We start from the raw sequence: 90,537 nt of genomic DNA on the forward strand, positions 1-90,537 counted from the left end.
GACCGGGCTGCTGCTCGCCGCCGCCGTGCTCGTGTACGGGCTGACGTACATCAGGCGCTACTACGGCGGGCGGCTCGCGCTCGACGTGCAGCGGGACCTCCGGGACGACATGTACGGGACGATCCTGCGGCTCGACGGGCGGCGGCAGGACGAGCTGTCCACGGGCCAGGTCGTCGGGCGCGCCACCAGCGACCTCCAGCTCATCCAGGGCCTGCTCTTCATGCTCCCGATGACGATCGGGAACGTGCTGCTCTTCCTCATCTCGCTGGCCGTGATGGCCTGGCTGTCGATCCCGCTGACCCTCGTCGCCCTCGCCGTCGCCCCCGCCCTCTGGTGGATCGCCAAGCGCAGCCGCACCCGGCTCCACCCGGCCACCTGGGCCGCCCAGCAGGAGGCCGCCGGCGTCGCCGGGGTCGTCGACGGGGCGGTCACCGGCGTCCGGGTCGTGAAGGGCTTCGGGCAGGAGGAGCAGGAGACCGGGAAGATCCGGGAGGCGGGGCGGAAGCTGTTCGCCGCGCGGCTGCGGACCATCCGGCTGAACTCGCTCTACACCCCCGCCCTCCAGGCCGTCCCCGCCCTCGGCCAGGTCGCCGTGCTCGCGCTCGGCGGCTGGCTCGCCTACAAGGGGCAGATCACCCTCGGCACCTTCGTCGCCTTCTCCGCCTACCTGGCGTCCCTCGTCGGCCCGGTCCGGATGCTCGCCATGGTCCTCACCGTCGGCCAGCAGGCACGCGCGGGCGTGGAGCGGGTCGCCGAGCTGATCGACACCGAGCCGGTCATCGAGGACGGCACGAAGGAGCTGCCGGCCGACGCGCCGGCCACCGTCGAGTTCGACGACGTCACCTTCGGGTACGGCGGCGGCGACGGGGGCGGGAAGCCCGTCCTCGACGGGTTCTCGCTGGAGCTGCGGGCCGGCGAGACCGTCGCCCTCGTCGGCTCCTCCGGCTCCGGCAAGTCGACCGTCTCCCTCCTCCTGCCCCGCTTCTACGACGTGGACCGCGGCGCCGTCCTCGTCGGCGGCCACGACGTCCGCGAGCTGACCCTGGAGTCGCTGCGGGCCGCGATCGGCCTGGTCCCCGAGGACTCCTTCCTCTTCTCCGACACCGTCCGCGCCAACATCGCCTACGGCGTCCCCGACGCCACCGACGAGCAGGTCGAGGCCGCCGCGCGGGCCGCCCGCGCCGACCGCTTCATCGACGAGCTGCCGGACGGCTACGCCACCAAGGTCGGCGAGCACGGCCTCACCCTCTCCGGCGGCCAGCGCCAGCGCGTCGCCCTGGCCCGCGCGATCCTCACCGACCCCCGCCTGCTCGTCCTCGACGACGCCACCTCCGCCGTCGACGCCAAGGTCGAGCACGAGATCCACGAGGCCCTCAAGGCCGTCATGGCGGGCCGCACGACCCTGCTCATCGCGCACCGCCGCTCCACCCTCAACCTCGCCGACCGGATCGCCGTCCTCGACGGCGGCCGGCTCGCCGACCTCGGCACCCACGAGGAGCTCCAGGAGCGCTCCGCGCTCTACCGCCGGCTCCTCACCGACCCCGACGAGCTGGGCGGCGTCTCGCCCGGCCACGCCCTGAAGACGGCCGGGGCGGCCCCCGAGGACGACGAAGGACTGCGGGCCGAGCTGGACGCCGAGTTCGACGCCGAGCGCGGCATCACCCCCGCCCTGTGGGTACGGGACGAGACCCCCGACCGCGACGCCGAGGCGGCCGGGGCGACCCCCGAGCTGCTCGCCGCCGTCGCCGCCCTGCCGCCCGCCGCCGACGTCCCGGACGTCGACGAGGCCCGGGCCGTCCAGCCGGAGACGGGCTACGGGCTCCGCCGGCTGCTGCGCGGCTTCGGCACCCCCCTCCTCATCAGCCTCGGCCTGGTCGCGCTCGACGCGGGCGCGGGCCTGCTCCTGCCGGTCCTCATCCGGCACGGCATCGACGAGGGCGTGAACCGGCTCGCCGTCGGCGCCGTCTGGGCCGCCTCCGCGCTCGCCCTCGTCACCGTCCTCGTGCAGTGGGCGGCGCAGACCGCCGAGACCCGGATGACCGGCCGCACCGGCGAGCGGGTGCTCTACGCGCTCCGCCTGAAGATCTTCGCCCAGCTCCAGCGGCTCGGCCTGGACTACTACGAGCGCGAGCTGACCGGCCGGATCATGACCCGGATGACGACGGACGTCGACGCCATGTCGAGCTTCCTCCAGACGGGCCTGGTCACCGCCTTCGTCTCGGTCGTCACCTTCTTCGGGATCATGGTCGCGCTGCTGGTCCTCGACCTCCAGCTGGCCCTGGTCGTCTTCGCGACCCTGCCGCTCCTCGCCGTCGCCACGTACTGGTTCCGCCGCTCCAGCGTGAAGGCGTACGAGCTGGCCCGCGAGCGGATCGGCGTCGTCAACGCCGACCTCCAGGAGTCCGTGGCCGGGCTGCGGATCGTGCAGGCCTTCGGCCGGGAGCGGTCCGGCGCCGCGCGGTTCGCCGAGCGGGGCGACGCCTACCGGGAGGCGCGGGTGCGCGGCCAGTGGCTGATCTCGGTCTACTTCCCGTTCGTCACCCTGCTGTCCTCGGGCGCCGCCGCGGCCGTCATGATCGTCGGCGCCAACCGGATCGAGGCCGGCACCCTCACCACCGGCGCGCTCGTCGCCTACCTCCTCTACATCGACCTCTTCTTCGCCCCGGTCCAGCAGCTCTCCCAGGTCTTCGACGGCTACCAGCAGGCCGCCGTCTCGCTGGGCCGGATGCAGGAGCTGCTCCAGGAGCCGACGTCGACCGCCGCCGCCGAGGAGCCCCGCGAGGTGCTGTCGCTGCGCGGCGACATCGCCTTCGAGGACGTGTCCTTCGGGTACGGCGGCGAGGCCGGCGACGGCGCGGAGACCGCGCTCAGCGGGATCGACCTGCGGATCCCCGCCGGGCAGACCGTCGCCTTCGTCGGCGAGACCGGCGCCGGCAAGTCGACCCTGGTCAAGCTGGTCGCCCGCTTCTACGACCCGACCTCGGGCCGGGTCACCGCGGACGGCGCCGACCTCAGGGACCTCGACCTCACCGCGTACCGGCACCGGCTCGGCGTCGTCCCGCAGGAGGCGTACCTCTTCGCCGGGACGGTCCGCGACGCCATCGCCTACGGCCGGCCCGGCGCCACCGACGCCGAGGTGGAGGCCGCCGCCCGCGCGGCCGGCGCGCACGACATGATCGCCACCCTGGACGGCGGCTACCTCCACGAGGTCGCCGAGCGCGGCCGGAACCTCTCGGCGGGCCAGCGGCAGCTGATCGCCCTGGCCCGCGCCGAGCTGGTGGACCCGGACGTCCTCCTCCTCGACGAGGCCACCGCCGCCCTGGACCTGGCCACCGAGGCCCAGGTCAACGCCGCCACCGAGCGGCTGTCCGGGCGGCGCACGACCCTGATCGTGGCGCACCGCCTCACCACGGCGGCCCGCGCGGACCGGGTCGTCGTCATGGACCACGGCCGGATCGCCGAGGAGGGCAGCCACGACGAACTCCTCGCCCGCGACGGCCGCTACGCGGCCCTGTGGCGCACCTTCGTCGGCGAGGCGGACCCGGAGGCGGAGCAGGAGCCCGCGGCGATCTGAGTACGGGAGGTGAGTACGGGGGCTCATGACCGGGCCCGGCGGCCGGGGTGGGATCGGGACCATGAACGACCCCGCCCCCACCGCCGCGCCCGCCCCCGCCTCCGCTCCCACCCCGCCCCCCGTCGTCCCGGCCCGCACGCTGCGCCGCTGCGCGCTCTGGGCCGGGCTGCTGTTCCTCCCGGCGATCCTGCTCGCCGTGGTGCTCGCCCTCTCCTCCGAGAGCGGCACGGCGTGCGTGATGCGGGGCACGTGCGGCGAGGTCCCCGGCTGGCTCTACTGGGTCACCCTGGCCGTCGCGGGCGGCGCCTGGCTCCGGGCGCTCACCGTCCCTCACGGCGTCCCGCCCACCCGCGCCCGCTGGGCCGCCCTGTGGACGCTGATCGGCGCCGAGCTGCTCTTCCTCGGCCTCGTCACGGCGTACTTCACCGGCTGACCCGCGCCGCCGGGGCAACCGTACGGACGTCCCGAACGTCGTAAACGTGTACGGCCACAGGGAGAGCGGGGGAGGAGCGGCATGTCCGGAGGCACTGCGGTCCCATCGACCACCGGGCGCACGGGCACGCGCACGCGCACGCGCGCGTACGCGTACGCCCTCGTCCTGGCCCTCGCGGCGGGGCTGCTCACCCTGGCCGGGCCCGGCGCGGGCACCGCCGACGCGGTCTCCGTCTGCCAGGGGCGCCCCACCCGCACGGTCTCCTTCGCCACCGGCGAGCTGCGCCTCTACCGGACCCGCCACTACGCCTGCGCCCTGGTCCTCGCCAAGCGGCCCGGCGCGGTGCGGCCCATGAAGGTCACCCTCCAGCCGCGCGGCGGCCGGGCCGCCGTCGTGAGCGGACGCTGGGGCCGGCAGGCCGGACCGGTGACCGTGCACGCGCTCAACCGCTGCGTCCGCGCCACCGCGACCGTCTCCGGACGCTCCACCGCCACCGGCTGGATCCTGTGCTGATGCAGAGGTAAGACTCAACCGGGTCTGGCGGCCCGGACGTTCACCCCGCTAGGTTCACGGCACCGTTGTGAATCATGGGAGGGTGCATGCGTAAGTCGCTGAGACTGATGCTGTCGCTTTGGGTGCTCATAGGCACCGTGGGCTCCACCGGAGTGGCCACCGCCACCGCCGCGGACACGGAGTCCGTCAGCACCGTCGCGGACGCGCAGAGCCAGGACATCGAGGACCGCCTCCTGGCGATCCCCGGGATGAGCCTGATCGAGGAGAAGCCGTACGCCGGCTACCGCTTCTTCGTCCTGAACTACGAGCAGCCGATCGACCACAAGCGGCCCTGGGCCGGAACGTTCCAGCAGCGGATCTCGGTCCTCCACAAGGGCACCGACCGCCCCACGGTCTTCCGCACCAGCGGCTACGGCCTGAGCACCACCCCCAGCCGGGCGGAGCCGACCCGGATCGTCGACGGCAACCAGGTCTCCATGGAGTACCGCTTCTTCACGCCGTCCCGCCCGGCTCCCGCCGACTGGTCCAAGCTCGACATCTGGCAGGCCGCCAGCGACCAGCACCGGATCTTCACCGCCCTGAAGAAGGTCTACGGCGAGAACTGGCTCTCCACCGGCGGCTCCAAGGGCGGCATGACGGCCACCTACTACGAGCGCTTCTACCCGCGCGACATGGACGGCGTCGTCGCCTACGTGGCCCCCAACGACGTGGTGAACAAGGAGGACTCGGCCTACGACCGGTTCTTCGCGAACGTCGGCACCAAGGAGTGCCGCGACCGCCTGAACACCATGCAGCGCGAGGCCCTGCTCCGCCGCGGCCCGCTCCAGGAGAAGTTCAAGACCTGGGCCGCGGCCGAGGGCGCCACCTTCAACACCGTCGGCTCGCTCGACAAGGCGTGGGAGGCGACCGTCCTCGACTTCGTCTGGGGCTTCTGGCAGTACTACGGCGAGGACGTCTGCGACACGGTCCCGGACGCGAGGACCGCGAGCGACGACGTCGTCTACGACACGATCGACGCCTACGCCGGCTGGTCCGCCTACACCGACCAGGGCCTGGAGTACTACACCCCGTACTACTACCAGGCGGCCACCGAGCTGGGCTCGCCCACCATCAGGCAGCCGCACCTCGACGGACTGAACCGCTACGGCTACCAGCCGGCCTCGAACTTCGTGCCCCGGGAGATCCCGATGAGGTTCAAGCCGTGGGTCATGCGGGACGTCGACGACTGGGTCCGCAAGAACGCGAACCGGATGCTCTTCGTCTACGGCGAGAACGACCCGTGGGGCGCGGAGCCGTTCCGCGTCGACAAGGGCGCCCGGGACAGCTACGTCTACTACGCGCCCGGCGGCAACCACGGTGCCAACGTCGCCGGACTCGTCGACGCCGAGCGGGAGAAGGCCACCGCCCGCATCCTCGCCTGGGCCGGGGTCGACGCCCCCGCCGTCGAGGCCGCCCGGCCGCTCGCCCGCTTCGACGCCCGCCTGGACCGGCCGGTGGACGAGGACGTGACGAAGGAGCACGGCCTGCGGCCGTAGCCTCCGGCAGGTGACGGGGGGTGCGTCCTGCCGGGCGCACCCCCCGTCCGCGCCGTCAGCGGTCGTACGACAGCCCGAAGCCGACCGGGTAGAGCGTCACCGCCGGGTCCTCGGCGCTGCGCACCGGCACCGGCAGCCGCCCGCGCGGCTTCGCCCGGCCCGCCAGCACCCGCACGGCGGCGCGGAGTTCGACGTCGGTCCAGGAGTAGGCGGCGAGCGTCGCCCGCTGCCCGGTGGTCCGGGCGACGTCGTACGGATTGCGGATCGCGACCGTCACCACCGGCACCCCGGTCGCCACCAGGCGGGCCACCAGCGTGCGCTGCGGACTGGTCGCGGTGAGGTTGTACGTGCCCACCACGATCACGTCCCGGCCCTCGGCGGCGGCCACCGCCTCGTCGATCCGGGCCGCCGTCGGGGCGGTCCCGGTGGAGAGCGCGGCCGCCTCGAAGCCCAGCTCCCGCAGCGCCCCCGCCAGGGTGGCCGTCGGCGGCCCCGTGGTGCCGGAAGGGGAGGCGGGGTCGGCGCCGACGACCAGGACCCTGCCGTGCGAGGCCGGGCTCAGCGGCAGGAAGCCGTCCTCGTTGACCAGCAGGGTGGTGGTCCGCTCGGCGATCCGGTCGGCCTCGGCGAGGTGCCGGGCGGTGCCGACGGTGGCGTCCACCGCCTCCCGGGTCGTGCGCGGTTCCGAGAAGAGGCCGCGGCGGGCCTTGAGCCGCAGGATCCGCAGCACCGACTCGTCGATCCGCTCCTCGGTCAGCTCCCCGCTCCGCACGGCTCCGAGCACCGCGTTCCAGGCGACGTCGAGCTTCGGAGGGTTGAGCAGCTGGTCCACGCCCGCCCTGAGGGCGAGCACCGGGACCCGGTCGTCGCCGTACTTGGTGCGGACGCCCTGCATGTCGAGGGCGTCGGTCACCACCACCCCGTCATAGCCGAGCTCTTCGCGGAGCACCCCGGTGAGGATGGGGTACGAGAGCGTCGCCGGGTCCTCGGAGGGGTCGAGCGCCGGGACCACGAGGTGCGCGGTCATGATCGCGTCGATGCCGGCGGCGATCGCGGCCCGGAACGGCGGGGCGTCCAGCTCCGCCCACTGCGCGCGGGTGTGGGTGATGACCGGCAGGCCGTAGTGGCTGTCCACGGCCGTGTCGCCGTGGCCGGGGAAGTGCTTGGCGGTGGCGGCCACGCCGGCGCCCTGGTAGCCGCGGATCTGCGAGGTGACCAGGTGGGAGACCGCGGCGGGGTCGGAGCCGAGGGAGCGGACGCCGATGACCGGGTTGCCGGGATTGACGTTGACGTCGGCGACCGGGGCGTAGTTCTGCCGGATGCCCAGGGCGGCCAGCTCGGCGCCCGCGATCCGGGCCGCCTTGCGGGTGTCGGCCGGGGAACCGCCCGCGCCGAGCGCCATCGCCCCCGGCAGCAGGGTCGCGGGCTCGCCGACCCGGCAGACGATGCCGTGCTCCTGGTCGGTGGAGATCAGCACGGGGACCGGCGTACGGGCGGCGAGCGCGGCGGCCTGGATGCCGTTGGACAGCTCGGCGATCTGGTGCGGGTCGCGGGTGTTGTGGGCCCAGGCGAAGTAGATGATCCCGCCGACGTGATAGCGCTCGACCAGTTCGGCGGCGGTGCGGACGCCGATCTCCCGGAGGTTGGCGTCGACGTCGGCCCGGTCGGGGGCGGTGGCCGAATGGCCGTACACCCGCATGACGAAGAGCTGGCCGACCTTCTCCTCCAGCGACATCCGGCCGACGAGCCGGCGGAGCCGCTCCTCGGTGCGGGCGTCGGCGGCGTGGGCGGCGTGGGCGACGGCTCCGGTGACCGAGGCGGCAGCGGCGGCGGTGACGGCGAGCAGGGTGCGTCGGGTGGGGTGGGGCACTGGTGCTCCTTCCGGCCGTACAAGGGGTGAAAGAAACTTCCAAGGTGAACGGATAGTCTGAAAGTAACTGTCAGGTCAAGGATTCCCGCACGAATCGCCGAGAAGTGAGGTCCGTCCCGTTTCAGGCGGCCGACGCGATCGACGGCCACAGCTCCTGGAGCGTGCGGACCGTCTCCCGGATCGCCGGGCGCCGTGCCGCCCCCGCCCGCCACAGCGCGTGCAGCCGCCGCGTCGGCGCCGGGTCGAGCCGCAGCGGCGCCACCTCCGGCGGCAGTCCGCCGCGCCCCAGCCGGGGCACCAGCGCGATGCCGAGCCCCGCCGCGACCAGCGCCACCTGCGTGTGATTCTCCTCCGCCTGATGGACGATCAGGGGTTCCACGCCGGTCGCCCGCAGCGTCCGCTCCAGCCAGTCGTGGCACACCGTCCCCGGCGGCTGCGAGATCCACCGCTCGCCCGCCAGCTCCTCCCGCCGCACCGACCGCCGCGCCGCCAGCGGATGCTCCCGGTGGACCAGGATGTCGCAGCCGTCGTCGCCGATCACCGCCTGCTCCACCCCGGGCGGCGCCGGCAGCGGGGCGATGTCCCAGTCGTGCGCCACCGCCAGGTCGAGCACCCCGCGCGCCACCAGGTCCACCGACAGGTGCGGGTCCACCTCGGTCAGCCGGGCGTCCAGGCCTGGATGGCGCACGGCCAGGTCCGCGAGCACCCGGGGCATCAGGCCGCGCGCCGCGCTCGGGAAGCAGCCGATCGAGAGCCGCCCGGCGGGCAGCCCGCGCCGCTCCTCAAGGCGCACCTCCGCCTCCTCCACCAGCGCCAGCAGCTGCCGGGCGGTGCCCGCGAGCTGACGGGCCTCGTCGGTGAGCCGGACGCCCCGCCCGCTCCGTTCGAGCAGGGTCGTGCGGGTCTCCCGCTCCAGCTTCGCGATCTGCTGCGAGACCGCCGACGGGGTGTAGCCGAGGGCCGTCGCGGCGGCGCCCACGCTGCCGTGGACGGAGACGGCGTGCAGGGCGCGCAGCCGGCCGAGATCGAGCACGGGAACCTCCGACGGGCGTCCTGGATGTAGCAGTGCTTCATCCAACCATGAAGAGACCCGTGCTGGTGCTACACGGTCGGCGGCGGCCATGCTCGCTCCATGCGCCCCGCACACATCGCCCTCGCCGCGCTCGTCGCCGCGGTCTGGGGGGTCAACTTCGTCGTCATCGAGATCGGTCTCGACCACTTCCCCCCGCTGCTCTTCTCCGCCCTCCGCTTCCTCGTCGCCGCCCTCCCCGCCGTCTTCCTCGTCGGCCGGCCCAAGGTCGCCTGGAAGTGGATCGTCGCCGTCGGACTCGCCCTGGGCGTCGCCAAGTTCGGCCTGCTCTTCACCGGCATGGACCTCGGCGCCCCCGCCGGACTCTCCTCCCTCGTGCTCCAGGTCCAGGCCGTCTTCACCGCCCTCTTCGCCTTCGCCGCGCTCGGCGAGCGCCCCGGCCGGCTCACCGTCCTCGGCATGGGCGTGGCCCTCGCGGGCATCGGCGTCGCCGCCGTCGACGAGGGCACCTCGGGACCCGTCACCGGCTTCGTCCTGGTCATCGCGGCCGCCGCCTGCTGGGGCGTCTCCAACGTCCTCACCCGCAGGGCCGCCCCGCCCGACCCGCTCAACTGGATGGTCTGGGTCAGCACCGTGCCCGTCCTGCCGCTGCTCGCCCTCTCCCTCCTCCTGGAGGGACCCGAGCGCGACCTGGCCGCGCTCCGCGCCCTCGACTGGACCGGCGCCGGCGTCATCCTCTACGTCGCCTGGGTCACCACCGTCTTCGGCTTCGGCGCCTGGGGCTGGCTGCTCCGTCGCCACCCCGCCTCCTCCGTCGCCCCCTTCTCCCTCCTCGTCCCCGTCTTCGGCATGTCCTCGGCGGCCCTCTTCCTGGGCGAGGGGGTCAGCCCCCCGCGGTGGGCCGCGGCCGCCCTCCTCGTCGGCGGAGTGGCCCTGACGTCACTCGCCCCGAAGTCCCCGAAGTCTCCGGAGCCCCCGAAGTCCCCGAAGTCCCCGGCGGACGCGACGAACTCGGCGGACGCGACGAACTCGGCGGACGCGGTGGTCCCGGTGGTCCCGGCGGTCACGGTGGTCACGGTGGTCCCGGCGCGGTCCCCGCAGGCACCGAAATCCCTGGTGCGGGAGGCCCCCGCCCCCGTATCGTCCGGGGGTCCCGCCCGCGAGGAAAGGCCCGCATGACCTTCGAGAACGTCACCGTCGACGCCCCCGTCCCCGCACCCGGCGCCCTGCTCCTCGCCGGCATCCCCGGCAGCGGCAAGTCGACCGTCTCGGCCGCCCTCGCGGCCCGCTTCGCCAGGGCCGCGCACGTCGAGGTCGACCACCTCCAGGAGCTGATCGTCAGCGGCGGCCACTGGCCGACCCCGGACGGCGACCCGGAGGCGGACCGCCAGATCCTGCTGCGCGCCCGCAACGCCTGTCTGATCGCGGCCAGTCTCGCCGCCGCCGGCTTCCTCCCGGTCATGGACGACGTCGTGGTCCGCCGTTCGCACCTTGACTTCTACCGTGCCCAGCCGGTGCCCGTCCCCCTCCACGTGGTGATCCTGGCCCCCGGCCCGGACAAGGCGTGGGAGCGGAACAACGCCCGCCACAAGCGCCTCACCACCAACTGGGCCTTCCTGGACGGGGCCATGCGCGCCGAACTCTCCGACCAGGCCGTCTGGATCGACAACGCCGACCAGACCGTGGAGGAGACCGTCGACGCGGTCCTCGCGGCCACGGGCCTGGCCGCCTACGCGGACGCGCGGGGCCCCGCCGGTTCATAGGGCCCGCGAGCCCCCGCCGACCCCTCCCGGGCCGCGGCGGCCGGGGGCGGCCCGGCACAGTCCATTCCGACGCCGACCCGGCCCGGCCCGACGCCAGCCCGGTCCGGGGGCGGCCCGTCCCGACGTCGGCTCGCCCCCACGCCTGCCCTCCCGGCTCGCCCTCACCCCGCCCCTCCCGGCTCGCCCTCACACTGGCCCTCCCGGCCCGTCCCCACGGCGGTCCCTCCCGGCCCGTCCCGGCCCCTCCCGACGGCGGCTCGCCCCCACGCCGGCCCGCCCCGGGGTGGCCCGCTCCCAGCCGCCCCGGCAGAGGGAGACGAGGTCGAGAGAGACGAAGCCGAAGGGGCCGACGCCGAAGGGGCCGACGCGGAAGGGGCCGACGCGGAAGGGGCCGAAGCCGAAGGGGCCGAGGCCCGTGCGAAGCGGCCGGTGGCCGAGGCCGTTCCGGCAGCCGCTTCCGCCGCGGGCGGGCGGGGCGCCGCGACGGCGACGGGCCCTCACCCCCGCGGCGCCGCCGTCGAGTCCCGCACCACCAGCTCGCCCGGCACCGTCTCCGTGCCGTGCGCCGGGGCGTCCTCGGTGCCCATCGCCAGCCGCCCCGCGCGGACGCCCGAGGCGTGGAGCGGGAGGTGGACGGTCGTCAGGGCGGGGACCGCGTCGACCGAGAAGGGGAGGTCGTCGAAGCCCGCCACCGAGACGTCGCCGGGGATCGACAGGCCCCGCTCCCGCAGGGCCGCGCAGACGCCGAGGGCCACCGTGTCGTTGGCGGCGACGATCGCCGTCAGCCCCGGGTCGCGGTCGAGGAGCCCGGCGACGGCCGCGCGTCCGGCGGCGCGGTCGTAGGGGCCGTGCACGGTCGGGCCCTCCGCGACGCCCGCCGCCGCGAGGGCCTCCCGGTGGCCCTCCAGGCGGTGCCGGGTGGTGGTGCGGTCGGCGGGGCCCGCGACGTAACCGATCCGGGTGTGGCCGAGGCCGAGCAGGTGCTCGGCGAGCCGGCGTCCCCCGGCGCGGTTGTCGAAGACGAGCGCGGCGGTGTGCGCGTCCCCGGCCACGGGCGGGCGCCCGCACAGCACGACCCGGGTCCCGGCCTCGGCCATCCGGGCCAGCTTCGCGGCGGTCGCGGCCAGGTGCTCCGGGTCCTCCAGCGAGCCGCCCATGAGGATCACGGCGGCGGCGCGCTGCCGCTGGAGCAGCGTGAGGTAGGTCAGCTCGCGTTCGGGGGAGCCGCCGGTGTTGCAGACGACGGCCAGCTTCTCGCCGCCCGCCCGGCCCGAGCCGACCTCGCCGATGGCGCTCTGCGCGGCGCTCGCCATGATCCCGAAGAAGGGGTCGGCGATGTCGTTGACCAGCACCCCGACCAGGTCGGAGGTGGCGGCGGCGAGTGAGCTGGCGGGCCCGTTCAGGACGTAGTCCAGCTCCTCGACGGCCTTGAGGACCCGTTCCCGCGTCGAGGCGGCCACCGGGTAGTTGCCGTTGAGGACGCGGGAGACGGTCGCGGGGGAGACCCGGGCGCGGGCGGCCACGTCCGCCAGGGTGACGGTCATCGCGTGCGTACCTCCGGGGCCTTGTCCGACGTGTTGTCGGCAGGCTAGCGTCATCGACGGCAGAAAGCGCTTTCTATCGTCGCGCCGGAAGCGCTTTCTGCCATGCATGGCGTATTTCGTCATGCCTCCACACGGCGATCGCAGACCGCGGATCGCAGGGAACGAGGGCGTGAGCCCGCCGGGGAGAGGAACCTTCCGTGACACGCAGGACAGTCCGCATCGCCATGAACGGCGTCACCGGGCGCATGGGCTACCGCCAGCACCTCGTCCGCTCGATCCTCGCGCTGCGCGAGCAGGGCGGCCTCGACCTCGGCAACGGCGAGGTCCTCTGGCCCGAACCGGTCCTCGTCGGCCGCCGCGAGCACGCCCTGCGCGCCCTCGCCGAGAAGCACGGCCTGACCGAGTGGTCCACCGACCTCGACGCCGTCCTCGCCGACGACACGATCGACGTCTACTTCGACGCCCAGGTCACCTCGGCCCGCGTCGAGGCCCTCACCAAGGCGATCGAGGCCGGCAAGCACCTCTACACCGAGAAGCCCACCGCCGCCGACTTCGCCGGCGCCCTCGACCTCGCCCGCCTCGCCGCCGAGAAGGGCGTCAAGCACGGCGTCGTCCAGGACAAGCTCTTCCTCCCCGGCCTGCTCAAGCTCAAGCGGCTCATCGACGGCGGCTTCTTCGGCGAGATCCTGTCCGTGCGCGGCGAGTTCGGCTACTGGGTCTTCGAGGGCGACTGGCAGGAGGCCCAGCGCCCCAGCTGGAACTACCGCTCCCAGGACGGCGGCGGCATCGTCGTCGACATGTTCCCGCACTGGGAGTACGTCCTCCACGAGCTGTTCGGCCGCGTCACCTCCGTCTCCGCCGAGATCGCCACCCACGTCCCGCGCCGCTGGGACGAGCAGGGCAAGCCGTACGACGCGACCGCCGACGACGCCGCCTACGGCACCTTCCACCTGGAGGGCGGCGCCATCGCCCAGATCAACTCCTCCTGGACGGTCCGCGTCAACCGCGACGAGCTCGTCGAGTTCCAGGTCGACGGCACCGAGGGCTCCGCCGTCGCCGGCCTGCGCAACTGCCGCGTCCAGCACCGCAGCCTGACCCCCAAGCCGGTCTGGAACCCCGACATCCCCGCCACCTACTCCTTCCGCGACCAGTGGCAGGAGGTCCCCGACAACGCCGAGTTCGACAACGGCTTCAAGGCCCAGTGGGAGCTCTTCCTCCGCCACGTCGTCCTCGACGAGCCCTACCACTGGGACCTCCTCGCCGGCGCCCGCGGCGTCCAGCTCGCCGAACTCGGCCTCAGGTCCGCCGCCGAGGGCCGCCGCCTCGACGTCCCCGAGGTGACCCTGTGACCCTCCGCCTCCCGGTCCCCGGCGGGGGCACGCGCGCGTACGAGCCCCGCGCCGAACCGCTCGCGCCCGCCGCCCCCGGCCCCCTCACCTCCCGCACGGTCTTCTCCGCCGCGCACGTCGTCGCCGACCCGTACGCCGACACCACCCCCGACGGCCCCGCCGCCGTCGACTGGGACGCCACCCTCGCCTTCCGCCGCCACCTGTGGTCCCACGGCCTCGGCGTCGCGGAGGCCATGGACACCGCCCAGCGCGGCATGGGCCTCGACTGGGCGGGCGCTGCCGAACTCGTCCGCCGCTCCGCCGCCGAGGCGAAGGCAACCGGCGGCGCGATCGCCTGCGGCGTCGGCACCGACCAGCTCACCGGCCCCGCCTCCCTGCCGGAGATCAGGGCCGCCTACGAGGAGCAGCTCGCGGTCGTCGAGGAGTCCGGCGCCCAGGCCATCCTGATGGCCTCCCGCGCGCTCGCCGCGGCGGCCGCCGGCCCCGAGGACTACCTGGAGCTCTACGGCCACCTGCTGCGCCAGGCCGCCGAGCCCGTGATCCTCCACTGGCTCGGCCCGATGTTCGACCCGGCCCTGGAGGGGTACTGGGGCTCCGCCGACCTGGACGCGGCCACCGAGACCTTCCTGGAGGTCATCGCCGCCCACCCGGACAAGGTCGACGGCGTCAAGATCTCCCTCCTCGACGCGGGCCGCGAGGTCGCGCTGCGCCGTCGGCTGCCCGAAGGCGTCCGCTGCTACACCGGTGACGACTTCCACTACCCGGAGCTGATCGCGGGCGACGAGCAGGGCTTCAGCCACGCCCTGCTCGGCATCTTCGACCCGCTCGGCCCGCTGGCGGCGGAGGCGGTCAGGACCCTCGACACCGGCGACACGGCGGGCTTCCGCAAGCTGCTCGACCCGACGGTCGCGCTCTCCCGCCACCTCTTCGAGCCCCCGACCCGCTACTACAAGACGGGCGTGGTCCTCCTCGCCTGGCTCGCGGGCCACCAGGAGCACTTCACCATGGTCGGCGGCCTCCACTCGGCCCGCTCCCTGCCGCACCTGGCCCGCGCCTACGAACTCGCCGACGGCCTCGGCCTCTTCCCGGACCCGGCCCGCGCCGAGGCCCGCATGCGCGCCCTCCTCACCGTCCACGGAGTGCCCCAGTGAACCGCGACCGCTTCAGCATCAACCAGATGACGGTGAAGCAGCTCCCGCTCCCCGAGCTGGTCGCGCAGTGCGTCCGCCTCGGCGTCCCGGGGATCGGCCTGTGGCGCGACCCGGTCAAGGAGTACGGGATCGAGGCGACGGCCCGCCTGGTGCGGGACGCGGGCCTGGCCGTCACCACGCTCTGCCGGGGCGGCTTCTTCACCGCTGACGGCTGGGAGGCCGACAACCGGGCGGCGATCGACGAGGCGGCGGCGCTCGGCACCGACACCCTGGTCCTCGTCTCCGGCGGCCTGCCCGCCGGCAGCCGCGACCTGCCGGGGGCACGCGCGCGCATAGCGGACGCGATCGGCGTCCTCGCCCCCTACGCGGGCGCGCGCGGGGTCCGGCTCGCCATCGAGCCCCTCCACCCCATGTACGCCTCCGACCGCTGCGCGATCTCCACCCTGGACCAGGCCCTGGACATCGCGGAGCGCTTCCCGGCCGCCCAGGTGGGCGTCACCGTCGACACCTACCACCTGTGGTGGGACGAGAACGCCCCGGCGGCGGTGGAGCGCGCCGCGGCCGGCGGCCGGATCCACTCCTTCCAGCTCGCCGACTGGACGACCCCCCTCCCGGAGGGCGTCCTCAACGGCCGGGGCCAGCTCGGCACCGGCGCGATCGACCTCACCTGGTGGGCGGAGCTCCTCGAACGGGTCGGCCACACGGGCCCGGTGGAGGTCGAGCTGTTCAACGACGGCCTGTGGGCGAGGGACGGCGTCGAGGTGCTGGAGGAGACCCTGGACGCCTTCCTGAAGGTCTGAGTCCTGAAGGGGTGCGGCCCTTCTCCTCCCGGACTCAGGGACCAGGCCCCCGCGTGCGCGGCGGGGGCCTCCGGGCCCGGCCCCGTGTGCGGCGGGGCCGGGCTACTTCCTGCCGCCCAGCAGGTCGCCGAGGCCGCCGCCCTTCTTCGTGGCGGCGCGCTTCGTCAGGACCGCGAGGACCACCGGGACCAGGAGGTCGACGGCGCGGTCGACGGTGGCAGGAGGCAGGCCCGTGCGCTTGGCGACGGCCTTGGCGGCCGGTTTCGCCAGCTTGGCCAGGACGCCCGCCATCAGGCCGCCGGCCGCGAGGCCGCCGAAGGAGGCGACGCCCTGGAGGGGCGGTTCCTCGGAGGTGACCTCGTCGACGGCGGCCTTGACCTCGTCCGCGCTGCCCGGTTCGGCCGCTGCCTGCCGCAGCTCGCCCGAGAGTTCCGAGACCGAGCCGTCCACGAGGGCCCGCGCCCCGGCGGTGTCGGTGCCGGCGAGCGTGGCGATCTCCGCCAGCCGGTCCTCGCCGAGTTCGGCCAGGACGTCGTCCTGGAAGGAGTCACTGCTCTCACTCATGTCCGAAACGCTACGGTTCATCCTTCCGCTCGGCACCCCGGCGCGGAAGTCTCCCCCGGCCCCGCCCCCGCTGTCGGTGCCCTTCGCTACGGTCGGTGCATGTCCAACGAGGGTCAGCCGCACCGCCCCGCCGTCGTCGAGGGCGTGCTGGAGAGGATCACGTACGCCAACGAGGAGAGCGGCTACACGGTCGCCCGGGTCGACACCGGCCGGGGTGCCGGCGAGCTGCTCACCGTCGTCGGCGCGCTGCTCGGCGCCCAGCCGGGGGAGTCGCTGCGGATGGAGGGCCGCTGGGGCTCCCACCCGCAGTACGGCCGGCAGTTCCAGGTGGACAACTACTCGACCGTCCTGCCCGCCACCATCCAGGGCATCCGCCGCTACCTCGGCTCCGGCCTGATCAAGGGCATCGGCCCCGTCTTCGCCGACCGCATCACGACCCACTTCGGCCTGGAGACCCTCGACGTCCTGGAGGAGGCCCCGGGCCGCCTCATCGAGGTCCCCGGCCTGGGCCCCAAGCGCACCGGGAAGATCATCGCCGCCTGGGAGGAGCAGAAGGCGATCAAGGAGGTGATGGTCTTCCTCCAGACCGTCGGCGTCTCCACCTCGATCGCCGTCCGCATCTACAAGCAGTACGGCGACGACTCGATCACCGTCGTCCGGGAGCGGCCCTACCGGCTGGCCGCCGACGTCTGGGGCATCGGCTTCCTCACCGCCGACCGGATCGCCCAGTCCGTCGGCATCCCGCACGACAGCCCCGAGCGGGTGAAGGCCGGGCTCCAGTACGCCCTCTCCCAGTCGTCCGACCAGGGGCACTGCTTCCTGCCCGAGGAGCGGCTGATCGCCGACTCGGTGAAGCTGCTCCAGGTGGACACGGGACTGGTCATCGAGTGCCTCGCCGAGCTGGCCGAGGACCCCGAGGGGGTCGTCCGGGAGGCGGTCCCCGGCCCGGAGGGCGAGCCGGTCACGGCCGTCTACCTGATCCCCTTCCACCGGGCCGAGCTCTCGCTCGCCGGGCAGCTGAGACGGCTGCTGCGCACCCCGGAGGACCGCATGCCCGCCTTCCGGGACGTGCCGTGGGACAAGGCGCTGGCCTGGCTCGCGGAGCGCACGGGGGCCACCCTGGCGCCCGAGCAGGAGCAGGCCGTCCGGCTCGCCCTGACCCAGAAGGTCGCGGTCCTCACCGGCGGCCCCGGCTGCGGCAAGTCCTTCACCGTCCGGTCCGTCGTGGAGCTGGCCCGGGCCAAGAAGGCGAAGGTGGTGCTCGCCGCGCCGACCGGCCGCGCGGCCAAGCGGCTGGCCGAGCTGACCGGCGCCGAGGCGTCCACCGTCCACCGGCTGCTCGAACTGAAGCCGGGCGGGGACGCGGCGTACGACCGGGACCGGCCGCTCGATGCCGACCTCGTCGTGGTCGACGAGGCGTCCATGCTGGACCTGCTGCTGGCGAACAAGCTGGTCAAGGCGGTGGCGCCGGGCGCCCACCTGCTCCTGGTGGGGGACGTGGACCAGCTGCCGTCGGTCGGCGCCGGCGAGGTGCTCGCCGATCTGCTCGCGCCGGGCAGCCCGGTCCCGGCCGTCCGGCTGACCCGGATCTTCCGCCAGGCCCAGCAGTCCGGCGTGGTGACCAACGCGCACCGGATCAACGAGGGCCTGCCGCCCACCACCACGGGTCTGCCGGACTTCTTCCTCTTCGCGGAGGAGGAGACGGAGGACGCGGCCCGGGTCGCCGTCGAGGTCGCCGCCCGGCGCATTCCGGCCAGGTTCGGTCTCGACCCGCGCCGGGACGTGCAGGTCCTGGCCCCCATGCACCGCGGCCCGGCGGGCGCGGGCGCGCTGAACGGGCTGCTCCAGCAGATGATCACCCCGGCCCGCCCGGACGTCCCGGAGAAGCGGTTCGGCGGCCGGGTCTTCCGCGTCGGGGACAAGGTCACCCAGATCAGGAACAACTACGAGAAGGGGGCGAACGGGGTCTTCAACGGTACGGTCGGGGTGGTGACGGCGCTGGACCCCGAGGAGCAGCGCCTGACCGTCCGGACGGACGAGGACGAGGAGGTGCCGTACGGCTTCGACGAGCTGGACGAGCTGTCGCACGCGTACGCGGTCACCATCCACCGTTCGCAGGGCAGTGAGTATCCGGCCGTGGTGATCCCGGTCACCATGAGTGCGTGGATGATGCTGCAGCGGAACCTGCTCTACACGGCCGTGACGCGGGCGCGGAAGCTCGTCGTCCTGGTCGGTTCGCGGCGCGCGATCGCCCAGGCGGTCCGCACGGTCTCGGCCGGCCGGCGCTTTACCGCACTGGCCCATCGCCTCACAGGGGGCGCCTCCGTGTGAAAGATCACGGAGGACTACCGGAACCGGGGCGAAGGGGGCAGGATGAGCAGGTTGGCGGCACTGAGTGCCGCCGATAGGCCCAATGGCGACCCCGAGTGCACTCTCCTGAGCCGAGTGGGGGATGGTAGAGACAGTCAGGGCACCTCGAAGAAGAGGCACTACGTCGGTGAGGGATGACGTGAGCGACAACTCTGTAGTACTGCGGTACGCGGACGGTGAATACACCTACCCGGTGGTCGAGAGCACCGTCGGCGACAAGGGCTTCGACATCGGGAAGCTGCGAGCCCAGACCGGTCTGGTCACCCTGGACAGCGGATACGGCAACACCGCCGCCTACAAATCCGCGATCACCTACCTCGATGGTGAGCAGGGCATCCTGCGGTACCGCGGCTACCCCATCGAGCAGCTGGCCGAGCAGTCCACCTTCCTGGAGGTGGCCTACCTGCTGATCAACGGCGAGCTGCCGAAGGGCGACGAGCTCTCCACGTTCCAGAACGAGATCACCCAGCACACGCTGGTCCACGAGGACGTCAAGAACTTCTTCCGCGGCTTCCCGCGGGACGCCCACCCGATGGCGATGCTGTCCTCCGTGGTCTCCGCGCTGTCCACCTTCTACCAGGACAGCCACAACCCGTTCGACGAGACCCAGCGCCACCTGTCGACGATCCGGCTGCTCGCGAAGCTGCCGACGATCGCCGCGTACGCGTACAAGAAGTCGATCGGTCACCCGTTCGTCTACCCGCGCAACGACCTCGGCTACGTCGAGAACTTCCTGCGCATGACGTTCTCCGTGCCGGCCCAGGAGTACGAGCTCGACCCGGTCGTCGTCTCGGCGCTCGACAAGCTCCTCATCCTGCACGCGGACCACGAGCAGAACTGTTCGACCTCCACCGTGCGCCTGGTCGGCTCCTCGCAGGCGAACATGTTCGCCTCGATCTCGGCCGGCATCTCCGCCCTGTGGGGCCCGCTGCACGGCGGCGCCAACCAGTCGGTGCTGGAGATGCTGGAGGGCATCAAGGCCAACGGCGGCGACGTCGACTCCTTCATCCGCAAGGTGAAGAACAAGGAGGACGGCGTCCGCCTGATGGGCTTCGGCCACCGGGTGTACAAGTCCTTCGACCCGCGCGCCAAGATCATCAAGGCGGCGGCGCACGACGTCCTCTCGGCCCTCGGCAAGTCCGACGAGCTGCTGGACATCGCGCTCAAGCTGGAGGAGCACGCGCTCTCCGACGAGTACTTCGTCTCGCGCAACCTCTACCCGAACGTGGACTTCTACACGGGTCTCATCTACCGCGCGATGGGCTTCCCGACCGAGATGTTCACCGTGCTCTTCGCGCTCGGCCGCCTCCCCGGCTGGATCGCCCAGTGGCACGAGATGATCAAGGAGCCCGGCTCCCGCATCGGCCGCCCGCGCCAGATCTACACCGGCGAGGTCCTCCGCGACTTCGTCCCGGTCGAGGAGCGCTGAGCCGGCCCCGCACAGGTCGGCTGAGAGGCCTCCCAGAGGTACAGAAGCGCCCCGCCTTCCGATCCCCCCACGGGTCGGGCGGCGGGGCGCTTCTCATATTCCCGGTGCGGATTCCCCCCACGGGATCCGGGCCGGGCGTCCGGCGCGCGGTCTGCCGGGGTACGTACGGGAGGGCCGCTCAAAGCTCCCCGGTGCACGTGCCCCGGCCGCGCTTGCCTGCCGGGACGTCCCCCAAGACCTCCCGGCGAACGTCCCCCAAGACGTTCTGGCATCGCCCACTTAGACTCGCGAACAGCCCAGATGGTTACCCCCCAATATCTGTGATCTAGGTCTCTTTGTGAAGGACTTGTGCGTCACGTGTAGGTGAAATCAACGGAACCGCCGCAGTCGCAGGCTGTTGGTCACCACGAACACGGACGAAAAGGCCATGGTCAGGCCCGCGATCATCGGGTTGAGCAGTCCGGCCGCGGCGAGCGGCAGGGCGGCCGTGTTGTAGCCGAAGGCCCACGCCAGATTTCCCTTGATCGTCGCCAGGGTCCGCCGCGAGAGCCGGATCGCGTCGGCGGCGACCCGCAGGTCGCCCCGGACGAGGGTGAGGTCGCTCGCCTCGATCGCCGCGTCCGTCCCGGTGCCCATCGCGAGCCCCAGGTCGGCGGTGGCGAGCGCCGCCGCGTCGTTCACCCCGTCGCCGACCATGGCGACCGTGCGGCCCTCCTCCTGGAGCCGCCGGACCACCCCGGCCTTCTCCTCGGGCAGCACCCCGGCGATCACCTCGTCGATGCCGACCTCGGCCGCGACGGCCTCCGCCACGGCCCGGTGGTCGCCGGTGAGCAGCACCGGCCGCAGGCCGAGCGCCCGGAGCCGGCCGACGGCCTCGGCGCTGGTGTCCTTGACGGCGTCGGCGACGGTGAGGGAGCCGAGGAAGGCCCCGTCCCGGGCGACGAGCACCGCTCCGGGGGCCACGCCCCCGGGCACCGCCACGTCCTCTGCGGCGAGCAGCGCGGCCCGCCCGGCGAGGACGAGCCGGCCGTCGACGGAGCCGCGGACGCCGAGCCCGGGCACGTTCTCGAAGCCCTTGGGGACGGGCAGTTCGCCGACGGGGACGCCGAGCCGCTCGGCGGCGCCCGCGGCGACGGCCCGGGCGACGGGGTGCTCGGAGGAGTGCTCCAGGGCCCCGGCGAGCCGCAGCAGCTCCTTCTCGTCGGCCCCGGCGGCGGGGTGGACGCCGGTGAGGGCCATCCGGCCGGTGGTGACGGTGCCGGTCTTGTCGAGGACGACGGTGTCGACGCGGCGGGTGGACTCCAGGACCTCGGGGCCCTTGATGAGGATGCCGAGCTGGGCGCCCCGGCCGGTGCCGACGAGCAGCGCGGTCGGGGTGGCGAGGCCGAGGGCGCAGGGGCAGGCGATGATCAGGACGGCGACGGCGGCGGTGAACGCGGCGGTGGCTCCGGCTCCGGCGCCGAGCCAGAAGCCGAGGGTGGCCAGGGCGATCAGCAGGACGACGGGGACGAAGACCGCCGAGATCCGGTCGGCGAGCCGCTGCACCTCGGCCTTGCCGCTCTGCGCCTCCTCGACGAGCTTCGCCATCCGGGCGAGCCGGGTGTCCGCGCCGACCCGTCCCGCCCGGACGACGAGCCGCCCGGAGACGTTGACGCAGCCGCCGGTGACGGCGGAGCCGGGGGTGACGTCGACGGGCAGGGACTCGCCGGTGAGCAGGGAGGCGTCGACGGCGGAGGAGCCCTCGGTGACGGTGCCGTCGGTGGCGATCTTCTCCCCGGGGCGTACGACGAAGAGCTCGCCGGTCCGCAGGCCGGCCACCGGCACCCGCACCTCGCGGCCGTCCCGGAGGACGGCCACGTCCTTGGCGCCGAGCTCCATCAGGGCCCGCAGGGCGGCCCCGGCCTTCCGCTTGGCCCGGGCCTCCAGGTAGCGGCCGAGCAGGATGAAGGTGACGACGCCGGCGGCGACCTCCAGGTAGATCGCGGAGGCGCCGTCGGCGCGGTCCGCGGTGAGGTCGAAGCCGTGCCGCATGCCGGGGGCGCCGGCGTCCCCGAGGAAGAGCGCCCACAGGGACCAGCCGTAGGCGGCGAGGGTGCCGACCGAGACGAGGGTGTCCATGGTGGCCGCGCCGTGCCGGAGGTTGGTCCAGGCGGCCCGGTGGAAGGGGAGGCCGCCCCAGACGACGACGGGGGAGGCCAGGGCGAGGGAGAGCCACTGCCAGTTGTCGAACTGGAGGGCGGGGACCATGGCGAGCAGCACGACCGGGGCGGCGAGGACGGCGGAGACCGCGAGCCGCGTGCGGAGGGCGGCGAGCTCGGGGTCGGCGTCCGGCTCCCCGGGTGTCTCGGGCTCCGGCGGCGCGGGTTCCTCGGCGGTGTAGCCGGTCTTCACCACGGTGGCGATGAGCGCGTCGACGCCGACCCCGGGAGCGTGCTCGACGCGTGCCTTCTCGGTGGCGTAGTTGACGGTCGCGGTGACGCCGTCCATCCGGTTGAGCTTCTTCTCGACGCGGGCCGCGCAGGAGGCGCAGGTCATTCCGCCGATGGTCAGCTCGGTGACGGTGACGTCGGGGGCGGTCGCGTCGGGGGCGGTGCTGGTCATGTGCGCTTCCAGGAAACGGGGAGCAGGGCCGTACCCGTAACGGTACGGCCCTGCCCGGACACGGGTGCGGCGTGCGTCAGACCAGCTCGTAGCCGGCCTCGTCGACGGCGGCGGCGACGGCCTCGCGGTCGAGCGGGGCGGCGGAGACCACGGTGACCTCGCCGGTGCTGGCGACGGCGGTGACCGAGGAGACGCCGGGGAGGGCGGAGATCTCGCCGGAGACGGCGCCCTCGCAGTGGCCGCAGGTCATGCCCTTGACCTGGTAGACGGTGGTGAGTTCGGTCTGCGTCTCGGCGGCCATGGGGCTCTCCTCTTCGGTTCGGAGTCTTACGCCTCCGATGCTATACCCCTAGGGGGTATAAACGCCACTCCTGTCCGGTTCGCGCCGCGCCAGCGAGCGCAGCCACGCCAGTCCCGCCAGTGTCACCAGGACGAGACCCCCCACCGAGAAGAGGGTGAAGAGGTGCTCCTGCCGCGACGTGGGCGCCGGGAGGTACCCCTGGGCGAAGAGCGAGCGGTCGAGGTCCGTCGTGGTCAGCCGGAGCACCAGCCAGAGCGCGATCCCGTGCATCGAGTCCCAGAGCGCGTGCAGCGCCGCCACCCCCAGGTACGCGCCGACGACCGGCCCGGCGAGGCGGAAGCGGCCGTCGGGGCGGCGGAAGGAGAAGAGCACCGCGCCGGCGATCGCCGTCCACAGGCCGTGCCCGAAGGGGGCGAGCACCCCGCGGAGGATCTCCGTCTCCAGCAGGGAGCGCAGGTCGATGCCGTCCATGGTGACGGCCGCGTTGAAGGCGTACCCCGCGCTCTCGAAGGCGGCGAAGCCGAAGCCGACCGTCCCGCCGAGGATCAGGCCGGCGCGCCGGCCGCGCAGGTACGGCCGGTGGCGGACGACGAACATCAGGGCGGCGAGCTTCACCGCCTCCTCGATCAGCCCCACCCCGGCGAACATCCACAGCGACGGATGGAGCAGGTAGTACTCCATGACCGAGGCGCCGAGGACGCCCAGGACGCCGCCGGTGACGAAGCAGCCGAGGATCACCGGCAGTCCCAGGTCGCGGCCGTGCCGCTCGTACGCCCACAGGACGAAGACGCCCGGGACCAGGAAGCTGCCCAGCAGGATCAGGGTGGGCAGCAGGGTGGTGTTGGCGGTGGCGTAGGTGACCACGGCGGTCAGCGCCCACAGGGCGAGGCCGCCCCACAGGCACCGCTTCCACAGCCCGGGGCGCGGCCCCGCCTCCGCCGGCGGGGGCGGGGGCTGGGGCGGGGGCTGGGGCGTGGTCCGGTGGTCGTACATCCGCGGGCCTCCAAGTCCCTCCGCCGACGGGGCATCTGACCGGAGCTTATGGTAGATACCCGATATGTCGCATTCGGGGAGCACCCTCGTCCTGATCATGGTGATCGCCGTCATGGCGCCGCTGCTGGCCTACTGGGTGGGCCGCCGCGTCCCCGTGCCGCTCGCCGTCTTCGAGATCCTCCTCGGCATCTGCGTCGGCCCCGACGTCCTCGGCTGGGCCCACTCCGACGAGCTGATCGACGGCCTCTCCGAGCTCGGCCTCACCATGCTGATCTTCCTGGCGGGGTACGAGATCGAGTTCGGCAAGGTCCGCGGCGACACCCTCAGGCGCTCGGTGTGGGCGTGGCTGGCCGCCCTCGTCCTCGGCCTCACCGCCGGCGTCCTGCTCGGCGGGGGCTACTCCACCGGCGTCTTCATCGGGGTCGCCCTCACCAGCACCGCCCTCGGCACCGTCCTGCCCGTGCTGCGGGACTCCGGCGGCCTGCGCGGCCGCTTCGGCTCGGTCGTCATGGCCTTCGGCGCGGTCGGCGAGTTCGGCCCGATCATCGCCATGGCGCTGCTGCTCAGCGGGCGCACCGCCGCCCGGTCCACCGTCCTGCTCGCCGTCTTCGCCGCGCTCACCGCCGCCGCCGTCTACTGGGCGCTGCGGCCCCGCCCGCCGTGGTTCGCCACCGTCATCGCCAAGACCCTGCACACCAGCGGCCAGTTCGCGGTCCGCTTCGTCTTCCTGCTCCTCGCGCTGATGCTCGGCGCCTCCACGGCCCTCGGCCTCGACGTCCTCCTCGGCGCCTTCGCCGCCGGGCTCATCACCCGGCTGGTGCTCACCGGGGCCGCGCCCGAGGCCGGCCCGGAGATCCTGGAGAAGGTGGAGGGGGTCGGCTTCGGCTTCCTGGTGCCGGTCTTCTTCGTCGTCACCGGCATCGAGTTCGACCTGGACTCGCTGCTCTCCGGCGGCCGGGCGCTGCTGCTCCTGCCGGTCTTCCTGGTGCTCTTCCTGGTGGTGCGCGGCGGCCCGATGTGGTTCCTCGCCCCGCGCGACCTCGACCGGAAGGACCGGGGCGCGCTGGTGCTGTACGGCTCCACCGCGCTGCCGCTCGTCGTCGCCATCACCACCATCGGCCTGGACGACAAGGCCCTGTCGGCGGGCGAGGCGGCGGCGCTGGTGGGCGCCGGCATGGCCTCCGTGCTGGTCTTCCCGCTGCTGGCACTGCGGATCAGGGCGGGCCGGGAGGGGGTGCCGGAGGGGGCGGTCAGCGGGTCGGAGTCGTGGTGACCCCGGCCTCCTCCCCGGCGAAGAGCGGTTCCAGGTAGCGCAGCAGGACCTGCTTCAGCTCGACGACGGCCCGGTCCCTGACGGGGCCCTCGGGGGCGGCGACGATCAGGGCGAGGCCGCCCTTGAAGACGGCGAAGGCCATGTCGGCGACCGGTCCCAGCTCCTCGGCGGACAGGGCGGGGACGGCCCGCGCGCCGATGAGCTCGCGGACCTGGGAGAGCAGCGAGGCGTGCAGCTCGTCGTGCTCCTCGGCGATCCGGCCGGGCACCTCGGAGCCGTGCATCAGGGCGAGGAAGGCCGGGTTGAGGCAGTTGAACTCGATCATCGGGTCCAGGACCGCGTCGATCAGCTCCGGCAGCGGCAGCGCCACGTTCTCCGGGACGAAGATCCGGCCGTGCCGCTCGCGCATCTCGTGGATGAGGCGGCCGCCGAGCTCGATGGCGATCGCTTCCTTGTTGGGGAAGTACTGGTAGAGCGTGCCCGGCGAGACCTGGGCCCGGCGGGCGATCGCGTTGGTGCTGGTAGCCGTGTAGCCGTTGGCGCAGAAGACGTCCGCGGCGGCCTGGAGCAGCTGGGCGACGCGGCGTTCGCCGCGTGCCTGGCGGCGGCGCGGCTTGGGGTCCTCGGTCATCTCCGTCCCCGGCCTTCCTCGGTGCGCGTTGACAAACACGAGAGGTCGCTCGCATTCTATGAAAACGCGAGCGATCACTCGTGTTTGCCAGTCTATGGCAATGGACGGCCCCCGCGACCTGCCGGGAAGCGAGAGCGAGGGCCACGGTGAAGGGGACACCGCGTCATGTCCGAAGTCAAGAATCCGGCCCCCGCGCGGGACCGGGACCCGGGTGGCGGGCGGGCCGGACGGCCCGCCGGAGCACCCGGCGGGGGATGGACGCGGTTCGTGACCGCGCGGCCCCGGCTCACCCTGCTCGTCGCCCTCGTCCTCACCGCCCTCGCGGTCCTCGCCGGCGGCGGCGTCGGCGACCGGATGGGCAGCGGCGGCTGGGAGGACCCGGCCGCCGAATCCACCTACGCCACCGAGGCGCTGGAGCGGGAGTTCCCCGGCTCCCAGCCCAACCTGCTGCTCCTCGTCGACGCCGGGAAGGCCGGGGTCGACGACCCCGCCGCGGCCGCCGAGGGCCGCCGGCTCACCGAGCGGCTCACCGCCGAGCCCGGCGTCGAGGGCGTCGGCTCCTACTGGACCACCGGCTCGCCCGCGCTGCGCTCCGAGGACGGCACCAAGGCCGTCGTCGCCGCCCGGATCGCCGGCGAGGAGAAGGCGGCCGGCGAGGTCCTCGACCGGATCGCCCCCTCCTACCAGGGCACCCGGGGGCCGGTCGAGGTCACCCTCGGCGGCGGCCTCGCCGTCCGCCACGAGATGCAGACGATCATCCAGGAGGACCTGCTGAGGGCCGAGCTGATCGCCCTGCCCCTCACCCTGGTCCTGCTCGTCATGGTCTTCGGCAGCGCCGTCGCCGCCCTGCTGCCGCTCGGCGTCGGCATCGTCGCCATCCTCGGGACCAACGCCGTGCTGCGCGGCCTCACCGAGTTCACCGACGTCTCCGTCTTCGCGCAGAACCTCACCACCGCGCTCGGCCTCGGCCTCGCCATCGACTACGCGCTCTTCGTCGTCCGCCGCTACCGCGAGGAGCTCGCCGCGGGCGCCGAACCGGGCGCCGCCGTCCGCACCACCCTGCGCACCGCCGGGCGGACCGTGCTCTTCTCCGCCCTCACCGTCGCCGTCTCGCTCGCCGCCATGCTGGTCTTCCCGCAGTACTTCCTGCGCTCCTTCGCCTACGCGGGCATCGCCGTCGTCCTGCTCGCCGCGGCCGCCGCCCTCACCCTGCTCCCGGCCGCCCTCGTGCTCCTCGGCCACCGGGTCGACGCCCTCGACCTGCGCCGCCTGTTCCGGCGCCGCCGGGCCCCCGCGGAGGACACCTCCGCGAAGGACGCCCCGGCGGGCACCGGCTGGTCCCGGGCGGCCGGCCTGGTGATGCGCCGGGCCCCCGTCTTCGCCGGCCTCACCACCGCCGGCCTCGTCCTGCTCGGACTGCCCTTCCTCGGCGTGCGGTTCGGCACCGCCGACGACCGGCAGCTGCCCGCCACCGCCACCTCCCGGATCGTCCAGGAGGAGCTGCGCGAGGGCTTCCCCGGCGACCCCGGCGGGAGCCTCACCGTCCTCGCCCGGGGCCCCGCCACCCCCGCCGAGTACGGCGCCTACCGCGAGCGGATCGCCGCCCTCGACGGCATCGTCCGCGTCGACGGCCCCGTCGTCTCCGGCACCGGTGCGGACGCCCACGCCTACTACGGCGTCGTCCCCGAAGGCCCCGGCGTCGGCGCCGGCGCCCAGCGGGCCGTCGGCGAACTGCGCGCCGCCGACGCCCCCTTCGACACCTCCGTCACCGGCCAGGCCGCCGTCCTCGTCGACTCCAAGGCCGCCATCGGCGAGCGGCTCCCCTGGGCCGCGGGCATCATCGTCCTCGTCACCCTGCTGCTGGTCTTCCTGCTCACCGGCAGCGTCGTCATCCCCGTCCAGGCCGTCGTCCTCAACGCCCTCAGCCTCACCGCGATGTTCGGCGCCGTCGTCTGGGTCTTCCAGGACGGACACCTCTCCGGCCTCCTCGGCTTCACCGCCACCGGCGACATCGAGACCACCCTGCCGGTCCTCATGTTCTGCGTGGCCTTCGGCCTCTCCATGGACTACGGCGTCTTCCTGCTCTCCCGCATCAAGGAGGAGTACGACACCACCGGCGACCACGAGGGAGCCGTCCGCTTCGGACTCGCCCGCACCGGCGGGCTCATCACCGCCGCCGCCGTCATCCTCGCCGTCGTCATGGTCGCCATCGGCACCTCCCGGGTCACCAACACCAAGATGCTGGGCCTCGGCGTCGCCCTCGCCGTCGTCATGGACGCCACGGTCGTCCGCAGCCTCCTCGTCCCCTCGGTCATGAAGCTCACCGGCCGCCTCACCTGGTGGGCCCCCGGGCCGCTGCGCCGCTTCCACGACCGCTTCGGCATCAGCGAGTCCGGGGCACCGGCCGCGCCCGGCACCACCGCCGGCGACCCGGAGGAGATACGCGAGCCCGTCGGCGCCCGGGGCTGAGACACGGCGCGGCGCCGGCCCCCGAACCACCGGGAGCCGGCGCCGCGCGGGGCGCGGGAGCGCGGGTCAGTCGCGGCGCGCCCGGTTGCCCGGACGGCTCGCGACCCAGGCACGGACGGTGTCCGCGTACCAGAAGGGCTTGCCGGACTCCACGTGGTCGGGCGGCGGCAGCAGCCCGTGCTTGCGGTAGGAGCGGATGGTGTCGGGCTGCACCCGGATGTGCGCCGCGATGTCCTTGTACGTCCAGAGGCTTCTGTCCGTCATGCCTGTACCTCCCTCACGCCCCGTGCCGCGCAGCGGTGGCGGGGGGTGCCGTTCGGGGGCGCTGCGGGCGGTGGCGTCGGTGATCACCGGTCCTGTGCCCGGTGAACGGTCCTTCCGGACCGCCGGGAAGCGGCTGTCGAACGCCTGTGACAGGAAGCCCGCGTAACGGAGACATGTGTGACGGGGGCGCGAAGGCCGTGACAGAAGTGGCGCACGGTCACGACGGCGCGCCTTCGTGCGCCGGAGCCGCCGGAGCCACCCGGGCCGCCGGGCCGTGCGGGGCTACACCCCGCAGGAGCGGAGGTAGCCGCGGGTGCGCAGGGCGATCGGATAGGGGGCGTCCGGCTCGCACGGGTACATGTCCTGCTCCACGATCGCGAAGAGCTCCGTGCCCAGCGCCGCCGCGGCGGCCAGCACCGGCTCCAGGGCCGGCACCCCGGCCGGCGGCTCGCACATCACGCCCCGGGCCACCGCCGGGCCGAACGGCAGCCCCTCGGCCCGCACCTCCGCGAGCACCGCCGGGTCCACCTGCTTCAGATGGAGGTAGCCGATGCGCTCCCCGTAGGTCTCGATCAGCTTGACGCTGTCCCCGCCCGCGTACGCGTAGTGCCCGGTGTCCAGGCAGAGCGCCACCGCGTCCGGATCGGTGGCGTCGAGGAAGCGGGTCACGCTCTCCTCGTCGTCGAGATGGGTGTCGGCGTGCGGATGGACCACGATCCGCAGCCCGTACCGCTCCCGCACCTCCCGTCCGAGCCGCTCGGTCAGCGCCGTCAGGTGCCGCCACTGCTCCGGCGTCAGCACCCGGTCCTCCAGCACCTCGCCGGTCCTGTCGTCCCGCCAGAAGGAGGGGATCACCACCAGGTGCCGGGCCCCCACGGCCTGCGCCAGGGCCGCGTTCTCGGCGACGTGCGCCCAGGTCCGCTCCCACACGCCCGGCCCGTGGTGCAGCCCGGTGAAGACGGTGCCCGCCGACACCCTCAGCCCGCGCCGGGAGGTCTCCTCGGCGAGCAGCGCCGGATCGGTGGGCAGATAGCCGTACGGACCCAGCTCGATCCACTCGTAGCCGGACCCCGCCACCTCGTCGAGGAACCGCTGCCACGGCACCTGCCGGGGATCGTCGGGGAACCACACCCCCCAGGAGTCCGGGGCGGATCCGATCCGGATGCGGGACGGCGACGGCGACGGCGACGGCTTCGTCATGCCAGCCACCTTGACCCCGCCCCGGAGCAGCGTCAAGACGGCCGCCGGACCGGCCCGGGGCGCGCCCGAATGTCCGGACATGTCGTTGACACGCCTCCCGGGGGAGGGTTAGACCTGGGAGCGGGCACCGGAGTCGAGAGGTGGCACGGGTGGAGTCGGAGCCGTACGAGCTGATCACCATGGGGCGGCTCGGCGTGGACCTCTACCCCCTCCAGAGCGGCGTCGGGCTCGACCGGGTCGAGACCTTCCGCAGGTTCCTCGGCGGCTCCCCGGCCAACGTGGCCGTCGCCGCCGCCCGCCTGGGCCGGCGCACCGCCCTCGTCAGCCGCACCGGCGCCGACGCCTTCGGCACCTACCTCCGGCGCGAGCTGAAGGAGTGCGCGGTGGACGCCCGCTGGGTCACCGAGGTCCCCGCGCACCCCACGCCCGTCACCTTCTGCGCCCTCTTCCCGCCGGACGACTTCCCCCTCACCTTCTACCGCCGCCCCAAGGCCCCCGACCTGGAGATCCACCCGCACGAGCTGGACCTCGACGCGCTGCGCGCCGCCCGCGTCCTGTGGGCCACCGGCACCGGCCTCAGCGAGGAACCCAGCCGCGCCGCCACCCTCACCGCCCTGCGGGCCCGCGCCGGCCGCGCCCACACCGTCCTCGACCTCGACTGGCGCCCCGCCTTCTGGCCCGACCCGGACACCGCCCGCCCCCACTACACCGAGGCCCTGCGGCACGCCACGGTCGCCGTGGGCAACGCCGAGGAGTGCGAGGTCGCCACCGGCGAACGCGACCCGGAGGCCGCCGCCCGCGCCCTCCTCGGCCTCCTCGCCCCCGGCGACGGCACCGGCCTCCGGCTCGCCGTGGTCAAACGCGGACCCGAGGGCGTCCTCGCGCTCGCCGCGGACGGGAGCCGCGCCGCCGTCCCGCCGCTGCCGGTCGAGGTCGTCAACGGTCTCGGCGCCGGGGACGCCTTCGGCGGCGCGCTCGTCGACGGCCTCCTCGCCGGCCTCCCGCTGGAGGAGGTCCTGCGCCGCGCGGGCGCCGCCGGCTCGATCGTCGCCGGCCGCCTGGGCTGCGCCCCCGCCATGCCGGACGCCGCCGAGATCGCCCGCGCCCTCGCGGCCGGCTCGGGCACGCTCCGGCCGGGGGACGATCCCCGCTGACCCGCCCGTGCGACCCCGCTCCCGCCTCCGCCCACCGAGGACACCCGCACATGACCAGCCCGCACCGCCGCCGCCTCCACCTCCCCGCCGGGACCGCCGGCCGGGGACCGTACGTCCTGGACATCGACCCGGGGACCGCCGGATGGAGCCGTTCCGCGCTCCGCGTCCTCGATCTGCCGCCAGGGGCGGAACACACTTTCGACAGCGCGGATGCCGAGTGGGTGGTGCTTCCCCTCGCCGGTGCCTGTACCGTGCGCGTCGACGGGGATCTTTTCGAACTCGGGGGCCGGAGAAGCGTGTTCGCCTCCGTGTCCGACTTCGTCTACGTACCGCGCGACGCCCACGCCCAGATCGCCTCCGGCGCGGGAGGCCGCTTCGCTTTGGCAGGAGCGAACTGCGAGCGACGACTCCCCGCCCGCTACGGCCCCGCGCCGGAGGTTCCCGTGGAGACCCGCGGCAGCGGCGACCGCGCCCGCACCGTGCGGAACTTCGCCTCGGCGGACGCCTTCCCCTGCGACCGGCTGATCGCCGTCGAGGTGATCACCCCCGGCGGCCACTGGTCCTCCTACCCGCCGCACAAGCACGACGAGCACCGCCCCGGGACCGAGTCCGTCCTGGAGGAGATCTACTACTACGAGACCGAGGACCCGCGCGGCTACGCCTACCAGCGGATCTCGCCCTCCCGGCCCGGCGGCGCCGACCTGCTCGCCGAGGTCCGAAGCGGCGACGCCGTCCTCGTCCCCGACGGCTGGCACGGCCCCTCGATCGCCCGGCCCGGCCACGACCTCTACTACCTCAACGTCATGGCCGGACCCGGCCCCGCACGGGAGTGGCGGATCAGCTTCCACCCCGACCACACGGAGGGATACGCGTGAGCGTCCGCCTCACCGGCACCGTCCGCCTCACCGTCGCCCAGGCGCTCGTGCGCTTCCTCGCCGCCCAGTACGCCGAGCGCGACGGCGACCGGCGCCGGCTCATCGCCGCCACCTGGGGCGTCTTCGGCCACGGCAACGTCGCCGGGATCGGGCAGGCGCTCGTCGAGCACGGCGACGTCATGCCCTTCCACCAGGGCCGCAACGAGCAGGCCATGGTGCACGCCGCCGTCGGCCACGCCCGCCAGACCGGCCGGCTCTCCGCCCACGCCGTCACCACCTCCATCGGCCCCGGCGCCACCAACCTCGTCACCGGCGCCGCCCTCGCCACGATCAACCACCTGCCGGTGCTGCTGCTCCCCGGCGACACCTTCGCCGCGCGCCCCGCCGACCCCGTCCTCCAGCAGCTCCAGGTGCCGTACGCCGGCGACGTCTCCGTCAACGACTGCCTGCGCCCCGTCTCCCGCTACTTCGACCGGATCGTCCGCCCCGAGGCGCTGATCCCGGCCGCGCTCGAAGCGATGCGGGTCCTCACCGACCCGACCGCCACCGGCGCCGTCACCCTCGCCCTCCCGCAGGACGTCCAGGCGGAGGCGTACGACTGGCCCGAGGCGTTCTTCGCCGAGCGGACCTGGCGGATCCGCCGCCCCTCACCGGACGAGCACGAGCTGGAAGCGGCCGTCGAGGCGATCGCCGGGGCCGCCCGCCCGCTGATCGTCGCCGGCGGCGGCGTCCGGCACAGCGGGGCCGAGGACGCCCTCGCCGAGTTCGCCTCGCTGACCGGCATCCCGGTCGCCTCCACCCAGGCCGGCAAGGGCGTCCTGCCCCACGACCACCCCCAGGACGTCGGGGCCGTCGGCCACACCGGCACCGCCGTCGCCGACCACCTGGCCCGCACGGCCGACGTGGTCCTCGGCATCGGCACCCGCTGGACCGACTTCACCACCGCCTCCGGAACCCTCTTCGGCCACCCGTCCCCGCGCTTCGTCAACCTCAACGTCGTGGCCTTCGACGCGCACAAGCTGTCGGCGCTGCCCCTGGTCGCGGACGCCCGCGAGGGGATCGAACAGCTCCACGCGCTCCTCGACCCGCACCACGTGACCGTCCCCTACGCCCACGAGTACGCCGAGGAGAAGCTCCGCTGGGAGGCCCGGGTCACCGCCGCCTACGCCGCCCCCGACGAGACCGCCCGCCCCACCCAGGCGCAGGTCCTCGGCGTGCTCGACACCCTGGTGGACCACACCGACATCCTGGTCAACGCCGCCGGCTCGCTCCCCGGCGACCTCCACAGGCTGTGGCGGACCCGCTCCCGCGACCAGTACCACGTCGAGTACGGCTACTCCTGCATGGGCTACGAGATCCCCGCCGCGATCGGCGTCCTCCTCGCCGACCCCGGCCGGCCCGTCTGGGCCCTCGTCGGCGACGGGACGTACCTGATGAACCCCACCGAGATCGTCACCGCCGTGCAGGAACGCCTCCCGCTGAAGCTGGTGATCCTCCAGAACCACGGCTACGCCTCCATCGGCGGCCTCTCCGAGGCGGTCGGCGCCGAGCGCTACGGCACCGACTACCGCCTGAGGGACGCCGCGGGAGCCTTCACCGGCCCCCCGCTCCCCCTCGACCTCGGGGCCAACGCGGCATCCCTCGGGATGCGGGTGCTGCGCCCCCGCACCATCCGTGACCTGCGGGAAGCCCTCGCGGACGCCCGGGCCGCCACGGATCCCACATGTGTCTACATCGAGACCGAAACGGCAGACAGTGTGTCGGGCCCGCCCCCGGCCCAGGCGTGGTGGGATGTGCCCGTGGCCGAGATCTCGACCCGCCCGTCGGCGGTCAAGGCCCGCGAGGAGTACGACCGGCACGTCACCGCCCGACGCCGCCATCTCTGAAGGCCCCGAAGGAGTAACACGTCATGACGAAGAGCGTCCACCACTGGATCGGTGGCAAGACCGTCGAGGGCACGTCGGGCAACTGGGGCCCGGTCACCGACCCGGCCACCGGCGCCGTGACCACCCGGGTCGCCCTCGCCTCGGTGGAGGAGGTCGACGCGGCCGTCGCCGCCGCGAAGGACGCCTTCGCCACCTGGGGCACCTCCTCGCTGGCCCAGCGCACCACGATCCTCTTCAAGTTCCGCGCGCTGCTCGACGCCAACCGCGACGCCATCGCCGAGCTGATCGTCGCCGAGCACGGCAAGGTCCACTCCGACGCCCTCGGCGAGGTCGCCCGCGGCCTGGAGATCGTCGACCTGGCCTGCGGCATCACCACCCAGCTCAAGGGCGAGCTGTCCACCCAGGTCTCCAACCGGGTCGACGTGGCGTCCATCCGCCAGCCGGTCGGCGTCGTCGCCGGCATCACGCCCTTCAACTTCCCGGCCATGGTGCCGATGTGGATGTTCCCGATCGCCATCGCGACCGGCAACACCTTCGTCCTCAAGCCGAGCGAGAAGGACCCGTCGGCCTCCCTCAAGATCGCCGAGCTGCTGGCCGAGGCCGGTCTGCCGGACGGCGTCTTCAACGTCCTGCACGGCGACAAGGTCGCCGTCGACCGCCTCCTGGAGCACCCGGACGTCTCCGCGATCTCCTTCGTCGGCTCGACCCCGATCGCCAAGCACATCCACACCACCGCCTCCGCCCACGGCAAGCGCGTCCAGGCGCTCGGCGGCGCCAAGAACCACATGCTGGTCCTCCCGGACGCCGACCTCGACGCCGCCGCCGACGCCGCCGTCTCCGCCGCGTACGGCTCCGCCGGCGAGCGCTGCATGGCGATCTCCGCGGTCGTGGCCGTCGGCTCCATCGGTGACGAGCTGGTCGAGAAGATCCGCGAGCGCGCCGAGAAGATCAAGATCGGCCCCGGCACCGACCCCACCTCCGAGATGGGCCCGCTCATCACGGCCGTCCACCGCGACAAGGTCGCCTCCTACGTGCACGGCGCCGAGGCCGAGGGCTGCCGGGTCGTCCTCGACGGCACCGGCTACACGGTCGAGGGCCACGAGAACGGCCACTGGATCGGCCTCTCCCTCCTGGACCACGTGCCGACCTCGGCCAAGGCCTACCAGGACGAGATCTTCGGCCCGGTCCTGTGCGTGCTGCGCGCCGAGACCTACGAGGAGGGCCTCGCCCTCATCAACGCCTCGAAGTTCGGCAACGGCACCGCGATCTTCACCCGCGACGGCGGCGCCGCGCGCCGCTTCCAGCTGGAGGTCGAGGCCGGCATGGTCGGCGTCAACGTGCCGATCCCGGTGCCGGTGGGCTACCACTCCTTCGGCGGCTGGAAGGACTCGCTCTTCGGCGACCACCACATCTACGGCAACGACGGCGTCCACTTCTACACCCGCGGCAAGGTCGTCACCACCCGCTGGCCCGACCCGGCCGACGCCCCCACCGGCGTGGACCTGGGCTTCCCGCGCAACCACTGACCCGCCGTACATGCCGCCGGGCGGGCACCCCTGAAGGGGCGCCCGCCCGGAGCGGTCCAGCGGACCCGCAGGTCAGCCCACGTGCCAGCAGGTGGCGTCGAAGTCCGACACGTGGACACTGCCCGCCGAGGCGTGGAGCCCGCTGACCCAGCAGCCGTCCACGTCGCCGGCGTGCGCGGCGGCGGGGGAGGCGGCGATGAAGCCGACAGCGAGCAGACCGGCCAGAGCGATCGAGATGCGCCGAAGCATGTTCTCTCCTTGAGGTGTGGGGTACTCGACCCGACTCTTCGGCACGCACCGGCCCACCGCATGCCGGGCGACGCGATCGGGTGGCGGCCCCGCCGCCGGCCACCGCCCCCCGCGTACCGCGACCGCTGTACGCGGACCGTGCCGCGTACGCCTCCAGGAGGCCCCGCATCTCCGTCCCCGGGCGCCGCCGCCGCACAGGCGGGCCGCCTAGGCTCGGGGCCATGCGACTCCGACTTCCCCGGTGGGCCGCGGTCACCGCCGCCCTCGCCGTCCTCGCGGGCGCCGGCACCTGGACCGCCGCCGCCCTGGACGAACCGCCGCCCGTCCAGCGCGAGGACCGGGCCCTCGACCTCGACGGGGTGCGGATCGACACCTCGTACTTCACCGCCGGCGCCACCGGCCGCCGCCCCGCCGTCCTGCTCGCGCACGGCTTCGGCGGCTCCAAGGACGACGTCCGCCCGCAGGCCGAACGGCTCGCCCGCGACGGCTACGCCGTCCTCACCTGGTCCGCCCGCGGCTTCGGCGCCTCCGGCGGGAAGATCGGCCTCAACGACCCCGCCCACGAGGTCGAGGACGTCCGCGGCCTCGTCGACTGGCTCGCCGCCCGCCCCGAGGTCCTGCTCGACAAGACGGGCGACCCGCGCGTCGGCGTCGGCGGCGCCTCCTACGGCGGCGCGATCTCCCTCCTCGCCGCCGGACACGACCCGCGCGTCGACGCCATCGCCCCGCAGATCACCTACTGGAACCTAACCGACGCCCTCTTCCCCGACGGCGTCTACAAGAAGCTCTGGTCCGGGATCCTCTTCTCCATGGGCACCGACGCCCGGGGTGACGCCTGCGGCCGCTTCACCCCCGAGGTCTGCGCCCTCAGGGAACGCGTCGCCGTCTCCGGCCGGCCCGACGCCGCCGCCCGCGCCCTGCTCGAAGCCCGCAGCCCCTCCGCCGTCGGCGACCGCATCAAGGTCCCCACCCTCATCGTGCAGGGCCAGAACGACTCCCTCTTCACCCTCGACCAGTCCGACGCCATGGCCCGCGCCCTCACCGCCAACGGCGCCCCCGTCGCCGTCGACTGGACGGCCGGCGGCCACGACGGCGGCGACCGCGAGGCCGGGCGCGTGGAGGACCGGACCGTCGCCTGGTTCGACCGCTGGCTCAAGAAGGACGCCTCCGTCGACACCGGCCCCGCCTTCCGCGTCAGCCGCACCGGCGGCGTCGACTCCACCGACGGCCGCGCCACCCTGCGCGCCGCCACCGCCGACCGCTACCCGGGCCTGCGCGAGGGCACCCGCGAACTCGCCCTCGCCGGACCGGCGCAGCGCTTCACCAACCCGGCCGGCGGCGCCCCGCCCGCCGTCTCCTCCGTCCCTGGCCTCGGCGGCGGACTCTCCTCCTCCCTCGGCGTGGGCCTCGCCCTCGACTTCCCCGGCCAGCACGCCCGCTTCGACGCGGCCCCGCAGGCCGAGCCGCTCCGGATCACCGGCACCCCGACCGTCCGCGTCAAGGTCACCTCCACCGCCCCCGACGGCTCCGCCGTCCTCTTCGGCAAGGTGTACGACGTCGGGCCCGACGGACGGCAGCAGGTGCTGCCCGCCCAGCTCGTCGCCCCGGTCCGCGTCGAGGACGCCGGAAAGGGCCGGTCCGTCACCCTCACCCTGCCCGCGATCGACCACGAGGTGGAGGCCGGTCACCGGCTCCGGCTCGTCGTCTCGGCCACCGACCTCGGCTACGCCTCGCCGGTCACCACCGCCGGCTACACCGTCGCCGCCGAGGGCCCGCTGACCGTGCCCACCGCACCCGCCGTCGCCACCCAGGCCGCCGGACTGCCCTGGTGGGTCTGGGGCCTGCCGCTGATCGGCCTCGCCGTCGCCGCCGCGCTCCTCCTGACCGCCCGCCGCCGCACGGCCACCCCGGGGCCGGACCCCGAACTCGCCTCCACCCCCCTCCAGATCACCGGTCTGTCGAAGAAGTACAAGGGCGGCGAGCGGTACTCGGTCCGCGAGCTCTCCTTCCGGGTCGAGCAGGGCCAGGTCCTCGGCCTCCTCGGCCCCAACGGCGCCGGCAAGACCACCACCCTGCGCATGCTCATGGGCCTGATCACCCCCGACGAGGGCGAGATCCGGGTCTTCGGCCAGGCCATCCGCCCCGGCGCGCCGGTCCTCTCCCGCGTCGGCTCCTTCGTCGAGGGCGCCGGCTTCCTGCCGCACCTCACCGGGCGGGAGAACCTGGAGCTGTACTGGAAGGCCACCGGCCGCCCCGCCGAGGACGCCCACCTCGACGAGGCCCTGCGCATCGCCAACCTCGGCGGCGCCCTCGAACGGGCCGTCCGCACCTACTCGCAGGGCATGCGGCAGCGCCTCGCCATCGCCCAGGCCATGCTCGGCCTGCCCGACCTCCTCATCCTCGACGAACCCACCAACGGCCTCGACCCGCCGCAGATCCGCGAGATGCGGGAGGTGATGATCCGGTACGCCGCCGGGGGCCGCACCGTCATCGTCTCCAGCCACCTCCTCGCCGAGGTCGAGCAGTCCTGCACCCACCTCGTCGTCATGGACCGCGGACAGCTGGTCCAGGCGGGCCCGGTCGCCGAGATCACCGGTGCCGGGGACACCCTGCTCGTCACCCTCGGCGCGGCCGTCCCCGACGCGCTCGTCGAGAAGGTCGCCGCCCTGCCCGGCGTCGGCTCCGCGGCCCGCGCCGAGGACGGCCTCCTCGTCCGGCTCGACACCCCCGAGGGCGGGTCCGCCGACGCCACCGCGCTGATCGGCGAACTCGTCCGCCTGGACGTCCCGCTGACCGGGGTCGGCCCGCACCGACGCCTGGAGGACGCCTTCCTGACCCTGATCGGAGGATCCGCATGACCGCAACGGCCACCGGCCCCGGCCCCGAGGCCCTCGCCCCCGGCTACCGCCCCGGGCGCACCCTGCCGCTGCGCGTCGAGGCCCTGCGCCAGTGGAAGCGCCGCCGCACCCTGGTGATGGCCGGCGTGCTCGCCGCCCTGCCCTTCGTCCTGATCGTGGCCTTCGCCATCGGCGGCCCCGACGCCGACGACCGCGGCGGCCGGATCACCCTGATCGACACGGCGACCGCCTCGGGCGCCAACTTCGCGGCGACCTGCCTCTTCGTCTCCGCCGGTTTCCTCCTCGTCATCCCCGTGGCGCTGTTCTGCGGCGACACCGTCGCCTCCGAGGCCGGCTGGTCCTCGCTGCGCTACCTCCTGGCGGCGCCGGTGCCCCGGGCCCGGCTGCTCGCCGCCAAGCTGGCGGTCGCGCTCGGCTACAGCGCCGCCGCGCTCTTCCTCCTGCCGCTCCTCGCCCTCGCCGCCGGCACGGTTGCCTACGGCTGGGGCCCGCTCCAGCTCCCCACCGGCGGCTCGCTCCCGGCCGGGGACGCCGTCCTGCGCCTGCTCATCGCCACCTCCTTCGTGCTCGTCTCCCAACTGGTCACCGCGGGCCTCGCCTTCTGGCTCTCCACCCGCACCGACGCCCCGCTCGGCGCGGTCGGCGGAGCCGTCGGCCTGACCATCGTCGGCAACGTCCTGGACGCGGTCACGGCGCTCGGCGACTGGCGCGACTTCCTGCCCGCGCACTGGCAGTTCGCCTGGATCGACGCCCTCCAGCCCCGGCTGGAATGGGGCGGCATGGCCCAGGGGGCGGCGATCTCCGTCACCTACGCCCTGGTCCTCTTCGCCCTCGCCTTCCGGGGCTTCGCCCGCAAGGACATCGTGTCCTGACCGGCCCCCGCCCGGCCGGGTCTCACAGCCACCCCCTCCGAGCCGCTTCCGCGCCCGCGCGGAAGCGGCTCGTCGTCCCCAGCGCGGCGAGCAGCTCGCCCACCCGCCGGCTGTACGTCCGCGCCGACATGCCGAGCCGCGCCGCGGCCGCCTCGTCCGTCAGCCCCGACAGCAGCGCCTCCAGGACCGGCCGGAGCGGCTCGGGCGGCGCGCCCGGGGGACGCGGAGGCGGGACGCGGACCAGCTCCTCCGCCGTCGTCCAGCAGGCGTGATGGGCCCGCACCAGGGCCTGCACCACCACCGGGTCCCGGATCAGCAGCAGGCCGTTGTACAGCAGCTCCAGATCGAGCGGGACCGCCGCCACCGTCCGGTCCACCACGATCAGCTTGAACGGGATCGCGTCGGCGAACCGCGCCCGTCCGGGTATCCGCGGTCCGTCCTCCAGCCGGGGCAGCGCGTGCCGGGGCACGATCCGCCGCACCTCCCCGGCCCGCTCCGCCGCCGCGCGCATGCACGCTCCCGCCAGCTCCAGGAACGGCTCGGGGATCGCGTGGTCCGCCGAGGCCACCGGATCGTCGAAGGTCAGCAGCTCGTGCCGGGTCGAGGCGGCCAGCCCGGCGAGCGCCGCGCTGATGCGCCGCGCGCCCCGGACCGGGCGCCCCGCCGGCCGCTGTCCCTCGGTCGCGGCCCGGTTCATCGCCGAGCGGGCGAGCATCACGGAGCCCGCGCTCTCTGCCACCGCTGACCACCCCCGCCCGATCGATGTCCACTCCATGTACTCACGCGACTGCGCACGGTGACAACCCCTGTGGACAAACGTGGCGACTCCATGCCACTGGCCCCCGTTCCGCCTTCCGTTGCCACATCGAGATCCATCCGCAACGCCTTCGCCGGGTCCGCGCGCGCCTCTCGTTCGTCACAGTCCCAGGAGCCGGGCGCGGCTCCCGCCGCACCCGGCGGTGGCCCGCGCCCGGGACCGGTCCGCAACGGGAAGACAAGAACCGCACGACGACGGGGAGTCGCTCATGAAACGTCCGCACCGGAGAAACGCCGTCCTCGCCGGGGTGCTCGCCGCCGGCCTCCTCCTCGGTGGCTGCGGCGCGGGAGGGGAGCGCTCGACCTCCGACCACCGGGAGGCCGCGCCGCACGTCCCCGACGGCGCCCGCACCGCCGCGCCCGCGCCCTCCGCCCCGGCCGAGGGCCGGGACGAGGGCGCCCCCGAGGGCGAGCAGCGGGCCCCGAGCCCCGCCCCCGACTACCTCTCCACCTTCGCCCTCGACGTCGACACCGCCTCGTACGGCTACGCCCGCCGCTCGCTCGCCGACGGCCGGCTGCCCGACCCCGCCACCGTGCGGCCCGAGGAGTTCGTCAACAGCTTCCGCCCCGACTACCCGCGCCCCGCCGACGACGGCTTCAGCGTCACCGTCGACGGTGCCCGCACGGGGGCCGAGGGCTGGTCCCTCGTCCGGGTCGGCCTCGCCACCCGGGGCACGGACCGGGCGGGCGAACGCCCGCCCGCCGCCCTCACCTTCGTCGTCGACGTCTCCGGTTCGATGGGCGAGCCCGGCCGCCTCGGCCTCGTCCAGCACGCCCTGCGCCTCGCCGCCGACGAGCTCCGCGACGACGACTCCGTCGCCCTGGTGGCCTTCAGCGACGACGCCGAGACCCTGCTGCCGATGACCCGGCTCGGCGACGCCCGCCACCGGGTCCGCGAGGCCGTCGACTCCCTCGCCATCCGCTCCTCCACCAACCTGGAGGCCGGCCTGCGCACCGGCTACGACGTGGCCGCCGAGGGGCACCGGAAGGGCGCCACCAACCGGGTCGTGCTGCTTTCCGACGCCCTCGCCAACACCGGGGAGACGGCCGCCGACGCCCTCCTCGGCCACATCGACGAACAGCGCAGGGAGCACGGCATCACCCTCTTCGGGGTGGGCGTCGGCAGCGAGTACGGCGACGAGCTGATGGAGCGGCTCGCCGACCGGGGCGACGGCCAGACCACGTACGTCTCCACCCAGGACCAGGCCCGCAAGGTCTTCGTCGACCAGCTGCCCGGCCAGGTCGAGCTGCGCGCCCGGGACGCCAAGGCGCAGGTCGCCTTCGACCGGGAGACCGTGGAGCGGTTCCGGCTGATCGGCTACGAGAACCGCGCGGTCGCCGACGAGGACTTCCGGAACGACCGGGTCGACGGCGGCGAGGTCGGCGCCGGGCACACGGTCACCGCCCTGTACGTGGTGAAGACCCGTCCCGGCGCGAGCGGCCGGATCGCCACCGCCACCGTCCGCTGGCTCGACCCCGACTCCCGCTCCCCGCAGGAGCGTTCGGGCTCGGTCGCGTCCGGCGCGCTGGGGGCGGGGCTCTGGGACTCCGGTCACGACAGCCTGCGGCTCTCCGCGATCTCCGCCTACTTCGCGGAGGAGCTGCGCGGCGGATCGCTGCCGGGCGCGCCCCGCCTGGACGAACTGGCCGGGTACGCCGAATCCATCCGCGCGCGTTCCGGTTCGGCGGTGGTCGGCGAGCTGGCCGAAGCCGTCCGGCAGGCCGACCGGCTGATCGGTGAACGGCCCTCGGGGGAGGGCGAGTTCCGGTCCTCCGACCCGTACGCCTGAGCCGTTCTCCCGAGCCGCCCGCCCCTTCCACGCGCGCGCGTGGAAGGGGTCCGGAGAGGAACGGGCGGCTCCGCCGCGGGGGCGGCATCATGACCCCATGGCCACCCTGCTGCTCGCCCTCGCCGTAGGAAGCACCGGCCTCTACGCCGGTTTCCTCCTGATCTTCCTCACCGGGATCATGCCCGCCCTGGGCCGCCTCACGGACGCCGCGTTCGTCACCGCGATGCGCCGTGTGAACGAGGCGGTGCCCAGGGCGGTCTTCATGACCGTCTTCGCGGCGGCCGCCGTCCTCCCGCTCGCCGCCTATCTGGTGCCGGTGGACGGCCGGACCGGTGCGCAGCGCTGGCTGGTCCTCGCCGGTTTCGTCTGCGCGGTCCTCAACCACCTGGTGACGATCGTCGGGAACGTCCCGCTCAACGTGGCGCTCGCCGCCGCGGAGGGGCCCGACGAGGATCCGGCCGTGACCCGCGCCGCCTTCGAGCCGCGCTGGAACGCCTGCCACCGGATCCGCACGGCCCTGATCGTCGCCGCCTTCGGCCTGCTCACCGCGGCCGCCGTCGGCTGATCCCGGAACCCGTCCCTCCGCACTCCCGGTCCGGCGGTGAAACAGACCGCCGGGTCGGCTTGCCCTCCGGAGTGGCGCGATCTCGTCGAAGATCACCCCTTCCGCATCCGCAGGGACCCTTCAAAACCAAACTACCGAGTCCGAAACATGGCGCTGGCATGCATCGGCTTTCGGCCCCTGGCGAGAACCCGCCGTCCTTATATCCCATCAAAGAGGGTGAATCACTCCGATTTCAGGGGTCCGGATTTCATACCTTCCGGTTTCTTATTGACATGACCAGGGGGGTCTTTTTTTAATCAACCTGAGGATCCGCGTGCGCAGACACCGAGGGGGCATAGTGGACGTCCACATCCTGGGGGGACTGTCGGTCCGCGAGGGCGGGGTGCCGATCACCCCGACCGCGGCCGCGCCGCGCCAGGTCCTCGCCCTGCTCACCGCCTTCGCAGGCCAGGTCGTCCCCGTCACCGTCCTCACCGAGGAGCTGTGGCCCTCCGGCGCCCCGCGCGGCGCGCGGACCGAACTCGCGACCCACATAGCGGAGCTGCGCGCGCTCATCGCCCGCGCCCTGCACGAGACCGAGGACGAGACCGCGGCGGGCGGCTGGACCGAGCGGCGCACCGCCGACGCGGTCCTCGTCTCGCTCCCCGGCGGCTACCGCCTCGACACCGGCGTCGGCGTCCACGACATCGGACAGTTCGAGCGCGCGGCCGGCGCCGGCTACCGCGCCATGGACGCCGGCGACCTGGTCCGCGCCTCCCTGCGCCTCGGCGAGGCCCTCGCCCTCTGGCGCGGCGAGCCCTACGCGGGCGTGGCCGCCGGCCCGTGCCTGCGCCGGGAGATCGAGCGCCTGGAGAGCGCCCGCCTCAGCGTCCTCGACCAGTGGGTCGAGGCCCAGCTCGGCCTCGGCCGGCACGAGCAGATCCTCTCCGAACTGCCCGGACTCGCCGCCCGCTACGCCACCAACGAACCGCTCCAGGCCCACCTCATGGTCGCCCTGCTCCGCTGCGGCCGCCACGAGGAGGCCCTCGCCGTCTACGAGCGGCTGCGCGCGATCCTCCAGCGGGAGACCGGCATGGAGCCCTCCGCCCGCCTCCGCCGCCTCCAGCACACCGTCCTCGCCGTCCGCCACACGCGCGTGGCCACCGGGAACGGCGGCCGCGCACCGCTCCCCGGCACCCCCGGGGAGAACGTCTTCGGCCACGTCCCCGGAGCCGGGGCCGCGCACGCCGGCGCGACACCGGCCGTCACCTGGTACGGCCCCGCCCTGCCGCGCGTCCCCGCCCAGTCCCAGGCGGCCCGCGCGGACTCCGTCACCACCGCGGTGGCGATCGCCGTCTGACGGCTCGTCGGCTCCGCCCATGGAGGGATACGGGCCCACGGGGAATGAAGTGCCGCACGTCACCGTTGACCCGCTCCCGAGACCGAATTAGTTTCGGCCGCGAGGACGGGTTTCCTCCGAGGTGCCCGATTTAAGCTCGACTACGGGGGTGGGGGCCATGGACACGCACGGCGCGGACGGGGGCGCGGGCGCCGACGCGCTGCTCGCCGTCCTGGAACTGCTCGCCGGACAGGCCCTGCCCGGCCAGTTCGAGACCCTCCTCGACGAGGCCCGGCTCGCCGGACTCGACGAGGCCGGACTCGCCCGGCTGGAGCGGGCCGTCACCCTCGCCCGCTCGGTCCACGACGGACGCGCCGACGACCGGTCGCTGGCCGCCCGCAGCGGCGCCTCCCTCGCCGTACTCACCGACACCGCCCGCGACCTGACGCTCAGCTACGACCTGGACGGCCTGCTCCGGATCGTCACCCGCCGCGCCCGCCGCCTCCTCGGCCTCGACATGGCCTACGTGACCCTGCGCGGCCCCGAGGGCGCCTGCTACATCCGCGTCACCGAGGGCTCCCGCACCGGCGGCGACACCGGCGCCGCCACCGGTCCGGGGCTCTGCGTGGGACTGCGCATCGGCACCGGCAACTGCCTCGGCGGCATCGTCCACCGGACCGGCGAACCCGTCTGGACCCCCGACTACCCCGCCGACGAGCGGTTCACCAGCGGCGAGGCACCCGACCCGGCCGCCGCCCTCGACGGCGCCGAGGTCGTCGACCCCGGCGACGAGGCCGTCCGCGCCGAGGGGCTCCGCGCCGTCGTCGCCGTCCCGCTGCGCAGCGGCGACTCCGTCATCGGCGCCCTCTTCGGCGCCGACCGCCGGGTCCGCGAGCACACCCCCCAGGAGATCGCCCTGCTCGGCGCCCTCGCCGACCTCGCCGCCCTCGCCGTCGAGAAGGCCGGGCTCCTCGACCGCACCCGCGCCGAACTCCTCGAACTGGAGCGGGACAGCGCGCGCGTGCGCACCAGCCTCACCCGGATGCGGCACGTCAGCGAGGCCCACGGCCGGATCATGAACCTGGTGCTGGCCGGCGGCGACCTCCCGCACGTCGCCAAGGCCGCGGGCGACGCCCTCGACGCCACCGTCATGGTCCGCGACCCCGGCGGCCGCCGCCTCGCCGCCAGCGGCGACTTCCCCGGCCTCGACGAGGACGCCGTCGCCAAGGCGTCCCTCGACGCCCACGCGCTGCGCCGCCCGGTGCTCGCCGCCGACTCCGTCTGGGTCGCCCCCGTCATCGCCGGCTCCGAGGACCTCGGCGGACTGGTGGTCCGCGCCGAGGGCGGCCTCACCGACGAGGACGAACGGCTCCTCGAACTCGTCGCCCAGTCCGTCGCCCTGCTCCTCCTCATGCAGCGCTCCACCGCCGTCGCCGAGGGACCCGTCCGCGACGAACTCCTCGACGACCTCATCGCCGACCCGCCGCACGCCCCGCAGCAGAGCGCCCGGCGCGCCCGGCGCCTCGGCGTGGACCTGCGCAAGCCGCACGTCCTCGTGGTTGCCCGGCCCGAGGGCGGCGAGCAGGGCAGGGCCGTGGTCTGGGCGTCCTCGTACGCGTACCGGCTCTCCGGCCTCAAGACCGTGCAGGGCGGCTGCGTCGTGCTGCTGCTCCCCGGGGTGGACGCCTCCGCCGCCGCCTCCGCGGTCTCCGAGGAGCTCACCCCGCTCCTCGGCCATCCGGTCTCCGTCGCCGCCGCCGGACCCGGCGGCAGCCCCGACGCGGTCGGACCGCTGTACGCGGAGGCGCTGCGCTGCCTGGACGCGATGAGCGCCCTCGGCGGTACGGGCTCCGCCGCGGCCGTCGCCGACCTCGGCTTCCTCGGCATGCTGCTCTCCGACGACCACGACGTGGACGGCTTCGTGGAGAACGCGATCGGGCCCGTCCTCGACTACGACGCCGAGCGGCTCACCGACCTCACCCGCACCCTGGAGGCGTACTTCGCCTCCGGCGCCAGCCCCACCAACGCGGCCGAGGCCCTGCACGTCCACCCCAACACCGTCTCCCGCCGGCTGGAGCGGATCGGCGAACTCCTCGGCCCCGAGTGGCAGAAGCCCGGCCAGGTCCTGGAGGTCCAGCTCGCCCTGCGGCTCCAGCGCACCCGCGAGGTGCTGACCCGCCGCCGCACCGCCACCGCCCCGGCCCGCCCCCCGGCGGCCCCGGCCGACTGAACCCGGCCGCCCCGCGCGCAGGTGCCCGTCCGCGCGGTCGCGGACGGGCACCCCGCCCCGGTGGCCCGTTGGGGCGGGCCCGGGATCGGCCGGAGGGGATCCGGCAGGGAGGGAGGAGCGCGGCGGCCCGCCGGGCGTCAGCCGGCCGCGCGCCGCGTGCCGTAGCCCGTCGCGTCCCACGCCGAGCCGAGCACCGTCGCCGTGTGCGCGGCCGAGGCCAGCGTGATGTGCCGGTGCCAGCCCCGGTAGGAGCGGCCCACGAAGTCCCGCAGCCCCGCCTCCTCGCCGACGGCCGCGAAGTCCCGGTCCACCCGCTGCGCGAGCTTCGTCAGCCGCAGCAGCGAACCGACCGTCGCCTGCGTCAGGTCGCTGATCCACACCCGGGCCGGGCCCCGGCGCGGGTCGTCCCACTCGCCGAGCAGCATCAGCGGCCGCATCCGCTCCCCGCCGGGGGAGGGCAGCGCGACCCGCACGGCGGTGGCCAGCGAGGTCCGCGAGGTCCGCGCGCCGCCCACCGTGTCCACCCAGCTCACCGGCCGGCGCAGCCCCTTCAGGGACTCCAGGATCTGCGCGGCGGGCAGCGGGCCCGCGCCGAAGCCGGGCAGCGAGCGGTCGGCGATGGCCAGCCGCGAACCGGCCCCGATCCGCGCCACCACCGGCACCCCGGCCGCGGCGAGCCGGGTCAGCGCCGCCCGGCCCGCGCCGCCCCGGATGTCCAGGAGCACCGGCTTGCGGGTGATGTCGGTCCAGCGGGCGGTGTCGAGGGCGGCCGCGACCGCGCACTCCTCCAGCGTCTCCTCGCCGGCCTCGTCGGGGACCTCCGCGCGGTCGCGCCGCGTGCGGTCCTTCACCCACGGGTCCGGCAGGAACAGCCGCCAGTTGACCGGCGCGCTCAGCTCCTCGCCGGCGAACCACACGCCGAACGCCTGCTGGCCCTGGAAGACCTGCCCGCGCTCGGGGTCGAAGCGCCGGTCCACGCCCACCGAGTGCTCCCCGGCCTTCGGGATCGGCATCGGCCGCACCACCCACGCCTGCGGGTGTCCGCCGCGCTCCAGGAACCGCCCGAGCGCGGCCCGCATCGGCTGCCAGTCCCAGGTGGAGCTGGAGATGAAGTGGTGCAGGCTCTGCTCGGCGGCCGGCCCGCCGATCTGCGCGGCGATGTTCCGGATCGACTTGCGGCCCTGCGCGGTCAGCAGCCCGTGCAGGTACTGCTCCGCCTTCAGCCGCTGGTCGCGGCGGGCGAAGCCGGAGAAGAGCGCGGAGGTCAGCTCGGTGTAGACGTCCTCGCCGGGACGGGGCGCGGCGGCCCGGGGCACGGCGCGGACCCGGGGGCGCGGCACGGTCGGAGGGACGGCCACGACGGCCGTCCCGCGCTTGATTGCGACGGATGTACTCACGACACTCCTGCCCGTCCTGCCCGAGGGTTGCGCAGCTGCTCCCGCTGCCACTCCACCGTCTCCCGTCCACCCGCGCCCCGGCGAGGTGGACCCGGCACCCGAAACGGCCGCCGGATGGTGGCCGGACCACCGTCCCGCCCCTGACCTGGGCCTCTCGCTCCTCCGGCGGGGCCGCGCGGGGCCCCGGCAGGGCCCCGGGGCGCCCCGGGAGTGCCCCCGGACCACCCTCCGGGGCCCCGGGTGGTGGTCCGGCCACACCCCTCCGGATGAGCTGACAGACTCGCCGGACGCGCTTTGACCCGTCGCGCTCCGTCGCCGGACCATCGCAGAGCGAGGCGACACGGGCGGGGTCCGGTTAATGCCCCAGGCCGGGTCCGCGCCCGTGCGCCTCGCTCCGACGGCCCCCCGTACCCTGGGGCCGTGGACGCGCGCGGTCAGCTGCCGGTCGCCCTGGCGGTCTCCGCCGGCGGCGCGATCGGTGCTGCCGCGCGCTACGGCGCCACGCTCCTGTGGCCCGTCCCGGCCGGCGGCCTCCCCTGGACGGTTCTCCTCGTGAACGCGTCGGGCTGCGCCGTGCTCGGCGTCGTCATGGTGCTGCTCACCGAGTTCCGTACCGCCCCCCACCTGCTGCGGCCCTTCCTCGGCCCCGGGATCTGCGGCGGCTTCACCACCTTCTCCACCTACGCGGTGGACACCCAGCGGCTGCTGAGCACCGGTCACGCGGTCCGGGGGCTGTGCTACTTCGGCGGGACGCTCCTCGCCGCCCTGGCCGCCGTCTGGGCCGCGAGCGCCCTCACGCGGAGCCTCGTGCGCGGCCGGGCGGAGGGCGCGTGAACTGGCTGCTCGTCGTCGCCGGCGCCGCCGTCGGGGCGCCCCTGCGGTACTTCGTGGACCTCGCGGCCAAGGGCCGCTTCGGACCGGGCTTCCCCTGGGGCACCCTCGCCGTGAACGTCTCGGGCTCCCTCGTCCTCGGCCTGGTGACGGGCCTGGCCTCGGCGGACGCGCGGCTGCTCCTGGGCACCGGCCTGTGCGGCGCCCTCACCACGTACTCGACGTTCTCGTACGAGACGCTGAAGCTGTACGAGGACGGCGCGAAGGGCCGCGCCGTCCTCTACGTGCTGGTCAGCCTGGCCGCCGGGCTCGGGGCCGCCTGGCTCGGCGCGACGGCGGCGGGCTGACCGCCCGCGGCTAGGCGGTGATCCAGTCCGAGGTGGCGATCACCGGCTGGACGCCGTCGCGGTGGACGGTGCCCTCGATGAGGCCGTACATGCGGTCGGCCGCGAAGTACACCTCGTTGTCGTTCTTCAGGCCGAAGGGCTCCAGGTCCACCAGGAAGTGGTGCTTGTTCGGCAGGTTGAGCCGCACCTCGTTGACGGTGGGCACGTGGTCGAGGACCCGGCAGGCCATCGCGTGCAGGGTCTGCTGGAGCGAGTAGCTGTACGTCTCCGCGAACGCCTCCAGCATGTGGCGGCGGGCCTTCAGGTAGGAGCGGTCCCAGTCGTGCTCCGGGTCCGCGGCCGCCGTGGCCGAGTTCGCCCAGCGGGCGGTGACCTTGGTGGCCAGGATCCGGTCGTACGCCTCCTGGAGCGTCGTGTACTCGTCCTTGATGAAGCCGTGGAACTCGGAGTTGGTCGAGTTCATCACGGTCAGGTCCTTCAGGCCGGACAGCACCTGGAGGCCGGTGGCCTCGCTGTAGGTGACCTGCGCGGTGCGCACCTCCTGGCCCTGGCGGACGAAGGAGTGCTGCTCCTTGCGGGTCGGGACCGGGATCCGCTCCCAGGCGAACTCCTCGACGCGGATCTGCGCCTCCCGGATCACCTCCTGGGAGGTCACGAAGTGCTTGGCGAGGAGGATCGCGAACGCCTCGGGGGAGGCGATGCCGTGCTCCTTGGCGAAGGCGTAGACCGTGTTCTTGGTGGTGTCGGTCGGCAGGCAGTTGCCGTTGTCGCCGGTCAGGTGGACGTCGCGGTACTCGCCGCGCAGCGCCACCGACACGTTCAGGTCGCGGATCTCGTGCCAGGCGCCGTCCTCGCCGCCCCTGCGGGCGATCCTGACGATGCGGTTCTCGGCCTTGCCGTACTGGTTCTGGGCCAGGACGTGCTTGCTCATGCGGTTCAGCTCCTGCGGGTACGCGGATACGGATATCCCGTACGCCCGGCGTCCAGCGCGCCCGCGTCCCGCGGTCGTGCGCTCCCCGCCGTCCGGCCCGTGAACGGCGGACCGCCCCGGGACTGACGAGCATCCCGGTCCGTAGGTGGTGGCTCGAAGATAAGGGCCTTCCCGTCCACTGGCAATGGGGGGAGGGCGCGGGCGGATCCGCGGCCGGGCGCGGTCAGTACGGCAGCAGCCGGGTCTCGGCCGCCGGCAGGCCCTTCGCCCACCAGTGGTCGTAGCGGCCGTAGACCCGCGGGTCGCGCCCGGCGAGCAGCCTCCCCAGCGAGGCCGCCTCGGCCGCGAGCCCGGCCCAGTCGCCGGGCGTCAGCGGGTGGAAGGCGGCCGCCTCGACACCGCCCCCGACGGGCCGCCAGGCCCCCGCCACGTACCCGTCGACCAGCAGCGTCGGCAGCACGTCGCCGTTGATCCGTATGACGTGCCGGCGGTACGCGTCGGGGACGATCCGGCTCCGGTCGGCGTACGCGAGCAGGGTGCTGTCCCACATCGCCATCAGCCGCGGCGGGGCCGGCGTCCCCCCGTCCGGGCGGGCCGCTCCCGGCAGGTCGTACAGCACCGTGCCGTCCGGACCGGCCAGGACCTCCGCCGCGCCCTGTGTGACCAGCGCGTCGAGCGCCGCGCGGGCCCGGCCGCGCTGGACGAGGCCGAACTGGCCCAGGTCCGCCGCCGACGCGGGGCCGAAGCCCGCGAGATAGCGGCCGGCCAGCGCCTCCAGGCCCTCGGCCGCCGCTTCCGGGCCCGTCGGCACCGGCGCGGGGCCGGAGGCGACGAAACCGGGGGAGGCGGCGTACTGCCAGGGCGGGCCGCCCGGCGCGTGCCACAGCGGCGCGTACTGCCGCAGCATCCGTCCCGCCGCCGGGGTGAGGCTCCCGCCGCCCCACAACTCCTCGGCCCGGAGCCGCAGTTCCTCACCCGTGCGGGGCCGGTCCGCGTACGCCAGGAGCTCCGGCAGCAGCGCGTCGGCGCCGTCCGGCGTGATCCCGGTGCCGGTGAACCGCCGGTCGCGCAGCCGGCTCCCGCGCAGCGTCGGCTCCACCGCCGCCCGGAAGGGGCGGTAGTCCTCGGCGCGCACGAGGTGCAGGGTGATCCGCATCAGCGTCGAACGGACCAGCCGGAAGCCCTCGATCGCCCCGTCGAGGGCGGCCGGGTCGAAGCCCGCCACCCGGTTCCACAGCGCCACGTACGGCGAGCCCGGCTGCTGGGCCTGGAGCGCCACCATCCGCCGGACCGCCTCCTCGACGGCGACCGGCTCCCGCGCGAGCAGCAACTGGCGGGCGAGCGTGGCCCGGTTGAGCGCGCGGGCGGTGAGGGCGGGCGGGGACGCGGTCGCGGTCATGGCTCCGATTGTGGCGCGGGGGTCCGACAACGGCCCCCGCGCCACGGGCGGTCACTGCTCGCGCAGCCCCCAGGGGGACCCGTACTCCGTGAGGAGGTCCAGGAAGGGGCGCGGGTCGAGGGCCTCGGCGCCGAGGACGCCGCAGCCGGACCAGACGCCGGTGGCGAGGAGTTCGAGCGCGACGACCGGGTTGACGGCGGTCTGCCAGACGACGGCCTGGGAGCCGTACTCGCGCATCGACCACTCGTTGTCGACCACGTGGTACAGGTACACCTCGCGCGGCGCCCCGTCCTTGGTGCCCTTCACCCAGGTGCCGGCGCAGGTCTTGCCGCGCATCCGGTCGCCCAGGGTCGCCGGGTCGGGCAGGCAGGCCGCGACCACGTCCCGGGGCGAGACCCGCGTCCCGTCCGGGAGCGTCACCGGCTCCGTACGGTCGAGGCCCACCCGGTGCAGCTCCTTCAGCGTCCGGATGAACTCCTCGCCGAGGCCGTACTTGAACGTGACCCGGCGGGCGTCCACCCAGCGGGGGATCAGCAGCACCTCCTCGTGCTCCACGTTCACGCACTCCACCGGGCCGATGCCCTCGGGGAAGTCGAAGACCTCGGGCTCGCTGAACGGCGGGGTGGTGAACCAGCCCCGGTCCGCCTCCCAGACCACCGGCGGGTTCAGGCACTCCTCGATGGTCGTCCAGATGGAGAACGAGGGCGCGAAGCCGTAGCCGTCGACGGTGAGGTTCGCGCCGTCGCGGACGCCGATCTCCTCGACGGCGTCGAAGAGTTCCTCGGCGGCGTACCGCGCGAAGACGTCCGACAGGCCCGGCTCCACGCCGAGGCCGACGAGCGCGAGGCGCCCGGCCTCCTCCCACCGCGCGGCCCGCTCGAACTGCGCGTCGCCCAGCTTCACCCCGCACTCCTCGTACGGGCGCTCCGGGTGCGGCCGGGACAGCGACATCGCCATGTCCAGGTAGTGCGTCCCGGCCTCCAGCGCGGCCTCGAAGAGCGGCATCACGAACCGCGGGTCGGTCGCGTTCAGCAGGACGTCGCAGCGCTCGCGCTCCAGGAGGGCGGTCACCGCCGCCCGGTCGGAGGCGTCGATCCGGGCGGCGCTGAACCGGCCGCCGGCCGACTCGCCGAGCGCGGCGACGGCCGCCTCGGCGCGGGACACGTCGTAGTCGGCCACCACCATGTGGCCGAGGAAGGAGCGGCGGGCGGCGATCCGGGTGACGGCGGTCCCCACACCACCGGCACCGACGAGCAGGACACGCATGGTGACAAACCACCTTCATCGTCAGGAAACAAGACGGATCCCGGGAGTGCGCCCATGAAAGCCGTCCGCCGCGATACCGGTCAACGGCGTTGGCATAACCTGGGAAGGCGAGGGAAAGTGGGTGCCCATGGCTAAGAAAGTGGTCCCCGAGGGGGAGCGGCGCCGCAGAAAGCCCGTCAAGGCGGGAGGGGTCGTCCTCTCGGAGCGGCTCTACATCGAGACCGCCCTGCGCATGCTCCAGGAGCACGGCAGGGAGGGGCTGACCGTGCGCAGGCTCGGCGCGGCCATCGGCGCCGACCCCAGCAGCCTCTACCGCTACTTCCGGGGCACCGACGACCTCCTCCTCGCCGTCGGCGACGAACTCGCCGGCCGCGCCCTGCGCGGCTGGGCGCCCACCGGCGACTGGCGGGCCGACCTCCGCGAACTCGGCCTGCGCGTGCACTCCGCCTACCTCGCCCACCCGCAGGCGGCGATCCTCACCGCCAGCCGGGTCAGCGGCCGGTCCCACGAGATCGCCGCCGACGAGGCGATCCTCGGCGTCCTGCGCACCGCGGGACTCCCCGACGCCGAGGCGGTCCGCGTCTACCACGCCTTCATCGACCAGGCCCTCGCCTTCGCCGCGCTCGACGCGGCGGCCCTCGCCCTCCCGCACGGCGCCCGCGCGGCGGACGAGGCCGTCTGGCAGGCCACCTACGCCCGCCTCCCCGCCGCCACCCACCCGCACATCGCCGCCACCGCGCCGCGCCTGGTCGCCCGCATGAACACCAGCGCCTACCCGGCGGCCCTGGAGATGCTCCTGGACAGCGCGGCGGCGGTCCTCAGCTCCCTTCCGGGCGGGGCCAGGCCGACGCGCGGAGCAGACGCAGGCCGTTGAGGCCCACCAGGACGGTGGAGCCCTCGTGGCCGGCCACGCCCAGGGGCAGCGGCAGGGTCCCCAGCAGGTCCCAGGCGACGAGGACGGCGATGAACGCGCCCGCGATCACCAGGTTCTGGACGACCAGCCGGTGCGCGGCGCGGGAGAGGGCGACGACCGCGGGTACGGCGGCCAGCTCGTCGCGCACGACGACGGCGTCGGCGGTCTCCAGGGCCAGGTCCGAACCGGCCCGGCCCATCGCGATCCCGCAGTGGGCGGCGGCCAGCGCCGGAGCGTCGTTCACGCCGTCGCCGACGACCAGCACCCGGCGGCCCTCCGCCTCCCAGGCCCGCACCGCGGCCACCTTCTCCTCGGGCAGCAGCCCGGCGCGCACGTCGGTGATGCCGACCCGCCCGGCCACGCGCCGCGCGGCCCGCTCGTTGTCGCCGGTCAGCAGCGTCGGGGCGCGGCCGGTCAGCCGGGTGAGCGCGGCGACGGTCGCGGCGGCGTCGGGGCGGAGCCGGTCGGCGACCCCGAGGACGCCCACGGCCCTCCCGTCGCACACCACCACCATCGCGGTGCTCCCCTCCTCCTCCAGCTCCCGCACCACGCGCGCGTGGCCGTCCTCGGGGACCACGCGCGCGTGGTCGCCGTCGGGTCGTACGCGCGCGTGGCCGTCTCCGGGCAGCAGGCGGGCGGGGGAGCCGATCTCGATCCGCCGGCCCTCGACGGTGGCGGTGACGCCCCGCCCGGGAGCGGCGGCGAAGTCGTCGGCGGGGGCCAGGGCGAGGCCGCGCTCCCGGGCGGCGCCGACGACGGCGCGGGCCAGCGGGTGCTCGCTGGGGTGCTCGGCCGAGGCGGCGAGCCGGAGCAGGGCGTCGGCGTCCAGGCCGCCGCCGGGCAGCGGGCGGACGTCGGTGACGCGCGGGGTGCCCTCGGTGAGGGTGCCGGTCTTGTCGAGCGCGACGGCGTCGACCTGCCCCAGGCGCTCCATGACCACGGCGGACTTGGCGAGGACGCCGTGCCGGCCGGCGTTGGCGATCGCGGACAGCAGCGGCGGCATGGTGGAGAGGACCACCGCGCAGGGCGAGGCGACGATCATGAAGGTCATCGCCCGCAGCAGCGCGGACGTCAGGTCGTCGCCGAAGGCGAGCGGGACGCCGAAGACGGCGAGGGTCGCGAGGACCATCGACACCGAGTACCGCTGCTCGACCTTCTCGATGAACAGCTGTGTGGGCGCCTTGGTCCGCGACGCCTCCTCGACCATCCGCACGATCCGGGCGATGACCGAGTCCGAGGGGTCGCGCCCGACGCGCACCCGCAGGGCGCCGGTGCCGTTGACGGTCCCGGCGAAGACCTCGTCGCCCGCCTCCTTGGCCACCGGCAGCGGCTCGCCGGTGATCGTCGCCTGGTCGACCTCGCTCGCCCCGCCGACGACCCGCCCGTCCGCGCCGATCCGTTCGCCCGGACGCACCAGGACGGTGTCCCCGGCCGCGAGCAGCCCCGCGTCCACGGTCTCCTCCGAGCCGTCGGCGAGCAGCCGGGTCGCGGTGGCGGGCGCCAGGTCGAGCAGCCCGCGCACCGAGTCCGCCGTCCGCGCGGTCGCGACCGCCTCCAGGGCGCCGGAGGTCGCGAAGATGACGATGAGCAGCGCGCCGTCCAGGACCTGGCCGATCGCGGCGGCGCCGAGCGCGGCGACGACCATCAGCAGGTCCACGTCGAGCGTCCGCTCCCGCAGCGCCTTGAGCCCCTCCCAGCCCGGCTCCCACCCGCCGGTGGCGTAGGCGGCGGCGAAGAGCGTCCCCCACAGCCAGGCCGGGCCGCCGAGCAGGTACGGGGGGAGGGCGAGGAGGAACAGCCCCAGCGCCGCCGCCGCCCACCGCACCTCGGGCAGGGCGTACGCGCGCGTGCGGCGGGGCGCCGGAGCGGGTGAGGGGGCCGGGGAGGGGGCCGGCGCGGGGACGGGGCGCCGATCCAGGGAAGAAGGCATGACGGGGCGACCCTTCGCGGGCAGGCGGCATCGACACCTTCACCATACCGGAACACCTGAACACCTATTCATGTGTCATCCGTATGATGGCCCCATGGGCCACGGAATCGACGCCGCCACCGCCGCCACCCCCCGCGAGCGGCTCGACGCCGTCGGCACCGCCGACGTCGCCGCCACCCTCCAGGCCCTCGCCACCCCGTCCCGCCTGTACATCCTCGCCAGGCTCCAGGAAGGCCCCTGCGCGGTCGGCGACCTCGCCGAGGCCGTCGGCATGGAACCCTCCGCCTGCTCCCACCAGTTGCGCCTGCTGCGCAACCTCGGCCTGGTCACCGGCGAGCGCCACGGCCGCTCGATCGTCTACGCCCTGTACGACAACCACGTCGCCGAACTCCTCGACCAGGCGCTCTACCACGTGGAGCACCTCCGCCTCGGCGTCCGCGACACCGCCGCGGAGCCCCCGGCGGACCGCTCGGCCTGACCGCTCCGCCCGACCGCTCCGCCCGACCGGACGCCCCGGCGCCCGGCGCTCCGGCGTTCCGCGGAGGGCGGCGGCGCGCCGCGGGACCGCGCGCCCGGCGGCGTACGAAGAATGGGAGAGAACCGTACGTACCGCCTGAACCACCCCACGGGAGCTCCCGCCCATGAGCGCACCGCCCTCGCCCCCCGTCCGGATCGGCGTCCTCGCCCCGCTGAGCCGCCCCGGCTGGACGGAGGCCGGACGGCACCTGCTCGCCGGTCTCGAACTGGCCGCCGAGGAGGTCGGCGGCACCGGGGGGATCGGCGGGAGGCCCCTCGAACTCCTGGTCAGGGACACCGCGGCCGACCCGCGCCGGGCCGAGGCGGCCGTGGACGAACTCGCCGGCCTCGGCGTGGCGGCCCTGGCGGGGGAGTACCACAGCGTCGTCGCCCGCGCCGCGGCCGCCCGGGCCGACGCCCTCGGCCTGCCCTTCCTCTGCTCCTCGGCGGTGATCGACGCGCTCACCGAGCGGCCGACGGACCGGGTCGCGCGGCTGGCCCCGCCGCAGTCCCGCGGCTGGCGCGTCTACGCGGACTTCCTCCTCGCCGCCGGCCACACCCGCGTCGCGGTGGCCACCGAGCCGAGCGCCTACTGGGCGGCGGGCACCCGCGTCCTCCGCGCGCACCTGGCCCCGCACGGCGGCACCGTCACCGAACTCGACGCCCGCGCCCTGCCCCCCGAGGCGCTCCGCGACGCGCTGGCCGCCGGGGACGCGACGGCGCTGCTCCTCCTGACGGGCTTCCCGGATCCGGCGGTCCCGCTCGTCAGGGCCGTACGCCGGGACCCCCGGCTCGCGGGTCTCCTCATCGGCGCGCCGGCCGGCCAGCCGGAGTTCGCCGAGTGGGCGGAACTCCTGGGCGGCGACGGCGGCGCGGTCCCCTTCCTCCGCTACCTCCCCGCCGACCCGACCCCCCTCGGCGCCCGGGTGACGGCGGCCCTCCGCGAACGGCTGGGCGCGGACCCCTCCTTCGTGGCCCTCGAAGGCCACGACACGGTCACCGTCCTCGCCGAGGCCCTCCGCTCCCACGGCCCCGACCGCGAGGCCGTCACCGCCTCCTGGCCGCACGTCGTCGTGGAGGGCACCCGGGGAAAGATCCGCTTCACCCGCCCCGGAGGCTCCCCCGTGTGGCAGTGGGCCGACCCCCCGCTCCAGGTCACCGACCGCGACCCGGCCGACCCCACCCGCTTCCGCGCCCTCCGCCGCGGCGCACCCGGGTAGCGGGAGGGCCTCGCCCGGCAGGACGGTGCCAGGGGCGGTTCATGCCAGCGGGCGCGGGTTCCGTCCGGGCGGGCGGGTGCCGAGACTCGGCGGTGACCGCAGTGTGCGCCGGCATGGGCGGCGCACGCGTCCCGTCGAAAGAGAGCACACGTGTCCCCAGTACCCCGGGCCGAGCTGCTGAGCCGGGCGATCCTCGCGGGGACGTCCGTCTATCTCGCCGGCCAGGTGGTGCACACGGTCCTCAACACCAACCGGTGGCCGTTCTGCACCTTCAACATGTTCGCCTACCACAAGCGTGACCGGGCCCTGCAGATGCGCGTCCGGCTCCTCACGGACGACGGCGAGGCCGTCGGCCCCACCGACCCGTGGTCGCTGCTGCCGCTGGAGTTCTTCCGGGTGGTGTCCGTCCTGGAGCGGGTCTTCCACGCACAGGACGACGCCGAGGTCCGGGACCGGTTCTGCCGGCAGGCACTGGAGCGGCTGAACCGGCGCGGGTGGCGGGCCTGGGACGAGGTGAGGGCGTCGTTCTCGGCAGGGCCCGGGCGGCGGTTCGTCGCGATGGAGCTGTACTTCGTCGAGGTCGACTTCCGGACCTGCTCGCCCTTCGACCGGACCGAGGTGACCTCGGCCGAGCTGGTCCACCGGTACGACCCCGAAGGCGTCGTGGCCGATCGGACGGAAGCGCCGCTGTGGCGGTTCGTCGAGCCCCTCGTCGAGGAGGCCGGGAAGGAGGGGGCGGGGCATGCCGCCTGAGAACACCGGGGCGCGCCAGCGCCTCGCACTGGCCCGGCTCACCACCGGCCTGGCGATTCTGAACACGCTCCGGCACCTGCCGCCCGGCGACGCCCTCGTCGACGAGTGGAGCCGGAAGGAGGACGGCGGGGGCGGCCCGGCCCCCCGGCGGCTGAGCGCCGAGCAGTACGAGGCCCTGCGGCGGCTCGCGTTCGTGTCGACGGCCGCCTGGACGCTCGGCGCCGAGAGCAAGGCCCTCAAGTTCGCGGCCAACGTCTCCTTCGCCGCCGTGCAGCGGCACGTCGCGCAGTTCGACCAGCGGGCCTGGAACTACAACTCCAACCTCAACGTCTACCTGCTGCTGCTTTCCCTGACCGACTCGCGCGGCAGCCTCGCCGGAGCCGTCGGCGAGGGGGCGGACGACGGTACGGGCGACGAGGCGCCGTCGCCCGGCGTCGACACCGCCGTGCTGCTCGCCATGCGGCTCTACTACGGCTGCCTGTACTTCCAGTCCGGGCTCTCCAAGGTGCTGCTGAGCGGGCCCGCCTGGGCCGACGGCCGTACCCTGCGCGGCAGCTGGGCCGAGCTGGGCAACCGGGCCGGCAAGTGGCTCAGCCGGCGGCCGGTGACCGTGGCGGCCGCCGCCAGCGCCGCCACGCTCGCCTTCGAACTCCTCTTCCCCGCGGCGCAGTTCGCGCTGCGCGGACGCCCCCGTGCCGTGGGGCTTTCCTCCCTCGCCTTCCACGCCTCCATCAAGGCGACGATGGGCATCTCCTTCTGGCACCACGCCGTCCACGCCCTGCCGCTGTTCGTCCTCGACCCTGGCGCCGAACGGCACACGGCGCGCCTCCTGCGTTCCTTCCGGAAGCGCTGAACGGAGCCCTGGACGGAGCCCTGAAGAGGACCTGAAGAGGACCTGAAGAGAGCCCTGAATAGAGCGCCGTACGCGTCCTCCGCCGGCCCCCCGAGCCTTTAGCACGGGGGGCCTTCGCGTTTCCCGGACGCCTTTTCCGGCGATTTCCGATTTCATCTCCGGCAGCTTCCTGCCGGGTGCGTTTGATGCCAATCGGAACCCCTTCCTCGGGGTTCGGCGGCGGGACATCATTAACTCGTCGCCAACAAACGGAGGCGGCGCCGGGAGAAAATCCCGGGAAACCACGGAATCACTCAGGGAGTCATCATGCTGAAGATCATCAAGGTCGTCGCCGCCCGCGCCGTCTCGGGCCGCGCCTTCAACTAGCAGTCGTCGCCTCGCGGGCCGGGAACGACCCCGGTTCCCGGCCCGCGGCAGCGGCTCCCCCTCGCATTCCCACCCCAGCTTCCATCCCAGATCCAGAGTTCGTCCGGAGGCGGAACAGCCCATGGTGCACACGGAAACGAAGAGCGCGGAACCGTCCGATGTGAAATCCATCTGGCATGACTCCAGATTCCGCCGCCATTTCGCCGGAATGTGGGTCAACGCCTTCGGGAACGGCGTCTTCAACATCGTCCTTCCCCTTCTCGTCTTCGACCGGACGCACTCCTTCGCCGCGATGGGCGGCGTGGCCCTCGCCACCCAGCTGCCCAAGGCGTTTCCCGGCCCCCTCGTCGGTGTGCTCGCCGACCGCAGGTCGCCCCGCGCGATGATGCTGTGGGCCTACCTCCTCCAGGCCGGCCTCGTCCTGACGATCCCGCTCGCCGCCGGCGCGTCCGTCGCCGCCGTCTGGCTGATCGGCCTCGTCGCGTACGCGATGAACACCGTCGACCTGTTCGCCCGCACGGCCACCTTCGTCACCGTCCCCCGCGTGTACGGGGACCGCCGCAGCAAGGTGAACGCGGCCTTCGCCAGCGCCTGGACGTCCGCCTCGGTCCTCGGCCCCGCCGCCGGCGGGTTCCTGCTCCAGGTCACCTCGGCCGACGTGCTGATGCTGCTCGACAGCCTCACCTTCCTGGCCATCGCCGCCGTCGTCCTCACCATCGGCGTCCCGACCACGCCGGGGAACGCCTCCACCGCCCCCATCCGGAAGAGCCTCCTCGACGGTCTCACCTGGTTCCGCCGGGCCGAGGGCGCCGGACGGTTCACGGGCTCGATCGCCGCCGTGGCCGTCGTGTACGCGCCCCTCGGCACCCTGGCCGTCTTCGCCGTACGGGACGTGTACGGCGACGGGCCCACCGAGGCCGGCATCGTGACGAGCGCCGCCGGAGCCGGCCTCTTCCTCGGCACCCTGATCTGCCAGCGCCTCGCCGACCGGCCCAAGGAACCCGTGATGCGGCGGGCCGCCCTCTGGATGGCCCTGGGCTCCGCGCTCTTCGCCGTCCCCTCCTGGATCGGCGCCGCGACGGCGATGCTCGTCGTGAACCTCTGCGGCATGGTCTACGCGGTCTCCCGCTCCAACCTCATCCAGGAGCGCGTCCCGATGGAGCACCTGGGCCAGACGATGACCGCCGTCCAGTCGCTGGAATCCGCCGTCCAGCCGGTCTCCGTCGCCGTGGTGAGCGCCGTGCTCGCCCTGGCCGGACCGCCCGGGGCGGCCGTCTTCCTCACCGTCTTCTCGGTCGCCGCGGCCCTGCTCGTCCTCGGCGGGGGACGGCTGCTGACCCCGCGCGCCGAGACCGCGCCCCCGAGCACCTCCCGCACCCCGTCCACCCCGAACGCGACCGCCTCCGCGGCGGCCCACGGAGGCACCCGATGACTTCGATCAACCTGCGGCAGGGACTCTCCGTCCTGCAGCCGGGCAAGGACCTCATGGTCGGCCTCATGCCGCCCGCGGCGCTGGCCGTCGAGGACGCCCCCGACTACCTCCGGCACGTCCTGTCCGCCTTCTCCCGGCCCGTCCCCGAGGCGGAGGCGCTCGCCACCGTGACCGCCCACTCCGGCCTGGACGCCGAAGAGGCCGGCCGGCTCCTCTCCGAGCTCCGCTGCGCCGGTGTGCTCACCACGCACTGGGTCGACCGGGAGGAGCGCTACAGCCGCCACCGCCTCTACTTCGGCGTCGCGGGCTTCGAGGGCGACCCGATGGCCGTCATCCGGAACAGCACCGTCGGGCTCATCGGCGCGGGCGGCATCGGCAGCAACGTGGCGATGATGCTGGCCGCGGCGGGCGTCGGCCGGCTGGTCGTCGCCGACGCGGACGTCGTGGAGACCACGAACCTCACCCGCCAGTTCCTCTACACCGAGGGCGACGTCGGCACCCCGAAGGTGGAGGCCCTGGCCCGCCGCGTCGCCGAACGCAACACCGAGGTCCGCGTCGACGTCGTCGACGGCGTCTTCGACGGCCCCGACTTCGCCGTCCGGCACTTCGCCGACTGCGACCTCGTCATCCTCTCCGCCGACACCCCGCAGGACGTCCACCGCTGGCTGAACGAAGCGTCGGTCCGGACCGGCGTCCCCTACACCTGCGCCGGCTACCTCGACACGATGGGCGTCGTCGGCCCGCTCGTCGTGCCCGGCCGCACGGCCTGCCTGGAGTGCCACTTCGCCGACACCGGCCTGGCCTCGTTCAACGGCGGCGACCTGGAGACCACCGACTTCACCGACTACAACCGCGCCTACCAGGCCCCGAGCTACGGCCCGCTCAACGCCATGGTCTCGGCCGCCGCCGTCAACGACACCCTGCGCTTCCTCCTCGGCCTGCCGGCCCGGTCCCTGGGCACCAAGCTGCTCCTCGACTCCCTCGACTACGGCGTCCAGACGGAGGAGTACGAGCGGAACACCGCCTGCGGCTCGTGCGGCACGGGCGGCTCGTGCGGCACGGGCGCGCGCGAGGAGGCCCTGAGCGGCGCGGCCTAGCGGGGCGCCCCCCCCAGGTGCGGGCGGCCGGCGGGTGCCGGCGGCCCGGGGCCGCCGCCGGCGCCGGGGGCGGAGGAGACCCGAGGGGCAGTGGCTCCGAGGGGCAGCGGCTCCGAGGGTCAGTGGCCGCCGGTGAGTTCGCCGCTGAGTCTGCCGTGGAGGTCGGCGCTGGGGTCGTTCAGGCCGATGATCTCGACCTTCTTGCCGCGCTTGGCGTACTTCGTCTCGATCGCGTCCAGGGCGGCTACCGAGGACGCGTCCCACACGTGGGCGGCGGACAGGTCGACGACGACCTTCTCCGGGTCGCCGGCGTAGTCGAACCGGCCGACGAGGTCGTTGGAGGAGGCGAAGAAGAGCTCGCCGGTCACGGTGTACAGGACGCTGGTGCCGCCCGGGGCGGCGAACCGGGAGACCTCGGCGAGGTGGGCGACCCGCTTGGCGAAGACGACCATGGCGGTGAGGGAGCCGACCACGACGCCGACGGCGAGGTTGTGGGTCGCCACGACGGCCACGACGGTGACGACCATGACGCCGATCTCACCGGCGGGCATCCGCTTGAGGGTCTTCGGGGCGATGGAATGCCAGTCGAAGGTCGCGAACGACACCATGATCATGACGGCGACCAGGGCGGCCATGGGGATGTCGGAGACGACCGGGCCGAAGACGACGCACAGCACCATCAGGAACGCGCCGGCCAGGAAGGTGGACAGGCGGGTGCGGGCGCCGGAGACCTTCACGTTGATCATCGTCTGGCCGATCATGGCGCAGCCGCCCATGCCGCCGAAGAAGCCGGTGACGATGTTGGCGATGCCCTGGCCGATGGACTCGCGGGTCTTGTCGGAGCGGGTGTCGGTGATGTCGTCGACGAGCTTGGCGGTCATCAGCGACTCCATGAGGCCGACCAGCGCCATGGCGAAGGCGTAGGGCGCGATCGTCGTCAGCGTGTCCAGCGTGAACGGGACGTCCGGCAGGCCCGGCACCGGCAGGGAGGAGGGGAGCTCTCCCTTGTCGCCGACGGTCGGCACCGCGATCCCGGCGGCGACGGTGATGACGGTCAGGACGACGATGGACACCAGCGGCGCCGGGATCACGGTGGTGATCCTCGGGAAGAACACCATCAGTGCCAGGCCGCCGACGATCAGCGGGTACACGGGCCAGGGGACGTTCCACATCTCGGGGACCTGGGCCATGAAGATCAGGACGGCGAGCGAGTTGACGAAGCCGACCATCACCGAACGCGGGATGAACCGCATCAGTTTCGCCACGCCCAGCGCGCCCAGGACCATCTGGAAGACGCCCGCGAGGATCACGGCGGCGATCAGGTGACCGAGGCCGTGTTCACGGTTCAGGGGGGCGATCACGAGCGCGACGGCGCCGGTGGCGGCGGAGATCATCGCGCGGCGCCCGCCGACGACGGAGATCACCACGGCCATGGTGAAGGAGGCGAACAACCCGAGCGCGGGGTCGACGCCGGCGATGATCGAGAACGAGATCGCCTCGGGGATCAGGGCCAGGGCGACGACCAGGCCGGCCAGGACCTCGGTCCGCCAGACCTTCGGGTCGTTCAGCCAGTCGGGCTTCAGGCCGCGCAGCCGCGCGGCGGGGGTCACAGCAGCAGAAGACAAGGAGATGCGTACCTGTCGAACTCGGGCACGCCCCACCGGCGGGCCGGGGTGTGCGGGAAAGACGCGCAGGAGCCGGGCCGGCGTCCCGCGCGCGGTCCAATGGGGCGGACCGGAAGCCGGGAAGAGGGCGCGAGTCGGGCGGCGCACGGGCGGCCGGGCGGCTCACGTCCAGAGGTGAAGGATCACGGCGGGCAGGCGGCGGCGGTCGGCATCAGAGGCTCGCGCACGCTCTCTCCTGCGAGAATCGAATCATCGCCGGGGGCGTCATCGGCCCCGGAACGGAAGCGGCGGGACGACCGGGCCGCCCCATCAGGAACAACTCTACCCTAACGTTAGAGTATGGATTGCCGGGGTCGTGCGGGACGCGGCCCGCCGCGAGGAGAAGGGGCAGGACCACGGGCGTGGATGAGAAGCACATGCAGATCGGCGAGGTCGCCGCGCGGACGGAGCTGTCCCTGCGCACCATCCGGCACTACGAGGAGGCCGGTCTCGTCATTCCCTCCGCCCGTTCCCAGGGCGGGTTCCGCCTGTACACGGAGACCGACGTCGCCCGGCTCATGGTGATCCGCCGGATGAAGCCGCTGGGCTTCACCCTTGAGCAGATGCGCGACCTCCTCGACGCCACCGACCGGCTGGACAGTGGTGCCGCGCTCGACGGCGGCGAGCGCGAGGCGCTGCTGGAGCGCGTGAGGGCCTACCGGCAGACCGCTTCCGAGCAGGTGGACAAGCTGCGGGTTCAGCTGGCCCGTGCCGAGGACTTCGCCGCCACCCTGAGCGCCCGCCTGGATCAGGAAGGCGCTCCGGCCACCCGCGTCTAGAGGCCGCGCAGCGGAAGCGCCATCTCCAGCTCCCGCTGGCTCTCGTCCAGCGGGTACGGCTCCTCGTGGCCGGTCGGGACGAAGCCGCCGCGCCGGTAGAAGGCGATGGCCCGGCGGTTCTCCTCGTGGACGAGGAGGACGAGGCGCTCGGCCGCCGTCTCCTCGCGCGCCCAGCGCACGATCTCGTCCAGCATGAGCGCCGCCACCCCGCCGGCCGGGCCCCGGTGGTCCGGGTGCAGCCAGACGCCGACGAGCTTGGCCGTGTCCCGCGCCGGCAGGAAGCCGTTCATGACCCCGACCCACGTGCCCTCGGGGCCGACGGCCGCGACCCCGATGTTGCCGGGGCTCGCGGACCGGGTCGTGCGGAACCGCCACTCGGAGTCGGGGTGGCCGAGGGCGTCTTCGATCGTCTCCAGATAGGCGAGCGGGGTGTCCCGGATCATCTCCAGGCGTATCGCCCGGTACGCCGGCCAGTCCTCCGCCTGTACGCGGTGCAGGGTGTAGTCCATGGCGGGCGATCCTCGCAGCAAGCCGAGGCCCTGGCCAGAACCTCTTTCATCGAATATCGTCGATGATCGATGAATATCCCAGAGGTGATCACCGAGGACGAGGCCCGTACCTACGCCACGTGGTTCCGGGCCCTCGGCGACCCCACCCGCGTCCGGCTCCTGCACCTGCTCTCCGGGGCGGGGCGGGCGATGACGGTGGGCGAGCTCGTCGCCAGGGTGGACGTCGGCCAGTCGACCGTCTCCCACCACCTGAAGGTCCTGGCCGAGGTCCGCTTCGTCCTCGCCGAGAAGCACGGGACCTCGACCCTGTACGCCGTGAACCGCGCCTGCCTGTCGGTGTTCCCCCGCGCGGTGCGGTCGATCATGGGCGGAGGGGTGCCCGATGGGTGCTGAGTACGTGGTGGCCCCGATGGCCGACGGCCATGCCGAACAGGTCCTGGCGATCTACCGGTCCGGGATCGACGGGGGCGACGCCACCTTCGAGACCGCCGCCCCGACGTGGGAGGCCTTCGACGCGGGCAGACTGCCCGCGCACCGCTTCGTCGCCCTCGGCGACGACGGCGTGCTCGGCTGGATCGCCGCCTCCGCCGTCTCCGACCGCTGCGTGTACGCGGGTGTGGTCGAGCACTCGGTGTACGTCCACCCCGGGGCCCGTGGCCGCGGCGTCGCCGGCGCGCTCCTGGCGGCCCTGATCGACTCCACGGAGGCGGCCGGCATCTGGACGATCCAGTCCGGCGTCTTCCCCGAGAACGCGGCGAGCCTCGCCCTCCACCGGCGCGCGGGCTTCCGCGTCATCGGCCGGCGCGAGCGCGTGGGCCTCCACCACGGCCGCTGGCGGGACACGGTGCTGCTGGAGCGCCGCAGCCGGGTCGTGGGCTAGGGCCTGTCCGGCCGTTCCCGCCGGGTCCGGCCCGCCCGGCACGCACGCACGCGCCGAACGACCCGGCCCGGTCCGGCGCCCATGGCCGGACGGGCCCTAGCGCAGGAGCTCGGCGATCGCGCGGGCCGCGTCGCGGGCGGGGCGGCCGACGCCGATGAGGGTGGCGGAGGCGGGGCCGGTCCAGTCGCCGTAGCCGAGGAGGTGGAGACGGGGGTCGGCGAGGGCCTGGGTGCCGGTGGTGGGGAGGTGGCCGCGGGGGCCGCGCAGGCCGAGCGGGGCGAGGTGGGAGAGGGCGGGACGGAAGCCGGTGCACCAGATGACCGCGTCGGCTTCGGCCGTCGTGCCGTCGGGCCATTCCACGCCGGTCGCGGTGAGCCGGGTGAACACGGGCTGGGGCTTGAGGAGTCCGGCGTCGCGGGCGGCGCGGACGGGCGGGACGGCGACGACGTCGCCGAGGGAGGCGACGCCGCCGGTGTCGGCGCGGCCTTCGTCGAGGGCCCTGCGCCGTGCGGTGGCGTGGTCGAAGAGGGCGCGGCCGTCGATGTCGTCGGCGAGGTAGGCCGGTTCGCGGAGGGTGACCCAGGTCAGGTCGGACCCGTGGGCGAGGTCGGCGGCGATCTGCGCGCCGGAGTTGCCGCCGCCGACCACGATCACCTTCCGCCCGGCGAAGTCGGACGGCCGCTGGTACTCGACGGTGTGGAGCTGGGCGCCCCGGAACTCCGTGCGGCCGGGGACGGCCGGGACGAAGGGGCGGGACCAGGTGCCCGTCGCGCTGATGACCGCGCGGGCCCGCCAGGTGCCGGAGCCGGTCTCGACGCGGAGGCGTGCGCCGTCGCGGTGGACGCCGGACACGCGGACGGGGCGGCGGACCGGGAGTTCGTAGCGCTGCTCGTAGTCGGTGAGGTACGCGACGACGTGGGCGGCGTCCGGGTAGGTCTCGCCCGGCTGCGGGGGCATGAGGCGGCCGGGGAGGGAGGAGTACGCGGCGGGGGAGAAGAGGTGGAGGGAGTCCCAGGTGTGCCGCCAGGCGCCGCCGGGAGCCGTGTCGGCGTCCAGGATCACGAAGTCCAGGCCCGCCCGGCGGAGGTGGTAGCCGGCGGCGAGGCCCGCCTGGCCTCCGCCGATGACGACGACGTCGATGTCGACGCCTGCGTCGGTGTCGGCGGTCTGGTGCTGGGTCATGCCCGGGGTTCCCTTCGCTGCGGCGGTGCCCCGGCCCGCACGGCGGGGCGGGGCACCCGGGGGTGACGCGGGGCGGTGTCTACCGCCGGGCCGCGGCGAACTTCCTGCGCCAGGCCAGCGACACGTACACGAGCGCGACCAGGACCGGGACCTCGATCAGCGGGCCGACGACGCCGGAGAGGGCCTGGCCGCTGGTGACGCCGAAGGTGGCGATGGCGACGGCGATGGCGAGCTCGAAGTTGTTGCCGGCCGCCGTGAAGGCGAGGGTCGCCGTGCGGTCGTAGTTCAGGCCGATCGCCTTGCCGAGCGCGAAGGTGCCGAACCACATGAGGGCGAAGTAGACGAGGAGGGGGAGCGCGATGCGGGCGACGTCGAGCGGCTGGGAGGTGATCGTCTTCCCCTGGAGGGCGAAGAGGATCACGATGGTGAAGAGCAGGCCGTAGAGGGCCCAGGGGCCGATCTTCGGCAGGAACGTCGCCTCGTACGACTCCCGGCCCAGCTTCTTCTCGCCGATGCGGCGGGTCAGGAAGCCGGCGACGAGCGGGACGCCGAGGAAGACGACGACGTTCAGCGCGATCTTCCACATGGAGATGTCGAGCGCCTCGCCCTCTCCCAGGCCCAGCCAGCCGGGCAGCAGGTCGAGGTAGAACCAGCCGAGGACGCCGAAGGCGAGGACCTGGAAGACCGAGTTCAGGGCGACCAGGACGGCGGCGGCCTCGCGGTCGCCGCAGGCGAGGTCGTTCCAGATGATGACCATGGCGATGCAGCGGGCCAGGCCGACGATGATCAGGCCGGTGCGGTACTCGGGCAGGTCCGGCAGGAAGGTCCAGGCCAGGGCGAACATGATCGCCGGGCCGAGGACCCAGTTGATGACCAGCGAGGAGACCATCAGCTTGCGGTCGCCGGTGACGGCGTCGAGCCGGTCGTAGCGGACCTTCGCGAGCACCGGGTACATCATGATCAGCAGCCCGACGGCGATCGGCAGGGAGATGCCGCCGATCTCGACCTTCGCGAGGGCGTCGTCCATCCCGGGAACCAGTCGGCCGAGTCCGAGGCCCAGCGCCATGGCGAGCAGGATCCAGACGGCGAGGAAGCGGTCGAGCGTCGACAGCTTCGCGACCACGGACTTCTCGGGGCTCGTGGTCGTGGGGGCGGCGGGGGTCACGGGCAGGACCTCTTGGTGTCGGCGTGGGCGCGGGCGGTGGCGGCGAGGCCGGCGAACTGCGCGGCGAGCGCGTCGAGGACCTCGGGCTTCAGTCGGTAGTACGTGAACCGGCCGCAGGGCTCGGTCTCCACCACGCCCGCCTCGCGCAGCACCTTCAGGTGGTTGGAGAGGTTGGTCTGTCTGGCTCCCGTCTCCTCCACCAGGTGCGTGGTGCACAGCGTCTCGCGGGCGAGCAGGGTCACGATCTGGAGCCGCAGCGGGTCGGCGAGGACCTTCAACAGCTCAGTGTCGACTGACGTCAGCATGGACTGATACTCTCACATCATTGAGGGCTGATGCCAGCCCAGGGTGATACCTGCCTGCCGTGAAGGAAGAACCGATGTCCGAGTCCCCGCTCGCGTCCGTACTGTTCGTCTGCGTCCACAACGCGGGGCGCTCCCAGATGGCCGCCGGCTTCCTCCGCCACCTGGCGGGCGACCGCGTCGAGGTCCGCTCCGCCGGCTCCCTCCCGGGCGACCGGGTCAACCCGGCCGCCGTCGCGGCCATGGCCGAGCTCGGCATCGACATCTCCGACCAGAAGCCGAAGGTGCTCACGCCCGAGGCCGCCAGGGCGTCGGACTACATCATCACCATGGGCTGCGGCGACGCCTGCCCGTACTTCCCCGGCAAGACCTACCTCGACTGGGTCCTGGAGGACCCGGCCGGCCAGGGGGTCGAGGCCGTCCGTCCCATCCGGGACGAGATCAAGGGGCTCATCGAGGGCCTCATCGCAGAGATCGACTCCGAGAACGCCGAGAAGCAGGAGAACTGACCTCACCATGACGACCGCCACGACCCCGACCGGCGCCCAGGACGACGTCCGCGAGGTCATCATCATCGGCTCCGGCCCCGCCGGGTACACCGCCGCGCTCTACACGGCCCGCGCCCAGCTCAAGCCGCTGCTGTTCGGCAGCTCCATATTCGTCGGCGGCTCGCTCACCACGACCACCGAGGTCGAGAACTTCCCCGGCTTCCCCACCGGCATCGACGGCCCGGACCTCATGGACAACATGCGGGCGCAGGCCGAGAAGTTCGGCGCCGAGATGATCGACGACGACATCGTCTCCGTCGACCTGGCCGGTGACGTCAAGCTCCTCACCGACTCCGCCGGCACCGTCCACCGCGCCAAGGCCGTGATCATCGCCACCGGCTCCGGCTACCGCAAGCTCGGCCTCCCCCAGGAGGACGAGCTGTCCGGCCGCGGCGTCTCCTGGTGCGCCACCTGCGACGGCTTCTTCTTCCGCGACCGCGACATCGTCGTGGTCGGCGGCGGCGACACCGCCATGGAGGAGGCCACCTTCCTCACCCGCTTCGCCCGCTCGGTCACCGTCGTCCACCGCCGCTCCACCCTGCGGGCCTCGAAGACCATGCAGAACCGCGCCTTCGCCGACGACAAGATCTCCTTCGCCTTCGACAGCGAGGTCGCCGGGATCAGGTCCGAGAACGGCATGCTCTCCGGCGTCGTCCTGCGGGACGTCCTCTCCGGCGAGACCCGCGAGCTGGACGCGACCGGCCTGTTCATCGCCATCGGCCACGACCCGCGCACCGAACTCTTCGCCGACCAGCTCGAACTCGACGACGAGGGCTACCTGAAGACGCAGTCCCCGACGACCCGTACGAGCCTCCCGGGGGTCTTCGGCGCCGGTGACGTCGTCGACCACATCTACCGCCAGGCCATCACGGCCGCGGGCTCCGGCTGCGCCGCCGCCCTCGACGCCGAGCGCTACCTCGCGGCCCGCCGCGACGCGGAGCCGGCCGCCGGGGCCGGGCTCGTCAGCGCGGGCTGAAGGACGCCGGGCCCGTTCCGCCGTGCTTTCCCCACGACGGAACGGGCCCGGTTCATGCCGCCGGAGGGTCAGGAGACCAGCGCGGCCGTCTCCGGCAGCTCCAGCTTGACCGTACGGTCGCAGAGCCGTTCCACCTGGCCCGGGTCGTGCGACACCAGCAGGACCGTACGGTTGCCGCGCAGCGCCGCCACCGACTCCTCGACCGTGTCGCGGCTGCGCTCGTCCAGGGCGCTGGTCGGCTCGTCCAGCAGGAGCGCCGCCGGCTCCAGGGCGAGGGCCCGGGCCAGGCACAGCCGCTGGCGCTGGCCGTTGGAGAGCGACTGCGCCGGGGTGTCGAGCCGGTCGCGGACCTCGTTCCACAGGCCCGACTCCCGCAGCGCCTTCTCCATCCGGTCCCGCATCTCCGTCCGCGAGGCGCGGACCAGGTGGCGCAGGCCGAACAGGGCGTTGTCCATGATGCTTCCGCCGAAGACCACCGGCGTCTGCGGCACCAGGACGACCGTGCTCCGCAGGCTCGCGTCCCCCTTGCCGCGGCAGATCGCGCGCCCCTGCACGTCCACCTCGCCGATCCGCCGCAGTCCGTGCGGGAGGAGGTCGACCAGGGCGCGCAGCACCGTGGACTTGCCGGCGCCGGAGGGGCCGCACAGTCCGGTGGTGGAGCCGGCGGGAAGCTCGAAGGAGACCGGGCCGACCAGGGTCTTCTTCCCGTCGAGGACCCGCAGGTCGCGGACGGCGATCACGTTCTGCGGGGTCGCGTTCCCCGTCGTCACGTTGTCCAACGTCGTGCTCCTTCGAATCGGTTGCGCAGGAAGACCGCCAGGGTGAGGAGTCCCGCGGTGATCAGGACCAGGACGAGCGCGCTGCCCCACGCCTGGGCGATGGCCTCGGGGGCGCCGGAGTCCTGCGACAGGGTGAAGATGTGCGTGGGCAGGGCCTGGACCGGGGCGTTCACGATGCCGGTCGGCAGGGCGGGGGCCCCGAAGAACACCGTGGCGGTGAAGATCAGGGGGGCCGTCTCGCCCGCGGCACGGGCCAGGCCGAGCAGCAGGCCGGTGAGCGTGGCCGGCCACGTGTAGGGGATGACCACGGAGCGGACGTACTGCGAACGGGTCAGGCCCAGCGCGAGCGCGCTCTCGGTGAGTTCGCCCGGCATGCCCCGGACGCGGCCCGCGGTGGTGAGCGCGACGACCGGGACCACGACGGGGACCAGGACGACCGCACCGGCCAGCCAGGAGCGGCCCCAGCCCATGGTCGTGCAGAACAGCACGTAGCCCGCCAGGCCGAGCAGGATGGTGGGCGTCCCGCCGACCGCCACGGTCAGGGTCTCCAGGATCCGGGACGTCTTCGCGGAGGCGCGGGTGCCGATCACGATGCCCGCCCCGTAGCCGAGCGGCAGGGCGATCAACGCCGTGGTGGCGAGGAGCAGGAGCGTGCCGACGATCTGGTCCCGGATGCCTCCGTCGGAGGCGCCGGCGGACGGGGTGAACCAGAAGACCGGGTTGAGCGCCGCGCCGCCGCGGGCCAGCAGGATGCCGAGCATGCCGAGCAGCAGGGCGGTCGGCAGGAGCAGGGCGCCGTACCGGACCGCCGTGGTCAGCCGGTCCTTGGGACCGCGCATCCACGCGGAGGTCCGCCGGGCGCGCGGTCCGCGCCGGGCCCGGGCCGAGGAGCCGCGCGTGCCCCACACGGTGGCGACGGCGACCAGGGCCAGCAGGATGATGCCGAGCCCGCACAGCGCGGCGAAGTACGGGCCGGAGGTGCCCGCGAGCATCGGCTCGGGGCCTGCCAGCTTGGTGGTCAGGGTCTGGCCGGGGCGGACGAGCGAGGAGAAGAGGTCCCCGAACGACTGCGGGAGCCGTCCGTCGGCGCGGCCGATGACCATGAAGACCGCGATGGCCTCGCCGAGCGCCCTGGCCAGGCCGAGCAGGACGCCGGAGCGCATGCCCGGGCGGGCCTGGGGGAGGACGGCGGAGCGGACGACCTCGCGGCGGGTGAGGCCGAGGGAGTAGGCGGCCTCGCGGTAGCGGCCGGGGACGGCGGCCAGCGCGTCGACGCTGACCGCGACGATCGTCGGCATGATCATCACGGCGAGGACGATGCCGGCGGCGAGGACGCTGTCGCCGCCCGGCACGTCGCCGAGGCCGGCGACGAACGGCCGGATCACCATGATGCCGATCAGGCCGTAGACGATGGAGGGGACCGCGGCCAGGAGCTCGATGCTCAGCCGCAGCGGCTTGGCGAGGCGGGGCGGCAGGTACTCGGAGAGGGCGATGGCCGCCGCCCAGCCGACCGGGACGGCGAGGGCCAGGGCGAGGACGCAGACGACCGCCGAGCCGTAGATCATGGCCAGGCCGCCGAAGGCGAGGTTCCCGGGGCTCCACGTCGACGACGTGAGCAGGGCTCCCCAGTCGACGGTGCCGCTCGCGATGCCGTCGGCCAGGTACCCGACCAGGACCACGAGGGCGAGGACGACGGACAGGACGCCGCTGTAGGCCCAGCCCCAGACCCATCTCGCCCGGCCGGGGCGGCCGCCCTCGTCGGACGGCCTCCTCGCGGCGGACGCGGGCGCCCCGGCGGGGCGCTCCAGGGTGAGGCTCATGTCAGAGGCCCATCTGCCGGCGGGTCAGGTAGCCGTGCTTGGGCAGCAGCTTCTGGCCCTCGGCCGACAGGATGTAGTCGATGTACTGCTTGGCGTGGCCCTTGGGCTTCCCGTTGGTGATCATGTACAGCGGGCGGGTCATCGGGTACGTGCCGGAGGCGACGTTCGCCAGGGTGGGGGCGACGCCCTCCAGGGGGACGGCGACCAGGTCGGGGTGGCCGTCGATGAAGCCGGTCGACAGCGGGGCGACCGAACCGCGGGTGGACTTGAGCTTGTTGCGGGTCTCGGTGTTGCCGCCGACGACGGCGTAGTTGGCGGACTGCGGCGGGGCCGGCGGCTCGCCCTTGCCGTAGACGAACTTGTCGAGGACCTCGCGGGTGCCGCGACCGGGCTCCTTGTCGTACACGAAGACCTGGAGGTCGGGTCCGCCGACCTCCTTCCAGTTGGTGATCCTGCCCTCGAAGAGGCCCCGCACCTGCGCCTTGGAGAGGCTCTTCACCCCGCCGTCGGCGACCTCCTTGGTGATGATCACGCCGACGGCGTCCGCGCCGATCTGCGTGGTCACGAAGTCGGCGTCCGGGTACGCCTCGCGGTCCTTGTCGGCGAGCGGCTTGGAGCTGAGGGCGATCTCGATCTGGCCGGTGCCGAGCTGGGAGATGCCGCCGGCGGAGCCGCCCTGGGTGGCGACGGTGATGTTCAGGCCCTTGGCCTTCAGCGCCTCGGCGGCGTCCGAGGCGACCGGGGCGACCGTGGTGGATCCGCTGGCCTGGAGGGCCCCGGTGTCGGCCTTCGCGGAGCCGGCGCAGCCGGTGAGGGCGGCGGCGAGGAGGAGACCGGTGGCGGCCCCGGCTCCCCGGCGGACGCGGCGGGTGGCGAACGCCCGGGTGGTGCGGCGGAGTTCGGTGGAGGTGACAGACATGGCGGTGCCTTTGCGGTGGTGGGAGAGGGGAGGAGGGACGTGCGGGGGCCGTTCGGACTCCTGCTGAATGACAGGCGAACAGTGGGTGAACTCGCTCGATGTGACGCGGACGGTCGACCGGGCGGACATAGGGTGATCGTCATGTCAGCGGAACAAGCGACCGGTCATCGCTCGGAGTTGCTGCCCTTCGTCGACGAGGATCCGACCTGCGGGCCGCCCCTCGACGTGGAGCCGCTGCCCAGGGAGAAGGCGGAGAAGCTGGCCCGGAGCGTGAAGGGCATCGCCGATCCGACCCGGCTGCAGATCCTCAGCGTGCTGCTGGCCGCCCCGGAGGGCGAGGCGTGCGTCTGCGACATGACGCCGCTGCTGGAGCTCGCCCAGCCGACCGTCAGCTACCACATGAAGATCCTGGTGGACGCCGGTCTGGTGAGCCGCAGGAAGCGCGGCACCTGGGCCTGGTACGCGGTCCGGCCCGAGCACCGGTCGGTGCTCGACGCGCTGATCTGGGGCGAGGGCCCGGCGGAGGCGTGAACCGCCCGCGCCGGGCGTGCCGCCTCAGACGGCGACGGCCGCCCGCGCGCTCACCTCGGCCGTGAAGGCCGTGATCAGCCGGTGGATCCCGCCCGGACCGGAGACCAGCTCGGGCTGGAACAGGGTGCCGATGAAGAACGGGTGCCCGGGCACCTCGGCGGCCCGCGGGGCGCCTTCCTCGTCCCATCCGCTGAACAGCACGCCCGCGCCGGTGAGGAGTTCGACGAACTCCGCGTTCAGGCCGTACTTGCAGTGGTACGTCTCCGTCGAGCGCGCGGCGCCGTCGTAGACCGCGGCCAGCCGGCTGCCGGCGGTCAGCAGCAGCGGCGCCTGCTCGCCGGCGAGGCAGCAGGTGAGCGGCACGATCAGCGGGGTCGCGGCCTCGGGGTCGTACTGGACGTCGTCGGCGTCGGTGAGGCCGGCGACGGTGCGGGCGTACTCGATCAGCGCGTGCTGGAAGCCGCCGCAGGTGCCCAGGTAGGGGATGCCGTTCTCGCGGGCGTGCCGGGCGGCGGCGAGGACGCCGTCCTTGTTCTCGTACGGGGAGCCGGGCACGACCCAGAGGCCGTCGAAGCCCTCGAAGGACTCCGGGCCGGTGATCGTCCCGGTGGGCACCCAGACGGTGTCCACCTCCAGCTCGGCGCGGAAGCCGTCCAGGCGGGCGTGGGCGGGGGACTTGCCGTGGTCGCCGATCAGCGCCACGCGGGGGCGGGGTCCGGTGACGGTGGTCATGAGGCGGTCTCCTGGTCGGTGTCGGGGGCGCGCCCGAGGCGGACGAACCCGTGGGGGGCGAGGCGGGCGACGAGCCGCCCGTCGCGCTCGGCGGTGGTGGACGCGCCGCCGAGGAACAGCAGGGGCCCGTCGCCGGGCAGGAGCGGCTCGGGGAGCAGCTCCTGGACCTCGGAGGTGAGGTTGGTGACGGTCAGCACGCGGGCGGAGCCGTCGGCGCTGGCGAGGACTTCGGCGGCCAGCGCGGGGCCCGCGTCCGGCTGGTGGCGGACCGCGCCGTCGGCGTAGGCGCCGGCGAAGCGGGGGCCGCCCGGCACGGTGGTCCGGGCGAGCGGGGGCGCGAGGGTCACAGCAGGCTCCTTCCGGTCATGGCGGGACCGCTCGGACGGCCGAGCAGGGCGAGCACGGTGGGTGCGATGTCCGCGAGGCTGCCGCCGTCGCGGAGGGCGTCGGGCAGCACCTGCCCGGGTGCCGGGACGACGACGGCGGGGACCGGGTTGGTGGTGTGCCCGCCGTACGGGAGCGGGGTGCCGTCCGGGCCGGGCTTGGACATCCGCTCGGCGTTGCCGTGGTCGCCGACCAGGACCACCCAGCGGCCGGCCGCCGCGGCGGCGGTCAGGATCCGGTCGACCTGCCCGTCGGTGTACTCGGCGGCCTTCACGGTGGCGTCGTGGTCGCCGGTGTGGCCGACGACGTCGATGTTGGCGAGGTTGGCCGCCACGAGGGCCACGTCGGACCGGCCGGCGGCCTCGATCACCGCGTCGGCGACCCGGTCGAGGTTCATCTCGGGCCGGGCGGTGTACTCGGGCGCCTCGTCCGAGGTGATCCGGACGTGCTCCTCGACCTCCCGGCGCCGCTCGTCGCGCCCGTTCAGGTAGTAGGTGACGTGCTCGAACTTCTCCTGCTCCGCGACCCGCACGGACCGCAGGCCGTGTGCCTCCAGCTGGTCCGCGAGGCCCCCGGAGGCGTCGGCGCGGCCGACCAGGGCGGGGATGTCCGCCTCGGTGTCGTACTGGGTGAGGGAGAGGATCCGCACGTCGCTCTCGGCCAGGTGCTTGACCAGGTCGTCGGCGAGCTGCTGGACGCGGTCGCTGCGGAAGTTGGCGAACAGGACCGCGTCGCCGTCCCGCACGGTCGCCAGCGGCGTGCCGGCGGCGTCGGTGAGGACGGTCGGCGTGACCCAGACGTCGCCGTCACCGGCGCCGGCCAGGACCTGGGCGTAGTCGCGGGCCAGGGCTCCGCGCCCGTCGGCGACCGCCTGGGTGACCTTGGCGGTCAGCTCCAGGTCGCCGCTCTTGTCGAGGGCGTAGCCGCGGCCGGAGACCGTGGCCAGGCGGCCGACGCCGGTCGTCGCGAAGAACTCCTCGACCCGGCCGAGGTAGTGCCCGGCCGTGCGGTCGGCGACGTCCCGGCCGTCGGTGACGGCGTGCACCCAGACCCGCTCCACGCCCCGGGCGGCGGCGATGGCGAGCAGTTCGCGCAGGTGGTCGACGTGGGCGTGGATCTGCCCGTCGGAGACCAGTCCGATCAGGTGCAGGGCGCCGTCGCCGGCCGCGAGCGCGTCGAGCGCTTCGGTCAGGCGCGGGTTGTCGCGCAGGCCGCCGGTGTCGATCTGCCGCTGGACGAGGACGCTGTCGTAGTCCAGGGGGCGGCCGGCGCCGATGACCATGTGGCCGATCTCGGAGTTGCCGACCGTGCCGGGCAGCAGGCCGACGTGCTCGCCCGAGGCCTCGACGAGCGTGGCGGGGTACTTGGCGCGGATGCCGTCCAGGACGGGGGTGTCCGCGGCCGCGAGGGCGTTGCCGGCCCCCGGTTCGGCGTGGCCCCAGCCGTCGAGGACGAGCAGGACGCCGGGGTGCGCGGCGGTGGGTTCGTTCATCGCAGGGTGTCCAGGGTCTGCCAGAAGGCGGGGAAGGACTTGGCGACGCAGCCGGGGTCCTTGATGACGACGCCGGGGGTGCGCAGGCCCATGACCGCGAAGGTCATGGCGATGCGGTGGTCGTCGTAGGTGTCGATGACCGCGCCGTGCGAGGGGCCGCCGTGGACGGTCATGGCGTCGTCGTACTCGTCGACCTCGACGCCCATCTTGCGCAGCTCGGTGGTGACGGCCGCGATGCGGTCGCACTCCTTGACCCGGAGGCTGGCGATGTTCGTGATGTGGGTCGGGCCCTCCGCGAAGGCGGCGACGGCGGCGAGCGAGGGGACGACGTCGGGCATGGCGTCCATGTCGACCTCGATGCCGCGGAGCTGTCCGCCCTTGACGGTGACCGAGTTCTCGGTGACCTCGGTGTGGGCGCCCATCCGGCCGAGGACCTCGACCAGGCCGACGTCGCCCTGGTGGGAGGCGGAGCCGATGCCGGGGACGGTGACCCGGCCGCCGAGGATCGCGGCGGCGGCGATGAAGTACGACAGGCCCGAGGCGTCCGGCTCGACGACCGCGTGGCCGCCCTTGAAGGACTGGCCGGCGGGCACCTTGAACCAGCGGTGGCCGTCGCGCTCGACGGTGATGCCGTGCTCGGCGAGGGTGGCGAGGGTCATCTCGACGTACGGCTTGGAGACCAGCTCGTCGACGATCTCGATCTCGGTGTCCCGCTTCGCGAGCACGGAACTGATGAGGAGCGAGGAGGTGTACTGGCTGGAGACGGCGCCGGAGATCTTCGTCTTCCCGCCGGCGAAGTTGCCGCCGGTGACGCGGATCGGCGGGGAGCCGTTGCCGCGCACCGCGACCGCCTCGACGCCGAGGCCGGGGAGGGCGGCGAGCAGGTCGCCGAACGGGCGCTCCTGCATGCGGGCGTTGCCGGTGATGGTGGTGGTGCCCTCGGCGAGGCCCGCCATGGAGATGAGGAAGCGCAGCGGGGTGCCGGCGCCGCCGACGTAGATCTCCTCCCGCGGGGCCGTCATCGGCTTGCCCGTGGGGGTGAACGAGATGCGCGCGGCCTCGTGGTCGATCTCGGCGCTGACGTGCCCGAAGGACTCGACGGCCTTGGTGAAGAAGACGGTGTCGTCGGAGATGAGCGCCCCGTCGATCACGCCTTCCTTGCCGGACAGGGCGGCGACGGCGATCTGCCGGTTGGTGTAGCTCTTCGAGCCGAGCACCTTCACGTCGTGGTCGATGGCGGCCAGCGGCTCGACGGTGAGCTCTTCGGCCTTGAGACGGGGGTCGTTGATGCCGCTCATGGGTGGTACTCCTCGCAGGGGTGTGTGATCTGGATCACGCAGGAAGGGGGCCCGAGCCGGGGAGGGCGTCGGGAAGTCGGGGGGCGGAGGTGATCCGCCAATGGGCCAGAGAAGGGCTGGAATTCAGCGCCCGCACGCAGATTTCCCACGCGGCGGAAATCGCCTCGGCGGGGTTACGCGTGCGGTGGAAGAAGGTCAGCTCGATTCGGCCCGGAGTGGAACTGGCGTGAACATGCTCAAGGTCGTCCTCGACCATCGCGGACGCCCAGACGATGTCCGTCACCGCGGCCGCCTTCAGGGTCCGGTGCGCGGCGGCGCCGGTGGCGACGAGGGTGGCGGTGGCCATGAGCACGGGGCCTCCCGGTCGGGCGGCGAGCCCGGGTACGGACCACACGTGCTGGTCGGCCTCGGCCGGAGTGATCTCGGCGTACAGCTCGGCGTGACGGCACTTCGGGCCGCAGCCGTGCCCGCCGGCGGGCGAGAAGCCCAGGGCGACGGCGGCGGCCCTGTTGGCCAGGCGCAGCAGACTCCGCGCAGCGGACATGACTGTCCTCCGTGTGTGGTGGATGGAATGCCCCGGGAAATAGGGGCGTGAAGTGAGGTGCGGAATCCGTCGCGCCGGCCCGCCGAACCTTTGTGATCACCAGTCTGCTGGGGCCCCGGCGGCGGCGGAAGGGATATCGGCTGGCATGAACCGCGTCCGGCAACGACCTGCCTGCGAGGGGTAATTCCGGCCGCCCGGCGCGGACCCGGGTGTCGCACCGGGACCTGATCAAGAGGTGAACACGTCTTGTCTGCGCCCGTCCTGAGCTGCAAAGATCGGCGCTCGCCAATGGGTTGACGATGATGTCTCACTTGTTGAGACACGGACCGGGGGGTCACTGTGCTGGCGAGTCTGGGACTGGACGCGGACGCCGAGACGGTCTACCGCCTGATGCTCACGCACCAGGACTGGGGCGTCGCGGAGCTCGCCGGCCATCTGGCCCGCCCGGAGTCCGGGATACGGGAAGCGCTGGACCGGCTCGCCGAGCTCAACCTCCTGCGCCGCTCGCTCCAGGCCCCCGGTGGCGTGCGCCCCGTCAGCCCCAACCTCGGCTTCCAGCTCCTGCTCCAGCGCCAGCAGGCGGAACTCCTCGCCCAGCAGCAGCAGTTCGCTGAATCGCAGGCCGCCATCAGCACCCTGCTCGCCGAGTACGCCGAGCTGCGCACCGGTGAGCGGCACGGCGTCGAGTACCTCCAGGGCATCGACGCCATCCAGGCTCGCCTCGAAGAACTGGCCCACCGCAGCACCCACGAGTGCCTGTCCTTCATGCCCGGCGGCGCCCAGTCCGCGGCCAGTCTGGAGGCGAGCCGGCCCCTCGACGAGCAGTTGATGCGGCGTGGAGTGCGGGTCCTGACCGCCTACCTCGACAGCGTCCGCAACGACAATCCCACCGTCGAGTACGCGCACTGGCTGCACGACAACGGCGGCGAGGTGCGCACCGTCCCGGCCCTCCCGCTGCGGATGGTGCTCTTCGACCGCGAGGTCGCCCTGCTCCCCGTCGACCCGGACAACACCAAGAAGGGCGCCGTGCAGCTGACCGGCCCCGGCGTCATGACCGCCCTGGTCTCCCTGTTCGACCAGGTGTGGGAGCGCGCGGCTCCCCTCGGCAGCGTCCGCGACCGGGACGACGCCGGCCTGACCGCGCAGGAGCGGGAACTCCTGCGCCAGCTCACGCAGGGTGCCACCGACGAGATCGCCGCGAAGAAGCTCGGCATCGGCCTGCGCACGGAGCGCCGGATCGTGTCCGAGCTGATGGCGCGGCTCGGTGCCCGCAGCCGCTTCGAGGCCGGGGTCCTCGCGGCCAAGGCCGGCTGGACGGACTGACCGGCCCCCGGCCGCGCCCCGCAGGGAACGCGACCGGCCGGCCCGGTGCGCGAGGCACCGGACCGGCTTTATGAGAGGTCGGGGTGGGGAGCGGACCCGGATCGCGGGTCAGCCGCAGCAGCCGCCCTCGGGCTGCAGGGGCTGGATCGGCTCGTGGGCCGTGCTGCCGAGCAGCTTGGCCTTCAGGCGGCCGATCGCGGTCGTCGGCGCCTCCTCGGCGTCCGCGCCGAGCGTCTCGCGGCGGGCCTGGCCGTAGGCGGCGTGCAGCTCGGCGACCTTCGGCCGGAGCGCGGTGTCGGTGACCAGGACGACGGAGCGGATCCGCCCCGGACGGAAGCCGCGCAGCCGCTTGGCCTCGTCCGCGCCCGGGCCGGCCTCGATCGCGGTGACGCCCTCGGCGAAGGCGTCGCGCAGCGGCCGGTCGAGCGCGATCTCGAAGTAGACGCCGCTGCGCTCGCCCAGCGCCTCGTAGTCGAAGCCCGCCCACTTCACGAAGAGCCGCTTGCCGCGCCGGACCGTCACCGAGGCCGCGACCACGGCGTCGTCCTTGTGGACGAGGTACGCGCGGATGTCGGCGCCGCCCTCCACCAGCCCGGTCAGCAGGGCGCCGATGTGCGCCTCGTCCTCGCCGCCCTCGTACTTCTGGCGGTTCTGCGTGACGAGCTCGGTGATCCGGCCGATCAGCGGGCGCAGTTCCTCGCGGTCCTTGCGCTCGATGCGGGTGCCGGAGTCGTCCGCGCGCTCGCGGTCCTCCTTGACGCGGCGGCGCTTCCGGGCCGGCAGCGAGGCCAGGTAGGCGTCGTAGCTGTCGTGCTGGAGGTCGAGCAGGTTGTTCTCGCCGTGGAAGGCGAGGTCGCCGCCGTACGCCTGGAGCGCCAGGGCGAGGACGTCGCTGTACGCGCTGTCGTGCAGCCACGGGGCGGTGATCGAGCGGATGCCGGCCTCGATCGCGGCCGGGACGACGTGGTCGACCAGGTCGGCGACGAGCAGCGGGTCCTCGACGGACGCGGTCGCCTCGGAGCGGTAGCCGAGCGGGGAGCCGAGCAGCAGCGACGGGAAGAACGCGTCGGAGCCGAGGGCCTCGACGGCGTCGGTGGCGGACTCGCAGCACGAGGAGGTGGCCGAGCAGCAGGCGGCGGTGCCGTCCTTCGGCTGCCAGCCGAGCAGCGTACGGGGGTCGGCGTCCACGATCGGGTCGACGTCGAAGACGTACCCGGGCAGGAAGGCGATGTCGCCCTCGCCCCGGTCGGCGACGGTGTGCCAGGCCTTCGCGCCCTTCAGGCTCTCCTCGGTCGCCGTCAGCCAGTCCACCTGGGCGTACGGGGTGGGGTCGGTGGCCTGCGGGATGCCGCCGCCGAGTGCCGCGACCGCGTCGTCCAGGGAGAGGCCGGTGCGCACCCGCGCGGGCTCGGCCCGCTCCTCCTGCGGGCCGCAGCAGCCGGAGGCCGCGACCGGCTCGGGCTCGGCGGGTCCGCAGCAGCCGGAGTCACCGGCGGGCCCGGGCTCGGCGGCCGGGGCGTCGCAGCAGCCGGACGCCTCGGCGGGCCCGGGCTTCTCGGTCTCGCTGCCGCAGCAGGAGGACGCCTGCTCCTCGGCGGCCTTCTCGGCCGGCTCGGGAGCCGAGCAGCAGCCGGTGGAGGCGGTCTCGACGACCGGGAGGACCGGGGCGGGTTCCTCGGCGGTGGTGCTGCAGCAGGTGGTGCTCATGGGTGCTCTCCTCGTGGGATCGGCGGTGCGCGGGGGGATACGGGGTCGGGTGCCCGGCGGGAAGGGCGAGGGGTGGTGGTCAGTCCCAGCCGGCGCCGTCGGTGGAGGGGTCGGTCGGGGCCGCGTCCCAGCCGGCGCCGTCGGTCGTCGCGGGGGCCACGTCCCAGCCGGCGCCGTCGGTGGAGTCGTCGGTCATCGCGGGGGCCACGTCCCAGCCGGCGCCGTCGGTGGAGTCGTCGGTCGTCGTGGGGGCCGCGTCCCAGCCCGCGCCGTCGGTGGAGGAGGCGAGGACGACGGGGGCCGCGTCCCAGCCGGCACCGTCCGTGGGGGTGGTGGGGGCGGTGTCCCAGCCGGCCCCGGCGAGGGCGGGAAGGGCGGTCGCGCCCAGGGTCGAGGTGGCACCGAGTCCGATCGCGGCGACGAGTGCGGCGGTGGCAAGACGCATCGAGGTACGCGAAACAGACATGGCTCTCCCCTGGGTGGTGATGGCGGCTTTTCGGCGACCGGTGGCCCCGTCGGCCGCTCCCGGTGTCCCGGGGGCTTGTCGCCCTTCCGGTGTTCATGAGTCTGTCCGAGCTCACCCAGGGTGTGGAAGGGATCACCGGTGGCATGAACCGCGTCCGGCATCCACCTGCCTGGAGACGCCGAAGGGCCGGTTCCTCCCCGCGTGACGCGGGGAGGAACCGGCCCTTGCGGAAAGGGTGTTGTCGTGCCTGGTCAGCTCGCCGCGAGGAGCTGGGGCGACGGGTCGAGCGCCTGGCAGAGCACGCTCATGCTCTCCGGGGCGATCCGGTAGTAGGTCTGGCGCCCGCGCTTCTCGCGCTCCAGGAACCCGGCCTCGTACAGCACCCGCAGGTGGTGCGTGACGGTCGGCTGGGTGAGGCCCAGGGGTTCGGTGAGGTCGCAGGTGCACGCCTCGCCGCCGGGCTGGGAGCGGATCAGGCCGAGCAGGCGCAGGCGGGTGGCGTCCGCCACCACCTTCAGGGCGGTCGCGAGGTCGTCGGCGGCCTCGGGCGTGAGCGGGCCGGCGAGCACGGGGGAGCAGCACAGCTCCGAGATCGACGTGGGCATACCGGACTCAACGACGGTCATCTATGAATTGTTCCCGAGATTCATTGACAGTCATCTATGGGTTCGGGCAGAGTCTGACCCATCGACAGCCGTCTATGAATTGCTGGAGCCTCCCGTGATCGACACCGTCCTCGACGTCCTGTGGCGCACCGCCCAGGACGTCGGCCACTCCCTCTCCGCCAACTGGCCGTTCCTGCTCATCAGCGTGGTCCTGGCCTCGGCCATCCCCGTCTACATCGGGGCGGACCGCCTGTCGGCCTGGATGCGCCGCAAGACCGCGGTGGCGGTGCTCGGTGCGATCGTCCTGGCGACCCTCACCCCGTTCTGCTCCTGCGGCACGACGGCGGTCGTCCTCGGGGCGCTCGCCTCCAGCGTGCCGTGGGCCCCGGTGGTCACCTTCATGGTGGCCTCGCCGCTGACCAGCCCCGAGGAGTACGTGCTGTCGACCGGGCTCTTCGGCTTCGACTTCGCCACCACCTTCTTCGTGGCCGCGATGGTCCTCGGTGTCTTCGCCGGTGCCGTCACCTGGCTGATCGAGAAGACCGGCTGGCTGAAGGGTCAGGCGCGTCTCACCGCCAACCAGGCGGAGGAGAAGGCGTCCGAGAGCTGCTGCGGCGACGAGGGCGAGGCCGAGGGCTCCGGTGGCGGCGTCCCGGCCGGCGGCGGCGTTCCCGCCGGTGGCGGCGGACTGGCCCGTACGGCCCTGCTCACCCGCCCGGTCGCGCCGAAGCCCGCTCCCGCGCCCGCTCCGGCCGGCGTCGTGGAGCGCTGGAAGCTCAAGGAGTTCGGTGAGGAGCTGAAGGTCAACGTCAAGCGCCTCGCGCTCTACTTCCTGGGCTTCGCCACCCTCGGCTTCCTGCTCATCAACTCGATCCCGACGCACTACCTCACCGAGTTCCTCGGTGACGGCAACGCCTTCGCGGTCCCGGTCGCCGCCCTCGTCGGCATCCCGGTCTACCTGAACTCCGACGGCTCGCTCCCGCTCGTCGCCACCCTGATGCAGGGCGGCATGGGCCCCGGCCCGGCCCTCGCCTTCCTCGTGACCGGCGCGGGCACCAGCATCGGCGCCATCAGCGGCATGCTCCTCATCGCCCGCTGGCGCGTCGTCGCCCTGGTCGTCGGCATCCTCTTCACCGGAGCGCTCGTCCTGGGCTACTCGGCCCCCATCTGGCTCTGAGTCCCACGGGCCGGCACCCGGCACCGCGGGCTCCACGCGACAGGCTCCACCGGTGCCACGCGTCAGGCTCCACCGGCTCCACCGGCCCCACGCGACAGGTTCCATACGCATCACGCGACAAGCTCCACCGGCTCCACGCAAGACGGCAACGGCCCGCCCCCTGGCTTCGGGGCGGGCCGCAGCCGTTTCCGCGCGTACGCGGCTCCCCGCGTCCTCAGCAGCGCGAAGGCGTGCGGGCCGCGCTCCGCATTCCCGCCAGCGGGCCGATCAGGTGCTCGATCCGGTCCGGGCGGACGAAGTAGTAGACCTCGTTCGCGCGCCGCTCCGAGGCGAGGATGCCCGCCTCGCGCAGCTTGCGCAGGTGGTGGCTGATGGTCGGACCGGTCAGGTCGAACTCCGCGGCGATCTCGCCCACGCAGACCTCGCCCGCGGGACAGCAGGCCACGATGCTGGCGATCCGCAGGCGTACCGGGTCCGCCAGCGCCTTGAACGTGACCGACAGCTCCTCCGCCTGATCCGGCGTCATGGGGGCGGGGCAGCAGGATCCGGACGGGAGTTCGGTGGTCAGGGGCTCGATCATGCGGCCCAATGTGGCCGATGGCGGCGCGCCGCGTCCAGGGTCGCCCGCCTTCCGGACCGCGCGCGACCAACCCATTGACTCTCATCTATATGTCGCGCCATACTCTTCTCATAGATAAGCGTCTATGAATCGAGGTCGCATCATGCCGTCTCTCCTCACCTCGCTCCGCCGGCTCCGCAGCGCCCGCCGGTCCGCCCGCACCGCCGACGTGCGGTTCTGCGACGGCTGCGTCGAGGTCGTCGACCGGGGGACCCGCGCCGCGGCCCTCCGCCGGGGCCACGAGGCCACGCTCGGCCACTTCGCCGTCCGCATCTGACCCGTGAGGAACCCCGCCGTGGACCCGCTCCGCCCCGCCGCGCGTGCCGCCGCCGTCCCGCCCTCGGCCACCGCCGCGCTCGACGCCCGGGCCAAGGCCCTCCTCGCCGAGGGCGTCGACGTCATCAACCTGACCAGTGGCGAACCGGCGTTCCCGACAGTGGAACCCGCCGCCCGCGCGGCGGAGGGGGCCATAGCCGAGGACTTCACCCGCTACACGCCCGCCGCCGGCGTCCCCGCGCTCCGTGCGGCGATCGCCGCGCACCTCAACCGCCACGGCACGGCGTACGAGGCGGCACAGGTCGTCGTGACGGCGGGCGCCAAGCAGGCCCTGCACCACGCCTTCACGGCCCTGCTCGACCCGGGCGACGAGGTGATCGTCCCCGCCCCGTACTGGGTCAGCTACCCCCACCTCGTCGCCCTGGCCGGAGGGGTCCTGGTCCCCGTCCGTCCCGCTCCCGGCGCCGGCCTGAAGGTCACGCCCGAACAGGTACGGGAAGCGGTCACCGACCGCACGCGGATCCTGCTCCTCAACAGCCCCGCCAACCCCTCCGGCGTCGTCTACAGCCGCCGTGAACTGGCCGCCCTGGCCGAAGTGGCCGTCGAGCACGACCTCGTCATCGTCAGTGACGAGATCTGCGACCACTGGGTCTTCGGCGACGCCCGCTTCACCTCCGTGGCCGCGCTGGGCGCCGGGATCGCCGCCCGCACCGTCACCATCGGCGGAGTCTCCAAGACCTTCGCCATGACCGGCTGGCGCATCGGCTGGCTCGCGGCCCCGGCCGGACTGGCCTCCACCGTCACGGCCCTGCAGAGCCACACCGCCTCCGCGCCGTCCTCCATCGCCCAGCGGGCCGCCCTCGGCGCGCTGACCGCCGACCTGGGGGCCGAACTGGAGCGCCGCCGCTCCGCGCTCGACGCCCGCCGCCTCGCGACCGTCAAGGCGATCGGCGACATCCCCGGCCTGCGGGTCGACGGCGATCCCGAAGGCGCCTTCTTCCTCCTCGCCGACGTCAGCGGCCTGTACGGGAGGACCCGCGCCGGCCGGGCCGTCGCGTCGGCCGCCGACTTCGCCGAACTCCTCCTGGCCGAAGCCCGCGTGGCGGTCGTCCCCGGCGCGGACTTCGCCGCGCCGGACCACGTCCGCATCTCGTACACGGTCCCGCCCGAGCAGCTCGACGCGGCGCTCGGACGCCTCGCGGAGTTCGTGGGCGCGCTGTCCTGACGCCCCGGTCCCGCCCTCGCGGAGGGGCGCCGGCCACGACGGCCGGCGCCCCTCCGCGTTTCGGCGCCCGCCGGTCGCCGCCCCCACCCGCCGCGCGAGCGCGCGGAAGGCGGCCGGCCGCTCAGCGCTCCGCGCTCGGGGCGCGGTCCCCTTCCCGCACCCGCGGCTGCGTGGTCGCGGCGCCGGGCCGGGGGCGTCGCGGCCGAGGAGCTCGCGGATCTCCGCGGCCTGCCGGAGGGCGGCCTCGGCCCGTGGGGCGGCTTCCCGGTGCCGGACCGGCGGCTCGGCGGCCCGTTGCTCTCCGGCGGGACAACGGCGGGACAACGGCGGGACACCGGCGGCGCGGTGGCCTTCGGGTCAGGCGGAGGCGGCCGACGGGCTCAGCAGCCGTCCCATCGCCGCCAGGACCCCCGGCTCCACCCGGTAGTACACCCAGGTGCCGCGCCGCTCGGAGGTGAGCAGCCCGGCCTCCTTCAGCTTCTTGAGGTGGTGGGAGACGGTCGGCTGGGAGACGCCCACGTCGGAGATGTCGCAGACGCAGGCCTCGCCGCCCTCGTGGGAGGCGACGGCGGAGAACAGCCGCAGCCGCACCGGATCGCCCAGGGCCTTGAACATGACCGCGGTCCGCTCCGCCTCCCCGGCGGTCAGCGGGCGTTCCGTGAGGGGCGGGCAGCACGGCTCTGCGGCGGGCTGGAGCAGCGGAAGCGCCTTCACGTTCGACATACGCCTATGTTGACACATGTCAAAACAAGAGCCCAGGCGGTCACCGCCGACGCGGGCTCCGCGCAGGGCTCCGGCCCCGACCCCCCGGCCCCGACTCCGGCCCCGCCTCTCCGACCCCGGCGCCGCGACCCCGACTCCGGCCCCGACCCCTCCCGGCCCCGACTCTCCGACCTCGGCGCCGCGACCCCGGCTTCGGCCCCGCCCCCCCGGCCCCGACTCTCCGACCCCGGCGCCGCCACCCCGGCGCCGCGACCCCGGCTTCGGCCCCGCCCCCCCGGCCCCGACTCCACGACCCTCACCGGATTCGATGAACGTCTATGTTGACGTCCATCGATATCCGATGCATGCTGAGAGCGCAGGAGATCGACGGACGTCGAAACATAAGGGGACCCTCGTCATGAACGCCGCCACTGAGCAGCTGCCCGTCGTGGTCGTCGGAGCCGGCCCCACCGGCCTGGCCGCCGCCGCCCACCTCGTCGAGCGCGGCATCGAGCCGCTGGTCCTGGAAGCCGGACCCACGGCCGCCGCGGCGGTGCGCGAGTGGTCGCACGTCCGGCTGTTCTCCACCTGGGGCGAGCTCACCGACCCCGCCGCCGAGAAGCTCCTCGCCCCCACCGGCTGGACCAAGCCCGACGCGTCCGCGTACCCCACCGGCGGCGACTGGGCGGACCGCTACCTCCAGCCCCTCGCCGACGTCCTCGGCGACAAGGTCCGCACCGGCGCCCGCGTCACCGGCGTCTCCCGCGCCGGGCGCGACCGGATCGTCGACGCGGACCGCGACGCCCAGCCGTTCGCCGTGTACGTCACGTACGCCGACGGCCGCGAGGAGCGGATCCCCGCCCGCGCCGTCGTCGACGCCTCCGGCACCTGGACGGTCCCCGGCCCGGCCGGCGCCGACGGACTCCCGGCGCTCGGCGAGCGCGCCGCCGCCGACCGGATCTCCTACCGCGTCCCCGACCTCGACGACCCCGCCGTCCGTGCCCGGTACGCGGGCAAGCGCACCGCCGTCATCGGCTCCGGAGCCTCCGCCTTCACCGCGCTCGCCTCCCTCGCCGCCCTCGCCCGCGACGAGGAGGGCACGAAGGCGCTCTGGATCCTCCGCCGAGGCCTGTCCGGCTCCACCTTCGGCGGCGGCAGCGCCGACCAGCTCCCCGCCCGTGGCGCCCTGGGCCTCGCGGCCAAGGCCGCCGTGGACGACGGGCACGCGGACGCCGTCACCGGCTTCCGTACCCAGGGGGTCGAACGGGCCGGCGACGCCCGCCTGGTCCTGGTCGCCGAGGACGGCCGCCGCCTCGACCCGGTCGACGAGGTGATCGTCCTCACCGGCCTCCGCCCCGACCACTCCTTCCTCGGCGAACTCCGCCTCGGTCTCGACGACCGCCTCCAGGCCCCGACCGCCCTCGCCCCGCTCATCGACCCCAACCAGCACTCCTGCGGCACCGTCTACCCCCACGGCCACCGCGAGCTCTCCCACCCCGAACAGGGCGTCTACCTCGTCGGCATGAAGTCCTACGGCCGCGCCCCGACCTTCCTCGCCCTCACCGGCTACGAGCAGGTCCGCTCCGTCGCCGCCGCCCTCGCCGGCGACCTCGACTCCGCCGACCGCGTCGAACTCACCCTCCCCGAGACCGGGGTCTGCGGCGGCTCCGGCCTGTACGACGCCCCCGAGGCCGCTTCCGCGGACACGGGCGGCTGCTGCGCGCCCGCTCCCCAGCCGGCCGTCGCGCGTGCCGGGGCCCCGGCCCTCCGGCCCCTTCCCGTCGTGGAGCCGGGCTCGACAGGCGGCTGCTGCGGCTCGTGACCGACACCGACGCCGGCGCACGCGAGGCCGGGACCGGTCCCGGGGACCGGTCCCGGCCCCGTGCCGTCCTGCTCGCCCTCTGCGTCACCCAGATCACCGGCTGGGGGATCGTCTACTACGCCTTCCCGGTCCTGAACCCGCAGATCACGGCGGCGACCGGCTGGTCCGCCCCGACGACCACGGCGGCGTTCTCGCTCGCCCTGGCCGTCTCCGGCGTCGCGGGCATCCGGGTCGGCCGGACCATCGACCGGCACGGCCCCCGCGCGATCATGACGGCGGGCTCGGTGACCGGTGTCCTGGGCCTGACCGTCCTCGCGCTCGCCCCGAACCCGGCGGTGTTCTTCGGCGGGTGGATCCTGGCCGGACTCGCCATGTCCGCCACCTTCTACCAGCCCGCGTTCGCCGCCCTCACCCGCTGGTACGCCCCCGACCACGTCCGCGCCCTCACGATCGTCACCCTCGCCGGCGGCCTGGCCTCCACCGTCTTCGCCCCGCTCACGGCCGCCCTCGCGGACCACTTCACGTGGAGGACGACCTACCTCGTCCTCGCCGGGATCCTGGCGGCCCTCACGATCCCGGCCCACGCCTTCGCCCTCCGCGCCCCCTGGCCGCCCGCCCCGCCCGCGCCGGCCGCCCCCGGCCACACCCCTCGCGCGGTGATCCGCAGCCGGCCCTTCCTCCTCCTCGGACTCGCCCTCACCCTCTCCGCGTTCGCGATGTACGCGGTGGTCGTCACCCTCGTCCCGCTCCTCGTCGAACGCGGCTACACCACCGCCCAGGCCGCCTGGATCCTCGGCCTCGGCGGCGCGGGCCAGACCCTCGGCCGCACCCTCTACGCCTCACTGGCCCGCCGCACCGGCACGACCACGCGCACGGTCGTCCTCATCGCCCTCGGCAGCCTGACCACCGCCGCCCTGGCCGTCACACCCGGCCCGTACGGCCTGCTGATCGCCGTCTCGGTCGCCGCCGGCACGGTCCGGGGCAACCTCACCCTCCTCCAGGCCACCGCCGTCACCGACCGCTGGGGCACCCGCCACTACGGCCGCCTCTCCGGCCTCCTCGGCGCCCCGGCCGCGACCGCCTCCGCCGTGGCCCCCTTCGCGGCGGCCGCCCTCGCACCGGCCTTCGGCGGCCACCCGGCCCTGTTCCTGGCCCTGGCGGCCCTGGCGGCCGCCGCCGCCGCGATCGCCACCGGCTCCTCGCCCAAGGAACCGCCCCCCTGACACCGCCCGCCCGCGACACCCCCTCCAACGGACACGGCCCGCCTCCCCGTCCGAGCCCGGAGACCTCCAGCCCACCCGACGAACCCCCACCCCCTGGCCCCCGGCCCCCGACCGAAAACCACCCCCGACCAGCAAAAAGACCCTCCCGAAGGAGGGTCTTCCGTCGTGCGCCCCCGGCAGGACTCGAACCTGCGGCCAAGTGCTTAGAAGGCACCTGGTGGGAGGGGGAGTGGGGTGGCTCTGACCTGCTGCTCCGTCCTCGGCTGCAGGTCGCTGGCTGAAACTTCAGGCGTTTTCGGGACGATGATGAGACGGGATGCCCGGCCGCGTGCTTCCTCCGGAGCCATTAGCCGAACTGGCGGGCGCCAGTGAGGTCATCATCCGCGCGGCGGCCACGACTGTCCGCTCGTCACCGAAGGTCCGCCAGTGGGCCATCGGGATCTACGGGACGCGAATGTGCTCGTCGGACTCCGTCGAATGCCTCCGCCCGAGGCGGCAGGATCGATCACAACCAGATCAACGGCTCCCAACTCCCGGTTGGCTTCCATGTGTGCCCGGAGATGTGTTGAAGCAGGCCTGCCCGATGAGTAGCTCAGGGCCTACGCGATGCTGGCTGCCAGACGGATGGGCGGATGCGTGCACACCGTCGCCGTCCGGCTGTCTTGTTGGATTCATCCAAGTGGAGTGCCGTCGCGCTACACGGTCCGATCGGTCGAAGTGGAGCGGACCGCCGCTCCGGCCGCTGATGACGTGACCGCAGACGCCGTGGAGGAGAGGGCGCCCGCCGCTCGTGACCGGTCAAGTGGCGGGCGCGCGGGAAGCGCTACCCTGCGTCGGTCCCCAACGATCGCTGAGCAGCTGGGGCATTGCCAGCGACACGCCATGAGTGCGACAACATTTGCATGGTAAGGGGGTGCAAGTGAGGCGGAAGCTTGCGGGTTAATCCGGAGCACTTCGCAAACTTTGAGCCGATCACCCAGCAAATCGACTGGCTGAGATTGATTTCGGTCGCACTGCCACGAGGGCCTGCCGTCAGCGTCAATGATGATCCACTATGTCAGGAGCGTGATGGATCATGGCCGAATGGCGATGTGCATCTTGGGTCGTTATCGGTCAAGAACTTTGTTTCGATTGTTCGCTGCGAATTCCCCCCGCACTCTGATCTCTCGAATTCGGTGATCGAGTGTGGGGGTATGGGCATGACGGAGGCGTTCAACATCCTCGAGGTGGCGACCAGCGGCGCAGGCGTGTTGGCGGCGGAGATGGCCAGGTCGAGCTGGCAAGGTGTGCGCGATGCATTGGTGGCATTCTTCCGGCGGGGCAACGAGGGGACCGCAGCGGACGAGCTCCGCGTGTTGGATCTCCACCAGGTGCGGCTGTTGGAGACGCCGGAGGCCGAGCGTGAGCGGGTGCGCGAGGAGGTCTGTCGGGAGCTGTTCATCCAGTTGAAGGGCTTCCTTCAGAAATACCCCGAGACGGCTGTCGATCTCATGGCGCTGGTGCGTGAGCGGCAGCGGGACAACGGCGAGGGAAGCTCAGGGCCGCGCATGGTCGCCGAGAACAACACGAACAGCCAGGTCATCATGACCGGTCAATCCATCTTCGGCGGTAGCTTCACCTATCGGGCGGAGGAGTCCAAGTGACGGATTCCTTCGACGACGGAATTCCGGACTGGGTGCGTCCACAGCGCCCCGTCCAGCAGCCGGCGGAGACACCTCAGCCGGACGAGCCGTCCGGATCATCGGAGGAGCACGTCGCCCCCTCGAACGCTGCCGATGCGGCCGGGCAGACGTCCACGGCCGAAGCAGAGGACGCAGGCCAGACACCACCAGAGAGCGATG

The 90,537-nt window shown here is 73.8% G+C and carries 81 protein-coding genes and 1 tRNA gene (1 of these 82 running past the window's edge); 46 read left to right on the top strand and 36 right to left on the bottom strand.

Features of this window, described 5'->3' with window-relative positions:
- The 4 genes from ACF1ED_RS24655 to ACF1ED_RS24670 all read left to right on the top strand — a co-directional run.
- On the top strand, window positions 1-3,574 hold the 3' portion of the coding sequence (locus ACF1ED_RS24655; RefSeq protein ID WP_391763889.1) for an ABC transporter ATP-binding protein. The gene continues 212 nt to the left of window position 1, outside the view; 3,574 of the gene's 3,786 nt are visible here — the last part of the coding sequence; its start codon lies beyond the left edge, outside the window; it ends in the stop codon at window positions 3,572-3,574.
- A 61-nt stretch (window positions 3,575-3,635) separates the two neighbouring features.
- Window positions 3,636-4,007, top strand: coding sequence for a hypothetical protein (locus ACF1ED_RS24660; protein WP_391763891.1), 372 nt, complete (start codon window positions 3,636-3,638; stop codon window positions 4,005-4,007).
- A gap of 81 nt (window positions 4,008-4,088) precedes the next feature.
- On the top strand, window positions 4,089-4,520 hold the full coding sequence (locus ACF1ED_RS24665) for a hypothetical protein (protein WP_391763893.1): 432 nt from the start codon (window positions 4,089-4,091) through the stop codon (window positions 4,518-4,520).
- A gap of 86 nt (window positions 4,521-4,606) precedes the next feature.
- Entirely contained in the window at window positions 4,607-6,055 is a 1,449-nt protein-coding gene (locus tag ACF1ED_RS24670) for an aminopeptidase (protein WP_391763895.1), read from the top strand.
- A gap of 55 nt (window positions 6,056-6,110) precedes the next feature.
- On the opposite strand, the gene ACF1ED_RS24675 is transcribed toward ACF1ED_RS24670, so the two are convergent.
- A complete protein-coding gene (locus ACF1ED_RS24675; RefSeq protein ID WP_391763897.1) occupies window positions 6,111-7,925 on the bottom strand; it encodes a glycoside hydrolase family 3 protein in 1,815 nt (604 codons plus the stop codon).
- Between the two features lie 121 nt (window positions 7,926-8,046).
- Window positions 8,047-8,958, bottom strand: a complete 912-nt coding sequence (locus tag ACF1ED_RS24680; RefSeq protein ID WP_391763899.1) for a LysR family transcriptional regulator — start codon at window positions 8,956-8,958, stop codon at window positions 8,047-8,049.
- A gap of 99 nt (window positions 8,959-9,057) precedes the next feature.
- Between ACF1ED_RS24680 and ACF1ED_RS24685 the strand changes: the two genes are divergently transcribed.
- Both ACF1ED_RS24685 and ACF1ED_RS24690 read left to right on the top strand, forming a co-directional pair.
- On the top strand, window positions 9,058-10,134 hold the full coding sequence (locus ACF1ED_RS24685) for an EamA family transporter (protein WP_391763901.1): 1,077 nt from the start codon (window positions 9,058-9,060) through the stop codon (window positions 10,132-10,134).
- Window positions 10,131-10,718 carry an AAA family ATPase gene (locus ACF1ED_RS24690; RefSeq protein ID WP_391763903.1) on the top strand — a complete coding sequence of 196 codons (588 nt, stop codon included), beginning with the start codon at window positions 10,131-10,133 and terminating at the stop codon, window positions 10,716-10,718. The genes ACF1ED_RS24685 and ACF1ED_RS24690 overlap by 4 nt, the downstream gene beginning before the upstream one ends.
- A 497-nt stretch (window positions 10,719-11,215) precedes the next feature.
- Here ACF1ED_RS24690 and ACF1ED_RS24695 read toward each other — a convergent pair whose 3' ends face one another.
- On the bottom strand, window positions 11,216-12,262 hold the full coding sequence (locus tag ACF1ED_RS24695; protein WP_391763905.1) for a LacI family DNA-binding transcriptional regulator: 1,047 nt from the start codon (window positions 12,260-12,262) through the stop codon (window positions 11,216-11,218).
- Window positions 12,263-12,459: 197 nt separating this feature from the next.
- Between ACF1ED_RS24695 and ACF1ED_RS24700 the strand changes: the two genes are divergently transcribed.
- The 3 genes from ACF1ED_RS24700 to ACF1ED_RS24710 are packed head-to-tail and all read left to right on the top strand — an operon-like array spanning window position 12,460 to window position 15,562.
- Window positions 12,460-13,611, top strand: a complete 1,152-nt coding sequence (locus tag ACF1ED_RS24700; protein WP_391763907.1) for a Gfo/Idh/MocA family protein — start codon at window positions 12,460-12,462, stop codon at window positions 13,609-13,611.
- Window positions 13,608-14,762, top strand: coding sequence for a dihydrodipicolinate synthase family protein (locus ACF1ED_RS24705; RefSeq protein WP_391763909.1), 1,155 nt, complete (start codon window positions 13,608-13,610; stop codon window positions 14,760-14,762). Before ACF1ED_RS24700 ends, ACF1ED_RS24705 begins: the two co-directional genes overlap by 4 nt.
- A gap of 26 nt (window positions 14,763-14,788) precedes the next feature.
- Complete coding sequence (locus tag ACF1ED_RS24710) at window positions 14,789-15,562, top strand: sugar phosphate isomerase/epimerase family protein (RefSeq protein WP_391764054.1); 774 nt, start codon at window positions 14,789-14,791, stop codon at window positions 15,560-15,562.
- Window positions 15,563-15,664: 102 nt separating this feature from the next.
- On the opposite strand, the gene ACF1ED_RS24715 is transcribed toward ACF1ED_RS24710, so the two are convergent.
- Window positions 15,665-16,126, bottom strand: coding sequence for a DUF937 domain-containing protein (locus ACF1ED_RS24715; RefSeq protein ID WP_391763911.1), 462 nt, complete (start codon window positions 16,124-16,126; stop codon window positions 15,665-15,667).
- Window positions 16,127-16,225: 99 nt separating this feature from the next.
- Between ACF1ED_RS24715 and ACF1ED_RS24720 the strand changes: the two genes are divergently transcribed.
- Together ACF1ED_RS24720 and ACF1ED_RS24725 are read left to right on the top strand one after the other, a co-directional pair.
- Window positions 16,226-18,457, top strand: a complete 2,232-nt coding sequence (locus ACF1ED_RS24720; protein ID WP_391763913.1) for an ATP-dependent RecD-like DNA helicase — start codon at window positions 16,226-16,228, stop codon at window positions 18,455-18,457.
- A 178-nt stretch (window positions 18,458-18,635) separates the two neighbouring features.
- On the top strand, window positions 18,636-19,925 hold the full coding sequence (locus tag ACF1ED_RS24725; RefSeq protein ID WP_043224185.1) for a citrate synthase: 1,290 nt from the start codon (window positions 18,636-18,638) through the stop codon (window positions 19,923-19,925).
- 369 nt (window positions 19,926-20,294) lie between these two features.
- On the opposite strand, the gene ACF1ED_RS24730 is transcribed toward ACF1ED_RS24725, so the two are convergent.
- From ACF1ED_RS24730 to ACF1ED_RS24740, 3 genes are all read right to left on the bottom strand, one after another.
- Window positions 20,295-22,526 carry a heavy metal translocating P-type ATPase gene (locus ACF1ED_RS24730; protein WP_391763915.1) on the bottom strand — a complete coding sequence of 744 codons (2,232 nt, stop codon included), beginning with the start codon at window positions 22,524-22,526 and terminating at the stop codon, window positions 20,295-20,297.
- Between the two features lie 76 nt (window positions 22,527-22,602).
- Window positions 22,603-22,827, bottom strand: coding sequence for a heavy-metal-associated domain-containing protein (locus ACF1ED_RS24735; protein ID WP_391763917.1), 225 nt, complete (start codon window positions 22,825-22,827; stop codon window positions 22,603-22,605).
- A gap of 48 nt (window positions 22,828-22,875) precedes the next feature.
- Complete coding sequence (locus tag ACF1ED_RS24740; RefSeq protein WP_391763919.1) at window positions 22,876-23,820, bottom strand: PrsW family intramembrane metalloprotease; 945 nt, start codon at window positions 23,818-23,820, stop codon at window positions 22,876-22,878.
- A 64-nt stretch (window positions 23,821-23,884) separates the two neighbouring features.
- Here ACF1ED_RS24740 and ACF1ED_RS24745 point away from each other — a divergent pair, with 64 nt between their 5' ends.
- Window positions 23,885-25,093 (top strand): cation:proton antiporter, encoded by a 1,209-nt coding sequence (locus ACF1ED_RS24745; protein ID WP_391763921.1) that lies wholly within the window; start codon window positions 23,885-23,887, stop codon window positions 25,091-25,093.
- On the opposite strand, the gene ACF1ED_RS24750 is transcribed toward ACF1ED_RS24745, so the two are convergent.
- On the bottom strand, window positions 25,071-25,724 hold the full coding sequence (locus ACF1ED_RS24750) for a TetR/AcrR family transcriptional regulator (protein WP_391763923.1): 654 nt from the start codon (window positions 25,722-25,724) through the stop codon (window positions 25,071-25,073). The genes ACF1ED_RS24745 and ACF1ED_RS24750 overlap by 23 nt on opposite strands.
- Window positions 25,725-25,889: 165 nt before the next feature.
- On the opposite strand from ACF1ED_RS24750, the gene ACF1ED_RS24755 reads away from it, so the two are divergent.
- Window positions 25,890-28,193, top strand: a complete 2,304-nt coding sequence (locus ACF1ED_RS24755) for an MMPL family transporter (RefSeq protein ID WP_391763925.1) — start codon at window positions 25,890-25,892, stop codon at window positions 28,191-28,193.
- Between the two features lie 66 nt (window positions 28,194-28,259).
- Here ACF1ED_RS24755 and ACF1ED_RS24760 read toward each other — a convergent pair whose 3' ends face one another.
- Entirely contained in the window at window positions 28,260-28,457 is a 198-nt protein-coding gene (locus tag ACF1ED_RS24760) for a helix-turn-helix transcriptional regulator (RefSeq protein WP_391763927.1), read from the bottom strand.
- A 282-nt stretch (window positions 28,458-28,739) separates the two neighbouring features.
- A complete protein-coding gene (locus tag ACF1ED_RS24765) occupies window positions 28,740-29,657 on the bottom strand; it encodes a sugar phosphate isomerase/epimerase family protein (protein ID WP_391763929.1) in 918 nt (305 codons plus the stop codon).
- 179 nt (window positions 29,658-29,836) lie between these two features.
- Between ACF1ED_RS24765 and iolC the strand changes: the two genes are divergently transcribed.
- The 4 genes from iolC to ACF1ED_RS24785 are packed head-to-tail and all read left to right on the top strand — an operon-like array spanning window position 29,837 to window position 35,098.
- Window positions 29,837-30,811 (top strand): 5-dehydro-2-deoxygluconokinase, encoded by a 975-nt coding sequence (gene iolC, locus ACF1ED_RS24770; RefSeq protein WP_391764056.1) that lies wholly within the window; start codon window positions 29,837-29,839, stop codon window positions 30,809-30,811.
- A 50-nt stretch (window positions 30,812-30,861) separates the two neighbouring features.
- On the top strand, window positions 30,862-31,686 hold the full coding sequence (iolB, locus tag ACF1ED_RS24775) for a 5-deoxy-glucuronate isomerase (RefSeq protein WP_391763931.1): 825 nt from the start codon (window positions 30,862-30,864) through the stop codon (window positions 31,684-31,686).
- Window positions 31,683-33,572 carry a 3D-(3,5/4)-trihydroxycyclohexane-1,2-dione acylhydrolase (decyclizing) gene (gene iolD, locus ACF1ED_RS24780; RefSeq protein WP_391763933.1) on the top strand — a complete coding sequence of 630 codons (1,890 nt, stop codon included), beginning with the start codon at window positions 31,683-31,685 and terminating at the stop codon, window positions 33,570-33,572. The genes iolB and iolD overlap by 4 nt, the downstream gene beginning before the upstream one ends.
- A 23-nt stretch (window positions 33,573-33,595) precedes the next feature.
- Window positions 33,596-35,098, top strand: coding sequence for a CoA-acylating methylmalonate-semialdehyde dehydrogenase (locus ACF1ED_RS24785; protein ID WP_391763935.1), 1,503 nt, complete (start codon window positions 33,596-33,598; stop codon window positions 35,096-35,098).
- Between the two features lie 72 nt (window positions 35,099-35,170).
- On the opposite strand, the gene ACF1ED_RS24790 is transcribed toward ACF1ED_RS24785, so the two are convergent.
- Window positions 35,171-35,347, bottom strand: a complete 177-nt coding sequence (locus tag ACF1ED_RS24790; protein WP_391763937.1) for a hypothetical protein — start codon at window positions 35,345-35,347, stop codon at window positions 35,171-35,173.
- A gap of 221 nt (window positions 35,348-35,568) precedes the next feature.
- Here ACF1ED_RS24790 and ACF1ED_RS24795 point away from each other — a divergent pair, with 221 nt between their 5' ends.
- Both ACF1ED_RS24795 and ACF1ED_RS24800 read left to right on the top strand, forming a co-directional pair.
- Entirely contained in the window at window positions 35,569-38,205 is a 2,637-nt protein-coding gene (locus ACF1ED_RS24795; protein WP_391763939.1) for an alpha/beta fold hydrolase, read from the top strand.
- Window positions 38,202-39,077 carry an ABC transporter permease gene (locus ACF1ED_RS24800; protein ID WP_391763941.1) on the top strand — a complete coding sequence of 292 codons (876 nt, stop codon included), beginning with the start codon at window positions 38,202-38,204 and terminating at the stop codon, window positions 39,075-39,077. The genes ACF1ED_RS24795 and ACF1ED_RS24800 overlap by 4 nt, the downstream gene beginning before the upstream one ends.
- A gap of 22 nt (window positions 39,078-39,099) precedes the next feature.
- Here the strand turns inward: ACF1ED_RS24800 and ACF1ED_RS24805 are convergent, their stop codons facing one another.
- Window positions 39,100-39,816, bottom strand: coding sequence for a DNA-binding response regulator (locus ACF1ED_RS24805; RefSeq protein WP_391763943.1), 717 nt, complete (start codon window positions 39,814-39,816; stop codon window positions 39,100-39,102).
- A 286-nt stretch (window positions 39,817-40,102) separates the two neighbouring features.
- On the opposite strand from ACF1ED_RS24805, the gene ACF1ED_RS24810 reads away from it, so the two are divergent.
- The 4 genes from ACF1ED_RS24810 to ACF1ED_RS24825 all read left to right on the top strand — a co-directional run bounded on the left by ACF1ED_RS24810 (window position 40,103) and on the right by ACF1ED_RS24825 (window position 45,796).
- Window positions 40,103-41,683, top strand: coding sequence for a von Willebrand factor type A domain-containing protein (locus ACF1ED_RS24810; protein ID WP_391763945.1), 1,581 nt, complete (start codon window positions 40,103-40,105; stop codon window positions 41,681-41,683).
- 97 nt (window positions 41,684-41,780) lie between these two features.
- Window positions 41,781-42,248: a DUF1772 domain-containing protein gene (locus ACF1ED_RS24815; protein ID WP_391763947.1), complete on the top strand. Its 468-nt coding sequence runs from the start codon at window positions 41,781-41,783 to the stop codon at window positions 42,246-42,248.
- 337 nt (window positions 42,249-42,585) lie between these two features.
- On the top strand, window positions 42,586-43,587 hold the full coding sequence (locus ACF1ED_RS24820) for a BTAD domain-containing putative transcriptional regulator (RefSeq protein WP_391763949.1): 1,002 nt from the start codon (window positions 42,586-42,588) through the stop codon (window positions 43,585-43,587).
- Window positions 43,588-43,744: 157 nt separating this feature from the next.
- Window positions 43,745-45,796 carry a helix-turn-helix domain-containing protein gene (locus tag ACF1ED_RS24825; protein ID WP_391763951.1) on the top strand — a complete coding sequence of 684 codons (2,052 nt, stop codon included), beginning with the start codon at window positions 43,745-43,747 and terminating at the stop codon, window positions 45,794-45,796.
- Between the two features lie 137 nt (window positions 45,797-45,933).
- Here ACF1ED_RS24825 and ACF1ED_RS24830 read toward each other — a convergent pair whose 3' ends face one another.
- Window positions 45,934-47,193 (bottom strand): IS701 family transposase, encoded by a 1,260-nt coding sequence (locus ACF1ED_RS24830; protein ID WP_391763953.1) that lies wholly within the window; start codon window positions 47,191-47,193, stop codon window positions 45,934-45,936.
- Window positions 47,194-47,613: 420 nt separating this feature from the next.
- Between ACF1ED_RS24830 and crcB (ACF1ED_RS24835) the strand changes: the two genes are divergently transcribed.
- Complete coding sequence (crcB, locus tag ACF1ED_RS24835; RefSeq protein ID WP_391763955.1) at window positions 47,614-48,027, top strand: fluoride efflux transporter CrcB; 414 nt, start codon at window positions 47,614-47,616, stop codon at window positions 48,025-48,027.
- Entirely contained in the window at window positions 48,024-48,371 is a 348-nt protein-coding gene (gene crcB / locus ACF1ED_RS24840) for a fluoride efflux transporter CrcB (RefSeq protein ID WP_391763957.1), read from the top strand. Before crcB (ACF1ED_RS24835) ends, crcB (ACF1ED_RS24840) begins: the two co-directional genes overlap by 4 nt.
- A 10-nt stretch (window positions 48,372-48,381) precedes the next feature.
- On the opposite strand, the gene pucL is transcribed toward crcB (ACF1ED_RS24840), so the two are convergent.
- From pucL to ACF1ED_RS24855, 3 genes are all read right to left on the bottom strand, one after another.
- Window positions 48,382-49,302 carry a factor-independent urate hydroxylase gene (gene pucL / locus ACF1ED_RS24845; protein WP_391763959.1) on the bottom strand — a complete coding sequence of 307 codons (921 nt, stop codon included), beginning with the start codon at window positions 49,300-49,302 and terminating at the stop codon, window positions 48,382-48,384.
- A gap of 223 nt (window positions 49,303-49,525) precedes the next feature.
- Window positions 49,526-50,701 carry a winged helix DNA-binding domain-containing protein gene (locus ACF1ED_RS24850; RefSeq protein ID WP_391763961.1) on the bottom strand — a complete coding sequence of 392 codons (1,176 nt, stop codon included), beginning with the start codon at window positions 50,699-50,701 and terminating at the stop codon, window positions 49,526-49,528.
- 51 nt (window positions 50,702-50,752) lie between these two features.
- Window positions 50,753-51,967 carry a saccharopine dehydrogenase family protein gene (locus tag ACF1ED_RS24855; RefSeq protein ID WP_391763963.1) on the bottom strand — a complete coding sequence of 405 codons (1,215 nt, stop codon included), beginning with the start codon at window positions 51,965-51,967 and terminating at the stop codon, window positions 50,753-50,755.
- A gap of 127 nt (window positions 51,968-52,094) precedes the next feature.
- Between ACF1ED_RS24855 and ACF1ED_RS24860 the strand changes: the two genes are divergently transcribed.
- The gene (locus ACF1ED_RS24860) at window positions 52,095-52,841 is read left to right on the top strand and encodes a TetR/AcrR family transcriptional regulator (protein ID WP_391763965.1); all 747 of its coding nucleotides are present in this window, start codon (window positions 52,095-52,097) and stop codon (window positions 52,839-52,841) included.
- Here ACF1ED_RS24860 and ACF1ED_RS24865 read toward each other — a convergent pair.
- The gene (locus ACF1ED_RS24865; protein WP_391763967.1) at window positions 52,786-54,810 is read right to left on the bottom strand and encodes a heavy metal translocating P-type ATPase; all 2,025 of its coding nucleotides are present in this window, start codon (window positions 54,808-54,810) and stop codon (window positions 52,786-52,788) included. The genes ACF1ED_RS24860 and ACF1ED_RS24865 overlap by 56 nt on opposite strands.
- 94 nt (window positions 54,811-54,904) lie before the next feature.
- Between ACF1ED_RS24865 and ACF1ED_RS24870 the strand changes: the two genes are divergently transcribed.
- From ACF1ED_RS24870 to ACF1ED_RS24895, 6 genes are all read left to right on the top strand, one after another.
- Window positions 54,905-55,288, top strand: a complete 384-nt coding sequence (locus ACF1ED_RS24870) for an ArsR/SmtB family transcription factor (protein WP_391763969.1) — start codon at window positions 54,905-54,907, stop codon at window positions 55,286-55,288.
- 163 nt (window positions 55,289-55,451) lie between these two features.
- On the top strand, window positions 55,452-56,546 hold the full coding sequence (locus ACF1ED_RS24875) for an ABC transporter substrate-binding protein (protein ID WP_391763971.1): 1,095 nt from the start codon (window positions 55,452-55,454) through the stop codon (window positions 56,544-56,546).
- Window positions 56,547-56,696: 150 nt separating this feature from the next.
- Window positions 56,697-57,299, top strand: a complete 603-nt coding sequence (locus ACF1ED_RS24880) for a hypothetical protein (RefSeq protein WP_391763972.1) — start codon at window positions 56,697-56,699, stop codon at window positions 57,297-57,299.
- Window positions 57,289-58,152, top strand: coding sequence for a hypothetical protein (locus tag ACF1ED_RS24885; protein WP_391763974.1), 864 nt, complete (start codon window positions 57,289-57,291; stop codon window positions 58,150-58,152). Before ACF1ED_RS24880 ends, ACF1ED_RS24885 begins: the two co-directional genes overlap by 11 nt.
- Before the next feature lie 574 nt (window positions 58,153-58,726).
- The gene (locus ACF1ED_RS24890; protein WP_391763976.1) at window positions 58,727-59,950 is read left to right on the top strand and encodes an MFS transporter; all 1,224 of its coding nucleotides are present in this window, start codon (window positions 58,727-58,729) and stop codon (window positions 59,948-59,950) included.
- On the top strand, window positions 59,947-61,047 hold the full coding sequence (locus tag ACF1ED_RS24895; RefSeq protein ID WP_391763977.1) for a HesA/MoeB/ThiF family protein: 1,101 nt from the start codon (window positions 59,947-59,949) through the stop codon (window positions 61,045-61,047). Before ACF1ED_RS24890 ends, ACF1ED_RS24895 begins: the two co-directional genes overlap by 4 nt.
- A 119-nt stretch (window positions 61,048-61,166) precedes the next feature.
- Here ACF1ED_RS24895 and ACF1ED_RS24900 read toward each other — a convergent pair whose 3' ends face one another.
- Window positions 61,167-62,672, bottom strand: coding sequence for a SulP family inorganic anion transporter (locus ACF1ED_RS24900; protein ID WP_391763979.1), 1,506 nt, complete (start codon window positions 62,670-62,672; stop codon window positions 61,167-61,169).
- 401 nt (window positions 62,673-63,073) lie between these two features.
- Here ACF1ED_RS24900 and ACF1ED_RS24905 point away from each other — a divergent pair, with 401 nt between their 5' ends.
- The gene (locus tag ACF1ED_RS24905; RefSeq protein WP_391763981.1) at window positions 63,074-63,490 is read left to right on the top strand and encodes a MerR family transcriptional regulator; all 417 of its coding nucleotides are present in this window, start codon (window positions 63,074-63,076) and stop codon (window positions 63,488-63,490) included.
- Here the strand turns inward: ACF1ED_RS24905 and ACF1ED_RS24910 are convergent.
- Complete coding sequence (locus ACF1ED_RS24910) at window positions 63,487-63,999, bottom strand: GNAT family N-acetyltransferase (protein WP_391763983.1); 513 nt, start codon at window positions 63,997-63,999, stop codon at window positions 63,487-63,489. The genes ACF1ED_RS24905 and ACF1ED_RS24910 overlap by 4 nt on opposite strands.
- Window positions 64,000-64,068: 69 nt before the next feature.
- Between ACF1ED_RS24910 and ACF1ED_RS24915 the strand changes: the two genes are divergently transcribed.
- Both ACF1ED_RS24915 and ACF1ED_RS24920 read left to right on the top strand, forming a co-directional pair.
- Complete coding sequence (locus tag ACF1ED_RS24915; RefSeq protein WP_391763985.1) at window positions 64,069-64,392, top strand: ArsR/SmtB family transcription factor; 324 nt, start codon at window positions 64,069-64,071, stop codon at window positions 64,390-64,392.
- A complete protein-coding gene (locus ACF1ED_RS24920; protein ID WP_391763987.1) occupies window positions 64,382-64,879 on the top strand; it encodes a GNAT family N-acetyltransferase in 498 nt (165 codons plus the stop codon). Before ACF1ED_RS24915 ends, ACF1ED_RS24920 begins: the two co-directional genes overlap by 11 nt.
- 96 nt (window positions 64,880-64,975) lie before the next feature.
- On the opposite strand, the gene ACF1ED_RS24925 is transcribed toward ACF1ED_RS24920, so the two are convergent.
- The 3 genes from ACF1ED_RS24925 to ACF1ED_RS24935 form a co-directional block, all read right to left on the bottom strand.
- Window positions 64,976-66,061, bottom strand: coding sequence for an ArsO family NAD(P)H-dependent flavin-containing monooxygenase (locus ACF1ED_RS24925; protein ID WP_391763989.1), 1,086 nt, complete (start codon window positions 66,059-66,061; stop codon window positions 64,976-64,978).
- Window positions 66,062-66,140: 79 nt separating this feature from the next.
- Window positions 66,141-67,226 (bottom strand): ACR3 family arsenite efflux transporter, encoded by a 1,086-nt coding sequence (gene arsB, locus ACF1ED_RS24930; RefSeq protein WP_391763991.1) that lies wholly within the window; start codon window positions 67,224-67,226, stop codon window positions 66,141-66,143.
- Complete coding sequence (locus ACF1ED_RS24935; protein WP_391763993.1) at window positions 67,223-67,531, bottom strand: ArsR/SmtB family transcription factor; 309 nt, start codon at window positions 67,529-67,531, stop codon at window positions 67,223-67,225. Before ACF1ED_RS24935 ends, arsB begins: the two co-directional genes overlap by 4 nt.
- A gap of 74 nt (window positions 67,532-67,605) precedes the next feature.
- On the opposite strand from ACF1ED_RS24935, the gene ACF1ED_RS24940 reads away from it, so the two are divergent.
- Window positions 67,606-68,037: an arsenate reductase ArsC gene (locus ACF1ED_RS24940; RefSeq protein ID WP_391763995.1), complete on the top strand. Its 432-nt coding sequence runs from the start codon at window positions 67,606-67,608 to the stop codon at window positions 68,035-68,037.
- Between the two features lie 7 nt (window positions 68,038-68,044).
- Window positions 68,045-69,052, top strand: coding sequence for a thioredoxin-disulfide reductase (gene trxB / locus ACF1ED_RS24945; protein WP_391763997.1), 1,008 nt, complete (start codon window positions 68,045-68,047; stop codon window positions 69,050-69,052).
- Between the two features lie 68 nt (window positions 69,053-69,120).
- Here trxB and ACF1ED_RS24950 read toward each other — a convergent pair whose 3' ends face one another.
- From ACF1ED_RS24950 to ACF1ED_RS24960, 3 genes are read right to left on the bottom strand one after another with little or no spacing between them, the layout of a single operon-like run.
- Complete coding sequence (locus ACF1ED_RS24950; protein WP_391763999.1) at window positions 69,121-69,831, bottom strand: ATP-binding cassette domain-containing protein; 711 nt, start codon at window positions 69,829-69,831, stop codon at window positions 69,121-69,123.
- On the bottom strand, window positions 69,819-71,651 hold the full coding sequence (pstC, locus tag ACF1ED_RS24955; protein WP_391764001.1) for a phosphate ABC transporter permease subunit PstC: 1,833 nt from the start codon (window positions 71,649-71,651) through the stop codon (window positions 69,819-69,821). Before pstC ends, ACF1ED_RS24950 begins: the two co-directional genes overlap by 13 nt.
- A 1-nt stretch (window position 71,652) precedes the next feature.
- Window positions 71,653-72,570 carry a phosphate ABC transporter substrate-binding protein gene (locus ACF1ED_RS24960; protein WP_391764003.1) on the bottom strand — a complete coding sequence of 306 codons (918 nt, stop codon included), beginning with the start codon at window positions 72,568-72,570 and terminating at the stop codon, window positions 71,653-71,655.
- 141 nt (window positions 72,571-72,711) lie between these two features.
- Between ACF1ED_RS24960 and ACF1ED_RS24965 the strand changes: the two genes are divergently transcribed.
- Window positions 72,712-73,101 (top strand): ArsR/SmtB family transcription factor, encoded by a 390-nt coding sequence (locus tag ACF1ED_RS24965; protein WP_391764005.1) that lies wholly within the window; start codon window positions 72,712-72,714, stop codon window positions 73,099-73,101.
- Between the two features lie 24 nt (window positions 73,102-73,125).
- Here ACF1ED_RS24965 and ACF1ED_RS24970 read toward each other — a convergent pair whose 3' ends face one another.
- Genes ACF1ED_RS24970 through ACF1ED_RS24990 form a run of 5 tightly spaced genes read right to left on the bottom strand, consistent with a single transcriptional unit; the run spans window position 73,126 to window position 77,551 of the window.
- Window positions 73,126-73,833, bottom strand: a complete 708-nt coding sequence (locus ACF1ED_RS24970; RefSeq protein WP_391764007.1) for a hypothetical protein — start codon at window positions 73,831-73,833, stop codon at window positions 73,126-73,128.
- Window positions 73,830-74,180 (bottom strand): hypothetical protein, encoded by a 351-nt coding sequence (locus ACF1ED_RS24975; RefSeq protein ID WP_391764009.1) that lies wholly within the window; start codon window positions 74,178-74,180, stop codon window positions 73,830-73,832. Before ACF1ED_RS24975 ends, ACF1ED_RS24970 begins: the two co-directional genes overlap by 4 nt.
- A complete protein-coding gene (gpmI, locus tag ACF1ED_RS24980; RefSeq protein WP_391764011.1) occupies window positions 74,177-75,709 on the bottom strand; it encodes a 2,3-bisphosphoglycerate-independent phosphoglycerate mutase in 1,533 nt (510 codons plus the stop codon). Before gpmI ends, ACF1ED_RS24975 begins: the two co-directional genes overlap by 4 nt.
- Window positions 75,706-77,007 (bottom strand): 3-phosphoshikimate 1-carboxyvinyltransferase, encoded by a 1,302-nt coding sequence (gene aroA, locus ACF1ED_RS24985; RefSeq protein WP_391764013.1) that lies wholly within the window; start codon window positions 77,005-77,007, stop codon window positions 75,706-75,708. Before aroA ends, gpmI begins: the two co-directional genes overlap by 4 nt.
- A gap of 34 nt (window positions 77,008-77,041) precedes the next feature.
- On the bottom strand, window positions 77,042-77,551 hold the full coding sequence (locus ACF1ED_RS24990) for a hypothetical protein (RefSeq protein WP_391764015.1): 510 nt from the start codon (window positions 77,549-77,551) through the stop codon (window positions 77,042-77,044).
- Window positions 77,552-77,890: 339 nt separating this feature from the next.
- Between ACF1ED_RS24990 and ACF1ED_RS24995 the strand changes: the two genes are divergently transcribed.
- Window positions 77,891-78,874, top strand: a complete 984-nt coding sequence (locus tag ACF1ED_RS24995; protein ID WP_391764017.1) for a helix-turn-helix transcriptional regulator — start codon at window positions 77,891-77,893, stop codon at window positions 78,872-78,874.
- A 108-nt stretch (window positions 78,875-78,982) separates the two neighbouring features.
- On the opposite strand, the gene ACF1ED_RS25000 is transcribed toward ACF1ED_RS24995, so the two are convergent.
- The 3 genes from ACF1ED_RS25000 to ACF1ED_RS25010 form a co-directional block, all read right to left on the bottom strand.
- Window positions 78,983-80,581, bottom strand: coding sequence for a GNAT family N-acetyltransferase (locus ACF1ED_RS25000; RefSeq protein ID WP_391764019.1), 1,599 nt, complete (start codon window positions 80,579-80,581; stop codon window positions 78,983-78,985).
- A 79-nt stretch (window positions 80,582-80,660) separates the two neighbouring features.
- Window positions 80,661-81,047, bottom strand: coding sequence for a hypothetical protein (locus ACF1ED_RS25005; RefSeq protein ID WP_391764021.1), 387 nt, complete (start codon window positions 81,045-81,047; stop codon window positions 80,661-80,663).
- A 251-nt stretch (window positions 81,048-81,298) separates the two neighbouring features.
- Window positions 81,299-81,673 (bottom strand): ArsR/SmtB family transcription factor, encoded by a 375-nt coding sequence (locus ACF1ED_RS25010; RefSeq protein ID WP_391764023.1) that lies wholly within the window; start codon window positions 81,671-81,673, stop codon window positions 81,299-81,301.
- Between the two features lie 94 nt (window positions 81,674-81,767).
- Here ACF1ED_RS25010 and ACF1ED_RS25015 point away from each other — a divergent pair, with 94 nt between their 5' ends.
- Entirely contained in the window at window positions 81,768-82,829 is a 1,062-nt protein-coding gene (locus ACF1ED_RS25015; RefSeq protein ID WP_391764025.1) for a permease, read from the top strand.
- Window positions 82,830-83,043: 214 nt separating this feature from the next.
- Here ACF1ED_RS25015 and ACF1ED_RS25020 read toward each other — a convergent pair whose 3' ends face one another.
- Complete coding sequence (locus tag ACF1ED_RS25020) at window positions 83,044-83,409, bottom strand: ArsR/SmtB family transcription factor (RefSeq protein WP_391764027.1); 366 nt, start codon at window positions 83,407-83,409, stop codon at window positions 83,044-83,046.
- A 142-nt stretch (window positions 83,410-83,551) separates the two neighbouring features.
- Here ACF1ED_RS25020 and ACF1ED_RS25025 point away from each other — a divergent pair, with 142 nt between their 5' ends.
- Together ACF1ED_RS25025 and ACF1ED_RS25030 are read left to right on the top strand one after the other, a co-directional pair.
- A complete protein-coding gene (locus tag ACF1ED_RS25025; protein WP_391764029.1) occupies window positions 83,552-83,725 on the top strand; it encodes a hypothetical protein in 174 nt (57 codons plus the stop codon).
- A gap of 18 nt (window positions 83,726-83,743) precedes the next feature.
- Window positions 83,744-84,949 carry a pyridoxal phosphate-dependent aminotransferase gene (locus ACF1ED_RS25030; protein WP_391764031.1) on the top strand — a complete coding sequence of 402 codons (1,206 nt, stop codon included), beginning with the start codon at window positions 83,744-83,746 and terminating at the stop codon, window positions 84,947-84,949.
- 357 nt (window positions 84,950-85,306) lie between these two features.
- Here the strand turns inward: ACF1ED_RS25030 and ACF1ED_RS25035 are convergent, their stop codons facing one another.
- A complete protein-coding gene (locus ACF1ED_RS25035) occupies window positions 85,307-85,672 on the bottom strand; it encodes an ArsR/SmtB family transcription factor (protein WP_391764033.1) in 366 nt (121 codons plus the stop codon).
- A gap of 397 nt (window positions 85,673-86,069) precedes the next feature.
- On the opposite strand from ACF1ED_RS25035, the gene ACF1ED_RS25040 reads away from it, so the two are divergent.
- A complete protein-coding gene (locus tag ACF1ED_RS25040; protein ID WP_391764035.1) occupies window positions 86,070-87,473 on the top strand; it encodes an NAD(P)-binding domain-containing protein in 1,404 nt (467 codons plus the stop codon).
- Entirely contained in the window at window positions 87,470-88,696 is a 1,227-nt protein-coding gene (locus ACF1ED_RS25045; RefSeq protein WP_391764037.1) for an MFS transporter, read from the top strand. Before ACF1ED_RS25040 ends, ACF1ED_RS25045 begins: the two co-directional genes overlap by 4 nt.
- Window positions 88,697-88,864: 168 nt before the next feature.
- Here the strand turns inward: ACF1ED_RS25045 and ACF1ED_RS25050 are convergent.
- Window positions 88,865-88,960 (bottom strand) — tRNA-Arg (locus ACF1ED_RS25050).
- A 929-nt stretch (window positions 88,961-89,889) separates the two neighbouring features.
- Here ACF1ED_RS25050 and ACF1ED_RS25055 point away from each other — a divergent pair.
- Both ACF1ED_RS25055 and ACF1ED_RS25060 read left to right on the top strand, forming a co-directional pair.
- On the top strand, window positions 89,890-90,339 hold the full coding sequence (locus tag ACF1ED_RS25055; protein ID WP_391764039.1) for a hypothetical protein: 450 nt from the start codon (window positions 89,890-89,892) through the stop codon (window positions 90,337-90,339).
- Window positions 90,336-90,537, top strand: a 202-nt coding sequence (locus ACF1ED_RS25060; protein WP_391764041.1) for a hypothetical protein, incomplete at its 3' end; no start/stop codon positions are given. The genes ACF1ED_RS25055 and ACF1ED_RS25060, both read left to right, overlap by 4 nt.

Origin of the sequence: Streptomyces sp. NPDC014656 (genome assembly GCF_043084305.1) — a bacterium.
Lineage (GTDB): Bacteria > Actinomycetota > Actinomycetes > Streptomycetales > Streptomycetaceae > Streptomyces.

What these genes read in the sequence shown, in the direction of transcription:
- ACF1ED_RS24970 (WP_391764007.1), bottom strand. Translation starts at nt 73,833, where the DNA reads ATGACCACCGTCACCGGACCCCGCCCCCGCGTGGCGCTGATCGGCGAC.
- ACF1ED_RS24960 (WP_391764003.1), bottom strand. Translation starts at nt 72,570, where the DNA reads ATGTCTGTCACCTCCACCGAACTCCGCCGCACCACCCGGGCGTTCGCC.
- ACF1ED_RS24825 (WP_391763951.1), top strand. Translation starts at nt 43,745, where the DNA reads ATGGACACGCACGGCGCGGACGGGGGCGCGGGCGCCGACGCGCTGCTC.
- ACF1ED_RS24935 (WP_391763993.1), bottom strand. Translation starts at nt 67,531, where the DNA reads ATGCTGACGTCAGTCGACACTGAGCTGTTGAAGGTCCTCGCCGACCCG.
- ACF1ED_RS24920 (WP_391763987.1), top strand. Translation starts at nt 64,382, where the DNA reads ATGGGTGCTGAGTACGTGGTGGCCCCGATGGCCGACGGCCATGCCGAA.
- ACF1ED_RS24940 (WP_391763995.1), top strand. Translation starts at nt 67,606, where the DNA reads ATGTCCGAGTCCCCGCTCGCGTCCGTACTGTTCGTCTGCGTCCACAAC.
- ACF1ED_RS25005 (WP_391764021.1), bottom strand. Translation starts at nt 81,047, where the DNA reads ATGTCTGTTTCGCGTACCTCGATGCGTCTTGCCACCGCCGCACTCGTC.
- gpmI (WP_391764011.1), bottom strand. Translation starts at nt 75,709, where the DNA reads ATGAACGAACCCACCGCCGCGCACCCCGGCGTCCTGCTCGTCCTCGAC.
- ACF1ED_RS25010 (WP_391764023.1), bottom strand. Translation starts at nt 81,673, where the DNA reads ATGACCGTCGTTGAGTCCGGTATGCCCACGTCGATCTCGGAGCTGTGC.
- ACF1ED_RS24800 (WP_391763941.1), top strand. Translation starts at nt 38,202, where the DNA reads ATGACCGCAACGGCCACCGGCCCCGGCCCCGAGGCCCTCGCCCCCGGC.
- ACF1ED_RS24870 (WP_391763969.1), top strand. Translation starts at nt 54,905, where the DNA reads ATGGGCCACGGAATCGACGCCGCCACCGCCGCCACCCCCCGCGAGCGG.
- ACF1ED_RS24885 (WP_391763974.1), top strand. Translation starts at nt 57,289, where the DNA reads ATGCCGCCTGAGAACACCGGGGCGCGCCAGCGCCTCGCACTGGCCCGG.
- ACF1ED_RS25000 (WP_391764019.1), bottom strand. Translation starts at nt 80,581, where the DNA reads ATGAGCACCACCTGCTGCAGCACCACCGCCGAGGAACCCGCCCCGGTC.
- ACF1ED_RS24695 (WP_391763905.1), bottom strand. Translation starts at nt 12,262, where the DNA reads ATGACCGTCACCCTGGCGGACGTGGCCGCCCGCGCCCGGGTCTCCCCC.
- ACF1ED_RS24795 (WP_391763939.1), top strand. Translation starts at nt 35,569, where the DNA reads ATGCGACTCCGACTTCCCCGGTGGGCCGCGGTCACCGCCGCCCTCGCC.
- ACF1ED_RS24710 (WP_391764054.1), top strand. Translation starts at nt 14,789, where the DNA reads ATGACGGTGAAGCAGCTCCCGCTCCCCGAGCTGGTCGCGCAGTGCGTC.
- ACF1ED_RS25025 (WP_391764029.1), top strand. Translation starts at nt 83,552, where the DNA reads ATGCCGTCTCTCCTCACCTCGCTCCGCCGGCTCCGCAGCGCCCGCCGG.
- ACF1ED_RS24765 (WP_391763929.1), bottom strand. Translation starts at nt 29,657, where the DNA reads ATGACGAAGCCGTCGCCGTCGCCGTCGCCGTCCCGCATCCGGATCGGA.
- ACF1ED_RS24895 (WP_391763977.1), top strand. Translation starts at nt 59,947, where the DNA reads ATGACTTCGATCAACCTGCGGCAGGGACTCTCCGTCCTGCAGCCGGGC.
- ACF1ED_RS24850 (WP_391763961.1), bottom strand. Translation starts at nt 50,701, where the DNA reads ATGACCGCGACCGCGTCCCCGCCCGCCCTCACCGCCCGCGCGCTCAAC.
- iolC (WP_391764056.1), top strand. Translation starts at nt 29,837, where the DNA reads ATGGGGCGGCTCGGCGTGGACCTCTACCCCCTCCAGAGCGGCGTCGGG.
- ACF1ED_RS24915 (WP_391763985.1), top strand. Translation starts at nt 64,069, where the DNA reads ATGAATATCCCAGAGGTGATCACCGAGGACGAGGCCCGTACCTACGCC.
- iolB (WP_391763931.1), top strand. Translation starts at nt 30,862, where the DNA reads ATGACCAGCCCGCACCGCCGCCGCCTCCACCTCCCCGCCGGGACCGCC.
- ACF1ED_RS24665 (WP_391763893.1), top strand. Translation starts at nt 4,089, where the DNA reads ATGTCCGGAGGCACTGCGGTCCCATCGACCACCGGGCGCACGGGCACG.
- aroA (WP_391764013.1), bottom strand. Translation starts at nt 77,007, where the DNA reads ATGAGCGGCATCAACGACCCCCGTCTCAAGGCCGAAGAGCTCACCGTC.
- ACF1ED_RS24910 (WP_391763983.1), bottom strand. Translation starts at nt 63,999, where the DNA reads ATGGACTACACCCTGCACCGCGTACAGGCGGAGGACTGGCCGGCGTAC.
- ACF1ED_RS24745 (WP_391763921.1), top strand. Translation starts at nt 23,885, where the DNA reads ATGTCGCATTCGGGGAGCACCCTCGTCCTGATCATGGTGATCGCCGTC.
- ACF1ED_RS24810 (WP_391763945.1), top strand. Translation starts at nt 40,103, where the DNA reads ATGAAACGTCCGCACCGGAGAAACGCCGTCCTCGCCGGGGTGCTCGCC.
- ACF1ED_RS24785 (WP_391763935.1), top strand. Translation starts at nt 33,596, where the DNA reads ATGACGAAGAGCGTCCACCACTGGATCGGTGGCAAGACCGTCGAGGGC.
- ACF1ED_RS25040 (WP_391764035.1), top strand. Translation starts at nt 86,070, where the DNA reads ATGAACGCCGCCACTGAGCAGCTGCCCGTCGTGGTCGTCGGAGCCGGC.
- ACF1ED_RS24755 (WP_391763925.1), top strand. Translation starts at nt 25,890, where the DNA reads ATGTCCGAAGTCAAGAATCCGGCCCCCGCGCGGGACCGGGACCCGGGT.
- ACF1ED_RS24690 (WP_391763903.1), top strand. Translation starts at nt 10,131, where the DNA reads ATGACCTTCGAGAACGTCACCGTCGACGCCCCCGTCCCCGCACCCGGC.
- ACF1ED_RS24720 (WP_391763913.1), top strand. Translation starts at nt 16,226, where the DNA reads ATGTCCAACGAGGGTCAGCCGCACCGCCCCGCCGTCGTCGAGGGCGTG.
- ACF1ED_RS24685 (WP_391763901.1), top strand. Translation starts at nt 9,058, where the DNA reads ATGCGCCCCGCACACATCGCCCTCGCCGCGCTCGTCGCCGCGGTCTGG.
- pucL (WP_391763959.1), bottom strand. Translation starts at nt 49,302, where the DNA reads ATGAGCAAGCACGTCCTGGCCCAGAACCAGTACGGCAAGGCCGAGAAC.
- ACF1ED_RS24865 (WP_391763967.1), bottom strand. Translation starts at nt 54,810, where the DNA reads ATGCCTTCTTCCCTGGATCGGCGCCCCGTCCCCGCGCCGGCCCCCTCC.
- ACF1ED_RS24670 (WP_391763895.1), top strand. Translation starts at nt 4,607, where the DNA reads ATGCGTAAGTCGCTGAGACTGATGCTGTCGCTTTGGGTGCTCATAGGC.
- ACF1ED_RS24860 (WP_391763965.1), top strand. Translation starts at nt 52,095, where the DNA reads ATGGCTAAGAAAGTGGTCCCCGAGGGGGAGCGGCGCCGCAGAAAGCCC.
- ACF1ED_RS25020 (WP_391764027.1), bottom strand. Translation starts at nt 83,409, where the DNA reads ATGATCGAGCCCCTGACCACCGAACTCCCGTCCGGATCCTGCTGCCCC.
- ACF1ED_RS24965 (WP_391764005.1), top strand. Translation starts at nt 72,712, where the DNA reads ATGTCAGCGGAACAAGCGACCGGTCATCGCTCGGAGTTGCTGCCCTTC.
- ACF1ED_RS25055 (WP_391764039.1), top strand. Translation starts at nt 89,890, where the DNA reads ATGGGCATGACGGAGGCGTTCAACATCCTCGAGGTGGCGACCAGCGGC.
- ACF1ED_RS25035 (WP_391764033.1), bottom strand. Translation starts at nt 85,672, where the DNA reads ATGTCGAACGTGAAGGCGCTTCCGCTGCTCCAGCCCGCCGCAGAGCCG.
- ACF1ED_RS24760 (WP_391763927.1), bottom strand. Translation starts at nt 28,457, where the DNA reads ATGACGGACAGAAGCCTCTGGACGTACAAGGACATCGCGGCGCACATC.
- ACF1ED_RS24855 (WP_391763963.1), bottom strand. Translation starts at nt 51,967, where the DNA reads ATGCGTGTCCTGCTCGTCGGTGCCGGTGGTGTGGGGACCGCCGTCACC.
- ACF1ED_RS24735 (WP_391763917.1), bottom strand. Translation starts at nt 22,827, where the DNA reads ATGGCCGCCGAGACGCAGACCGAACTCACCACCGTCTACCAGGTCAAG.
- ACF1ED_RS24815 (WP_391763947.1), top strand. Translation starts at nt 41,781, where the DNA reads ATGGCCACCCTGCTGCTCGCCCTCGCCGTAGGAAGCACCGGCCTCTAC.
- ACF1ED_RS24730 (WP_391763915.1), bottom strand. Translation starts at nt 22,526, where the DNA reads ATGACCAGCACCGCCCCCGACGCGACCGCCCCCGACGTCACCGTCACC.
- ACF1ED_RS24790 (WP_391763937.1), bottom strand. Translation starts at nt 35,347, where the DNA reads ATGCTTCGGCGCATCTCGATCGCTCTGGCCGGTCTGCTCGCTGTCGGC.
- ACF1ED_RS24740 (WP_391763919.1), bottom strand. Translation starts at nt 23,820, where the DNA reads ATGTACGACCACCGGACCACGCCCCAGCCCCCGCCCCAGCCCCCGCCC.
- ACF1ED_RS24890 (WP_391763976.1), top strand. Translation starts at nt 58,727, where the DNA reads ATGTGGGTCAACGCCTTCGGGAACGGCGTCTTCAACATCGTCCTTCCC.
- trxB (WP_391763997.1), top strand. Translation starts at nt 68,045, where the DNA reads ATGACGACCGCCACGACCCCGACCGGCGCCCAGGACGACGTCCGCGAG.
- ACF1ED_RS24925 (WP_391763989.1), bottom strand. Translation starts at nt 66,061, where the DNA reads ATGACCCAGCACCAGACCGCCGACACCGACGCAGGCGTCGACATCGAC.
- ACF1ED_RS24660 (WP_391763891.1), top strand. Translation starts at nt 3,636, where the DNA reads ATGAACGACCCCGCCCCCACCGCCGCGCCCGCCCCCGCCTCCGCTCCC.
- ACF1ED_RS24990 (WP_391764015.1), bottom strand. Translation starts at nt 77,551, where the DNA reads ATGTCCGCTGCGCGGAGTCTGCTGCGCCTGGCCAACAGGGCCGCCGCC.
- ACF1ED_RS24750 (WP_391763923.1), bottom strand. Translation starts at nt 25,724, where the DNA reads ATGACCGAGGACCCCAAGCCGCGCCGCCGCCAGGCACGCGGCGAACGC.
- pstC (WP_391764001.1), bottom strand. Translation starts at nt 71,651, where the DNA reads ATGAGCCTCACCCTGGAGCGCCCCGCCGGGGCGCCCGCGTCCGCCGCG.
- ACF1ED_RS24875 (WP_391763971.1), top strand. Translation starts at nt 55,452, where the DNA reads ATGAGCGCACCGCCCTCGCCCCCCGTCCGGATCGGCGTCCTCGCCCCG.
- ACF1ED_RS24715 (WP_391763911.1), bottom strand. Translation starts at nt 16,126, where the DNA reads ATGAGTGAGAGCAGTGACTCCTTCCAGGACGACGTCCTGGCCGAACTC.